The sequence below is a fragment of the Rhodococcus sp. WY5 genome (assembly GCF_018588185.1).
Taxonomy (GTDB): domain Bacteria; phylum Actinomycetota; class Actinomycetes; order Mycobacteriales; family Mycobacteriaceae; genus Rhodococcus_F; species Rhodococcus_F qingshengii.
The window spans coordinates 1,597,159-1,712,501 of the sequence record NZ_JAAMPR010000001.1; the positions used below are offsets into that span (position 1 = coordinate 1,597,159).

A 115,343-nucleotide genomic window follows, 5' to 3' on the forward strand; every position below is an offset into this window, starting at 1 on the left:
TCTGGCAGCGAAGGCAGGCGCCGAACCGGCCGTCGCCATCGAATGGAGTATTCGTCCGGTCGAATACAATCCGGCATTGAGGGAAGACAACGCCGCCGTGAGAACGACCAGATTCATGATCGCATCTGCGCCTTGGATGTTGATCGAACCGAAGAATGTGACGAATGGACTTTCACCGGCGTGGTATTCGGTGTACGGGAGCAACAGTGAGAGCAGCAGGACCGACCCCACGTAGAAGACGAGGATCCGAATGATCACTGTGTTGATCGCCTTGGGTATCACCTTCCGGGGATTTTCGGTCTCTCCAGCCGTGGTCCCCACGAGTTCAATTGAAGCGTAGGCGAACACGACGCCCTGAATCACCACGACTGCCGGCAGTATTCCGTTGGGGAACAGCCCACCGTTGTCGGCGATCAGGCTGAATCCGGAGGAATGCCCTTCGATGGGCGTGCCGAAGAGTACGAAATAGACACCGAACCCGAGGAATGCGGTCAAGGCCACGACCTTGATCAACGCGAACCAGAACTCCAACTCTCCGAAGACTTTCACGGACACGAGATTCAGTCCGAGAACCAGCAACACCGCGATCAGAGCGAACATCCACTGATCGATGTGTCCCAGTGGCGCCCAGTACTTTTTGAAGAAGTTCATGTACAACGCCACAGCCGTGACGTCGACCACGGCAGTCATTGCCCAGTTCATCCAGTACAACCAGCCCGCAGCGAAAGCCATCTTTTCGCCGAAGAATTCGCGTGCGTAGGAAACGAAGGATCCGGAAGTCGGTCGGTGCATCACCAGTTCGCCGAGCGCCCTCAGGATCAGGAACGCGAAGAATCCGCACAGCGCGTACACGAGAACCAAGGCCGGGCCCGCCTGTTGTAGTCGCCCTCCCGCCCCCATGAAAAGGCCGGTTCCGATCGCGCCACCGATCGCGATCATCTGAATTTGTCTGGGGCCGAGCGCCTTCTGATATCCGAGATCCTCCTCAGTGGCAACTTCGGCGCGGCCTGTCTCTTCCCGTTCGACGGTCATCAAACCTCCTCCGCAACAGCGGTGGCATGAGGCTTCTCCCCCGAAACGCGGAGATTGGCGAGATGTTCGGGGCTGAGCAACCGATCGAGTTCCTCGCGGTCGAGCAGGCCGGCTTCGATTACGAGATCGGCGACGCGACGCCCGGAAATCAACGCCTCCTGGGCGATCCGAGTGGACGCGGTATATCCGATGTAGGGGTTGAGCGCGGTGACGAGGCCGATGGAGTCTTCGACTCGGGCGCGCAGCAGTTCAGTGTTAGCCGTGATGCCGAGTACGCACCGGTCCGCCAAAATGCGGCAAGCCGCACCGAGGTGTCGCATTCCTTCGGACAGTGAGTGCACGATGATCGGCTCGAAAGCGTTGAGTTGGAGCTGACCGGATTCCGCAGCCATCGTGATCGTCACGTCGTTGCCGATGACTTCGTACGCGACCTGATTGAGGACTTCGGGAATGACAGGATTGACCTTGCCCGGCATGATCGACGAACCTGCCTGCACCGGTGGAAGATTGATCTCGTTCAATCCGGCTCGCGGGCCCGAAGAGAGCAGCCGGAGATCGTTGCACACCTTGGACAACTTCACAGCGACCCGCTTGAGGACGCCGGAGAGGTGGACGAACTGGCCCACGTCCTGGGTCGCTTCGACAAGATCCGTTGCCAACACCAGCGGCAGTCCGGTCAGTGCGCCCAGGTCGGAACAGGCCACCTCGGCGTAGCCGGCGGGTGCGTTGAGGCCAGTGCCGATAGCAGTCGCACCGAGGTTGATCTCGTGAACGAGAAGAGCGGCCTCAGCCAGACGCGCCCGATCCTCCTCGATCATGACCGCGTAGGTCCCGAACTCCTGACCCAGGGTCATCGGCACGGCGTCCTGCAGTTGGGTGCGTCCCATCTTCACTGTGTCGGCGAACTGAAGAGATTTGGTCGTGAATGCGTTCTGGAGTGTAAGAAGTGCATCCAGCAGGTCATCGATCGCGAAGATCGTCGAGATATTCACGGCCGTGGGGTAGACGTCGTTGGTCGATTGGCTCAGGTTCACGTGTTCATTGGGGTGAAGCCGTTCGTAGTCGCCGCGCTGGTGGCCGAGGATTTCCAACGCGCGATTGGCGATGACCTCGTTCGCATTCATGTTCGTCGACGTGCCGGCGCCACCCTGGATGACGTCCACCACGAACTGTTCGTGCCACCGCCCGTCCACGATCTCCTTGCATGCCTGTGAGATGGCCTCCGCGCGCGGGCGGTCGAGGATGCCCAGCTTTTCGTTTGCGCTGGCTGCGGCCCACTTGACGTAAGCGATGCCGCGGATCAGATGCGGGTTCGTGGCGATTGTTCGACCAGTGATCGGGAAGTTCTCCATTGCGCGCAAGGTGTGGATACCCCAGTACGAATCGGCTGGAACCTCGCGATCGCCGAGCAGATCGTGTTCTGTTCGCGTTTCGAGCACTTGATCAATTCCTCGTGTCTCTTCGCGCAAGCATCACTCTGCGCGGTGGGTGTATTTCGGGATCGCAGCGCTGAGGGTCGAGTAGTAGTCCCGCCCAGCTATCGGGCTATCAGGCTGTCTGACAGGCGTAATTGTTACCTCGCTCACTCCGGCACGTCAACCCTTCATCAAGTGCGATGTTTGACGCGGGTCTTCGGCAGTCGCAACAATGACGGCATGAACCTGTCAGACAGCTGGGCCACCAGGCGACCCGTCGCCTCGCGGGTGAGTGCTGCCGAGGCGGTTCTCGCCGACCTCCGTGCCGCAATAACCTCCGGCGAACTGGCAGTCGGAGAGCGTCTCCCGTCCGAGGCGTCCCTGGCCGAAAGACACGGGGTCAGTCGATCGGTCATCCGTGAAGCCCTGCGCTCGTGCCATGCCCTCGGGCTCACCGAGACGAAATCCGGGCTCGGCACCTTCGTCGTCAGCGATTCGATAGCGCGAGACCTCGACTTCGGCAGCTACGCGGCCAACGAGTTGGTCGAAGCGCGGCCGCATGTTGAAATTCCGGCCGCAGGGTGGGCTGCCCAACGGCACACAGCGGAGGAACTGACGGCCCTCCGCGGACTGGTCCAGCAGATGCGTGACGAGGATGATCCGCTCGTATGGGTCGCACTCGATGCGCAGTTCCACGGACTGATCGCGAAAGCCAGTAGGAATCGGGTCTTCGAGTCGGTAATCGTCGATATTCGTGAAGCGTTGACAAGGCAGTCCGAGACACTCAATCTTGTTGCCGGTCGCCAGGAAAGGTCGAACGAGGAACACGAACGAATAGTCGAAGGAATCGCATCCGGCAGCTACGACCACGCCTCCAGAGCGATGGCCGAACATCTCGACGCCGTTAGGCTGACGCTTGAAACTCTTGTCCAAGAAAGTAATCCGCTGTGACGGCGCTTCCGGGTAGGTCTGCCCTCGTCTGCGTTATCCTCGCGGTATCAGTGACCGGGGCGTTGGCCGGCTGCAGTTCGTCCGACACCCCGGTGACGTCGACGATCGCCGCGTCAGCGACGACAGCGGCAGCTGTATCGATTACGGGCGTAAAGCCGCCATCGACGCCGGAATCCGAACGGGCGCTCTTCGATGCGGTGGACCGCAATGATCCGGCAGCGATCACCGCGGCCCTGGCTTCGGGCGCGAACATCGAAGCTCGCGGCGAGGGCGAACGGACTCCACTCGTCGAGGCCGCCAAGAACGACGCTGTCGCTGCGGCTTCTACGTTGATTCTTGCCGGAGCAGACGTGAACGCGAAGGATTCCATGCAGGATTCGGCCTTCCTGTATTCCGGAGCCGAGGGTTTGAACGAGATTCTGGCGCTCACGCTCGCCCACGGCGCGGACGTCGACAGCGTGAACCGTTACGGCGGTACGGCGCTGATTCCCGCGAGTGAACACGCGCATGTCGAGAGCGTCCGGATGCTGATCGCTGCCGGGGTTCCGGTCAATCACGTCAACGATCCCGGGTGGACGGCGCTACTCGAAGCCGTTGTGTACGGCGATGGTTCGGTGCGCTATATCGACGTGATCACTCAGCTTCTCGACGCGGGGGCAGATCCCTCGATCCGGGATGCATCGGGGAAGACCGCGTTGGACAATGCCGAAAGTCGTGGTCAGTCAGACGTTGTGGCGCTGCTTCAATCGCGGAGCTGACGCCAACGAGTCGGGCTCAGCCCGTAGGCCTGTCGAAAGCGTCGGCTGAAGTGTCCGGCGTCGACAAACCCCGCCCGGTGCGCAACGGTCGCGATCGGCAGATCGACGGTAGCGGGTCGAGCCAGTTCGTCCCGAGCCTTCTGCAGGCGCTGGGTGATGATCCACTGTTCGATCCGAAAGCCGTTGTCCGAGCAGATCTTGTACAGCTGTCGCAGTGAGATGTTGTGGGCGTGAGCAATTCGTGCGGGATTCAGTGTCGGATCGTGAAGGTGTTCACGGATGTATCGACGGATCGAAGTCATGGCAAGGGCCGATCTCGGAGCGGATGCGTCAGGATTCGCATGTGCGATCGAAGCGACCAAAGCACGTGCGAGTTCGATCGAGGCCTCGCCCAATTGTTCGGCGGCAGGATCGGTCTCCAACAGAGCGGCGCTGCGGAACAATTCACGAACGTGCGCGATCATCACGGGGTACAGATTGCTGTGATGAGGCCGGGTAGCTGCGTCCCGCACGGTGTCGATCGGCAGTCCCAGCCGATCCATCGGAACGTAGAGGCACTGGGAAGCGCCCGTTCCCGGCCAGGAGAAATCGTAGGTCGACGTCAGGTCCGTCATCAACAGCTCACCGGCGGGCACTCTGCGTTGTTCGTCGTGCTGATCTAGATGGCCGATCCCGATCTCCTGCAGGGCAATCGCAAGGACGGGCATCGACGCGGACCGGACGTGACGTGGTGTTCGGGTCAACCGCATACCGGTCGACTCGGAGCGGAACAGTGATGCTGCACCGAGGTTCCACACGTTCATTCTCGCGCTCACCCGTTCCGGGTTCTCCAAGTGGATTGCACACGGGACCGAGGCACGACCCATCGCGTCGACAAAGGCGTCCGCGCGTTGGTCAGGCTCCAACACGGAAGTATCCAGGAGCAAAGCCATGCAGCCCTGATACCCCGCGATGCGGACGCTCAACCAGAAGTTGTGCAGTGTGAGCTCAAAAGTCTGCACGGACAGTCACGTCCGTCGCAGCAGGTATTTCTAGGATCGAAACGGGCGTGTCCCGGCCTACCGCAGTTTCTCGCTTTTCGACGAGAGTGAAGGAAACGCATGAAGATCTCACGTGTATTCACCGCAGTTCTGGCGTTACTCATGACAGTCGCGGCTGGAGTGATCTTCGGCTCCGGCGCTGCGGTGGCGAGCCCCAAGCCAACCGTCGTTCTCGTCCACGGCGCTTTTGCCGACGCGACCAGTTGGGACGGCGTTGCCGCCGACCTACGCTCGCGTGGCTATCGCGTCGTGACGCCGGACAATCCTCTACGCGGGCCCGCTTACGACGCGTCCGTGATCGAGAAGACGGTTGCGGACATCGACGGACCTGTCGTGCTCGTCGGACACTCGTACGGCGGCGCGGTGATCACCAATGTTCACGACCCGAAGGTGCAGTCGTTGGTGTACATCGCGGCGTTTGCTCCGGTTCAGGGTGAGCCGGTGCAGATCACGATCGATCCCATCAGGTTTCCTGGCAGCCAATTGCTTCCTCCGGCTCTGGGATTGAAGATCGTCGACGATCCTCACGCGATCGGCGGGAAGAACGCCGACGGCTACGTCACGGACGAGTATTTCCATTCCGTCTTCGCTCAGGATGTTTCCGACGAGACAGCGGCAACGATGTTGGCGCATCAGAAGTCTGCGGCTTTGTGGGCGAACCTCGAGCTCGGCGGGCCACCGTCGTGGGCGAACACACCGAGCTGGTATCTGGTTGCCGGTGAGGATCGCGTGATCCCAGCATCGGCGCAGCGGTTCATGGCAAACCGGATGGGCGCGAACACCAGCGAACTCCCGACCTCGCACGCATCGCTGGTTTCCCGGCCAGGGGCAGTGGCAGACGTGATCGTGGCGGCCGCTCACGGGTGAGTGTGCGACCGCCACGAAAGTAGAACAGGGTCAGGCGGAAACGATTACCGAGGAGCCGTGTCCGAACAGACCTTGGTTGGCGGTGATACCGATGCGGGCGCCTTCGACCTGACGGCCTTCGGCCTGTCCACGAAGCTGCCAAGTGAGCTCGCACACCTGCGCAAGTGCCTGTGCGGGAACGGCTTCGCCGAAGCACGCGAGACCGCCGGACGGATTGACCGGGATGCGGCCTCCGATACTGGTGTCACCCGCACGCAGGAGGTGCTCGGCCTCGCCCCGCTTGCAGAGGGCAAGGTCTTCGATCCAGTCCAGTTCCACGGAGGTAGCGAGGTCGTAGACTTCGGCGACGTCGACGTCCTCGGGAGAGATCCCGGCTTCTTCGTATGCGGCGTAGCCGATGGATTCCTTGAACGTGCGCTCCGGAGCGGGAACGGCGGAGCTGGAATCGGTGGAGAAGTTCGGCATGTCCATGACCGTCTGGGGGAACGTCGGCGTGACCGTCGAAATAGCCTTGATGCGAACAGGTTCCGCGATGCCCATCTTGCGGGCGTATTCCATCGACGTCAGCAAGATTGCGGCGCCGCCGTCGGACGTCGCGCAGATGTCGAGCAGGTGAAGGGGATTGGACACCACGGGGGAGGCCAACACGTTCTCGACGGTGACTTCCTTGCGGTAGCGCGCATTCGGATTGCTCAGCCCGTGCCTGGCGTTCTTGACCTTCACGTTGGCGAAATCCTCCGCGGTGGCGCCGTAGAGGTCGATGCGACGACGCGCGTTGAGCGCGAAGTACGCCGGGTTGGTCATACCCATGAGGCGGAAGCGCAGCCAGTCCGGGTCGTCCCAACGCTCACCGGCGACGGGAGCGAGGAAGCCCTTCGGCGTGGTGTCGGCGCCGACGACCAGGGCAACTTCGCTGAGGCCGGCCAGGATTCGTGCGCGAGCGGTGTCGAGTGCCTGGGCTCCCGTCGCACACGCGGCGTACGACGTGGCGACGCGAGCGCCGTTCCAGCCGAGTGCCTGCGCGAAGGTGGCTCCGGCGACGTATCCGCCGTACCCGTTGCGGACGGTCTCGCCGCCGACGATGAAGTCGACATCCTGCCAATTCACACCCGAATCGGCGAGCGCGGCGCGAGCGGCCGCAACGCCGTATTTCACGAACGACTGCCCCCACTTGCCCCAGGGGTGCATACCGACACCGAGTACTGCGACGTCCTTGCTCATGACTGCAACTCCTGATCAGCTGCGGCGACAGGCTTCCATCGCCACGTCGTACGTACTCCGGTTTCGTCGGTGTACAGCGGCTCGACAACCAATTCGACGGTATTGCCGACCTTGAGATCGTCGACGCCGAATCCGTCGGCCACCTGGCCGAGGATGACGATGCCCTCGGGCAGTTCGACTGCTGCGAGAGCAAAAGGCTCGTACGGATCCGAGCGCGGGATGTATGGCGGCGGGGGCTGGTATTGCGCGTCGGTGTACGACCAGACAGTGCCGCTACGGGAGAGTTCCACATCGTCGAACTCCTCGCTGAAGCAGCTCGGGTTCTTGCAGAACGTCGCCTCACGAGGGAAGGAAATGGTGCCGCAGGATTGGCACTTCGTGCCGATCAGAGCAGGTTCGTCGCCGGTGGTGAACCAACCCTCTACTGCAGGCGTCACACTCCCGTTCGGCGCCGGCGTTGCAGTCTCGCTCATGCAATCCTCATCTGGTTGGCGAGCCTGATCCGGGGGATCGTGGGCCCGCTGTGCCGCTTACTGGAACAGGTTGCAGTATTACACGATTTCGGCCGCTGACGGGCAAAAATTTTCGCTGAGTGGGACGTTGCCGGAACGCAGACGGCCCCGCCGGGCAGACGAGTCTGCAGGCGGGGCCGTGTGCGTGAAAGTAGCTGTTTACCTGTAGCGGATCAGCGAACGCGTACAGGTCGACCGAATCGACGCGTCGGTTTCACCCGGGCCGCAGCGTCGAGGATGGAGGTGATCTCGACCTGATCCAGAACCTTTTCGCGGGCACGATCGTGCGCAGCGCCGCGTTCCAGTTCCGCCTTGTCGATGGCATGCCAGCCCTCGCGGTCGACGACGTCGGACTGTCGCGCCCGGACCAGACGATCGACTGCGGAGTCGTCTGCGACCGGGTTGGTCAGGCGTCCGTCGTTGAAGTCGTCGACGAGCATCCTGATCGTTTCCTGCGCGCAGGACTTGTTGGTGCCGATGAACCCACTCGGTCCGCGCTTGATCCAACCGGTCGCGTAGACCCCGGTGGCGGGATCACCGTTCGGAGCTTCGAGGACTCGGCCGTTCTCGTTCGGAATGACCGACGCACGCTCGTCGAACGGGACGCCGGGGATGGGCACTCCGCGGTAGCCGATCGAGGTGAGGACCAAGCCGGTATCGATGGTCTCGGTATCGCCGGTTGCTTCGATCTGCACGGTTCCGTTGGCGTCGACAAGAGCGTTGCGCGCGAACTCGATTCCACTGACCTGATCGTCGCCGGTGATCGAGGTCGGCGTGAGCAGGTAGCGCAACGTGATGCGCTTGTTGCCGACGTCGACGTGATCGCGGTTCTTCAGGGCTTCGAGGAGACGCAACTTCTGCTCGACGGCATGCGGGAGTTCGCCGCGTTTTGCCAGTTCTTCGGTGGCCGAGTCGAGAACCATGTCGTCGGGTCCGACAGAGAGTTCGATGTCCGGCAGTGCCATCAGGCCGGTGAACTCGGGGACCGTGAACGCGGACTGCGCGATTCCGCGTCGACCCACGATGACAACTTCTTCGACGCGACTCTTCCGCAGAGCGGCGAGTGCGTGAGCGGAGATGTCGGTACCGGCCAACTTCTCGGGATCGGCCGTCAGAATGCGAGCGACGTCGAGCGCGACATTTCCGTTTCCGATGATGACCGCGCGGCGATGTGAGAGGTCGAAGACGTCGTCGGCGTGATCGGGGTGGCCGTTGTACCAGGCCACGAAGTCGGTGGCCGAGGCCGTGCCAGGCAGATCAGCGCCCGGAATGCCGAGACCACGGTCGGACGAAGCGCCGACTGCGTAGAGCACCGCATGGTGATTTTCGAGCAGTTCGCTGTGCGAGATGTGCTTGCCGATCTCGACGTTGAGGTAGAACTCGAAACCCTTTTGTGCGGCGATCTTGTCGAACAAGCGAGTGACCTGCTTGGTCTTCTGATGGTCCGGAGCAACGCCGGCGCGAACCAAGCCGTAAGGCACAGGAAGGCGATCGAAGACGTTGACCTGCACGTCAGGCTGAGTCAGCAACTCGTCCGCGGCGTACATCGCCGACGGTCCGGAACCGACGATCGCAACGCGCAACGGCGGTCGGCCCTTGTCGACGTGGGCTGCCGGGATGACCTTGGCGAGAAGCGGCCTGGGTCGCTCTTCCTTGTAGAAGTCCGCATTGATGGACAGGAAGACTCGCTGCGGGTCGGTCAGCTTCGACTCGGGGACGATGGCGTCGACCGGGCAGGCCGAGACGCATGCGCCACAGTCGACGCAGGCCTGCGGATCGATGTGCAGCATCTCGGCGGTGAGGAAGTCCGGCTCGTCCGGCGTCGGATGGATGCAGTTGACCGGGCAGGCGTAGACGCACGAGGCGTCGCTGCAACAGGACTGCGTGACTACGTGTGGCATGGCGCTATGAGTCCGATCTCGACTGTCCGGGAGCTACGCGGCGGCGTTGTGCGAGCTGCGGTGAGGTTCGCTACGGAAGCGTGATGCGCGGCCGTCCATCTTGCAGGCCTTCCACACCAGGCGCGAGGCACGGTTCATCAGGCCGGTGTCGGTGGCCAGCATGCGGACGTCACCGAAGTAGTTGCGCAGGGTCTGGCGCGACTCGGGCAGATCCCAGAACAGGTCCTTCTTCACGGACTTCGGGATGTCGAACTGCTTCCAGAAGGACTTCGGCGGGATGACGATGGCGTCACAGAGAATGCGCATGACGATCGGGAACAGCAGCGAGAGGACAAACCGGTTCGGGCGTGACATCAGCGGGATGCGGCGGCTCAGAAGCTTGTGCGCGAACGAGATATGACGCGCTTCCTCGGCTACGTGGATGGCCATGACCGACTGCATGATCGGGTGGATCTGGCCGCCGGCGCGCAGGATGCTCTTCTGAATGTGGTCGATGGGCTCTTCACCGGCGAGGACACCGACGAAGAACAGTTCGGGGAACGGACCCGCAGCGAGGGGGATGAAGGGTGCAAGCATCTTCATCGGACGGCTCATCCCGGGAGCGTCGGCACCGATGCGGTTGACCATCTCCTGGAACATCATCGTGTGGTTGCACTCTTCGACCGACTCGTGCGTGCAGTAGCGCGCCTCGGCCGAATCGTTGGGCAGTGAGAAGACGTACTGCATCATGCCGCGGATCAGAATGTTCTCGAACTGGAGACCGACCTTCGCGACATTGGCCTGGCGCCACATGCCGATTTCGATCTGCCTGGCCTCGGACTGCGACTGGTACCACGGGTGTGCACCCAGCGGGTCAGTCTCGGCCGGGAGGATCCAGCGGCGATCGTTCGGGACGACGGCAAACTCGGGGGAGTCCCAGTCGATGTCGAGGTACGGGTCGAAGTGCTTGTGCACCGAGCCCTCGGACAGGAGTCGAAGCGTCTCGTTGTACGAGTCGTCGGATGCTTCTCCGCGCTTGTCGAGCGGCGATGTGAGCGTCATGGCGTCTCCTCTTCGTTTCGGTCACCGCTGGTATTTCTCGCGGTGTTCGGTGGAATCGAGGGCCGGTTGTGTGATCGCTGGCACTCGGTCTGGATTTAATGTAACCCGAGGTATCAGGAAAAGCTAGTGGCAGATACTCCTGAATCCCGACGAATTCTTGACACGGCCGAAACGGCGCCATAACTTACTTTTGAGTAATTTCCGCGGTGCGTCCGAAGTGGGCTGTTCAGGGACGGGTTCGCACCGAATCGCACGCGAAGATCGAACCGAGGCCGACGTGATCAGATCGATTCTCAGCAATCTTGCATTGAGACCGCCGACGCGTCTGCGCTCCCTTGTTCCGTCACGCGGCGTCACGCTCTCCGACAAGACGATCGTTCTGACAGGAGCTTCCTCGGGGATAGGTGAGGCGACAGCTCATCTCTTGGCTCGTCGGGGAGCCGAGATGATCCTGGTCGCGCGCGGTGAGGAAAACCTCGAACACGTACGGGACGAGATTCACCGCAGGGGAGGATGGGCACACATCGTGCCTGCGGACCTCTCCCGCGGTGAAGCCGTTGACGAACTCGCGGAGACGATCGCGGATCGATTCGGGTCGGTCGACATCCTCGTCAACAATGCGGGTCGCTCGATCCGGCGTACCGCGTTGGATTCGGTCGACCGATTCCATGACTACGAGCGCACCATGGCGCTGAACTACTTCGGGCCGACAAGACTGACGTTGCGGCTACTGCCCGCAATGCTCGAGGCGAAGTCCGGACACATCATCAACGTCGGAACCTGGGGAGTCACTGCGGGCGTGATGCCCAGGTTCAGCGCCTATCACGCGTCGAAGTCTGCTCTCAGTGCATTCGGCCGAAGCCTCGGCGCGGAATGTCACGGCACCGGTGTCGATGTCACCACAGTGCAATTCCCACTCATACGAACACCGATGATCGCGCCGACGGCGGATTACGTGAGCCAGCCGGCGCTGACGGCCGATCAAGCTGCATCGTGGATCTTGAGGGCGATCAATACGCGTCCCGTCGAGCTGTATCCGCGGTACGCGGGGCTGTTACGAGCGATTGACGTTGTATCCCCTTCTGCCACTGACGCTCTCGTGCGAAGGGCCGGGATCTGAGGGGCTGGGATTTGAGGGGTTGGGATTTGAGGGGTTGGGATCTGACCAGAAACGTGCACCAGCACCGGGGCATGGTTCGTCCCCGGTGCTGATGTATTCGATTGTCGCGGTTCAGGCTGCTGTGGGTGGGCTGTTCCCGCCGATCGGCTGTTGATACGGATCGATCGACATGGGTGGGTAGAACACCGTCTTCCGATCCGGGCCGATCTCGACACGCCACTCGGTGTGGTGCATCGTCCGGTGGTGATGACCGCACAACAGAACCAGGTTGTCGAGATCTGTTGGGCCACCATCGTTCCAGTGAACAATATGATGGGCATCGCACCACCCCGACGAAGTCCCGCACCCCGGAAACGCGCACCCGCCATCCCGGACGGCCAGTGCTCGCCTTTGCGGAACCGTCGCTGTTCTCGCTTCCTTGCCGCAGTCGAGCGGAACACCGTTCTCATCCAACAAAATTCGCGTCACGGTGCAGTCGCACGCCAACATCCGCGCGGTATCGATACTGATGGGGCCCACCCAATCCGTCCACGCGAAACCCAGTTCCTGAGTCGACGGCAAGAGGTCTTTCAACGCTTGCAGGTCCGTCATGTCTTTTGCCGACGCGGTCACCGTGATGTGCGGTTTCACTCCGCCTTCGATCGGACCCAACCCCGCCCGCTCGTACCGGCGCAACAATTCGCAGAACCCGTCCGCCCGTCGTAATGCAGGCGTGCGTGTGTCCTTCACGCCGTCTTTTTCCGGTGTCGGCGCAGACAGGCTCGACAACAACGTGATCAACCGGGCCCCGTTCACCGCATCCAGATCACCCTTCACCGACACCCGCCCGTACAAGCCTTTCGAGGCGTAGAACTCGTTACGCTCCGAATCCTCACCCACCGGAACGCCGTCCTCGCGTTTGCCGTACTGCTTCTCGATCCGCCGGATCGCCGCCCGCACCGCATCACAATCAGCAATGTTCTTCGACGCCAGGCCAAGCAGGATCCCGCGGGCCTTGTCCACATCCGCCGGCGTCATGTTCTTCGGTGGATGCTGACAGAACGACGCCACCTGCCGCGCTTTCAACGCATCCACGTCACCGCGGTGAAACGCATCGCCCACAACGGGTTCGAGCATCAACAACCGCGCCAACCCGACCAGCAGACTGCACTCACCGATCTCCAGATTCGTCGAACCGTGCAACCACTGCGCGATCGCCCGAAAACCCTTTCCACCGAGAACGTCCCGGGAAAACATCTCCACGATCAGCAACACCATCCGCGACTGCAACTCGTGTCGGGCGCGCACCAGATCCAGAACCTCCCCCTTGAGGTCCTCGCCATCCAGCTGCCACGCATCCCGACTGTCCATGCCGAAAGCATAATCGAACAAAGTTTCGAACACAAGAGAATGTGGATCGAAAATTGCTGCTATCAAATCGATTTCGACATTTCGGACAGTCGGTTATAGGCGGGTCGCCGACGTAGTCCACGTGCGCCGACGAGTGCGAGCGCCACCATCAACCCGGAGCGCAACAGCATCACGTCGGAATTGTCTGAGCCCCAGCACATTTTGCAATCGGCGTCGATCATGTTGCCGCCTGTCCCCGGCAAGCGCATGGGTCCAGCCGAGCACCAGGCCCAGGAGTGTCATCGCCAGCGTGATGGGAACGAAGACCACCAGGACCCGCAAGAAATGCCCTCGAACAAGGCTGGTGGATTCGCGAAGATCGACGAGTGGTGGAAGCGCCGGACACGACGGACACCGATTTATTACTCATCGGTCTGGTGTCGAGTGCGCATCTGCAGTCCCGAGCCAAAACCAATCTTCAGCGCTTCCGGCGGCCGAACAATACGCCGACAGTCGAGATCATGATCAGCGCCACAAGAACGACGACGATGTACGACCTGTCCGCGGCCGGTGCCACCGTTTCGCTTTCTTTGGTCACTGCATCAGTGAATGTACAGCTTATGCCTGGAGGGAACCATCCCCAGAAGTCTGTAATTCCTGCCGCTACCCTCTCCGCCCGGCCGGGAAGGAGATAATTGAATCGTGATGGGATTCCATAGTGATCAATGCACCAGCTGGGCTGATGTTGGAGGCGCAAAGAAAATGCGTCCAACAAATAGACCAAGGTTAGTGCGATCAGCGATGTTGCTAAAGACGCTTGGCTTGCTCGTAATAATCGAATCTTCACGACTCGCCCGCAACAGTCACGTCATCATGGGGTGACGATGGTATTGGTTGCTGCGATCCACCGAATCCAGCCGTGCTCAAAATTGACCTGTCGACTTTGGGAGTCGCCGAGCTCTCCTGACATCGGTAGTTCAAATCGACCATCCTCGCAGCCCTGCCTCCCATAGCCAGCAAAGATAGCACCGTGGACACTTTCTCCGTGCCGAGAAACAATCGATCGTGAGATCGGGGAAGTGGTTACTGCTAGTCCGCGACAAACAGCTCGCTATTCTCATCGAATGGATCAGGCAGTGTCGAACTCGCAGGCAACGAGAAGGTCCGGTGCTCTTCGTTGGGTTGTTTTGGTAAACGCACTTATCGCAGCGTCGGCGTCGGCGATGTATGTCGCAGCGAAATGCCATCTCACCTGGCCCGAACCTGCGGATAGTGCACTCTCGATCGCCGGTGCGGTCGTTCTCTGGGTCCTCACGGCGAGTGTTGCAATCGTGCTGCTCGGAGTGTGCTGGTGGCAGCGACGCCGATGGTTGTGGTCCGATGTCGCTGTTCCGGTTCTCGTGGTGATCGCACTCGGGATCGCGGCCGCGGGGCAGCCACATTTCGATCAGTATCGGGCAGACTTCGAAACCGTTGCACAGCAACTACTTCAAGAACCTGACGATCCCTATTCCGATGGGTATCATCGTGATCTACGAATCGGCAGATTCGATATCTCCTATGCCAACGTCAGCAGTGAAGGCCACGTCTATTTCTATGACGCACGAGATGGATTGGACATCTTGGACAATCCCGGCTGGGTGTACGCACCCGATGGTGTGTCCGACAAGACCTTCAATCAGCTCCGGCTGGAAGACATCGGGGGCGGATGGTACCGATTCCCTCATCTTGTCGTTGACAGCTATTGAAACTCAAACCACCAGACCCTCCGCTCGAAGTCTCGGGCGAATGTGGTGACGCCGACCAGCATTCCTGAGGCGAACGGTAGTAGGAGTACGAGAAGCGTCGTCAAGGTGAGAGCGGTGTTGGCACGGCAACCGCCACCCCCGTCGTACCAGCGTGAGCAGATGTCGCCGAAGTCCCAACTCTCGCCCCAACGCTGAACGAACCAACCCGAAAGTGCGGCTGTCAGGATCAGTAGGAATATCGTCGCCAGTGACCATGCGATCTACCCTCGGCATTGCCGCCAGGTCGCACACATCATCGGCGAATACAGCTCGGTGAAGTGCGGATGCGTCTCATGATGAAACAATATTGTTCGTCTGATGATCCGCACGGATTCCGAAAGCCGATACCCCGGACTTGCTCCGAGGTATCGGCCTGAGGTCAGAGGCAGAAGAAACTGAGGGAACTGATTGCCGCGTTCTGCTCGAGTTGGCCGGCATCTCCGACGTTGCCGGCGGCGACTGACAGATCTTGAAGGGAGAGAATAGCGTCCATTGTCATTTCCTTTGTTGATCGGCGTTCTTGCCGATGGATTTGATCGATCGAGTTTGCTTGCGGTGTTGATTTAATTCCAGGTTTTTCGCCTGGTACTTCTGTGCTCCAATCTGCCGTGGGTGATAACTTCCGAACAATTAGGCGATGTGGCAGTTCGACGCGCACATCAGTGGAAACGACTGTCGGGCAGTTGCCGATCGGGTATATCGGAGCAACGCCAGTATTCCTGCAGATCCGGTTGCCCAGTCTGTCGAGAGTCTCAGGTTCTGTTCACCTGGAAAGTGCAGGCCTCCTGCGTGATTGAGGCTGTGCAAGCCCAGAAGCTGAAACTGCTGTGCAAGCGTCTGTTCACAATCGGCGCCGGCGTATGGAGTCTTGGAGAGTTCGCTGAGAAACAGAATCAGCCCGGCTCGCCCGTTGAGTAGTCCGGCTTGGGCAGTGAATTCGACTGTGGCGGCGCGGGATATCGCACGCACCGCAGCTGCGTAACGCGGTTCGTCGACATGGCGCAGAAGTTGTAGAAGTACCAGGCCCACACCGACAGACCCGGATCCGAGATACGGCATCGTCCGGCGCTCCTCTCTCAGCTGCATCGACCCGTCAGGGCACATCGACATCACAGACAGATCGATGTCGACGAGCTGGCGTGCGTGTTCCAGCGATCGAGGATCACCACTCAGTTCGTAGTGGCGAGTCCAGAACAGTGCTTGTCCGCTCGGTCCCCGCATCAGCCCACCTCGGCCGGCCACTGCCCAAGGTGTTCCGCCGGCGTCGCGGACATGCAAGCGAGCAGCTGAAATTCGTTCGCGCAGAGTTTCAGTCACGACAGCGAGAGTGGGTGACACGATCGGCCGTGAAACCGATTCCTCGAGTAGGAGGCAACCGATGCCGGAAAGGCCGTCGAAGAGGCTGGAGTCGAGCTCGTCGAGTGAAGCTTTGCACAAAGTCTCGACCCATCTGTCGGCAGTCGAGTGTCGTCCTAGTTGCCGAAAGGTATGCACCGCACCTGCGAGCCCGTCGAAGAAACCGAACCGTGGTTGCGTATCCGAATCAACTTGATGTTCAGTCCATTCCAGAACTGTCTCCAAGGTGTCGGTGGGAAGATCATCGGCGAGTAGGTTTCCGCACGAGCCGTGAGCAATGCCGTAACCGTTCACTTCGAACTGGGCGATGTCACCGGGAAAGAGTCGATCAGGGCGGGAGAGATCAAGCGAGGCGAGTATGCCGCAGCGCAATAGAGCGGCCGCCCGTTGCAGGTTTTCCCCGGGCGACGTGTCCCAACGATGTGGGCGATTCTCCGGCTCCGGCGCCTGTACGTCGAGCATCGAATAGAGCGAGGCACCGAAGGCGCGGGGAAGATCGAATCGAGACACCGCATAGTCGATGAGTTCGGGAATCTTGTTGCGATCGAGAGGGAACAATGTAGTAAGTGGAACAAAGAGTCCCAGCTCGATGCAGCCCAACGAGTATCGATCCGCCGCGATTCCTGTCAACTGTCGAGGTGCTGTGTATCCGGGGGCTCCGGTGGACCGGGGCGGATGCTCGTCGATGTTGTGGGCCATCTCGAAGTCGATGATCCGAATACCGGACGGTGAGCACATGACGTTGCCAGGGTGAAGATCGGCATGAACGATTCCGGCGTTGTGGAAGCTCTCGACTGCGGTAGTCAACTGTTGTGCAATGTCGAGTGCCCAGGTTCTGTATTCCGTTCGGGAACTGAGTGTCTGGTCCGCGCGTATCAGTGGGTGGCGGAGCGCAACTTCCTGATTCAGGGGAGTGCCGGCAGCGCGCTCGGTGACAAGGAAGTGGTGTCCCTCGCGCTCGAACAACCTGATCGCAGAAGGTGCGTACGGGTTGTCGGCAAGGTGGGTCAACTTGTCGTACTCGTTACGGATGCGGTCGATTGCGTACCGGCCGTTGGCGTCCGGGGCGGTAAAGGGACGGCCTTCTTTGATGACCAGATCGATGCCGGCGTCGTCGAACGCGGAGTAGATCCCCCCGCTGTTGCTGAAGTGCAGGGCTTCATTGATCGAATAGGGGAATTCGTCATGTGATTTCAGCTTGTCTTGCTGCGCGCGAACGAAGTCCGGGATTTGTACCCAGTCCGGAGTTCTGAAGGAAGTGCCGCGCACATCGGGTTCGAGCGATCCGTCAGGACGCCGAATTGCGGGGACGCGATCGCCGAATGAATCGTAGGTCTGCATGGGCAGATACGCGCCGTACCGTAAGTAGAGCGGTCCCCGGTTCCATCGCACATCGCTGAGGATGTACGGCCCGTCGGCACCGGTGACAAGCTTGTCCAGTTCGGTGATGACACGTTGTGTGGCAACACCATCCGCCGGATAGATCGTGATGAATTTTCCGCTGGAAGTTCGATTGGCCTGCTTGCTGTTGGACAACATGAGGTCTGCTGCCGTCCGAAGAAATTTGAACGGCACATGATTGTGACCGCAATACACGGAAACGGTATCGAGCAGCTCCTGCGCGTTGGCTTGGGTAGCGGAGCAGTGAATCTTCCATCCTTGTTCTGGCAGCAGACCGTCGGGCGGTTGGAAGTAGTTCCACGGTCCACTTTGGGGACCGCGCCGCCAGAGCGACCAATCCACCGACTTCGCGGGGATAAAGTGCTGGTCAGTTGATGTATCTGGTCGGGTGACCGTTCTGATTCGGTCGTAGAAATGCGGGTCGGCACGCGTGAAGGCAACGTATCGCAGGTCCACGCCAAACCTCCCGGTCAGTCCCCCTGCGGTTGTCATCGATTGGTGCCACGCCCCGAATCCCCTGTGGCTTGGATTGCTTGTGGCGGAAGGTTATCCGATTCCGGACATTTCGGGCGAAGATTGAAAACCTATCATTCGAAAGTACTAATGAATGGCGTGGGCCAGGCGAGGTCACTGATCGCCCAGCTTTTAGTCGGCCGCATTTGTTTCGAGTTCGGAGGCCCCCTCTTGACGAGAGGATCAAGTCGGTGGTAGTTCTTTAGCGAGCGCTAAGTCAGGGTGCTCCCTCGATCTCGGTCCGGTACCCGGCGCCACGAAACTCGGGTGCCGGACCGCCCCAGCAATGCACGTCCTGGAAGGGAACGAAGATGACCAAGGCAGTGATCGTCGATGTAGTCCGGATCGCGTCCGGCAAGGGAAAGCCGGGCGGAGCACTGTCCGGGACGCACCCTGTCGAACTGATGGCCCACGTTCTGCGTTCCATCACCTCGCGAAACGGCCTCGACCCCGCCCTGGTGGACGACGTGATCGGCGGTTGCGTCGGCCAGGCCGGTGAGCAGGCGCTCAACATCACCCGCAGCGCGGTCCTGTCGGCAGGGTTCCCCGAGTCGGTACCCGCCACCACGATTGATCGCCAGTGCGGATCAAGTCAGCAAGCTGCGCACTTTGCGGCGCAGGGCGTGATCGCCGGGGCCTACGACATCGTGATCGCGGCAGGCGTCGAATCCATGAGTCGTGTCCCGATGGGTACCACGACGATGGGGAAGGACGCTTCCGGTCCGGGCGTCGCGGCTCGCTACCCCGAAGGCCTGGTCAACCAGGGAATCTCTGCAGAATTGATCGCCGCCAAGTGGAAGCTTGACCGCGACGCTCTCGACGCATTCTCCGCGCAGTCCCACCAGCGGGCAGCAGAGGCAGCGGCGAAGGGGCTCTTCGACAAGGAGATTCTGCCGATCTCGGTGACCAACGCCGCCGGTGAGACCGTCTCGCATATCGTCGACGAGACGGTTCGCGCGTCTACTACCGCCGAGGGACTCGCCGGTTTGAAGCCGTCGTTCTACTCGGAGAAGTACGCGCAGCGCTTCCCCGAGGCGCAGTGGTCGATCACTCCCGGTAACTCGTCGCCGCTCACCGACGGCGCGTCCGCAGCACTGATCATGAGCGAAGAAATGGCGTCGAAGCTAGGGCTGACGCCGCGAGCTCGTTTCCATTCCTTCTCCGTTGCGGGCGATGACCCGATCTTCATGCTCACCGCACCCATCCCAGCCACCCACAAGGTGCTCGCTCGCGCGGGTCTGAGCATCGACGACATCGACACCTACGAGGTCAACGAAGCCTTCGCTCCCGTTCCACTCGCCTGGGCTCACGAGTTCGGCGCCGACCCGGCAAAGCTCAACCCGTGGGGCGGCGCGATTGCACTCGGCCATGCCCTGGGGTCCTCGGGTACTCGTCTGCTGACCACGATGGTCAACCACCTCGAGGCCACCGGCGGACGCTACGGATTGCAGACCATGTGCGAGGGCGCCGGCATGGCCAACGCCACAATCATCGAACGCATCTGAAACACATAACCTTTCGAAAGGAACTCTCATGATCGTCAACGACAGCGTCGCCGTCGTCACCGGTGGAGCATCCGGCCTCGGCCTGGCTACGACCAAAGCCCTTCTTGCCGACGGTGCCAGCGTCGTCATTATCGACCTTCCGTCGTCCAACGGTGAAGCCATCGCCAAGGAACTTGGCGACCGGGTCCGCTTCGCGGCTGCAGACGTCACCGACGAGGCTGCGGTCACCGCGGCACTCGACGTGGCCGAGTCCCTCGGACCCCTGCGCGTGGCAGTCAACTGCGCCGGAATCGGCAACGCAGTCAAGACGGTCAGCAAGAAGGGCGCTTTCCCGCTCGACGCGTTCAAGAAGGTCATCGACGTCAATCTGATCGGCACCTTCAACGTCCTTCGTCTTGCTGCGGAACGTATTTCGAAGACCGAGCCGATCGACGGTGAACGCGGCGTCATCATCAACACCGCTTCGGTCGCAGCGTATGACGGCCAGATCGGGCAGGCTGCGTACTCCGCGTCGAAGGGCGGCGTCGTCGGTATGACGCTTCCCATCGCCCGTGACCTCGCGTCGCTGCTGATCCGCGTCAACACCATTGCACCCGGCTTGTTCAAGACCCCGTTGCTGGCTGGACTGCCCGAAGCAGCCCAGGCGTCGTTGGGTCAGCAGGTGCCTCACCCCTCTCGCCTGGGTGATCCCAGCGAGTACGGCGCGCTTGCTGCGCACATCGTTTCCAACCCCATGCTCAATGGTGAGACGATCCGCCTCGACGGTGCAATCCGTATGGCACCGCGGTAATTTCGGCTATCACATGACTGGCGAGGTGGAGTCGGTGAGCTCGGTGGCAGTGGACTGGAGGTCCTTCCCGCCGCTGGTGATGACCGACATCCTGATGGCTTCGCTCGAGCTTTTCGACGAGAATGGTTACCACGGCACGACGGTGCGCCAGATTGCCAATCGTGTCGGGGTAACCGTTCCCGCGCTCTACTATCACCACGCGAACAAAGAGGCAATTCTCGTCGCTTTGTTCGAGGTCTCGATGAGTGAGCTGAATACCAGAACCGAAGCGGCAGAAGCGGAGGCCGGCGAAAATCCGGTACGACGCTTCGCCTTGGTGGTGGAGGCGATAGTTCTCTATATGACCCACCGGTCGCGGCATGCTGCGTTGGACACCGAGATCCGGCATGTCTCACCGGAAAGCCGAAGTCGATACGCCGCCAGTCGTAAGCGGCTCGAGTTGCTGATGCGCAGGATCGTCGACGACGGTGTGGCATCGGGAGATTTCGCGGTCACCGATACCGAAGAGACCGTCCGGGCAATACTCGGTATGGCGCAGTCACTGCCGCGTTGGTTCCAGACCGGCGGTCCGATGTCGCCGTCGCAATTGGCGCAGAAGTACGTCGACATCGCTTTTCGCACGGTCGGTTATCGTCCGTAAAGTGCATTGCTCGTTAAATGAAGGTGGGCAACAGAGTGAAAACCTGTTGCCCACCTTCAGTATTCATGCTTCAGCATTCACTCCGTGTCAGAGGCGAGTGACTTCGAGTCCGCCCTCGTGGTAGTCGGCGCGAAGGCGTTTCTTGTCGAACTTGCCGACGCTCGTCTTCGGAACTTCCTGAACCACAGCCCAGTTCTCGGGGAGCTGCCACTTGGCTACCTTGTCCGAAAGATATTGCTGGAGTTCGGACATCGTGGTCTCGGATCCGGCGCGCAGAACAACCGCGACCAACGGGCGCTCGTCCCACTTCTCGTCCGGCACGCCGATGACGGCAGCTTCGGTGACGTCAGGGTGACCCATGACGGCGTTCTCGAGGTCGACCGATGAGATCCATTCGCCGCCGGACTTGATGATGTCCTTGGAGCGGTCGGACAGGCTCAGGAAGCCGTCGGCCGTGATGGATCCGACGTCGCCGGTCTTGAGCCAGCCGTCGTTGAACTTGTCTTCCGCATCGACGCCGTAGTACGACCCGGTGATCCAGGGGCCGCGCACTTCGAGCTCGCCGACGGAAACGCCGTCGTGTGCAACAACTTTGCCGTCATCGTCGATGAGACGTGCCTCGACGGATGCCGGGAATCGACCCTGGGAGTAGCGGTACTTCCACATCGCGTCGCCGGTGACGCCGGCCGGCGGGCGGGCAACGGATCCGAGCGGGGAGGTTTCGGTCATGCCCCAGGCATGCAGGACGGAGACGTTGTGGTCGGCTTCGAATGCGTGCATGAGGGCAGGCGGTACCGCGGACCCACCGATCAGAACCTCGCGCATCGAGGAGATGTCCTGCGGGTTCTGCTCGAGGTAGAGGTGCAGGCCCTGCCAGATGGTGGGGACGGCTGCGGCGAACGTCGGCTTCTCGCTGGCGATGATCGCAGCCAACGGGGCAGGCTGGAGGAAGCGGTCGGGCATGATCAGCGAAGCACCGATCATGAATGCGGCGTAGGGAAGTCCCCACGACATGGCGTGGAACTGAGGCACCACGGCGAGTGCACGATCGCCCTGCGCGAGGTTGGGGCCGTCGCTCATGCAGACCTGCATGGAGTGCAGGTAGATCGAACGGTGGGAGTAGACGACGCCCTTGGGGTCACCCGTGGTGCCGGACGTGTAACACATTGCGGCAGCGCTCAGTTCGTCGACCTCGGGCCAGTCGAACTCGGTGGGCTGATCGGCGATCAAGCCCTCGTAGGTGTGAACCTGCACTCCCTCGGGAGCTTCGAGTCCTGCAGTGGAGGAGCCGGTGACGACGATGTGTTTGACGGTGGTCAGCGACGGAAGCTGCGGAGAGAGAAGCGGAATCAGGGACGGGTCGACGATGATCACGCGGTCCTCGGCGTGATTGGCGACATGGATCAACTGCTCGGGGAACAGACGAATGTTCAGGGTGTGGAGCACAGCGCCCATCGAGGGGATCGCCAGGTACGCCTCGAGGTGCTCGGAGTTGTTCCACATGAACGTGGCGACTCGCTCGTCGCCCTCGACGCCGAGCCCGCGCAGGGCGTGCGCGAGCTGAGCACAGCGCTTGCCGACGTCAGCGTAGGACACACGGCGCGGGCCGGACTCGGTCCACGTGACAACCTCGGAGGCGCCGTGAACGGAGGCACCGTGGCGGAGAAGTTGAGCAATGGAGAGGGGGGCGTCTTGCATGGTGCTCAGCATGGGCTGCTCCTGTGTGGTGTGTGAGACCGGTGCTTTCGCCCACGGGTCGTCACAAACGATGTGCTGTGGCTGCCAGATTAGTCACAGCCCCGAAGTGCTCGCTAGTGACCCACTGCACTGGCGAAGAACCACGCTATGAGTAGCGCTCCCGGATCGACTACTCCGCGAGCGGCTTCGCCCACATAACTTGCACGTCCGCGGTTCGCGAGCATGGTTTCGGTCGACTCCGCCCCGGCCGCTGCGGCTTCCGCTGCGCTCGCCAGCGCAGCATCTCGATCGGCTTCCGAGCTCACGGATTGCTCCAACGACTCGACCGCCGGAACTATCGCGTCGACCATCGTCTTGTCGCCGACGCGTGCGCCGCCGAGCGAGGTGATGTTGTCGAGTCCCGCTCGCGCTGCAGCCGCGATCGCGCCGAGGTCGAGTTCGGAGTCCGCCGAGTCTGCGGCAACGCGGAAGAAATGCCGGAACCAGATGCCGAACAATGCGCCGGAGGTGCCACCGGCGTGGCCGAGGTACGCCTGTGAGACTGCATCGAATATCGTTGCGGTGGAGTACGTGTCACGGATCGCCGAGATGTCGAGTTGATCCAGTGCGGCCACCATGTTGGTCCCGAAATCGCCGTCGCCCGCTCGTCGGTCGAGATCGGTCAGTGCCGGTTCCTGATCCAGTACCTTCTCGGCCCAGTCCGCAATCCAGCTTCCGACGAAGCTGCTTTCGGCGGTGCGTGAGGTGTCGGGTGTGAATGTGGGGCCGAAAGATTCGCGCGTGCCCATGCCGGTGTACTCACGCGCTATAGCATTCGGCCAGGCGGGCGCTTTTGTTGGTGCGTCCCATAATTCGAGGATTTCTTTGTCTGTGCGAACAAGGGTGATGGACGCGCCTACCATGTTCAATGCAGTGACGAAGGTTCCGATCAGTGTCCGCTCGATGTGAATTCCCTGTTCGTCCAGATAATCTCCGAGTTCGGCGAACAGAAGTTGCAACTCCAGCGGGTGGGTGGCGCCGAGACCGTTGACGACGGCGATGACGCGGTCGCCTTCGGCGAGACTCAGGGACTTGATGATCGGGTCCGTCAGCCGCCGCACCAATTCCGGTGCGGGCAGGGCGTCCACGCGTTCTGTGCCGCGTTCGCCGTGGATGCCGATACCGAGTTCCATCTGACCCGCCGGCAAGTCGAACGACGGCTCGTCAGCCCCCGGCAAAGTGCATGGGCGAAGGGCGACGGCCATGCTCCGAGCGGAGTGCGCGACGTGTTGTCCGATCCGGGTCACCTCGGCCAGGTCGTCGCCGCGGGCGGCGGATGCGCCGCAGACCTTCTCCACCACGATGGTTGCCGCAGTACCGCGTCGTCCCGGACCGCTGCCGTCTGCGCGTTCGGTCGCGACGTCGTCGTCGACCAGGACGACGTCCGTATCGATCTTGTCCTCGCGTAGCAACTCTCGGGCGATACCGAAGTTCATCACGTCGCCGGTGTAGTTCTTCACGATGTGAAGGACGCCGCCGCCGGCGTCGGCAGCCTTGGATCCCTCGTGGATCTGAAGTGCATTGGGTGAGCTGAAGACCAATCCGGGGCAGACGGCTGTGAGCATTCCTTCGCCGATGAATCCGGCGTGCATGGGTTCGTGGCCTGAACCGCCGCCGGAGACGAGCGCGACCCGTCCACGGGGAAGTGGCCTTGCGCGTGTGAGGTACCCAGGGTCGGGATTCCACGCGATGTCGTCGGTGGATGCGATCAACCCACGGAGTGCGTCGGGAACAAATGTCTTTGCGCTGCGCATGAACATCACTTCAGAGTAGGTCTAACGTCGACTTCGGGCACGGATCACGATCGACGAGAGGTGGACGGCGTGAAATTGGGGTTGGTACTTGCCGGTGGCGGCGTTGCGGGAATCGCCTGGGAAACAGGTTTTCTGTTGGGCCTTCAGGACAAATCACCGGACACTGCCGCTGCGCTGCTGACGGCGGACGTGTTGATCGGCACTTCCGCAGGTTCCACGGTGAGCGCTCAGATAGCGAGCGGCGTGACACTGCAAGAGCTTTTCGACGCACAAACAGCGGAGGCCACCGGGGAGCTCGACCCGAAGGTCGATGTCGAGGTACTCGGTCAGATGTTCGTCGACGCGATCGCAGGATCGCAGGACCGGGCCGAGCAGCTCCGTTTGCTCGGCGAAGCAGCGATGAGAGCCGATACCGTCGAACCTGCCGTGCGTCGCGCGGTCATCGAGGCGAGGCTGCCCAATCGGTTGTGGCCCGACCGGGAGTTGCGCATCCCGGCGATCAACGCACAGACCGGTGAGTTGAGGGTGTTCGGCAACGCTGACGGCGTAGAACTGATCGACGCAGTCGGAGCAAGTTGCGCCGTACCAGGGGTGTGGCCGGTAGTCGTGATCGAGGGCGAGCGGTACATGGACGGCGGAATGGCGAGTGGCTCGAATGTTCATCTGGCTGCCGACTGCGATGTGGTCGTGGTTCTTTCACCCGCAGCCGACCCCGCCCCGAATCTTCTGGGCGGCAGTCTACGAGAGGAAATCGACGTGATGACGCCCTTGCCCGTGCTGCCTGTCTTCGCCGACGACGCCGTCGTCGAAGCGATCGGAACGAACTCGCTTTCACCGACAACCAGGCGCCCCGCAGCCGAACTCGGCCGCGAACAGGGCCGTCGAACCGCCGACGAGATCGCCGCGTTTCTGGTGACGGCATGAGCGCCGCACGGATTGCCGTCGTCGTGCGCCCGGAGCAATCTCCGGAAGATCTGGTTCGACATGCCAGGTATGCAGACGAAGTCGGTATCGACGAGGTCTGGTTGTGGGAAGACTGCTTCTTCGGCGGAGGAATAGCCACTGCTGCAACTGTATTGGCTGAGACCGATCGCGTGGGTGTGGCGATCGGTGTGCTGCCGACCCCGATGCGCAACACCGCGATCACGGCGATGGAGATTTCAGCGCTGGCCAGAGTTCATCCGGATCGACTACGGGTTGGCTTCGGTCACGGCGTTCAGAGTTGGATGCGGCAGATCGGGGCCAAAGCCGAATCGCCGTTGACCCTCCTGCGGGAGCAGTTCGGAGCAGTCGAGCGGCTACTGGGCGGTGAGTCGGTGACGGTGTCCGGTCGATACGTGAATCTCACGGACGTCACGCTGGCGTGGCCACCGGAGACGGTGCCGCAGTTGCTCGTCGGCGCCACGGGGCCAAAGACTTTGGCGCTCAGTGGCGAGTTGGCGCAGGGCACCGTGCTCTCGGGTGGGACGACCCCGGACGGCGTGCGTCGGGCGATCGCTCACATCGGGGCGTCGGATCACGAGGTCGTCGTCTACGTCATCTGTGCTTTCGGTTCCGGCGGTCGTGAGCGCGCCCTTGCCGAGGCCGCAGCGTCCGGTAGCGAGTCGCCGGAGGATGCGATTGCCGTGGGCAACGCGGCCGAAGTCGCGGCAGCAGCACGGCGATGGGTTGCAGCAGGTGCAACCACCGTGGTACTCCAACCGACTGTTGACGAGCCGGATGTCCGCGAGTTCATTCGCTTTGTCGCGCAGGAGGTTCAACCCCTGGTGGCGTAGTTCAGAAGGTTACTCTGGACAGAACCGCGTCGATGTCGGCAGTGCTCACGTCGCGATGCGTCACGAACCGAACCTTCCCGGCAACGGTGACCGCGCCGACATCGACACCGGCGAGCTGAGCAACGGTGACCGACGGATCAGCTGTCGCGGCCAGAACGATGTTGGTGGCAGGTTCGTCGACGGCCCAACCGCGTTCACGAAGCCCCGACGCGAGGCGCTGCGCGTTGTCGTGATCGTCGGAGAGGCGAGCTTGTGAGCGCAACGCGACGATGCCGGCTGCGGCCAGCACTCCGCCCTGACGAACGCCGCCGCCGAGCATCTTGCGGATCCTTCGGGCTTCGGTGATCAATTCGGGTGATGCGGCGAGTATCGAGCCGACCGGCGCACCGAGTCCCTTACTCAGGCACACCTGTACGGTATCGGCGCCGGAAGTCAATTCGGTGGGCGAAACATCGAGTGCAACAGCGGCATTCCAGAGACGGGCGCCGTCGAGGTGAATCTTCAAGCCGCGTGATCGCGCTGCGTCGACCAGCTTCGTCCATTCGGTCGGATTCATGACGGCACCGCCGGCGAAGTTATGAGTGTTCTCGAGACAGAGCAGCGTGGTGTTCAACGCGAAGTACGGGCCGGGGGAGCCCGCCGCCTTCACGACAGTCTCGGGGGTGGGACGTCCGGGTCCGCCGTCGTGCGGCAACGCCATCGGCATTCCCTGGGCGAGCCAGGCAGCGGTGCCCAATTCGGAGCCCAAGACGTGAGAGTGTTCCGGTGCCAGGAACTGATCGCCGCGGTGAAGGTGCAGCATCAGCGCAATCAGGTTGCCCATCGATCCGCTCGGCACCCACAGTGCCGCCGGTAAACCCAGAGTGTGCGCCACCTCTTCCTCGAGCGCCGCCATGGTCGGGTCGTGATCGAGGACGTCGTCACCGACCTCGGCGTCGGCCATCGCCTTCCGCATCTCCGCATCAGGCTTGGTGACGGTGTCCGAGCGTAGGTCGATGTACGACGAAGTCATGGCTCATTCGATCAAGCCGCGTGTTCCGGCGTCAAACCGCGGTATTTCCAGGACGGCTCTTCCGGCCTGATAAATCGATATCGCTGAGGATGCCTTCCGTGTGATGATGAGCGTCGGCAATAGCCGGTGACGAGAACAAGAAGTGGAAGGGGACAGGCATGCGCGACTGGAAGCAAGCGTTGCACCTGCGCGGGCACTCACCCCGCGGTATTTCCCATCCCGCATTCGGGGAACAGAGCGGCGCTGGATATATGCCGTTCCCCATTTCTTGCATTTGCTCCTGACCCGTCTTCGTGTCCAGGAGTTTCACTCCTCGACACGAACTGAGAACTCTCATGCGGAACCCGAACCGCGCACTTGCTCACAGTTGGATGAACCGCCCCGTCCGGGTACTCAACGCCACGTACGAGTACCTCGGTGAAGTGAGCGCCGATCGTGCGGTCGTCCTGATCGCCACCGGCTCCGCGCAGTCCACCGAAGACGTGACCCCGATATTTCCGGTGCGCTCCAAGCACGTCGAAATCCCACTTCCGAGGACGATCCTGCTCGCCGAGTACGTGTACGTTGCTCACCGGGTGACGGTCACCGATTCCAGTCGGGCCACTTTTGCCGGTGTCTTCGACCGGGACGGTCGTCAATGTGCGTACTGCGCCGCCCGGGCAACGACCATCGACCATGTCCAGCCGCGGAGCCGTAACGGGCCCAACACGTGGGGAAATCTGGTGGCGTGCTGCAGTTCCTGCAATCAGCGCAAGGCGGATCGCACTCCGGCCGAGGCCGGTATGCGGCTGCTGTGGGAGCCGAAGGCACCTCGGCGCATCGAGAAAGTGCAGCAGGAGATCTGGCGTGAATTGAGTCGGACGTGACAGTCGAAGGGAGCCAGTGATGTGCGCTGACGAAATCTCCAATTTGGCTGAGCTTTTGCCGATCTCGGACGACCGGACGTGGTGGCAGGCGGAATGCCGAGGAGACCCCGAGCCGGACCGGTGGTTTCCCTTTCCGTCCGAGGGATACGACTACGCGACCGACGTGTGCAACAGGTGCCCGATTGCGGAATCGTGTCGCGAATTCGCCTCTGCCACTGGCCAGACCGGAATCTGGGGAGGAGTGAAGTTCGAGCAGGGCAGGATCGTCGCGGCGTGAGGGATCAGATTCCCGGCTCCGCGGCGATCGTACCGGCCGATACCGCCCGGCACAGAGCGTCGTGGTCACGTTCGGTTTGATCGGCGTAGAGCCGAGCAAACCGGGTGAGGGCGGTATCGACCGCGTCCGAGGTTCCCAGGTAACCGGAAATCAGTGACGCGCCACTGGTTCGTGCGTGTCCCTTGGCCAGTAGGCGACCGCAGATCGCGACATAGTCGGTCAAGGCCGCTGCATCGATATTGTTCAGGTCCACAGAACCTTTCATGTTCCGGAACTGACGGACGTAGTACTGGCGGTCGTCCACGGTGCACCACCCGAGCAGTGGATCGCTGACTGTCTGGAGAGCCTGCTGGTATTCCGCGACGCGTCGTCCTTGATGGTCGTGCCAGGCCGAGTCACCGTGCACGAAGGGTGCAACGACGGATCGGCGAGCCTGCTTGAGCTGCAAGAAGATGACGTCGTCCGGGATGCTCCCTTCGCACAGGGCCACATAGGCGCGCAGAGCGACACTCCCGACTCCGACAACCCGGTGCGCGACGTCGATGACGTTGTATCCCGAGACGACTCGGCGCCAGTGTGGTGCAAGGGTTTCGAGATACTCGTCCAGACCCTCCAGGAGGAAGTCGGTGTCCTGCGGCGTGAGTCGTGTTGTGAGCGGCGGGTTCTCGACCAACTGGCGCCGTCCGTGATCCTCGACGGTGAACCGCGGCACCGCATGGTCGCTCGTACGCCGCCGGGCGCGCTCCGCGGCGCGCCTGATCTCGGCCAGCAACCCAGGATCGGTGACGTGGTCGGTGAGTCCGTCGAGATCGACCCGGTCGAAGGAGCGATCGAACAGCGGACGCTCGGAGAGCTTCGCCAAGTGGAGGCGATACGCGGACACACACGAGGTTGTTGCTGTTTCGCATTGAGCTTCGGTGAGACCGTTCTGCCGACCGGCCACCCAGATGCTCGCAGCCAGCCTTCGTAGATCCCATTCCCAGGGGCCGGGATGTGCTTCGTCGAAATCGTTGAGGTCTATGACAAGTTCGCGTTCCGGAGATCCGTAGAACCCGAAGTTTCCGACGTGCGCATCTCCACAGATGACGGGAGTGATGCCGGTGGACGGCAGCTGCGCCATGTCCTCTGCCATCAATCCGGCGGTACCGCGCAGGAATCCGTATGGCGAAGCGACCATTCGCCCCACACGGATCGGAACCAACCAGTCGAGTCTTCCCTCGTGTGCCGTGTTGACCTGATCGACCGGGTCACGTCGATCGGATGGGGGCGTCCAGTCGCCGAGCGACGATCGCGCCACTCGCTTGCGCAGGCCTTTCCCGATCTTGCGACGCTCACTGCGGGGCGTCTGACGCGCCCGCAAAGTCGCCCTGCCGTCCGGTTCGTTCTCGAGAGCCAGCTGACCGGCAGGCCTGTTCAGCGGGTCCATGTCGGGCTCTCTTTCGTCGGGCGTGCGAAACTCGCGCTCGATCTTATGCCCGCCGGATTGTGCGCCGCGCGACGAGTTCCTTAACTACCCGCCTGGGCAATCAACTCGACAGCGCGGTCGGCGCACAGTTCAGGATCCGGCATTCTCCCGATACCGAGGCATTCGACAACGGCGAACGACGTATCCGGTGTCGTTTCCACGCCGAGCGCCCACCCGAAGTAGTGATTCCAGGCGAGTACGGCTCGGTGGCCACTGTGCTGCGGAATCTCGCTGCCCAGAACGAGTACTGCGTCGAACGCGGGGCCGTCGCACCAGATGACCGATTCGGCGAAGGTGGAGCTGGCGACGGCGACTACGTACCTGTGACAAGTCGATTCACTCGGAATGGCGATGTGTGCACGCATGGTCGCTCCTCCGACTCGGTTGCGATCGGAGGGTTCCCCGTTGCCGGCGCCGAAAAAACGCTTGTCAGATTACGTCCCGGCCACAGATCTACGACGCAGACGGTGCCTGAGATGTTTTTGTGCTGCCCGCGCGACCGAGCGAGTCGAGAGATACTGTTCGGCCGGTATCAACCGGGAACCGAACAAGTAGAACCTTCGGGCTTCGTCGTGGTCGTGGGTGGCCGCGGAGATGAGCAGACGTTCGATCGCGGTGAACTTTCGCCCACCGGCGTAACCGCTCATGTAGTCGATGTGATTCGTCATACTTGCTCTGGCGCTACGGTATTCGGTCAATGCAGCGGTCACGTTCCGATGTGAGTCGAGTGTGTCTGCCGGCGTCTCCGTCAGCATGTGCGCGGTCGCATCGACCAGCATCTGAGCGGTCTCGAGTGCCCACGAGCATCCGATACCCCACAACGGGTCGTTGGTTGCCGCAGCGTCGCCGATGAGTGCGAACCCGTTACCTACGGGTTCGGTGAGGGTTGTGGAGAAGTGTTTGGTACCAACGATCTTCCCGACGATGTGCTCTCGCCGAACAAGCGGAGCGCCGGGTAATGCGTTGGCGTACTCGAGGAAAGCAGTAGACAGGTCGTCAGCGAACGAGCCGAGCTTGTCGAGGGCAGGGAAGACGACCAGCACGCTGATTCCGCCGTCGTTGGGGAGCAGATAGGCGACGTCGGGATCCATGAACCACGACAATGACGTTTCTCCGCCGGGTCGTTCGAGTCCGGAGAGTTGGGCGAAATAGCTGAAACGCCCGTTGGATGCAGTCACGGAGTCGCAACGAGCGGATCGTGCGACGGTCGAATCCTTGCCGTCTGCTCCGACGGTCAATCGTGCTCCGACAGTGAAGGCCGAACCCTGTTCGGTGCCGTAGACGCCTGCAGTAGTGCCGTTCTCGGTCAGCAGTCCGGAAACGCGATGCCCGAGAAGAAGGTCGACGTTCGGGTAGTCGTTCGCGAGTTGGCGCAGTAGGGGGTCGAGAGTTTCCCTTCGGACGTTGAACCCAGGTGGCGGTGAGTTCTCTGCGGCATCAGGGGTGATCATTCCCCACGGGGTCCAGAATGTCGGAACGGTTTCCACCATTCCCAGGGCGAGCAGTTTTTCCGTGGCGCCGAGTCGTTGCAAGATCGGGGCACCGCACGGTTGCAGGTGGTGAGTGCACAGGACTTTGTGCGCCCGGATGTCGGAGCGAGCGTCGAGAAGCGCTATCCGCAGACCTTGCTGGGCGTACATGATTGCGGCCGCGCATCCCGCGATGCTCGCGCCGACAATCACAACGTCATACTTTTCCCGTGCCTTCGAAGTCACTCGATCAGCTTAATGCATAAGATTATAACTTAAATATGACTGGATTCAGTCATCGTGTTCGGGCGTTAAGTCCCGAACTGCGGCCCGGATGGACTGTTCACGAAGCTCGTTCTCTCTGCGCAGTTCACGACGCCGACGCCCGGCCTCGAAACGCTGCCTGGCGATTGTTCCGGTCGGCCGGAGTTGGGGTACCTCAGCCGGTTTCCCGTCGCTTCCCATCGCCACCATCGTGAAATAGCAACTATTGGTGTGTCGAGATTTTCCGAGAAGAATGTCTTCGGTTTCGACTCGAATTCCGATTTCCATCGAGGTGCGCCCGGTGTAATTGACGGAAGCGCTGAACGTGACGAGTTCGCCGACATGCACCGGTTCGCGGAACACCACACGATCCACCGACAGAGTCACGACGTAGGTCTGGGCATATCGACTCGCGCACGCATAGGCAACCTGGTCGAGAAACTTCAGAATCGTTCCGCCGTGCACGTTGCCCGAGAAGTTTGACATGTCCGGCGTCATGAGGACGGACATGGACAAGGTTTGTTTCGATGCTTGCTGCGATGCTTGCTTCAATTCAGGTAGGGAGTTCGATTCAGACATCAAGCGGGCCTCTTCGGTTCGGTGGACGGTGAAGAGACCGTATCCGGCAAAGAGGGTTACCCGCGCGTTCGGAAGAGCGCGGTGTCAGAGTTCGGGACAGTGCCCGTGTGGAGGACGTATTCGCTGGTGGCGACGGGGCCGGCCGCGCTCGACCTGAGATAGGGTGCGAGCGTCGAGCGGAGGTGCGCTGACATCGAAGCCCAATTCCCTGCGCCTCGAACCGCCTCGCGAAAGTTCTTCAACGCCGGCGCCTGGTCGCACAGTTCCTCGGCGGGATCCGAACCGGCTGGTAGTTGCCACTCGAGCAGGTGCGAGGCCGAGCTCACCGACTCCAATCCAGCTGCTGCCTTCTCGAATTCGCTCGGGCTCGACCATGTCGTCGGTAGTGGTGTGATGCCATTCCACGCAGAGGCGGCCTCCCTTCGGAGTGCTGCTGCCCACCCGTTCTCCGACCATGTTGCGACACAAATGCTTCCACCCGGGCGGGTCACCCGCATCATCTCTGCGAGGGCGATCGCAGGGTTGGGACAGAAGATGATCCCGAAGATGCTGACACAGGCGTCGGCGCTCGAATCCGACCACGGCAGAGACTGTGCATCGCCGATCGTGAAAGTGGGTTCGGTAGTTCCGGGGCGAGGAATCCAGCGTTCGCGCGCGACCTCCAGCTGGCTGGCGGAGAGGTCGAGTGCGTGGACCGCGATCCCGGACTGGGCCGCCGGGAGCGTAAAGTTCCCCGTTCCGGCGCAGACGTCGTACGCCGTGCTCACGTGCCCGATCGAGCGCAGTACCTCTGTCGATGCAGGTGAGAGTTGTTCGGCAAGAGGGGAATATGCCGCACCGTTCCAGTTTCCCCGATTCACGACAAGCTCCTTTCGACTGCGTCGATGACCGTATCGAGCGCTGCGCCTGCCGCACGCGCTGCTTCGCCGGGGTTGCGTTCCTCGATGGCAGCGATCAAGGGTCGGTGCTCGTCGACGTGGAAACCTGGACCGACACTGACGGCGGACAGCGAATCCGTCACGGCGGCAAGGACTCCCCGGTAGACGTCGATCAGTGCGGAATTGTGGGACGCCTCGACGATCGAAAGGTGCAAGGCCATGCCGGCTTCGACAGTGAAGCCGCCGACGTGACCGGGGTGGGCATTCCAGGCTGCATGTATCCGCGCGAGATCTTCGGGGGTGTGGCGCTGCGCTGCAAGTCGCGCGGCTTCGACCTCGAGTCCGCGTCGCAGGCTCAGTACGTCGAGAACGTCACCTATGGCGAGCCTGCGCCCGAGTAGTCCTTCGACCGGCGACGCCGCCATGACGTACACGCCGCCACCGTGACGAACGGACAGAACTCCGGCGTGGGCAAGCGCCCGTACCGCTTCGCGCATGGTGTTTCGGGCGACTCCCAATTCTTCGACCAATGCGGTCTCCGGCGGGAGTTTTGATCCGACGGGCCATCGACCGGTCGAGATCGCCTCCTCGATCGCCGCGGCGACGATGTCTACCTTGCGTCCGGAATCGGCCATGTATGTCACCTCGGATAAGTGGGTCAATGACTTGATCGAGGTTAGCGTGCCCGACCAAGTGGGTCAATGACTCGGAAATTACCCGCGTACGTCCAGGCTGCGGGCGTAGTGCTCCTTGAATACCTCGAGATGTGCCCAAGATTCCAAGCCGCTGACACCGTCGATCCCGCGGATTCGTTCGGACAGCGCATGCAGGTCGCTCGAGGAGTTGGCGGCAACCGTCGCGATCACGTCGTATCGTCCGAGGGTCCGGGCGAGGAATTCGATTCCGGGCAGCGACTCGATCTCCGATACCGCGTTGTCGTCCCGTGAGCCCAGATTGACGCCGATGCCCATTGCCAGCGTTCGGCCACCACCTCGCCGCTTGACGACAGCGCCGACGCGCAGTGCCGTGCTCGCGATCAGATGATTGACCCGGTTGCGCACGGCGCTCGGCGACAGTCCGGTGTGTTCGGCCAGCTCGAGAAAGGGCATTCGCCCGTTGCGCTCGAGCAGTTCGATCAACGCGACATCTGTCGAGTCGAGTCGGATATCGGCTTGTAAAGCGGTCTCGGGCATGAAGATTCCCTTGATGACGTCGACGTAGACCAGCGTGCTCACGGATCGAACGCCACGTTGTGAGCGGAGTTCGGCGATGGCACGGTACAGATCGTCGTGACTGGGCACCCGAAGTTCCGCAATCACGTTGTACTGCCCGCTAACTGCCGAGATGTAGACGGCGGCCTCGGATGCGATCAACGCGTCCAGCACCGGGGTCATCGGTCCGGACACTGCGATCGAGACGTGTGCAAGCGCCTTCAGCCCGAGAAGTTCGGGGTGCGCGACGGCCACTACGGACACCGTTCCCGAGTCGAGTAGCGCCTGCACTCTGGTGGACACCGCCGCTCGTGGGGCGTCGACCGCCACGGACAGTTCGCGGTACGTCGCTCGCCCGTTGCGCTGAAGTGCGGCAATGAGCTTGGAATCGAGATCGACCGTCATGGTTGCCCCAACTTTTCCAGAGATTTTTCTGTATGAGCTTCCTATTAGAACAGTCGCATGTGGCCATGGATGATGTGGATAAGTGCAGAAATGCTCGAAAACTCATACAAAAAAGTTGTATACCGCCTGGTCTGAAACTTTGATGCATTGCATAGCTCCAGGTCAGGGCGTAGTTTTCGCTCAACACGCAGTGACCTGCACCACCATCTCGACGAAGGACCACCATGCGCAAGTTGCACACGCACGAAGCCTCGCCTCTCGACGCCACCGGCACGATCTTCACCGGCGCCAAGATCCACACCGTTGACGACAGCACGGTGGGAGCCGAAGCGTTCCTGGTGTTCGGAAACCGCTTTGCAGCGGTGGGAACGCTCGAGGAATGCCGCACGGAGGCGCGTCGGCTGAGCACTCGCACAACCGCGGTGGTCGAACTCGACGGCGCCACCGTCGTCCCCGGCTTCGTCGATCCACATGCACACCCGTTGATGTACGGGCAGATGCTCAGCTGGGTGGACTGTGGGCCGGAGAAGGCACATTCCATCCCCGGAATCATTGCGCTACTTCAGGAAGCGGCGCTCACAGCACCTGCGGGCGTCCCGATTCGCGGATACGGCTACGAGCACCGCAACCTGATCGAAGGGCGTCACCCGCTCAAGGAAGAGCTCGATCAGGTGGCCACCGATCGCGAGGTCTACCTCATGAACGCGAGCGGTCACGGCGGCGTCGTCAACTCCTTCACTTTCGACAAGCACGGTATCGACGCGAGCACCGAGAATCCGGCCGGTGGCGAGTTCTTCCGAGATGAAGACGGCGAACTCACCGGTGAGCTCTCCGACGCCGCGTGCAACATTCTCACCGGCGTCAACGGAGTGAAGGTCGGCCATCACGGCCCCAACTTCCATCTCGAGGACGAGCCGGAAGAGCACCTTCGCCAGCTGTCGGTCGCTCAGGACAAGTTCCTGGCCGGTGGCGTCACCACCATCGGTGACTGCCAGGTGACCCGGCGTGAATTCGACATGTACCTGCGTCTGGCCGAGCAGGATCAGCTCAAGACCCGCGTCAGCATGTACATGCTCAGCCACCTCCTCGATCACGTCATCGACACGGGAATGCACGGAGCCTTCGGCAATTCGCGGCTCGCGTTCGGGGGCATCAAGTTCTACGCCGACGGCACACTCGGAGGCTGGACCGCATACTTCCCCGACGGCTACGTGGGCGACCCGTGCCGCACCGGGCAGCTCTACCACGAGCCGGCGGACTACTCGGAGCTGATTGCCAAGGCACATTCGGTGGGTCTGCAGACCGCCACGCACGCTCAGTCACCGACCGCCATCGACATGGTGCTCGATGCCATCGAAGCTGCGCAGAAGGCTCACCCCGACGCCGACGCTCGTCACCGCATCGAGCATTGCGGACTCCCGACGGCCGAGCAGATCGCAAGGATGAACCTGGCCGGTGTCTACCCGGTGAACCAGCCACAGCACTACTACAACTGGGGCGAGGGCGTCACCGCTGCGATCGGCACTCCGGGCGAGCGGTTCAACCCGCTCGGCGAGTTCATCGCTGCCGAAGTTCCCGTGACCATCAGCTCCGACGCCCCCGTCGCAGAGCCGAAGCCGCTCGAAGCAATTCAGGCAGCCGTTACTCGTGTGACGCGTCAGGGCCATCAGCTCGGCTCCGATGCACTCCGCATCACCGCCGACCAGGCATTGCAGGCTCACACCCTCAACGGTGCGCGTGCGCTGGGCCGCGAAGCAGAGCTGGGCAGCATCTCGGTCGGCAAGCGGGCCGACTTCGTCATTCTGGGCGCGGATCCCCTCGAGGTTCCGGCCGACGCGATTGCGCAGATCGAGGTCCGAGAGACCTGGATCGACGGCGAACTCGCACATTCAGGTCATAACCACCTATTGTCGAGCACTTCGACCACCGAGGAAAAGTAATGAACCGAGAGCAACAGATCGTGAAGGCCCGCAAGGCGGGATTTGCAGCCTTCGTCGGTACAACTATCGAGTGGTACGACTTCTACGTGTATGCCACGGCAGCCGCCCTGGTGTTCGGTGACATCTTCTTCCCACCCGGAACCGACCGCCTGACCGGCGTTGCGGCGGCGTTCGCGACATACGCCGTCGGTTTCTTCGCTCGCCCGCTCGGCGGAATCGTGTTCGGCCATGTCGGTGACAAGATGGGCCGACGCACCGCATTGGTTGTGACTTTGACGCTGATGGGTGCAGGCACGTTCCTCATCGGCATGTTGCCCACTTACGCGTCGATCGGGTTCTGGGCGCCGTTACTGCTGGTACTGCTCCGCTTCGTCCAGGGCTTTGCCGTCGGCGGCGAATGGGGCGGCGCGGTCCTGATGGCCGTCGAGCATGCACCCGAGGACAAGAAGACCTTCTACGGCGGTTTCGCTCAGCTGGGCAACCCGGCCGGCGCGCTCCTGGCCACAGGTTTCTTCAGCATTCTCTCCACCTTCGGCGACGACGCTCTGCGCGAGTGGGCTTGGCGTCTGCCGTTCCTCTGCTCGGCGCTGCTGATCCTCGTCGGCTTGGTCGTTCGCCTGAAGGTCGAAGAGTCCCCGGTTTTCGAATCCGAGGTGAAGTCCGCGGACGTACCGGAAATGCTCCCGCTCAAGTACGCGCTGGTGACCAACTGGCGCCCGATCATCCTGGGCATCGGCATTCTGCCCGTCGCAGTCGGCGGCTACTACCTCGTGACGACCTTCATCACGGCATACGCAACCGACCCCGATGTCGGATTGTCGGAGACGTTGATTCTCAACGCGCTCAGTGTCGCTGCAGTGGTCGAATTGATCGCGACTCTCGGCGTGGCGTGGCTCGGCGACAAGGTGGGACGCGTCCGCGTCGTCATCTGGGGCCTTGCGGCAGTCGCGATTCTCGCAGCGCCGCAGTTCCTGGTGCTGAAATCCGGATCAGTGTTCCTGATCTTCCTGACCTTCGCTGTCATGCGACTGGTGCTGGCGGCCACGTACGGTCCGATCGCCGCTGTTCTGTCACAGATGTTCAAGCCGCAGGCCCGCTACACGAGCATCTCGTTGGCGTACCAAGGTGCAGGCGCTATCTTCGGCGGACTGTCACCGCTGGTGTCGACGCTGATGTACAAGGCAACCGGCAGCATCTGGCCGGTCATCGCACTGCTGATCGGCATGTGCATCCTGAGCATCGTGTGCCTGCTCTTCGCTCCGCAGCACGTGGACGAGGCGACCGATACCGACAGTGCTCAGCAGGGACTGAACAAGGAATCGGCTTCCGCCTGATTGCCGAGAGTCGGCTTCCGCCTGACTGCCGAGAGTCGGCTTCCGCCTGACAACTGAAAACACGACAGCTGGGGCAGTACACGATTTCCGTGTACTGCCCCAGCTGTCGTTTCAGGTCAGTTGTCGTTCAGCGCCGGTTACGCGCCGACGAGATGGCGATGAAAATGATCGCTGCGTCGGTGGGCCTGGCTGAGATTTCTGATCTCACGCAGCCAGAAGTGAGACGCCAGCGTGTTACTGCTTCCGTAACCAGTGCCGGACGTGTCTTCGTCGATCAGGGCGACAAGCGCTTTGATCAGGCTGGTGACCTTGAGGTTGTTGGTCTGAGAATGTCGGAGCAACAGCTCGGCGGCTTCGTCGGTGCTGCAACGGTAGAGGGTGCAGACGATTTCGATACCGCGCTCGCGGATCCGGCCCGAAGTAGTCGGGATCCGTAGACCGTTCGTCGAGTTGCTGTTCGTCTGGTTGTTCGTGTCGTCGGGGTGAATCATGGTGTTGATCAAGGTATTCCTTTGAACCGCAGGGTCTTTGGGCCCGTGCGGTGTGTAGCGCATGTTGATACTGGTGCAGTCGGTACGCGATTGGCGGCGGACTCCGTCGGAGCCTTCGGCCTGGTCAACAATCTGCGGGACTGATGAAAGTGCGTAGTGATCAAAGGCGCGGATTTGCACCGAACTGGAAGTCTGCCCCTGGAACGAATACTGGAACTGTTGTTCCGGGCGAAGCGACCGGCTGCCTGACTGACGGCTGCCCTCTGATAACCCCACCGTACGTCATCGATTGAGTTTCAGCTAATTCTATTTCGAGCGGCTGAGAGCACTGTGGCCCGTATTACCTGCTCAAGAGGCATTTATGTGGCCGATTATTGCTTGCTTGGTGGTAGCCCAGGCGTCGGTCGTCGGGTTGCCGAACTCGCCGTGGCCGACGCCGGGAAGTTCGATCAGATCGACCACGTCGCCTGCTGCTCGGGCGGCACGGGCATAGCGCCGACTCTGTTCGACCGACACGACCTTGTCTCCGAGTCCGTGGATCACCGTGACGGGGAGGCCGGTGGGGAGGTGCTCGATCGGTGATGCGATGCGGTAGCGATCGGGATGATCGGTAGGCATGCCGCCCAGAAGGTTTCGAACAAATCGATCTTTGCCCGCGGTTGCGGCGAGCGTCATGTCGAAGACGCCGGCCATGATCGTCGTCGAGCGAACCGGCACCGAGAGGTTTGGTTCCGGGGCGTCTGCACCCTGTTGGGATCGCGATGCGACCCAGGCGGCAAGTTGTCCACCCGCGGAGTAGCCGGCGATGTGTATACGGCTCAAATCCAGTCGCCCGGAGGCCTTTTCCTGAACGATGCCGGCCAGGGCGTTGGTGGCCGTAACGGTATCGGAGAGCGTGGTCGGCCAACCACCCTGACCGCCGACGCGTCTGTATTCGATGTTCCAGACCGCAATTCCGTACGGGGTCAGGGTTTTTGCCCACGCGCCCGCGTATTCGAGATTGCTCTTCTGGGCCCATCCACCGCCGTGAATGAGTACGACGACCGGCAGGTCACCGTCCGATCCTTCTGGAAGATACAGATCGCCGAAAGTGTCTGCGGCCGCGGCGTAGGCGATGCGGACCGGAGCGACGTCGCGGTCGAGGCCGGTCGCACTGCTGACAGATGCGAGGAGGGCGAGTGCACAGACCAGCACTACGGCGAGATACCCGGCCAAGCGGTCGCGGGAGCGGTGCGCGATGACCTGATTCCTCTCGGCAGGCGACGGACGATAATTCGGAAATCAGTCTATCGGTGCCAGGTGAATTTATGGTGTGAGCGAATGGGCCGTGCTCGCTCGCACACGGAGTTCGCTACGCGTATAGCTCTGAACTGGGGATTCGTCACCGTTGACCAGAGCCAACAGTGCATCTACGGCCGCTGCCGCCTGTTCTTGGGGGAAGAAGTCGAATGCGGTGATCGGGGGCTGGGAAACCAGCAGGGCGGGTTCGTCACTGTCCTGTGCAATCAAGACGTCACCGGGAATCGACAGCCCGAGATCGAGGGCCGCTCGCGCCGCTGCCGGGGCGCAACCGAGAATCAACGACAGGATCGCGTCCGGCGGAGTCGAGGAGTCGAGGGCCTCGCGGGTGGCCGCATACGCGGCGCCGATGAGGCCTTCGACGGTGCTGGCGCCCGGAAACGACGTCAATTCCTCGCTGGTGCGTGGTGCCACGCCTCGGGCGCGGCACCACTCGAAGTAAGCGAAAGTCGTTGCGCGGGTCCACTCCGAATGCATTCCGGGAGTGAGGACGAAAATGTCCCTTGCGCCACGTTCGGCGAGGTGGTTCAGAAGAGTCTCCGTGGTGGAGACGAGGTCCGGCGAGGTGGAGTATCCGAATTGCCCGGATTGTCCAGGACCCACTGCGACAGAGGGGATTCCGATCTTCTGCAGAACCTCGACGCGCGGGTCGTCGACCATCGGGTCGACGACCAGTACGCCGTCCATCTCGATGCGCCGCAGTCCGTTCGGATCTTTCATCGACGGTAGTAGGAGGAGTGAGTGATCGGCGTGGAATGCAGCCTGGGTCGCGGCGGTCGCCACGCGCCCGTACCAGTCGAAATTGAGGTACTCGGCCGATGACAGTTGGTCGGGAGCGGGGAGCATCAGCCCGAGGGTGGCAGTCCGACCCGACCTGAGATTCTGGGCCGACCGATTGGCACGGTATCCAAGGCGGTCGGCAACCTCTTGAACCCGAGCGCGAGTGGCCGCGTCGACCCGGCCCTTGCCGTTGAGTGCATAGGAGACCGTGGACACCGCGACGCCGGCGGCGTTGGCGACATCACGAAGCGTCGGCGAAACAGGGGTAGCCACTGCGGATCGTTTCTACTCGTTGGTCGGTTTGTCTCCAGCCTATCGATCAATCGTTTCGGCATGTTGCGTGCACCGGTGAGGGGCACCTCAAAACAAAACGTCGAATCGTTTCAGCGCAGGTATTGACACTGGTGAAACGATTCGGCACTCTCTTAGGAACACCGGGCGAACGTCGAGAGAAATTCGGGCGAACCTCGGGAAACCTGACCAGGCAGGCGCATACTTGCCTTAACTCGCGGAGCCTCCCCATGACCGAAAAAACCGACCCTCCCGGTGCAGGAACGCATTCTGAATCCGGTTCTCTCACGTCATCCTCGGGCCTGCGCGCCGGAACTATCAACAGCCGTCATCTGGTCTTCTTCGTCATCGCCGCAGCGGCGCCACTGACGATCCTGGTGGGATTCGCGCCACTGGGCCTGATGGTTTCCGGCGCTGCGCTTCCGGTGGGGTACGTCGTTCCCGGGATCGTCTATCTACTGTTCGCCGTCGGCTTCACGGCGATGAGCAGGCATATCCGCGGCGCGGGCGCGTTCTACGCCTACATCACCGAAGGGCTCGGAAAAACAGTCGGCGCAGGCGCCTCTGTGCTGGCTTACATCGGCTATCTCGGTGGCCAGATCGGATTCGTCGTCGCTTGCGGCATCTTTCTCTCGTCGACGATCGAGTTGTTCTTGGGAGTAACCGTTTCCGTCTACACCTGCGCATTGGCGGTCGCAGTTCTGGTCGTGGTGGTGGGATATCGCAGGGTCGATATCGGCGCGAAGGTGCTGGCCGTTTTGATGGCGCTCGAGCTCGGCGTCCTCGCAGTCTTCTGTGTGGCGGTTCTGTTGAAAGGCGGCCACGAAGGACTGTCGCTCGACAGTTTTTCGCCGTCGACCTTCATGACAGCCGGACTGGCGAGCGTCTTCGTGTTGACCTTCACCTCCTTCGTCGGTTTCGAGCAGACGGCGATCTACAGCGAGGAAGTTGTCGATTCCAAACGCACAGTGTCGCGTGCGACCTACACAGCAGTCACTGTTCTGGCCGTGGTCTACGCATTCTGTGCTTGGGTGATCGTGCAGGCCGTCGGCCCAAGTCGGATGGGCGACCTACTCGGCGGTGACCCGTCCGAGCTGATCTTCGATCTCAACAATGAATTTGCCGGCTCCATGATGACCGACGTGATGCATCTGTTGATCGTCACGAGCTTCTTCGCGGGTTGCCTTGCCCTCCACAATGCTTGCAGTCGCTATCTGCTCACCATGGGGCGCGCGAAAGTCTTTCCTGCCGCGCTTGCACGGGTTTCGCCGACCACTGGAACGCCGAGCGTCGCCGGAATCACACAAGGCGCACTGGTATTCGCGGCAATCGCCGGCTTTGCGCTGACGCCCGCAGACCCGTACACCCAAGTAGTCGTGTGGACGAATACACCAACGATCATCGGTGTGCTGGTGTTGCAGGTTCTCACTTCCGTCGCCGTGCTCAGGTTCTTCTCGCAGGATTCTCGCGGTGAAGGTCTGTGGCAGAGGTTGATTGCACCCTCGCTCGCTGCAGTGGCGTTGATCGTCGCGCTCGGATACCTCTTGATGAACATGAGTGACCTGACCGGGTTGACCACCGCGCAAAACTTCTTGTTGGCAGTGCCATTGCTGTTGGCTTTCGCATTCGGCGTGGGACGCGGGATGCGCGTACGTGAACACTCGGTCGAGGAGTTGTCGGCATGAGCGAATACGCATGGTCGGTCCCCGGAGGGTTGGTCGAACGTCCCGGAATTGTTCCGGGCGCTCCCGAGATATGGGTCTATGCGGACAGGTTCTCGTACTTCGGTGGTGACACCGTCTCGATCCGAGTGCATACCACCGCAGAAGAATACGACCTCGAAATTGTTCGAGACGGCGCCCGGCCGCAACAGGTCGCGCAATACGTCGGTCTGCCGGGCAAGCAGCAGCAGACGCCTGCCGACGCGTACGCAGTGGGCTGCGACTGGTCGGAATCCCTTGCCGTCGAGATAGATCCGAAGTGGACGTCCGGCATGTACTTGGTTCTGGTCCGGATGCTCCACGAAGGGGTGACTATTGAGCGGGAGGGCTTCTTCGTCGTCAAGGCGCGCGAACCCGAGCATGCCGACTTCGTACTCATTCACACCACCAGCACGATGTTGGCCTACAACGACTGGGGTGGGGCAAACCACTACCGAGGTGTTCCGGACGGCTCCGGCGATGTGCCGACACCGATTTCCTCGACGCAGCGTCCCGTCGCGCGGGGGATGTTGCGCAAACCCGAGGGCGCAGCACGCAACATCCACACCGACACACCGGGAATCGGATGGATACCCCGTCACCCGCCGTACGAATGGGCGTGGGTGAACGGCTACTCGCGTCACCATGCGGACGCCTTCTGGGCCACTTACGAGAGGCCGTTCACGGTCTGGGCGGAAGAGCAGGGGTTCCGCGTCCACCACGTGACACAACACGATCTGCATAACGATCCGTCAGCGCTGCATGGATATTCATGCGCAGTTGTCGTCGGTCACGACGAGTACTGGTCCTGGGAGATGCGTGACCGCATAGATGATTTCGTCGAAGAGGGTGGTGGTCTGGCGCGATTCGGCGGGAACTTCCTGTGGCAGGTACGCCTCGAAAACGACGCACAAGTCTGTTACAAGAATCCGTTCGACGATCCGATGCGAGAAGTCGACCCGACCCGGGTGACGACGGCGTGGGATTCGCCCGAGGTTGCCCGACCGGGGGCGTGGACGATGGGATTGACCGGCATGGCCGGTGTCTACAATCGTTACGGTGCAACAACTCCCAGGTCTTCGGGCGGTTTCACGGTATACCGGCCGGATCATTGGGCGTTGAACGGAACCGACCTGTACTACGGAGACAACCTCGGGATCGCCCCGATCTGTGTTGCCGGATTCGAGATGGACGGCGTGGATTTCACGTTCCGGAAGGGCCAGCCGTATGCGACCGGCGTCGACGGCGCTCCCGAGGATCTGGAGATCATCGCGATGGCGCCGGCAGTTTCGGGTTCGCGGGACAAATGGAACGGGAAAGTTCCGATCGGTGCGCCTTTCGCCGAAGTGCAGGGAATCATCGAATGCTTCTATGGCAGTGAGCCTCCAGATCACCTTCGTGATCTCGAATACGGATCGGGAATGGTCGCCTGTCACAAGCGAGGTCTCGGCTCCGTGTTCAACGCAGGTTCCACCGAATGGGTGAACGGGCTGATCCATCACGATCCGTTCACCGAACGAATAACTGCAAACGTACTGAATCTGTTTGCTGCACGAATTTCCAGCTCCAACACGAAGGAAAAATGACATGAGTGTCAACGACATTCGAATGTTCGGGCCAGGGCAGGGGACGCGGTTCATCCCGGAGTGGGGTGACGACGCGAGCCCGAACTGGTCGGAATCCGAATGGAGGTCGTTCGGAGATCCGAACGGGGAATACTTCGGCGGTGGTTGGGAAGGCGAGCCCGGCACGCTCTTGTGCGACCCGTATCCGTACGACGAGGTCTGCATCATGATCAGCGGCCGGGTGGCGCTGATCGACCTCGATGGAAACCGTCGCGAATTCTCCGCTGGGGAAGCATTTTTCGTGCCGCAGTCGTTTCGCGGTACCTGGGAGACGGTTGAGCCGTCGAAGAAGTTCTTCGTCGCGCTCCCCGGATCGCGCTCATGACGGTGGAAACTTCGATGACTGTCGCAGCGTTTGGTCACGTGATCAACGGAACGTGCGAGAGCCCGGCAGGTAGACTTTCCGTGCTGGTCGATCCGGTGACCGACAATGTATACGCCCGTGCTGCCGTCGGTTCCGCCGATGACGTCGACCGAGCCTGCCGTTCGTCCGAGAAGGCTGCGCGGTCCTGGCGCCGGTCCACCCCTGCGCGCCGTCAGGAGTTGCTGCTGGCCCTCGCGGACGCGCTGGAAGCAAACGCGAAATATTTCCTCGAGGTCGAATGCCGCAGTACCGGCAAGCCTCTCAGGCAGGTGCGAGACGACGAGATCCCGCAGTGTGTTGACTTTCTGCGGTACTTCGCGGGTATTGCCCGCTCTCTGCCGGGCGTTGCCGCAATGGAGTACACGGAGGGTGCTACGTCTTATGTCAGACGTGAACCCATTGGCGTGATCGGTGCGATCGCTCCTTGGAACTACCCGTTGATGATGGCGGTCTGGAAGATCGCGCCGGCACTCGCGACGGGAAACACCCTCGTGCTCAAGCCGGCCGAGGAGACGCCGGAAACCGCGGTGATGCTGGGAGTGCTTGCAGCGCAGATCTATCCGCCCGGGGTGTTGAACGTAGTGTGCGGCGATCGCGATACCGGAGCCGCGCTCGTCGCTCATCCGGTTCCTCGGATGATTGCGCTGACGGGATCGACGAGAGCGGGTATTTCGGTCGCAAAGGCCGCGTCGGAAGACGTCAAGCTGTTGCATCTCGAACTCGGAGGCAAGGCACCCGCCGTTGTTTTCGCCGACGCGGACCTCGACGGCGCAGTCGCGGGGATTGTTGCCGGGGCCTTTTACAACAGCGGTCAAGATTGCACCGCTGCGACGAGGATTCTCGTTCAAGAGGAGGTTGCGGAGGAGTTCACCGAGAAGTTGACGGCTGCGGCCGCGGACTTGAGGTTGGGCGGACCGGAATCGGGCGATTGTCTCGGCCCCCTGGTCAGCCGCGCTCACCGTGATCGAGTGGCGGAGTTGGTAGAGAGACGCTCAGCAAATACGAACGTATGTATTGGCGGGGGAAAGCCAGCTGGACCAGGGTTTTTCTATCTGCCGACTGTTATTTCCGGGGTGCAGCAGGAAGATGAACTGGTCCAGGAAGAGATATTCGGGCCGGTTGTCACCGTACAGTCGTTCTCCACCGAGGCTGAAGCGATCGAACTTGCGAACGGGACCAAGTACGCTCTCGCGTCGAGCGTGTGGACGTCCGACCACGGCACCGCGATGAGGATGACGGCCGAACTGGACTTCGGCTGCGTCTGGGTGGGAGCCCACGGAATGCTCGCCGCTGAGATGCCTCACGGTGGCTTCGCTGGGTCGGGTTACGGCAAGGATCTGTCGGAGCTCGCACTGGCGGAGTACACGAGGGCCAAGCACGTCATGCATGTGACGAGCGTCTGACTCCTCGGCAATATCCAACGATGGCCACCTGCCCGCGCTGCGGGACGGTGGCCGTCGTCGTGCCTCGGTGGACCTGCAAGCTGCTGTTTGAATATGTTGCAGTGCAACATGTTTAGAGAGAATTTTCGTTGATTCGGGTCGCGAATGCCGGTAAAGTGACGTGTGCAACATTGCGCACTTCGGCGCACATTCAACCCCACTTTCAATTCTGACTCCAGGAGACTGCCATGGGTTCATCCGACACCGATCTCAAAGCGCTCGACAGCGTTATCACCGTCGCCGGTGCATTGGCGGCGATATTCGGCGGAATCGCCGGAGTTGCCGGGCTGGCCACTTTTCTCGGAACCGGCGGCGGTTCTTAGGTTTTCAGCTGACATCAGTGAGGCTCGGACCGTTCGATTCTGACGATCAGATCCGCGCGTGGCCTGACTGCGCTGATCAACTCGGCGTTCGGCTGATCTACCCGTTTCACCCACTCTGCAGCCGCTTCGGAACTCTTTCCGAAGCGGCTGTGGCGTTTCACCAAGCGCTTCGTCCGAGTTTCCTCCGGAACGTCGAGATACCAGACCTCGTCGAGTGCTGCTCGCACTTCCTGCCATCCACCACTGGGTAGGAGGAGATAGTTCCCCTCGGTGACTACCAGCGGTGTACATGGATCGACAGCCGTTGTGCTGCCTATTGATTCGTCGAACTCGCGATCGAAGACCGGAGCATAGACCGTCGAGTTCGAGGCTCGGAGTCGGCGTAGTAGAGCCGCGTAGCCGTCGACGTCGAAGGTGTCCGGTGCGCCTTTGCGTTCATGCCTGCCGAGTCGGTCGAGTTCCCGATTGGCAAGATGAAAACCGTCCATCTCGACGATGGAGCAACGAGAACCTAATTTCCGCACAATTGCCTGTGACACCGTCGACTTTCCGGCTCCCGGTGCGCCCGTGATGCCGAGGATTCTCCGACCGTCGTCGGTGATCAGGGAAGCAGCGCGTGAAGCAAGTTGGTCGAGCGTCAGCGAGACGGTCGGCGGTGAGGTCGTCACGTGTTGCTCCGATCAGTCCGAAGGGCCGGTGCATCGAGAGTACGCCGGAGGCTTTCGGCCATTGACAGTCTGAATGGACTGTGAAACTGTGATCCATGCCACTCGAGAAGTTGGAGGTGAGACCGTGACCCTGCGCGATGCGCAGCGCGAAGCGACGCGCCACCGGATTCTCGATGCGGCAACGGATTTACTGATAGCGGACGGTTATTCATCTCTGACGGCGCAGTCGGTGCAAACCGCTGCCGGAGTCAGTCGGGGCGCTCTGCTGCACCACTTTCCGAACATGCAGGAGCTCACTGCGGCGTTGGTGTCGAACATCGTCGTACGGAACGAGGTGGCGGTAAGAGCTGCCATGTCTCGGCAGGATTCGTCGGTTGACACGATCGAGAACTCGATCTCCGCTCTGTATTCGGCGTTGACTCAGCCGCCATTTCAAGCGGAACTCGAACTGTGGTCCGCAGCGCGGACGGATCCGGTGTTGGCCGAGGTGCTCCGGGAATCGGAGCGAATCGCCGGACGGGATCTGCGGCGAGTTGTCCACGATGCTTTCGGTCCCGAAATTGTTGCTTCCGAGAACTATTCGCAGATTGCAGATCTGACGGTGCTGATGCTCCGTGGTTTGGCGCTGTCCCGGGCAGTGCAGAAGAGCGACGCGTCTGCGCGTCGTTCGATCAGTCAATGGGCAGGCGTCGTTCGCCTGCTCCTCACCCAGAACTAGCGCAACTCGTTCCGAGCGAGGCGCGCTCTGTCGACAGGACCGATGATGACGGATTTTGCGACCCTGAAGTACGAGACGTCCGGTGGTAAAGCGTATATCACGCTCAACCGTCCCGATCGGCTCAACGCGATCGACGACCGGATGCCGTCGGACATTCGAAACGCGGTGGCAGCAGCCAATGACGACGACGAGGTCCGTGTGATCGTCTTGCAAGGTGCGGGCAAGGCGTTTTGTGCCGGGTACGACCTCAAGAAGTTTGCCGAAGGCGACCTTGACGGAAAGTGGAACCAGGGCCCGGTCTGGGACCCCATCAAGGACTTTCGCGGGATGAAGCAGAACACCGACGACTTCTTCACGCTCTGGCGATCGCTCAAGCCGACGATCTGCAAGGTTCAGGGATATGCGATTGCCGGTGGGAGTGACATCGCGCTGTCCTGCGACATGCTGATCATGGCCGACGACGCTCGCATCGGATACCCGCCTGCGCGTGTGTGGGGTTGCCCGACGACGGCGATGTGGGTGTACCGGCTCGGCGCCCAGCGTGCCAAGCGAATGCTGTTGACGGGAGACACCATTGACGGTGTCACTGCGGCTGACTGGGGATTGGCGCTCGAAGCGGTGCCGGCCGACGAATTGGACTCGGCGGTGGAAGCGTTGGCGGATCGCATCGCCGGTGTTCCGCTCAATCAGTTGGCCATGCAGAAGATGATGATCAACCAGGCGTACGACAACATGGGGCTGCAGGGCACCCAGGTGCTGGCAACCCTGTTCGACGGAATTACGCGTCACTCGCCGGAAGGGCGCTGGTTCAAGGATTTTGCCGAGCGCGACGGATTCCATGCCGCGGTTCAGTACCGCGATTCCGGACGCAAGATTCCAGACGGAGGCGGGCCGCTCCCCGCGTCCGACACCCCTCCTCGATAGAAAGTGGATGTGAGATGAGCAGTGTTCTCGAAACGTCGTACTTCCCCGCTGACGTGTCTGACCCGATAGAGGAGCAAACGGTGGGTGGGCTGCTGCGAGAGTGCGCCGCGGACTCGCCGAATCTGATTGCAATCAGAGAAGTGGTTCCGACGCAATCGCATTCGCTTTCCGGGGCGGCTGAAACCGATCGCACGTGGACCTTCGCGCAACTGCTGGACGAAGCGGAGGGGTGTGCGCACTACCTCTTGTCCCAGTTCGATCGCGGAGACAGGATCACCGTCTGGGCTCCGAACGTTCCGGAATGGATGATTCTGCAATACGGCGCCGCGCTCGCCGGAATGGTTCTGGTGACCGCCAATCCGGCGTTGGGTGCGGAGGAGCTGGCGTACGTCTTGTCGCAGTCCCAGTCTCGGGGGCTCTTCCACACCGGAAAGTTCCGCGGTGGCGATATGGCAGCGGTTGCATCCGAGGCGATTTCGATTTCGGGAGAAGAAGTTCTCGCAGTCAACTTCGAGGAGTGGGATCGCCAGGTTCGAGGTTGGGCGGGCGAACGGGGCGCTCTGCCGGAAGTCTCGCCTGACGACAATGCGCAGATCCAGTACACGTCGGGAACCACCGGAGTTCCCAAAGGTGCTCTGTTGCATCACCGCGGATTGGTCAACAATGCCGATTTTGTGAGTCGGAGAGGCCGATTCCCTGAGCGGGGTTCGGTTGTGTCGGCCATGCCGCTGTTCCACACCGCCGGGTGCGGCATCCTGGTTCTCGGCGCCGCGCAGCGAAGAATGTCCATCGGCCTGATCCAGTACTTCGATCCGACTGCGGTTCTCGATGCGGCGGAACGCTTTCACGCTGACGTGGTCAGTGGAGTGCCGACGATGCTGATCGCGATGATCAACGACGCCAGCTTCGCGAGTCGCGACTTTTCGGCCTGTTCGGTGGTCGTATCCGGCGGGTCGTCGGTCCCGCCCGAACTCGTCAGCACGGTGGAGTCGGCCTTCGGGGCGGGGTTCAGCATCGTCTACGGACAGACCGAGGCCAGCCCCGTCATCACACAGACCAGCCCGGCCGACACCCCCGAGGACAAGTCGGAGACGGTCGGACTCGCGTTGCCGCAGGTCGAAGTGAAGATCTCCGACGTCGTGACCGGGGACAGCGTGCCGCTCGGCGAACAAGGCGAGATCTGCGCGCGCGGGTACCTCGTCATGACCGAGTACTTCCGTAATCCGGAGGCTTCGGCCGACACCGTGGACAAGGACGGTTGGTTGCATACCGGCGATTTGGGGACGATGGACGAACGTGGATACGTCCGGGTTACCGGCCGCCTCAAGGACATGATCATCCGCGGCGGTGAGAACATCTATCCGCGTGAGGTCGAGTCCGTGATCTTCACACATCCGAAGATTCTCGACGTGGCGGTCGTGGGTGTGCCCGACGAGGTGTGGGGTGAGCGAGTTGTCGCCGTCATCCGCTGGAAGGACGAGTCCGACCAACCGACCGCCGCCGAGCTGGTCGAGTTCTGCACCGAGCGACTGGCGCGCCACAAGGCGCCCAAGGAGTGGTTCAGCGCGGAGGCGTTCCCACTGACAGGGTCGGGCAAGATCCAGAAATATCGAATTGCGAGCCTGGTCGGCGAAGGCGTGTACGGCGTCGTCAACTGATCGGTGCACATAGCACGTCGGAGCGATTCTGTCTGGGTTATCCCCGTAAATCGCTTCGACGTGCCCTGCTTATCCTGGTGCCGTGAGTTCAACCTTCGGTGAGACCGGACACAACGCCACCTCCAACCGCATTCGCGCCACAGCGTTTGCGTCGAAGGTGATGTCTGCGTCCGACGCCGTGAAGTTCATCAACCCGGGCGACACCGTCGCGATCAGCGGTTTCGCGAGCGCCGGTACACCCAAGGTTGTCATTCCGGCCCTGGCCGAGCGTATTCACCGGACCCGCGGCAACGGATCGAACTTCACGATCAATCTCCTGACCGGCGCTTCTGTGTCCACCGAGACCGAAAGGCTGCTCGCGGAGGTCGACGGAATCGCGCTGCGCATGCCGTATCAGTCCGAGGCCACCGCACGTCGCCGGATCAACGAGGGTCGTATGGACTACGTGGACATCCATCTCTCCCACGTGGCTCAGCAGGTGTGGGAGGGCTACTACGGCAACGTAGACGTCGCGGTGGTCGAGGTCGCCGGTATCACCGAATCAGGGGAATTGATTCCCTCCGCGTCGATTGGCAACAACAAGACCTGGCTGGACGTCGCCGACAGAGTCATCCTCGAAGTCAACTCGTGGGTGCCCGAGGCGATGGAAGGTATTCACGACGTCTATTACGGCACCGCGCTGCCGCCGCATCGCAAGCCGCTCGAGATCATTCGTGTCGAGGACCGGATCGGCCAGACCACGTTCCGAGTGGATCCCACGAAGGTTGTGGCCGTTGTCGAGACCAACTGCCGTGACAGCGCGAGCCCTCTCACTGCACCCGACGCCGTCAGTGAGGCGATCGCCGGCCACGTCCTGGAATTCTTCGACTTCGAGGTGCGCGCCGGACGGATGCCGGCCGATACGTTGCTTCCGCTGCAGGCGGGCATCGGCAATGTCGCCAACGCGGTGCTCGGAGGGCTCGATCGGGGGCCGTATCGCGGCCTGACCTGCTACTCCGAGGTCATCCAGGACGGGATGCTGAAGCTGATCAAGGACGGAACCGTCGCGCATGCGTCGTCGACGGCTTTGGCGCTCACCGAAGAGGGCATCGAAGAACTGACCGCGAACATCGACTTCTACCGCCACCACATCACGCTCCGTCCGCAGGAGATCAGCAACCACCCGGAGGTGGTGCGCAGGCTCGGAATCATCGCCATGAACGGCATGCTCGAAGCCGACATCTACGGCAACGTGAACTCGACGCACGTCATGGGGACGAAGATCATGAACGGAATCGGCGGCTCGGGGGACTTCGCCCGCAACGGCTACGTGTCCATGTTCCTGAGCCCGTCGACGGCCCGCGGCGGTGAGATCTCGGCGATCGTGCCGATGGTTCCGCACGTCGACCACACCGAGCACGACACTCAGGTGTTGGTGACCGAGCAGGGGTTGGCGGATCTGCGAGGTCTGTCGCCGCGGCGACGCGCGCGCCTGATCGTCGACAAGTGTGCTCACCCGGAATTCCGGCCACTGCTCCACGATTACATCGCTCGCGCCGACGCTCAACCGGGTGCGGGGCAGACGCCGCACATCCTGGGCGAGGCATTCTCGTTCCATCAGCGGTACATCGACACGGGTTCGATGCGCCTTTCGTGACGCCAGGCAATGCTGCCGGCAGTGAGAGAATGCGAGGGTGAGCCGAACCGGGGTACCTGACGACGCCATACGCCGGGTTGCCGCGGCGGGGGCCGATGACGCCGGTGGCCTGCCCGTCGAACTGCTGGGTGATTTCCTCGACGTGCTCAGCGACGCTGTCTGTGAAGGGAAACCGCTGCAGCGTCGCCAGCTGCACCGCTTCCGCGCTCGCGGGGAAGAAGCAGCGCAGCAGGGTGTCGCCTTGCGAGCCCTGCTCGATCTGTATCTCTCCTCGGCCTGGCGTCTGTGGCGTGAACTGCCTGCTGTTATTGCGGCACAATCGGATCCGAACGCCGTCGTCGCGGCCGGCGAAGTGATGCTGCGTGCCGTCGACGATGCCGTCGCCGAACTGGCCGAAGGGTTTCAGTTGGCCAGACGTTCTCTGGTCCGCTCGCAGGTATCGGCACGCCGCGAGTTCGTCGACGACTTGTTGACCGGCGGCGCTGACGTCGTCGGATTGTTGGATCGCGCTTCAGGATTCGGTCTCCACCTCAGTGGTCCGCATGCCGTGGCGGTAGTGACCGCCGCCCGTGAGTTCACCGACGACAACCCTTTGGTGCGCGCCGTCGAACGTGCCGTTCTGGGTAGCAAGGGTGACGCCGATGCGTTGGTCGCCAGCAAGAGCGGCAAACTGGTGGTCGTTTTCGCGGCGCCGGATCGCGATGCCGTCGACCACGTGCTGGCAGGGATTCGGTCGGCTCTCGGGCCGGGGACCGATGACGACGGGCGAGTGCAGTTGCAGCGGCGTCCTTTGGACGGCACGTGGCAGATCGCTGTCGGGCGCCCTCGAACCACCGCTTCGGGCGTGGTGGCGTCGTACCGGGAGGCGCTGGACGCACTGGACCTGGCGCAGCGCCTGTCGTTGACCGCACCGATCATCGATGCTCGTGACCTGCTGGTCTACCGGGTTCTGGTCAACGACAGACCGGCGGTCACCGACCTGATCCACACCCTTCTCACACCGCTGCTCGAGGCGCGTGGTGGCGCTGGACCGATGATCGACACACTGCTCGCGTACTTTTCCGCCGGCGGCAATACGGCTAAAACCGCCCGAGACCTGCATTTGTCCGTCCGCGCCGTGACGTACCGGTTGGACCGCATCCGTGAACTCACCGGTCAGAACGTCAACGATCCCAACGACAGCTTCGCGCTCCACGCTGCCGTACTGGGTGCGAAGCTGCTCGACTGGCCGGCCACCGAGCTGACCTGATCAGCTTGCGCGGGCGCGTTCTTCGTAGGCAGCACGTGCCGCGGTGTCGACGTCGCCGAGAAACTGCGTCTCGACGCCGAACAGTCGGCTCAATGCCTCGTACGGCCGCCGGGGGAAGAAGCCCTGTGCCTGCACGAGCAGCCCGGACACCCGCGTAATGCGTACGCGTGGGCGCGGTTTGGTGATCAAGCCGACGACGGCTTCGGCGATTTCCTCCGGCTGAACCTCTCGGAATCCCTTCATTCCCGAAGTGCCCGAGGTGAGTTGGGTGTTGGTGAGCGTCGGCAGCACGGACGAGATGTGAACTCCGGTGCCACGAACTTCCTTGCGGACAGAATCGGTGAAGCCCAACACCGCATGCTTGGCGCCGCAGTACGTCGACAAACCGGGGCACGGGAGTTCGCCTGCAAGCGAAGCGATGTTGATGACGTGTCCACGTCCGCGCGGAAGCATCCGTCGCAATGCGAGCTTGGTTCCCGTGATCACGCCGAGGACGTCGATCTCGATGATGCGTCTGGTCACGGAGTCGTCCTCGTCGACGATCCGTCCGACCGGCATGATGCCCGCATTGTTGACCAGCACGTCGATCGGGCCGAGTTCACCTTCGACGGTGTCGAGGAAGTCGAAGAACGAGGCGGGGTCGGTGACGTCGAGGCGCCCGAACGTGCGGATGCCCAAATCCTTGGCTGCTCGCGCGAGAGTGGCTTCGTCGATGTCGCCGATCGCGACCGTCGCACCCAGGCTGATCAGCCGCTTCGCGGTGGCGTATCCGATGCCCCGGGCGCCGCCGGTGATGACCACTACCTGACCGTCGAAAGGTTTGTTCATTTACTCCAGCGTCTCCAAAGATAGGGGTTGGTTGCAGTGAGATGAATCTGCAGGGATGTGATTGTGGACCAGTCGAAACCGGGTTGCTAGGGCTTCTTGGCCGAAGTGAGACGATAGATTTGTGACTAAGTCACAATCAGGGTGACAAGTCGGGGAGGCGCCATGGACACATCGGAGTTGGACGGCTGGATTGCAAATCTCGCGCCCATCTATCTCCAGCCGGAGGTGATCGACGGTTTCGTTCAACGCATCGACGACGCCATTGCGGTGGCCAATCCTGAAGTGGCGGGTGATCGGGAGCTACGACGCGATGTGGATGCGAGCACTGCGGCGCAGCTTCGAGTCATCGTGGCCGCGATCGCGGGCGGTTCCCAGGAGGTCACGCCGCCGCCGGAGTCGGTTGCGCTTGCACTCACCGTTGCCAGGCGCGGTATGGATCTTCGAGTCCTGCTCAAGATCTACGGTGCCGGACGGCTCGCGATGCTGGGCTTCGTCGACGAGTCGATAGAAGCACTCCCGATCGGTCCGGAACTCAAGCGCGCACTTCTGGTCCGAGTGTGGGGTTCGGCGATGAGATGGCTGGAAGTGACCACCGAATTGTTGGTGGCAACGTATGCGAAGGAGCGTGAGAGCTTGGCGCGCGGCGCTTTTGCGCGTCGGTCCGAGACGGTGCACGCGATTGTCGCAGGCGAAGCATTTCACTCCGATGAGGTGTCGCAGATTCTCGACTACCCGATGCGGCGCCACCACACTGCGTTTGTTCTCTGGACGGACGACACCGATCCGGCCGCCGACGTATTGGCCCGATTGGATTCGTATGCGCGTTCCTTTGTGGACGAGTCGAATGCCGAGCGCGTGCTGACGCTGCCTTCGGGGGCGCGCGAGGTGTGGTCGTGGGTCGCGCATTTCGACGACCATGAGTGGGCGGCGCTCGATCGTGCTCGGAATTCGGACCTCCGTGTCGCGGTGGGGGCCAGCGGTTACGGAATGGAAGGATTCGCGCGCAGTCACCGCGAGGCTCTCGCCGCGCAGCGCATCGCGGTCCGTTCGACGGGTTCACCGGGGGTCACCGTCTACGAAGATGTTCAGGTTCCCTGTCTGCTCACCGAAGATCTGGACGAACTGCGTGCGTTGGTGGCCCGGGAATTGAAAGGACTCGCCGGCGCGGACGGTGTCACGACGCGTATCCGTGACACCGTTCGGGTCTATTACGAGAACAATTGCACTGCAGCCGCTACCGCCGTGGCGCTCGGTCTGCACAAGAACACCGTGCGGTATCGACTCGATCAGGCCGAAAAGCTGTTAGACCGCAGCGTGGACCAGCGTCGGCTGCCAACAGAGTTGGCGCTCATCGCGCTGGAGAGCTACGGAGCCGCCCTCCTGGCGAACCCGTGACTCGCTACTGCATGTCGTCGAGCCCGGGGAGCGAATAGCCGGAGCTGTCATCCCAATCGGCGGGGGTGTCGTCGAGTGAAACGTCCCAGTCTGCGTCGGGCACCGCTCGCCGGAGTTCGGTCAGAGCGTTGAACCAGTAGACGAGCGAAGGGATTACCTCGGTCGGGTCGCTCGAGATCTTTGTCGAACCGTTGAGCAGAGTGTCGGGGATATCCGACGGATAGAGGTCCAGGACCTCGTAGTCGAACGGAAATTCGTCGTTGTGGACGGCGATGAGTCGGTCGACTTCGGCCTTCTCGTCGTCGGTCAGCGGTGTGGTGCGGACGGCGGAGTAGTACAACGAGGTGCTCATGCTTGCCAGGCTAGAACAAGATGCCGTCCAGCGGCGGTTTCGGACGCAACACCCTCAGATTGCATGGTTTCGGCAACTTCAGGTGTGAAAGTCGTCGATATTTCGACCCGGATGGATAGAAGTCGGCAAGGAACACTGGAGAAGACGGCGAGACGGCCGTCCGAACCCAGTGAAGGAGCTCCCCGTGACCGCAGTCATCAGTGCCATTCGGGTAGGTGGTCAGCGATGAACGTTCCCATGTGGGCGTGGGCCGCGTTCGCCGCAGTCATCGTCGTCATGTTGCTCATCGACCTGCTCGCCCACCGCGGCGCGCACGTCATCGGCTTCAAGGAAGCGGCCTGGTGGAGTGCACTCTGGGTCGGTTTGTCTCTCGTATTCGCGGTGGTCGTCACCCTGACCTTGGGGGTGAACTCGGGCGTCGAATTCACCACGGCCTGGCTGTTGGAGAAGAGCCTCTCCGTCGACAACCTGTTCGTGTTCGCCCTGATCTTCGGTTACTTCAAGGTGCCCCGTGAATACCAGCACCGCGTGTTGTTCTTCGGTGTCATCGGCGCCCTGATCTTCCGCGGTATCTTCCTCGCCGCCGGCGTTGCCGTGGTCAGCAAGTTCACGGCCGTGCTGTTCGTCTTCGCCGCCATCCTGCTCTACAGCGCCTACAAGCTGCTCAAGGACGACGACGAGAACTTCGATCCGGGAACCTCGCTGGCGGTTCGCTTGCTGCGCAAGATCATGCCGGTTCGCGAGGAATACGCAGGAACCAAGTTCTTCGTCAAGGAAGCCGGAAAGCGCGTCGCAACACCACTGTTCGCCGTCGTCGTCGCCATCGAAGCTGCCGACCTCGTGTTCGCAGTCGACAGTGTCCCGGCAGTGCTGGCAGTGAGTGACGATCCATTCATCGTGTACTCCAGCAACGCGTTTGCGATCTTGGGTCTGCGTGCCCTGTACTTCCTGCTCTCGGGCCTGCTCGAGAAGTTCCACTACCTGTCCAAGGGTCTGTCGATCATCCTCGCCTTCATCGGCGTGAAGCTGATCATGCAGGCCAGCCACAAGGTGATCAGCACGTCGATCCCCGAGATTCCCTCACTGGTCAGCCTCGCGGTGATCATCGTGGTGTTGGCAGGCTCGATCATCCTGAGTCTCAAGAAGCCGCTACCGGAAGAGCCTGAGGCCGAAGAGGTTGCGACCGGTGATGCACCGATCGACCTCGAGAAGTCAGGTGCTGACGGCAGCATCGAGAAATCCGGCGTCCAGCTCGCAACCGGCGAGCGCGACGACGATGACGACAAGGTAGATGCTCGGCCCAGAGGCTGACGCCTGATCGGCTGAACGAATCGAAAAGGGAGACCACACAACGACGTGTGGTCTCCCTTTGTCAAATCATCACCAACTGCTTCCCCCGGTTGTGCCCCGAAAGCTGCCCGATCAAGGCCGCTGGGGCATTTTCGATGCCCTCGGTGACATCGTTGCGGTAGCGCAGTCCACCTTCGGCGATTCGAGCGGACGCCCACGCCCGGTACTCCGGGTACCGGTCGTAGTGGTCGTAGCAGATGAACCCTTCGATGCGTAGACGTTTGCGTAGTACAGGGCGTAGGGGAGGCCCGACTTCGCTTTCATCCTGGTTGTATTCGCTGATCATTCCGCACACGACGACCCTTCCGAAATCGGCCATGCGATCGAAAACCGCTCGCGTGATCGAGCCTCCGACGTTGTCGAAATAGACGTCGACGCCCTTCGGACACAATTCGTCCAACTGCTCGCCGATGTTCGCCGTCTTCCTATCTATGCAGGCGTCGAACCCCAATTCCTCCACAACGTATTCGGTCTTCTCACCCCCGGCGATTCCGATCACCCGGGCGCCCGCCAGCTTCGCGATTTGGCCTGCAACCATGCCGACTGCTCCGCCGGCCGCCGAAACCACGACTGTGTCTCGCTCTCGGACGTCGGCGACCAACCGCATTCCGCAGTGTGCGACAAATCCTGGCTGTCCTAGAATTCCGAGTTCATCTCCTAAGGAAGCTCGATTCTCCCTCGGTATGCGGTCCAGGGCAGCGCCTTTGATTGTGTGATAAATCTGCCAGTGCGTTCCGCCTCGAACCAAATCACCTGCCGCAAAGTCAGGATGCCGCGAAGAAATCACTTCGCCGACTGCGATGCCGTCCAAACCGGAGTGCGCAGGCACTACTCCAGCCAAGACGACGTCGCCGATACCGGCAACAGCTCCCAACGGCCCGGGGGCAGAGCTGGTGGACGGTAGGCGTCTTCGTATCGCCGGATCGATCGAAAGATAGTGGGCGCGGAACAGAACTTCGCCGTCCGCGGGCGGCCGGATCGGAACCTCGTCGATCCGAAAATCTTCTACGACAGGCAAGCCGCGGGGAGCTCGAACGACTCGCACAGCGCGGTTCACATATTCGGTCATGCGCAATTTCCAATCTGCTTCGACACCGGTTCGCATCACTTCTCGGGACGATTGCCCGGAATTGATCTCGCCGCCTTACTGATTCACGGCGAAGACGTCTGGGAATTCTGTCCTCGAGCAGCAAGGAGCGCACCTTCCCGCCCGCTCAGTGAGAATGTGGCAACCCGACGTCCGGAGCGCGACTTCATTTCCCATACAGCGGGCGGTTTGTTGGTTGCCTCGTAGTCCGACTGTGAAGCTCTGCGCAGTTCAGTTCAGCGCAGCGCTGACGCTCGTCACCAGTGGTATTCGGCTGTGGATTCTTACGAGGGCGTCAATGATCTGCCAGATCTTGTGTGAGTGATTTTGTCGAGGACGAGAGGTTGACTATGACTTCGCCGGTGGGTTCGGAGCGTGCGGTTCATGACACAACGGATTGGCTCAGAACGGGATTGGTCGATCCAACGGAGCCAGGCTTCCTGTCCGATCCGTACGCGCGGTACGCGATTGCGCGAGAAGTTGCTCCGGTACAACAGCATTCGAATGGCGTATACATGCTTTTCGCCTACGACGACGTGAAACGCGCACTGGCGGACAAGTCGCTGAGTTCGTCGGAACAGTATGCACTCGAGGCGCCGCGCAATATGCGGATCAAGGCGGCCGGTGGCAGCGACGCCTACTTGTTGCGCCCATCGTTGTCGAAGCTGGATCCGCCGGACCATCTGGCATTGCGCAAGCTACTGGCGCGCCCGTTCACGCCCAGGGCAATCAAGCGTTACGACGCGCGGGCGAAGGAAATCGTCGACGAGTTGCTTGCCGATCATGGACGGGGCTCCGAGATCGAGCTGGTGACGGAAGTTGCTCATCCGCTACCGATTCGCCTTGTCTGCGAAATTTTCGGTATCCCCGTACCTGCCGACACCGATACGATGTTCGAGTGGACCCGTAAGGGACTCAACCTACTCGATCCGTTTCTGACTGCCGAGCAGACCAGCGACTACATTTCCGCTCAGCGTGATTTCTCGGCACACCTTCAGGACGTTATCGCTTGGAAGCGCAACAATCTTGGCGACGACATCCTGTCGGACTTCATCTCCGCCGGCGACGAAGGCGAGATAATCGGGCCGGATCAAGTTGCCGCTACCGTGCAGACTTTGGTCATCGCCGGACTGGACACCACAGTCAATCAGGTCGGTCTCACCATGAATGCACTTATGGGCCATCGTGATCAGTGGGAACGACTCGTCGACGACAGGGCACTGCTCGATCACGCGGTAGAAGAAGTCCTGCGCTATGAGCCGACGGCGCAGTTGATGATTCGCATTGCTCCCGAGGATTACGCGGTGAGAGATGCGGTGATTCCGGCCGGAAATCACATTGTGACGTGGCTGGCGTCGGCAAACCGCGATGAAACTCGATTCGGTCCGAACGCGGACAGATTGGACTGGTCGAGGTCAAATGTCCGGGACCACATCACGTTCGGTCACGGTGCGCACGCTTGCCTCGGTGCGTGGTTGGCCCGGCTGGAGATCAAGACCATCCTGAATGCGTTGATCGACAAAGCGCCGAAGACCGAGCTCGTCGACGGTGGAGTGACGTGGGGTGGCACGGCCTTTATCCGCGGTGTCTCCGAACTGCGATTGAACCTTTTCTGATTGCACGAATTCGTGAACAGACCACTCGGTGGGCAAGTCGGTGTCAGATGGTCGACGTCTTGTTAGTCTGGGCCGGTGCCTGATCCCGCAACTGCGTGTTACCCGGCATTGCCCGCGACAAGTTGGGCAGTGCTGGGAATGCTCACATTCGGAGAAGAACTAAGTGGCAGCGATCTGAAAAGCTGGGCCGACTGGAGCATCGGGTTCTATTACTGGAGCCCGTCGGTGAGCCAGGTCTATACCGAGCTCAAAAAGCTGGAAACGCTGGGATTCGTCAGTTCGCGGGAGGTTTCGGAATCGGGTGGGCGTCGTCGACGAGTGTTCACGATAACCGAATCCGGTATCGAGGCTCTCAGATCATGGTCACGCCGATCGGAGATCGAAACCCCCGTTCTCAAACATGGAGTGATGTTGAGACTGTGGGTCGGCCACCTCAACGACCCCGATCAGCTCAAGTCGATAGTGCTCGATCACATCGACAACCTCGAGGCAAAGAAGCTCAAGGCAATCGAACACGCCGATAACTCGGAGAATGAACCCGCCTGGGCATTTACCGAGATGAGTCTGCGATGGATAGGCCGCCATTTTCAGATGGAGATCGACCTCGCCGCTCAGTTGCTCGATGACATCGATGAGGCCGCCGCTCGATTCGCGCAAGGCGACGCCAACTCTCTCGGCTTGCCGCAGCCCGTCAATGCCGGTAGTTGGAAGTTGATCTGAGCGTGCGGAGGTACAACTCTCCAGATTCTGCCCCACGCCAATAGAATTGTGCTGTCGAGGTTTTCGTGCCCAGTCTTCGTGCCTACTGAGCTCGCATGCTTTCGGTGGTCCGGACGCCCGCATTTCGCCACAGGGAAGCGGCTGTTTCCCGAAGAAGCCCGGTGAGAGGCGAGTTCCGCTCGTCGAGCGGCATTTGTCGGAGCGGTCCGCAGATCGACAGCGCGGAGGTCGCGACGCCGATCGGGCCGATCGGAGTGGCGATCGTGCCGAATCCGTCGATCGGCGTGTCACGGCCGTATCCCACGCCGGTTTTTCGGACCTCGTCGGCCGCCTCTCCTCGCTCGTTGTTGAAGGTGTGGAGGACCCTGCCGACGAGAGTTCCGTCTGCGCGCGTGCTGAAACCGATCCGATTCGGAATCATGCTGGCGAAACGACCTGCCATGTGGGCGCGGCACACCACATTTGAGCCGTCGAGAATCGTCATCTCGACGATCAGTCCGGTACGCCGGTGCAATTCGTACAGGTGCGGATGCGCAGCTGAGTGAAGTCTGTCCTGGTACACGGCCAACGAGCCGAGTTCCACGAGCCGCAACCCGAGCGTGTAATCGCGGCCGCTGCGGTGCAGCCACCGAAGTTGGACCAGATGGTCGAGTATGCGGTGGGCTGAAGACCTTGGAAGCCCGGTTCGTCGGACAATCTCGGCGAGGGTGAGACGATCTCGACCGCCGAACGCATCCAGTAGCAGAGAGACTCGGTCGAGGAAGGCGTTCGGCGTTGCGGGATCGACCTCGAGCTGGAGCGACATGTGTTCCCTCTGCTATCCCGTAGTCAAGTTGGACAACTGCCCTGGACAAGGCTATTTCGATTAGGAATGATGACATGTTTTTTCTGCTTTGTGAAGAAGGCCACCCTGTGGATCGGACGCCTCCGGTGCTCGTCGGCGGAAACGGACCACTGATCGGGAGAGCGGGTTCCTTGCTTGGTGGTGGGCGATCTACGTTGACGTGATCACACGCCAAGTGGACAAACGCGGATGCCGGCGCAGACGTAGCGCCACCCGCCGGGCTGAGAGACCAGGAGACGATATGACGATTCAAGCGGAAGTCACCACGATGCTTGCAACCCTCAACGCTGGATTCCCGGATGTCACCAGTGTCCCGCCGTCGGAGCTACGAACTCTGATTCGGAACCGACGTGCGCCGCTGACGGGTCTTCCCGACATGCTTTCAGTCGAGAATCACGTAATCGACGGTCCCGGTGGAGATCTGGCAATTCGCGTCTTTCGTCCGCATGGAACCTCGAACGACGTTCCTCTCGTGGTCTTCGCTCACGGGGGCGGTTTCGTGTTCTGCGATCTGGACAGTCACGACGAATTCTGTCGATCGATGGCGCAGGGAGTCGGCGCAGTAGTGGTTGCCGTCGACTATCGGTTGGCGCCGGAGCATCCGGCACCGGCAGCCCACGACGACGTCTACGCCGCGGTGGCGTGGGCCAGCGAGCATGCTGCCGAATACGGTTCCGACGCAGGTAAAATCGCACTTGTGGGCGACAGTGCGGGAGGGAACCTCGCGGCGACCGTGGCTATTGCCGCTCGGGATCGGGGTGGTCCGGAAATCGCCCTTCAGGTTCTCATCTACCCCGTGATCGACGACGACTTCGAAACCGAGTCGTATCGGCTCTACGGCACGGGTCACTACAACACCACCGCAGCGATGGAATGGTACTGGCAGCAGTACGCGCCTGAAGGTCGCGACGACGCCCGTGTGATTCCTACGCGTGCGGAGACGCTCGCCGGTCTTCCGTCTGCTGTCGTCGTGACAGCCGAACTCGATCCGCCGTGTTCGTCAGGTGACGCGTATGCGCAGATGCTCGCGACGGCTGGCGTTTCGGTGCGCCATCATCGCTTCGAAGGATTGTTCCACGGCTTCCTCACTATCCCGTCTTTGTCACTGACCGAGCCTGCGCGACAGAAGCTTTGGGCGATGACGCGCGAGGCGCTCGGTAGCGAGTAGGCAGATCACTCCACTGTCAGGAGTCTCTCGGTGAGATTGCCGAACGTGTGACAGATTCTGTCGTGGACCACGGCCTCGGGACATTCGGGGTCGAACCACCGGTCCACCACTGCCCAGTGAATCGGATGATCGAGGTACTGGGTCTGCAGTGAGCCGAGGTCGGTGAACTCCTGCTCCCAGACATGAGTCCATGGTGTGTGCCCGATCGCTGCGTCGACTCGGCTGAGACGCCAGGCGCAGATCGACGAGATATGGGTAGGCATCCTGAGCAGATCCCGTTCGAATTCCTCGAGTACGTCCTGGGGTGTGCTGGGGGATACCCGGATGAACAGCGCTCGGTACACCTGACCGGCGGCTTCGGCGCCGGAACGTCCCGTGGTCCCGGACGAGTACTCGGCACCGTGGAAGTGGTCGACGGCGGCGCAGCGCAGGCTGTCGTCGACCGCATCTCGGGCTGTCTGCCAAGCCATCTCGTCTTCGAACTGAAGATGGACGATCAGATCTCCGCCGTTGATGACGCCGGGTAGTGTCGTACAGACGAGACGACGCAGCGCGTTCGACGATTCGGCAACTGCGGCAATGTTCTTCACTGCAGCGGTCCACTCGTCGGCGCCCGCCCCGTTGGCGGCGTGCACGACTCTTGTCACGTTATACATTGCTCAGTCCTTCGATGTCCTTTGCTGCGGCGGCCATGGAGCGACTCCGTTCGATTATGAGCGGAGCCATTGCATCCCACCACTGCCTGAGGGTGGAGTCTCTGCGGCCCTGGCGCGTCATCGACCACCAGCCGGCCGTGCCGTCGACCGTCCAGGTGACGGTCAAGGTGTTCGGGTCTTGATCGCACCACAACGGAGGGCTGACGAGTACGTCGGCGAGTGTCATGCCGCGACGCTGTGCACTCGGCAAATACTGGTCGAGTAGCGCGTCGACGAACTGTCGACCGCATCCCGGTTTCGTGACTATCCGATCGATCACGTAGAGCGTTTCATCTGCCATTGGTGAAGATTACTTTCCCCTAACCCGTTGTGATGCTTTCGATCTCACACAGCGGGAGATAGCGAATTTGGTCATGTGCCCGGCATTTCGACACCTCCCGTCAGGCGGGAATCGTTGCTGTGCAACAGAATCGGATGATGCAACATGGCGGACAACGATTGCGTGAAATGCAGTCGAACTCAGGTCGAACACATACGTCATGTGTTCGATGTCGTGAAGTGGAAGAGCCTTGGAGGAGCAGTTGAATCACTCGCTGGTAGGGAAGACCGCGCTGGTGACCGGGAGCAGTCGAGGCATCGGCAGGGCGATCGCCAGGCGACTGGCGGCAGAGGGGGCAACCGTGGTCGTCACCGCACGGTCGACTCGGCCTACCGCGGCAGTCCGTGCCGACAGTAATGTCGTCATCGGCGGTACGTTGTCCGAGACCGTCGAGATGATCGAGTCGCAACACGGTCGTGCACTTGCCATTCCGGCCGATCTCGAGGATTCCGAGGCTCGCGACGGATTGATCGAGAAGGTCGTCTCGCGGACCGGAGGTATCGACATCCTCGTGAACAATGCCGGGTTTGCCGACTACGCGCCGATCGAGAAGATGTCGCTGGCGACGTTCGAACGGACCCTCGACCACTACATTCGCGCGCCGTTCGCCCTGTCGAAGGCAGCCATCCCCTACATGCGAGAGCGCGGCGCAGGCTGGATCGTGAACATCGGTTCCTCGACGGGACTGAATCCGATCAGGCCCTTCCGCGACTACAACAAGACGTCGGGTGACGTGATTTACGCGTCGATGAAGGCAGCACTGCACAGGTTCACACAGGGCCTCGCCGCGGAGGTGCTGGACGACAATATCGCGGTCAACTCGGTGGGGCCTTCCACTGCGATCTCGACTCCCGGCGCCGACGCACTCATTCCGGATGGATACGAAACCGAGCCCGTCGAGTATCTTGCCGAGACGGTACTGGCCATGTGTTCTCTTCCCGCGGCCGAGCGGACCGGCCTTGTAGCCTTCAGTCTTCATTTTCCCTGGTATCAGGATCTGGTCGTGAAGGCGCTCGACGGGCAAGGGCTGATGCCCAGACGTGAGCCACCGACGTGGTGCAATCCCAACATTCTGCCCGAAGGAATCTGAAGTCTTTGTCGAGCAATAGTTTCGGCGACACAACCCGAGGAGTGGAGATGTCCCACGCTGAACGCCGGTTCGGTACCGGCACGGCCGTCGTGACCGGTGCGGGGGCCGGTATCGGTGCAGGGTTCGCCCGTCACCTTGCGCGGCTGGGAATGACGGTGGTCGTTGCCGACATCGACGAGGAGCGTGCGTCGCTCGTCGCCGAGGACATTCGCGCGGCCGGTGGGAGAGCTGACGTCCATGGAGTGGACGTAGCGGATGCCGATGCCGTGAAGAGGATGGCGGACAATGTGTTCGATCGTCACGGCAGCGTCGAGTTGCTGGTCAACAATGCCGGAGTGGAGACGGCCGGGTTGCTGTGGGAAGTCAGTGGTGCGCGGTGGAGACGGTTGATGGAGATCAACGTCGACGGCGTCTTCTATTGCCTTCGTGCTTTCGTGCCATTGATGTTGAAGGTGGGTAAGCCGGCGTGTGTGGCCAATCTGTCTTCTGTCGGCGGGATCAACAGCGCCGCGGTGCAAGGACCGTACATCGTCAGTAAGTTCGCGGTGCTGGCGATGACCGAGAGCTTGCACCAAGATCTGTCGTTGGTCGACTCTCCGATTCAGGTCAGTGCTGTTGTTCCACACTCGATCCGGAGTGAGATCTTTCGTGCGGCCCAGCGTGACGCGCCGACTACGAACGTCACGGCAAACGCTGTCTTCGATGCAATGCAACAGGCGAACGTCGAATCCGGACTCGACCCGCTCGATGCCGCCGAGCACATGACCGAAGCAATAGCGCGTGGGGACTTCTGGGTGTTCTCCGACGACGACGCGTGTCGGCAGTTCACCGACCGCCGAGCCGCTCAGCTTCGAGACCTGCTACCTCCCGCCGATCCTCGCACAATGCTCACACGCATGGGCATCTCGTGAATGCGGAGCTGTTCGGAGCAGGCCTGTTCACGCGCTGCCGTTGACAGACGTCGACGCACTCTTGGGGAGGCCTGACCAACCCACCAGGCCGACCAGAGCGAAAGCTACGGCGGCAGTGACGAAGGTGACGGTGAAGGCGGATTCGCTGGGCAGAGCGGATACGCCCTCTGGCAGGTTCGCGATGGTCATCGAGGCGAGAATCGTAGTCACCACTGCACTGCCCATGGCGCTGCCGGTGGAACGGGAGATCGAGTTGATGCCGTTGGCTATTCCACTCTGGTGTCGCGGAACGCTCGACATGATGATCGCGGGCATGGCCGCGTAGCCCAGGCTCACGGCGGCGCCGATCACGATGCCGGCACCGATGACCGACGCGGTGTGCGTGTGGTCGTACGCGAGCCAGGCGAACGGCACCGCACCACAGATGGCGGTGAGTCCCAGGACGAAGCGTGGCCCACGCACTCTGATGAGCCGCCCACCGATCGGTGCTGCGATCAGCGAGGCAATCGCACCCGGCAGCAGGAATTCCACCGACGCACGCAGAATGCTGGCGTCGAATCCGTATCCCGTGAGGGCGTGGGGAAGCTGCACGAGATAGGAGATGCCCAGGAAGTTGGCGAACATTCCGAAGCCCAGCATGACCCCCGCCAGATTCGCCATCATCACGGGCCGGTGGACGAACATTCGCATGTCGACCAGTGGTTCGTCGACGATCTTCTCGATCCAGACCCAGACTGCGAACATCACGATCGAGCCCAGGAAAACACCGATGGTCACGGGTGAGAACCAACCCCATTGGTGGCCTTGCGAAATCGACAACAGGAGCAGAAGGAGTGCAGCGCCCAGGCTCAGCGCGCCGATGACGTCGACGCGCCCGCCGCTCTTGTGCTTGGTTGCCGGAACCAGCGTGACGACGGCGACGAGGGCAAGCAACGCGAACCCGGTGGCCATCCAGAAGGCGTTGCGGTAGTCGGCATCCGGAGCCGATGTGAGAAGTCCGGTGGCTACGAGGGCGAGCCCGCTGCCGAATGCGAGAGTTCCGCTGACCAATGCCATCGCGCCGGGAAGCTTGTGTGGGCGGACCTCCTCGCGCAGGACCGACAGAGCCAGCGGGAAGATGGCGGTGGCGGTCCCCTGGAGGACACGTCCGAGGATGAGAAGTGGCAGATTGTGTGCCAGTGCGGCGACGATCGAACCGATGACCATGACGACCAGAACGCCGACCAGCGTGCGCTTCTTGCCGTGCTGATCGCCGTAGCGGCCCAACAGGGGAGTGAAAACGGCGGCCGACAGCAACGTCGCCGTCGTCACCCAACTGATGCCGGCCGCGGATGCGCCCAGATCGGACTGAATACGCCCCAAAATCGGGACGGGCAGTGTCTGCATCATCGAGACGATCATCGCGGCCAGGCTGAGCGCCCCGATGATGACGGCCTCGCGGCGCGGCGATGTTACGACGGATACATCCGGGGTGTCGTGGACCGTTGGCTGCGCAGCGCTGTCGGTCGTCACTGAATTCGTCAAGTGGGTCCTTCTCGGGAATTACAAGAGAAATTGCTTAATGTGCCGAAGTAATTTTCTCTGGATGGTAAGTCCGCGAGATCGATCCCGTCAATGCTGGTCAGTGAGCCCCTGGGGCCAGCTCGGTGTATTCAGGACCAACTCGGCGTGTTCCGGACTAGAAGGGGTAGACCGGGAGTGCGCTCTGCGCAGTCACCCACTGCGTTTCGGTGAAGGCGTCGAGGTTTGCGCCGATACCGCCGACGCGGCCACCGTTACCCGAAGACGCCATACCGCCGAACGGGATGACTGCTTCGTCGCCGACGGTCTGATCGTTGATGTGTACGAGGCCGGTGGGGATTTGTTGGGCGACCTCGAGCCCGCGCATGGCGTCGGAGGTCAGAATGCCCAGTGACAGTCCGTACTCGGAATCGTTGGCCATGGCGACGGCCTGTTCGACGGTGGCGAAGGAGGTTACCGGTGCGACTGGCCCGAAGACTTCGTCGGCGAAGGCCGGGGCGGTCAGTGGGGTGTCGGCCAGCACGGTGGGTCGGTAGAAGAGATCCTCGTAGGTGCCGCCGGCCGCCAGTTTTGCTCCGGCCGCGATACTTCCGGTGACCAGGGAGTGGATGTGGTCGCGTTGTTTGGCGTCGATGATGGGTCCGAGTGCGACCTGACCGGTGAACGGGTCGCCTACCGGAAGCTTGTCGGCGTGTTCGGCAAGGAGTGCGGTGTAGTCGGCGGCGATGCTTTCGTGGACGAGCTGGCGGCCGGTGGTCATGCAGATCTGCCCCTGGTGCATGAAGGATCCGAAAGCGCCTACAGATGCGGCCTTTTCGAGGTCGACGTCGTCCATGACGATCAGTGCGTTGTTTCCCCCGAGTTCGAGGTGTGCTCGTTTGAGATGGCGGCCCGCCAGTTCACCGACAGCGCGTCCTGCCCGGGTCGACCCGGTGAATGCGATGACGCGAACGCTCGGATGAACCACGATTGCCTCACCGGCGTCAGCGCCACCCGGCAGCATGCCGAACACTCCGGCAGGCAAACCGGCTTCTTCGAAGATGCGGGCAAGAACCACACCGCCACAGATCGCCGTGCGCGGATCAGGCTTGAGGATCACCGAATTGCCCAGTGCCAGTGCGGGAGCGACTGCACGGATCGACAGAATGATCGGGAAGTTGAACGGTGCGATGACGCCGACGGTGCCGACGGGGACGCGACGAGAGAAGCTCAGCCGCGGTTGCTCCGAGCGCAGCACCTCGCCGATGGGGTGTGCGGCCAAAGCTGCTGCGTTGTAGCACTCTTCGGCAGCGGTGTGGGTTTCCAGTCCGGCTTTGGCGGGAATGCTGCCGGCCTCGCGGATTACCCATTCGCCGATTTCGTCGGCGTACTGCTCGAACAGTTGACCGGCGCGGCGTAGAACGGCGGCTCGTTCGGTGTACGGCCTTGCTGCCCAATCCTTCTGAGCGGCACTAGCTTTTGTTGCAGCGGCTGCCACGTCGTCTGGTGTTGCCATGCCGACCGTCGTCAACTGCTTGCCGGTGGCCGGTTCGACGACAATACGATCGTCGGCGCTACCGCGAACCCATTCGCCGTCGAAGATCTTCGATTCCCACACAGGTTCGCTCAGCAAACGCGTCATGGCCGCTCCTCGGTAAAGGGATGCAACCGCGCGCCGCATCACATGGTTGTGCACCACGTTGCTCCGTGAGGGGAGTCGATCGCCATCGCACTTTCACTCAGTGAAAGACGGATTCATGGCGTCCTTGAGCGCTTGGATCAGATCGGCGAACTCGGTCGAGTGGGTGGCGCCGCTGCGGGTCACTCCCGAGACGGGAATTCGCAAGCGGCCGTGCGATTCTCGCATGAAGCTGATGCCGGCGCGTGGAGATTCGCCTGCGGTGATCGAATACAGGAGGGTCCAGGCGCGCGGGTTGGTGATCACGTCCAGCGTGGCTGTGTGATCGCTCGGAATTGCAGGGCCCAGTTGGACGCGTCGATCTATCTCGCGGAACGCGTCCTCGACCACCTTGTGAATGAGCACCTGGCTTTGGCGCGGCGGCAGGAGCAGGGGGTATGCGGCCAGATCATTGAGGTCGACGCTTTGCTGGCCGGCCAGGGGGTGCCGGCTCGACATGACGACCAGCAGATCTTCGACGCCGAGGTCCAAGGGTTCGAGTCCGGGGCGGTCGACGCCGCCGCGAATCAGCGCGATGTCGGCGTCACCGGAGGCTACGGCGTCCATGCGGTGGGCAAAACTCTTGATGACGAACTCGACGTCCAGGTCCGGATGAAGTTCGCGCACGTGTGCGATGGCGTCCAGCGTCTGAGCGGCGAAGCTCATGTTTCCGGTGATCCGGATCCGGGCTCGTGGGTCGCGTGCGACGGAGTAGGCCATCGTTTCGAGGCTGAGGACTTGCTGCGCAATGGGCACGAGTCGCGATCCTGCCGGGGCAAGGCGAACGGCTCGGGTCGAGCGTTCGAAGAGTGTCGCGCCAAGCTCCTTCTCCAGTCGGGCGACCTGATGGCTGATCGCCGACTGCGAGATGAAGCAGCGCTCGGCAGCGCGACTGAAGCTCAGTTCCTCGCTCACGACGAGGAAGTACTTGAGTTGGCGGAAGTCCATGAGGACAGCTTACTTATGAGCAATCGAGATAACAGTCTTGCGAATACTCCAGCTAGCTGGACCCGACCCATGATCAGTCCATACCGTAATAGTCATACTTTCAATTTGGTTGAGGAGATTTGTTGTGGATAGAACAGCTGCGGGTCGCGCTGACATCGACGCGACTGGACACGAGCAGACTCAGGTAGTCATCGTCGGTTCGGGATTCGGAGCCCTCGCCGCGGCCAAGACCCTCGCGAAGTCCAAGACGCCGTTCGTCCTCATCTCCGCCACCACCGAGCACCTCTTCCAGCCGCTGCTCTACCAGGTGGCGACGGGCGTTCTGTCGGCAGGCGAAGTTGCTCCGCCCATCCGCACGATCCTGCAGAAGTACCCCAACGCCGACGTGCGTCTCGGTCGCGTCGTCGAGGTCAACGCCGAAGAGAACACCGTCGTCTACGAGGCTTCAGGCACCCGCCACACTCTCGGATACCGCTCGCTCATCGCAGCCACCGGTGCCACCCAGGCGTACTTCGGTCATGACGAGTTCGAAAAGGTCACCTACAAGCTCAAGACCGTCGAGGATGCCGAGGTCCTGCGTAAGCAGATCCTGCGTTGCTTCGAAGAGGCTCACACCACCAACGACGCGCTGGTTCGCCGCAACCTGCTCAGCTTCGTTGTCGTCGGTGCAGGCGCGACCGGCGTCGAGCTCGCCGGACAGATCAAGGAACTGGCGCGTCGCTACTTCGCCAAGTCCATCAACAACATCAGCGCCGACGAGGTCACGGTCACCATGGTCGAGGGCGCGGGCGTTGCGCTTCCGGCCTTCGGCGGCAAGCTCAGTGAGTACACACAGGCCTCGCTCGAGAAGTCGGGTGTCGAGGTTGTTCTCAACACTATGGTCACCGCCATCGACGAGCACGGTGTCACCGTCTCTTCGGCAAAGACCAAGGAAGAGAAGCGCATCGACGCCGAGACCGTCATCTGGTCGGCCGGTGTTCGCGCCAACGACTTCGCAGCAGTGCTCGGCGAGGCGACCGGTTGTGAGAGTGACCGTGCAGGTCGTCTGCTCATCAATCCGGACTTGACCGTCGGCGGGTTTGCCAACGTCTTTGCCATCGGCGACATGACTTCGCTGAACGGTCTGCCTGGTCAGTCGCCCGTTGCAATGCAGGGTGGACGTCACGCAGCGAAGACTGTGAACGGAAAGGTCAAGGCCGGAACGCCTTTCAAATACTTCGACAAGGGCAGCATGTCGATCATCAGCCGATTCAGCGCTGTGTGTCGCGTCCGCAAGGTCGAGTTCAAGGGCACGATCGCCTGGTTCATGTGGCTGGCCGTGCACGTGATGTATCTGGTGGGCTTCCGCAACCGGTATGTCGCTGTGATGTCGTGGTTCGGTTCGTTCATCGGTCACCGTCGTCCGCACTTCCACTACGCGCAGGAGCCGATGAAGATCGAGGCCACGCCGCCGGTGACCGAACGCGAACCGGAATTGGCGCACTCCGCGTAGCTCCGCACCGCCTGAACACGTTTCGCCTGATGTCAGTCACACTGTGTGAATGGCATCAGGCGAGCGTTCGTTGATCGGCCGGGCATTTATCGTGCTCGGTGCCTTCGACGCGAAATCGCCGCGGTTGACGCAGTCGGAGATCAGTCGTCGCAGCGGTTTGCCTCTGCCCACCGTCCATAGACTGTGTGGGCAGTTGGTGGCTGAGGGCGCACTCGAGCGTCGGAGTGACGGCAAGTACCAGGTCGGAGTCCGGTTGTGGGAGATCGGCGCTCTCGCTCCCGGCGCTCACGGCCTACGGCAGGTGGCGTTGCCGTTCCTCGAAGACCTGTACGAGGTCACCCGAGAGAACGTGCAGTTGGTCGTTCGTGAGGGCACCGAGGCTCTGTACCTCGAGCGCTTGTCCTCGCGTAGCGCCGTCACCGTGGTCGGCCGTGCCGGCGGAAGATTGCCGTTGCACGCGTCCAGCGGTGGATTGATTCTCCTCGCGCACGGCGGAACCGAGCTTCTCGACGACGTCCTTCGCGCCGGCCTCGAGTCGTTCACTCCCAAAACCATTACTTCCGAGCGGATTTTGCGAGCAACTCTCGACGAGATCAGGCGCGCCGGATTCGTGGTCTGTCGCGAGTATCTGAACGTCGGAACCCTTGCCGTCGCCGCTCCTGTCCGCGAAGCCGGGGGCAGTGTCGTGGCAGCGGTCTCGACAGTTGTTCCGGTGGAGCAGGATCCGGCTCCTTTACTGCCGGCGTTGGTCGCGGCCGCCCGTGGAATATCACGCGGGCTTGGTAGCGGTGGGTTTCGATAGCTCGTTTCGGTCTTTCACTGAGTGAAATTGCAGCTGTTCAGAGGAGTGATCGTGGTCGAGGGTGGTCTCAATCGTCACTCACCTCAGGAGCTCTCTGTATGTCTTCTTCACGCACCCAGGTCGGAATCGTCGGTGGTGGTCCCGCCGGGTTGATGCTCTCGCATCTGTTGCATCTGAAGGGAATCGATTCGGTTGTCCTGGAATGCCGCACCCGCGAAGAGGTAGAAGGCACCATTCGTGCCGGCGTGCTCGAACAGAACACGGTTGATCTCATGGTCGAGACCGGACTCGGTGATCGACTGAAGCGGGAGGGCCTCGAACATCACGGAATCGAGTTGCGATTCGGTGGACGAGGGCACCGAATCGCGTTCGACGAACTGACCGACGGGCGAGCAGTCACGGTGTATCCGCAACACGAGGTGCTCAAGGATCTGATCGCGCGGCGTCTCGCTGACGGCGGGGACATTCGATTCGGAGTGTCCGACGCGCAAGTACACGATCACGAATCGGATCGCCCGAGTATCACTTTTGTCGACTCGGACGGAAATGATCAGAAGCTCGAGTGCACCCTGGTGGCCGGTTGCGACGGTTCACGCACCGGAACGCGAAAGCTGATTCCCGAACCGTCGATCCGAACGGATCATTTCCGCCAGTATCCCTTCGCGTGGTTCGGCATCCTGGCCGAGGCGCCGCCGTCGTCCGAAGAACTGATCTATGCCAACCATGAGCGCGGGTTTGCACTGATCAGCACACGGACGCCCGAGGTACAGCGTCATTACCTTCAGGTCGATCCGGACGACTCCGTGGACAACTGGTCCGACGATCGAATCTGGGACGAGCTGCACATGCGCGTCGACGGTGAGGGGGCGGAGATCAAGGACGGCAAGATCTTTCAGAAGTCGATCCTCCAGTTCCGCAGCTTCGTGTGTGAGCCGATGCAGCACGGCAACCTGTTTCTTGCCGGGGATGCGGCGCACACCGTGCCGCCGACCGGCGCGAAGGGAATGAATCTCGCGATCGCCGACGTTTACGCACTGGCGAAGGCAATGGACGGTTTCTTCACCTCGTCCGACCGAAAGATGCTGGACGGGTACACCGAAACGGTGTTGCCGCGTGTGTGGCGGACGCAGCACTTCTCGTGGTGGATGTCGTCGATGCTCCATCGCTTGCCAGACGACAGCGGTTTCGGGCATCGCCGACAGTTGGCCGAGTTGGACATGGTCACGCGTTCCGTGGCCGGACGAACGCTGATCGCCGAGAACTACGTCGGAACTCCCTTGCATCAGTAGGCCGATTCGCAGGTTGCACGGTGCGAAATCAGGGGGAGTGGGGTGCCAGGTGTCACCAGGACCCCGAAGTTCTTGGTATGTGTCCGCCTGGCGGGAAGCCGCCGAGCCGAAGTAGCGGGAGCTTTGTAACCTCGAACACGTCCTTGTCCAACCGAGGGTGGCTGATGCTTCGACCGCACTGCGGGGGAGTTGTCGTATGACTGAGCGTTGCAAGAAGTGACTGTTCAGGATCCACTGTCTCCCAAGCCGATCGGTGCGAACCGACTTCGAGCTCATCGAGGCACTTCAGTCGCTCCGGTCAACTGAACAGAGGGATCTTCCGATGAAGTTCAGCCTCGCCGTGGCGATGATTCCCCTCTCTCAACTCGTTGCACTTGCGAAAGTGGCCGAAGAATGCGGCTTTTCTTCGATCACGATGCCCGACTCACTGTTCTTTCCCGAGCGGGGCGCTACCGGGTATCCGTATACCGCTGACGGTGTGCGGATGTGGGACGCGAAGACACCATTTGTAGACCCCATGATTGCCGCGGCCTTCATGGGGCCCGGAACGTCGAAGATTCGCTTTTATCCGCAGGTGCTCGAGCTCAGCTCACGCAATCCTCTGCTGCTGGCAAGCCAGGTGGGGTCGGTCGCGAATCTGACAGGAGGCCGCTTCGGTCTCGGGGTCGGTGTGGGCTGGGCGCCAGAGGAATTCGAGTGGTGCGGCGCTTCCCCCAAGGATCGAGGCCCGCGAGTCGACGAGATGCTCGAGGTACTGCGACTGGTTCTAGGCGGCGGTATGGTCGAACATCACGGCAAGTTCTTCGACTTCGACAGGCTGCAGATGAGCCCGGCGCCGGTCGATCCCGTCCCCATCTACATCGGAGGACATTCCGCGGCCGCATTGCGCCGTGCAGCGCGAGTGGGTGACGGTTGGACCTCGGCTACAGTCTCTTTCGCTGATCTGCAAGCTCTCATCGCGAGGATCGGCGTCCTGCGGGTCGAGTACGGGCGCGCCGAGTCCCCGTTCGAAATTCAGGCCGTCTGCGCCGATCGCTTCGGTCTCGACGGCTCCCTGGAACTGGCCGATAGCGGAGTGACGGAATCGATCGTCATTCCTTGGGCCATGTACGGCCTCGGGTTCGACTGCGACCTGGAAGCGAAGAAAGATGCGGTACGCAGGTTCTCCGAGGAAGTCATCTGCAAATTCTGAATTCACGTAGCGCACCCGTGCTGCAATGACCCGTGTGCGGGGATCAATCCGTATGCGGGCGTTGCGGCTCCAACATCCGTTCGCGCAGACTGTCGTAGATAGGTGCCGACCCTGCCGACGTGGTGACGAATACCGCTGCCGCAGTGGCAGCGAGCATCGGGACCAGCGTCGACGTCACCGCGGTCATCTCGACCACGATCACGATGCCGGTGAACGGTGCGCGTACTACGGCGCCGAAGAAGGCAGCCATACCGACGGTGGCCATGGTGACCGTGAGCCCGGCGTCCACTCCGGGCACGAAGCTCGACAGTCCGGTGAAGATCGACCCCCAGAGCGCGCCGAGAGCGAGTAAGGGAGCGAACAGTCCGCCGGGAGTTCCAGCGGCATACGAGAGCGGGCCGGTGAAGAACCGAACCACCAAGTACAGCAGCAGGATCGGCAGTACGAAGATCCTTCCGCCGACGATCATCTGTGCAAGAACGTCGCCGCCCCCACTGGCCAACGGGTCGAGGAACAGCGTCAGGCCGATGACGGCGCCGATCGTTGCGCCGATGACAGTCGGTGGGATCTTGTCGAGTCGTGCCACGATGTCGAGTAGTCCCAGAATCAGGCGGTTGTACGCAATACCCAGTAGCCCCGTGAGGATTCCGAAGACGACGAACAGTGGCAAGAGTGCAAGTTGAGGTGTCGGCACGGTGCCGACCTCGAAATCGGGTTGATCACCGATGACGATCCGTGCACAGCCCACCGCCACTGAAACACCGAAAAGCGTTGGCAGCACGGTGCGCAGCCGGAACGAGTGCGTCACCTCCTCGCAGACGAACAGTGCTCCCGCGATCGGCGCGTTGAATGCGACAGCGAGTCCTGCCCCGGCCGCGGATGTTTGCAGCATGGCGACGTCGGGTTCGGTGAGGCGGGCTCGCCGTCCCGCTTCTGCTCCGATCGCCGCACCCATGTGTACGGTGGGGCCTTCACGGCCGAGAACCAGACCGGAGCCGATCGCCAAGAGGCCGCCGATGAATCTGGCGGGCACGAGATTGATTCCCGGCGGTTTCGCTTCACCGCGGGACACCGCCTCGACGTGCTGGATGCCGCTTCCCTTTGCGAGGGGCACTCGTCTGACGATCAGTACGGCAAGTACGGTGCACAGGGCCACCAGGAGGACCGGCACGAGCCACCCGACGTAAGGAACGTGATGCGCCCAGTTCACGATCGCCTGACGAAGTTCGTCGGCCCTGATCAGACACCAACGGAACGCGCCGCCGACAAATCCGACCCCGACGCCGGCGACCGCAGCGAGTAGACACAGCAAACCCAGTCCGCGGTTGGAGTCCCGCGGTTCGGTGCCGCCATCGTCCTCGGTCATCGTGATCAGCCCTACCTGATGGTCACAACTCGCGACAGGTGATCAGCCCTACCTGATGGTCACAACTCGCGACAGGTGAATTGAGCTTCCTCATCTTGGACGGTAACCCATCCCGCTACCCGCAGGGTCGGATCGAGGTTGTGCAGCCTGGTCACAATTCGACAAGCAGGCTGATTCCGAGAACCGCCATCATCACGGCGATCAGAGCATCGAGAACCCGCCAGGCGTTGGGTTTCGCAAAAAGCGGCGTCAGCAGACGTGCGCCGTAACCGAGGGCGCCGAACCAGACCACACTTGCCGTGATGGCACCGGCGGCAAACCACCAACGTCCGATCTCGCCGCGACCGTTGGCGATAGAACCCATGAGCACCACGGTGTCGAGGTACACGTGTGGATTGAGCCAGGTGAGAGCCAATGCCATCGTGACGGCGGCAAGCCTCGACCCGTTGCCATGTCGATCCGGCGCCAACGTCTGGGGGTGAAGTGCCCGCTTGGCGGCGAAGAGCGCATAGCTGAGGAGGAAAACGGCGCCGGCGATACGAACGAACGTGATCATCGACGGTGCGTGTTCGAGGAGGGTCCCGATTCCGCTGACGCCCGCGAGGATCAGAATTGCGTCTGACAACGCGCACACTGCGACGATCGGGAGTACGTGCGATCGCGTCAGGCCTTGACGAAGAACAAACGCATTCTGGGCGCCGATTGCGACGATCAAAGACAGTCCGACCCCGAAACCGACGAGGGCCGACGCAGGGTCGTTGGTGCTGAGCATGTCGTCGAGCCTGCCGCTTGGATTTCAGTCAGTCCAGCTAATGATTCTTAGGATGCATCAGAGTAGCTTCAGATTATGTTGGATTTCGAGCAACTGAGGGCATTGCACGCCGCGGTCGACGAGGGAACCTTCGAGGCGGCGGCGCGGAAGTTACACATCACGCCTTCGGCGGTCAGCCAACGAATCAAAGGTCTCGAGACCTCGGTTGGCCGGATCCTGGTGCAGCGCACCAAGCCCATCCGGGTCACCGATTCGGGGAGAGAAGTCCTGCGTCTTGCACGTCAGATAGACGCTTTGTCGCGTGACACCGTGCGAGAGCTCGGCCTTGAAAATGGTTCAGGGATGTTTGCACGTGTCTCGATCGCGGTCAATGCCGATTCGCTGTCCACCTGGGTTCTCGGGGCCCTCGCGGAGTTCACGCAAGAAGTCGGTTTCGATTTTCATCTCGACGATCAAGACCACACCACCGAACTACTGCGCGACGGTTCGGTCATGGCTGCCGTCACCTCTGTTGCGTCACCGATTCAAGGGTGTACCTCCAGCCGTTTGGGCATCATGCGGTATCGGCCGATGGCGAGTGCGGAGTTCTGCCGTCGTTGGTTCGCAGACGGTGTCACGGCCGAATCCCTTTCGGAGGCGCCGCTGGTTGTGTTCAATCGCAAGGATCTACTGCAGGATCGCTACCTCGATCAAAAGGTCGGCCACCCCGCCGATCCGCCCCGTCATCTTGTTCCGTCATCGGCAGACTTCGCGGACGCCGTCAGGCGGGGATACGGCTGGGGATTGATACCGGACCTGCAGCGCGGCGACGACGATCGCTCCGGCGTGCTGATCGGATTCGATCCGGACTTCGTGGACGACGTTCCGCTGTACTGGCAGCAGTGGAAACTGTCGTCACCTGTCTTGCGCCGGATCTCCGAGGTGGTGACCAGACGCGCCCACGAGGTGTTGCATCAGCCGTCGAGCTGATGTGCACCGCACGTGCGGTGTTGTGCTCGGGCGGTGTTGTGCTCAGGGAACAAAGAACCTGGACAAGTTGATCCCCTGGGACCGTTTCTTCGGCCGCAGGACGCCGATAGTGTTTTGAGTCACACACGAATGAAAGGTGCTGACTCTCGTGGCGAACATCGGATATCTGGCTTGGGATCTTGCAGAGAAGTACGGGCAGAAGCCGTGCTTGCGGGACGACCACGTCGAACTCACGTATGAAGAGTTCGCAGATCGCACGGAAGCTGTTGCCGCGCAATTGGCCGGACTCGGAATCGGCCTCGGTGACGTGGTGGCGATCATGCTGCCCAATCGCGTCGAGTTGCTGATCGCGATCATGGCTGCCTGGCGCATCGGTGCTGCGGCTACACCCATCAATCCGATGTTCACCGCGAACGAAGCGGACTACCAGATCGCGGACTCCGGGGCCGAGTTGGTCATCACCGCCACTGCCGACGCACCCTCGGGCGGCCGAGCAGTGCTGGCCGTCGAAGATCTGGCGACAGTGCCGCCGACCGATCCCCGACCCGGAATCGATGTTGCAGCAGACGATCTGGCGTTGCTCATCTACACCAGCGGCTCCACCGGACGGCCCAAGGGAGTGATGCTCACGCATGCCAACCTGCAGTTCATGGCTTCGTCGATGGGCAAGAACATCGGTGTTACCGGCGCGGATCACTGCCTGCTGATTCTGCCGCTGTTCCATGTCAACGCGATCTGCGTCAGCGTCTTGATGCCCTTGCTTGTCGGCGGGCAGGTGAGTGTCACCGGGAAGTTCTCGGTTTCGAGATTCTTCGACGACGTCGCGCGGCTTCGCCCCACGTATTTCTCGGCGGTGCCGGCAATCTACGCGATGCTGACCTCACAGCCGGAAGACTCCTCGATCGACACGTCGTCCTTGAGGTTTGCCGTGTGCGGTGCGGCGCCGATCAGCAAGGAACTCCTCGAACGCGCTGAGCAGCGTTTCGGTTTCGTGATCGTGGAAGGTTACGGACTCACCGAGGGGACCTGTGCGTCGGCCTGCAATCCTGTGGACGGCGTGCGCAAACTCGGTACGGTCGGCCCGGCGTTGCCCGGCCAGCAGATTGCCATTCTTGCCGAGGACGGAACCTTTGCGCCCGCCGGGACTGCCGGAGAGGTGGTCATCAAGGGTGGCAACGTGATGCGTGGCTATCTGGGGAAGCCGGAGGAGACTGCGAAGACCGTCAAGGATGGTTGGTTGCATACCGGTGACGTCGGAGTCCTCGACGAGGACGGCTACCTGACCCTGGTCGATCGCATCAAGGACATGATCATCCGTGGGGGAGAGAACATCTACCCCAAGGAGATCGAAAATTCGCTCGCTACACATCCTTCCGTGCTCGAGGCAGCCGTCATCGGCGCTCCGCACCAGGTCTACGGAGAGGTGCCAGTTGCCTATGTCGTCGCCTACCCCGATGCACCCGTCACCGAAGACGAACTGCTCGAACATGTCACGGCCTTGCTCACCCGAGTAAAGGTGCCAGTGGCGATCTACGTCGTCGATGCGCTTCCCCGAAACCCGGTGGGCAAGATCGACAAACCTGGAATGAGACGAGCTTTGAGCGCAACTCCCGCTCACTAGTCACTTCCCCGTAATACCAGCACAGCTCGACGACGTCCGTCGAGTCGATCCGTCATGCCCACATTCCGTATTTCAGGAGCACATCATGGGATTCAAAGAAGGAAACTTCCCTCCCGTCGATCCGGCAACGTTCATGGACAAGCCGTTTCTCGAGCGTCTGCGTGACATGTCCACGCACTGGGTGGATTACGGCTTCGGTACGCCGAAGATGGTCCACACCGTCTACATCATGAAACTGTTGTTCCTTTACCTGGCGGCTGGAACAGCCGTTGCCACTTTGACTTCCGGCCTCTCGTGGTTCGACATCGGATCGTGGTGGAACCAGCCGATCGTCTACCAGAAACTCATCATCTGGACGATGATGCTCGAGATGCTGGGCTTGGCAGGATCCTGGGGGCCGCTCGCCGGCCACTTCAAGCCGATGACCGGTGGAGTTCTCTACTGGCTCCGCCCCGGCACCATTCGTCTGCCACCGTGGCCGGGCAAAGTGCCGCTCACCTCGGGTGACACCCGCACGGTGTTCGACGTCTTCATCTATGTCGCCGCAGTCGCCAATCTCCTTGTTGCCGCTGTTCTCCCCGGTGTTCACACCACAGGAATCGACTCGGCAATCGCTGACAATGCCGGACTGGTGCGCCCGACGGTCTTGTACTCCTTCCTGGTACTCATGGTGATTCTCGGGTTGCGGGACAAGGTGCCCTTCATCGCTGCCCGTAGTGAGCAGTACCTGCCGGCGATCTTCTTCTTCACATTCCTGCCGTTCGTCGACATGATCCTGGCGCTCAAACTGCTGATCGTCATGGTGTGGATCGGTGCCGGTGTCTCGAAGTTCGGTCGCCATTTCTCGCTGGTGGTTCCTCCGATGCTCAGCAATACCCCGTGGATCCCGTCGAAGAAGATCAAGCGCGCCCACTACCGGAATTTCCCGGAGGATCTGCGGCCTTCACACCTGGGCGGCGGCGTCGCACACGTGGCCGGAACGATGGTCGAAATCGTCACGCCGTTGATACTGCTGTTCTCGACGAACAAAACCCTCACGATCCTCGCCGTGATCCTCATGGTCGGATTCCATCTGTTCATCGCGTCGACCTTCCCGCTTGCCGTCCCACTCGAATGGAATCTTCTGTTCGCCTACGCCTCGGTCTTCCTGTTCCTGGGATTCCCGGCATGGGACGGCTACGGACTCGGCGCCATGTCCTCACCGTGGATTACCGCGGGAATTGTTGCAGCCCTTGCCTTCTTCCCCATTCTCGGAAACCTTCGACCCGATCTGGTGTCCTTCCTGCCGTCGATGCGCCAGTACGCCGGCAACTGGGCATCCGCGACGTGGGCATTCGCGCCGGGCGCTGAAGCCAAGATCGACCAGTTCATCAAGCGTCCGTCGCCGGATACGCGCAATCAGTTGATGACGATGTACCCCGAAGATGTGTCCGATGTCGTTCTGCATCAGCTGTTGGGCTGGCGTTCCATGCACAGCCAGGGGCGTGCGCTGTTCTCTCTGATGATCAGGCACCTCGGCGACGACATCAACACGTACTCACTGCGGGAAGCAGAGTTCATGTGCAACTCCATCGTCGCCTTCAACTTCGGTGACGGGCACCTGCACGACGCGAAGTTGATCGCAGCCATTCAGCGTCGCTGCAATTTCGCACCCGGTGAGTTCCTGGTGACCTGGATCGAATCGCAGCCCATCCACAAGGGAACGCAGGAGTACCAGGTGATCGATGCCGCTCTCGGTGTCATCGAACGAGGTACTTTCAAGGTCGCCGACGCAGTCGCCGAACAGCCGTGGTTGCCGAACGGGCCCATTCCGTTCGACGTTCAGTGGACACTGGACGTACGGGCCGACCGCGCGGCAACGGATCCGCAGGTTGTCTCCGAACCGAAGATGCGTACGAGGGTCAGCGGTAGCGAGCAAGAGGTGAGTAAGTGACAAAGGCCGTAGTCGTCGGCAGCGGGCCCAATGGGCTCGCTGCCGCGGTACACCTCGCACGTAGCGGTGTGGACGTGCAGGTGCTCGAGGCTGCCGACCAGATCGGCGGAGGCACCCGCTCCGGTCCGATCGACGTGCCGGGGTTGATCCATGATCACTGCTCGGCGTTTCACCCGATGGGTATCGGCTCGCCGTACCTGTCCAAGCTGGACCTCGAGCGATACGGGCTGATCTGGAGATGGGCAGGGGTGGACTGCGCGCATCCGCTCGACAACGGGGACGCCGGGGTTCTGTACCGCTCGCTGGAGCAGACGGCTGCGGGACTCGGCGCTGACGGGCCTCGATGGCAACGCATGTTCGGTGACTTGTCGACTGGGTTCGATGCGCTGGCGTCCGATCTGATGCGCCCGATCGTCAATGTTCCGCACCATCCGCTGCGGCTCGCAGCTTTCGGTCCGCGAGCGCTGCTTCCGGCAACGGTGACCGCCAAACTGTGGAAGACGGACAAGGGGAAGGCGCTGTTCGGCGGGGTTGCCGCACACGCCTTCTATCCACTCAACCGTCCGGCCACCTCGGCGGTGGGATTGATGATCACTGCTGCTGGTCACCGCTACGGTTGGCCGGTTGCCGAGGGAGGTTCGCGGTCGATCACCGACGCGATGGCCGCGATGCTCCTCGATCACGGCGGCAAGATCGACACCGGCGTTCGGGTTCGTACGGCCTCCGAGATTCCGGACGCCGATGTTGTTCTGCTGGATGTCAATCCGGGGGGTGCGCTCGAAATTCTGGGCGATCGACTCCCTGGTCGAGTGGCGAGGGCCTATCGAAAGTTCAAGCAGGCTCCCGGAGCATTCAAGGTCGATTTTGCGATCGAAGGTCATGTGCCGTGGACCAATCCGGACTGTGCTCGGGCCGGAACTGTCCATCTGGCAGGTGGTTTCGACGAAATCGTGGCCGCTGAGCGTGAGACGAATTCAGGCCGCATGCCGGACCGGCCGTTCGTGCTCCTAGGTCAGCAATACCTGGCTGATCCCACCCGATCTGCCGGGAACGTTCATCCGCTGTATGCCTATGCGCACGTGCCTCACGGTTACGCCGGCGACGCTACGGAGGCGATCATCCGTCAGATCGAGAGGTTTGCGCCAGGATTCCGGGAGCAGATCGTCGCGACGTCGAGCAGTGGTACAGCTGACCTGGCAGAGGACAATCCGAATCAGGTAGGCGGCGACATCATCGGAGGTGCCAACACCGAACTGCAGGTTGTCTTGCGTCCTCGCGTCGCAGTCGATCCGTACAGCACGGGGATCGCGGGCACTTACCTGTGCTCGGCCTCGACCCCGCCGGGTGCCGGAGCACATGGAATGTGCGGGTACAACGCAGCCGAATCGGCTCTGAAGTACCTGCGACGAAAGGGTGCGGAAGTTCTGTGAGTAGTCCATCGCACAAGGAGCGAGGCGCCGGTGCGATGCGGCGCCTCGCCCGAGTGCCTGCAGCCGCGGAGCCGGAAGTGCTTGCGGTGGTTGCCGAGTTGGCACGACGACTCGACGAGCGCAGCGCCGACATCGCGCGCGAGATGGCCTTCATGATGGCTCACGAAATCGACCAATTGGATGCAGACGCCAAATTGCTCGAAATGCTCGAGGCCAGCGTGCAAGGAAACATCACGACGATCATCCACGTATTGGCCAACGACATTCCGATCGATCATCTCCAACCCACCACTGCTGCAGTGGAATACGCTCTGCGTCTGGCGCAGCGGGATGTCCCGTCCAACTCCCTTGTCCGGGCCTATCACATGGGCCAAGGCGATCTGATGCGGATCTGCCACGACGAGATCAGCACACTGGATATTCCGGCGCGACTCACTTTGGCTGTCCTGAAACACACTTCGGACGTGGTCTACAGCTACATCGACTGGATCACGCTCTACGTCTTCGACGCGTACGAGCGGGAACGCAGTCGATGGATGGCAGCGCAGGGAAACCTCCATTCGGCCGCAATCCACGCACTCCTGTCCGGCACCAACGCAGATACCGCTGCTTTCGAAGCGGAGACCGGGTACCGCCTCGGTCAGAACCACGTCGCCCTGGTGGTCTGGTCGACGTGGGATGCCGACGTCATGGGCATCAATACGCTGGACCGACTCGTACGTGATCTCGGCGCAGCGGCGGGAGCGGACAAGCCGCCGATCATCACCGCCATCGATCGACGCACGGTGTGGGCGTGGCTGCCGTTCGGTCGCCGGGTGCCTGCGCCGGATCCGGAGTTTCTCGCGGCGGCAGTGCCGTTGGACGGCGGGGCGCGGGTGGCAATCGGACTGCCGGGGTCAGGGGTCGACGGTTTCAAACGGTCCCACGAACAGGCAACCGCCGCCTATTCGGTTGCTGCCGTCCCGGATACACCGCAGCGACCTGTGGTGAGCTTCGGAGATCGCGGCGTCGCTGTGGTTTCACTTCTGTCCGAGAACATCGATTCGACGAAGTCATGGGTCTGGGAGGTGCTTGGCCCGTTGGCGGAAGATACGCCCTCTGCTGCATCCTTGCGGACGACGTTGAGTGTGTACTTTGCACATGGTGAAAGTCATCTGCACACTGCCAATCACATGAATCTGCACCGGAATACGGTGAAGTATCGCATCAACAAGGCGCTCGGCGATCCAGTTGCTGCCGGCCGAGACAAGTTGGATCTTGCTCTGGCCCTGCAGGTTTGTGAGTTGTTGGGCAGATCGGTCTTGCGCCCCGCGCGAACGTCGTGAGTTGTGGAAAGTTGTGGACGCGCCACGGCCTGTTGGCACCGCATCGGGGGGATCCCTTCTATGCGGTGCTCGGCCGTGTTCTGTTGTGCCTGAGGTTCGTTCTCAGGTTTTGAAGGTGGTGTTCGCCGGCCTGGGTTGCTGACCGGGGTCGATCGAGGGCGGCGGGATGAACCACGGTTTGTTGTCGACACCGATCCGAATTTCCCATTTCCCGACGAACCCGGATTTTCGGTGCATCAATCGATGATGTGAACGGCACAGCAGGACCAGGTTGTTCATCACCGTCGGGCCGCCGTTGGCCCAGTGCCGGATGTGGTGCGCATCGGTCCACGCCGGTACACATGTGCAGCCTGGGAACGCGCAGCCTCTGTCTCGGGCGATCAACGCCACTCGCTGTTCGGGGGTGACCAATCGTTTTCCGGGTTTCGCATCGAGCGGTGCGCCGTGATCGTCGAGCAGGACGGTGGAGAGGAAGCAGTCGCAGCCGAGGAGTCTGGTCTGTGACACGGACAGTGGTCCGAGCCAGGGCATGTGCCCGACATCAAGATCGGCCAGGTCCAGTGAGTCGTCATCACCCGAATCCGAAGACTGTGCGGCACAATCCCGATGCTCCGCCAGATCCCGAGCATTGATGTGCACGTTCACATGCGGACGCTGACCACCATCGGTGCCGGTCTTGGCGCAATCGAGATAACGCCGGATCAGTTCCGTGAACCCGTCGGCCGTCCGTTTCGCCGCCGACCGAGAATCCGGGGTTCCATCGGGTGCCGGGGTGGGCATCGTCAGATTCGACAACGCCGACAGCAGCATTTCCCCGGTGAGAGCGTCGAAATCGCCGCGCACCACCACTCGACCGTTCAATGTCGACGCGATCCGCAACTCGTTGAGATCGACATCCTCGGCGGGCGGGATCTCATCCGATTCGAACAACCGCTCCAAGGTCGCGATCACGTTCCGCACTTTCGTCGTCGTCGCTTCCCCACCCGACGCAGCAGCGAGCAACAAATCGATGCACTTCGGTAATGCCTCCTCCGGCATGCCTTTCGGCGGTGACTCGCAGAACGCCACGATCAACACGGCATGATCGAACGAGCAGTCCCCGCCATCGAACCGAGCCGCCACCGCCGGAAACGGCCGCAAAGCTGCACCCAGCGCGGCGATCTTCTTCCCGTCCCGAACCTGCAGCATCGTGGTGGCCGCCAACCACGCACCCACTCCGCGGCTGGCAATCACCTGATCATCCGGGCGCAACGACAACTCGTCCACCACCGCCACACGCACCGCCTCGAGGCGCAGAATCTCCGCACTCGCCTCGACAGCAGCAGCACGCAACTCGGCAGCAGGCAACTGCCACAACCGTCCGCGCAACCCCACCGCAGAACCAGACACCACATCCGACAACAAGACACTCATTGAATCCCCCGATCCCCTCCCCAGATCATATTCGAATATGTGTTCGAGTCAAGGGGCTATTCACCAACGAATCGGCCTGACTCTGTGATGTCAGCGGGTTGTCATACTGTGGTCGAGTGACTTCGCCGTGGACAGCTGGGCAGGTGGCGTCGGTAGCTCCGGACGCCGCATCGCTGGCCGCTGCGCGCAAGTTGGCTGGTTCGTGGAGCCATGCCGGCAACAGGGGTCTCGCGCTCTGGGGGCTGTGTCAGGGCAGCGGCTCGAAGCCGTATCAAGCAGTGGTCGACCTGAGGGGCCCTGCATACAAGTGCTCGTGCCCCAGTCGAAAGTTTCCGTGCAAACATGCTCTGGGGTTGCTGGTGGAATGGTCGGAAGGGCGTGTGCCGTCGACGGACGAGCCCGCCGACTTCGCGGCAGAGTGGTTGTTGCGCCGCGAGGAGAAGGCCGAGACCCGCGGCGAAAGGGCTGAGACCGGCGACGAGGCCCCCAAGAGGGCTCCCGACCCGGCGACAGCGCAGAAGCGCGCCGACCGCGTTGCGAGCGGGCTCGTCGAATTGGACCTGTGGATCACCGATCAGATCCGCAGTGGTCTGGCAGCGATGGACACATCCTGGGCGGGCTTCGACGCAGTAGCTGCTCGAATGGTGGATGCTCAGGCGCCTGGTGTCGCAGGCACACTTCGAGCCTTGGCGGGCACCGTTGCGTCTACCGAGAACTGGCCTGAGAAAGTCCTCGACGAGTTGGCTCGGTTGCACCTGCTGGTTGCTGCGCATCAGAAGCTGTCCGAGTTGCCGGAAGATCTTGCCCATTCGGTGAAAGCACACGTCGGCTATCCGGTCTCAACCGAGAGTGTGATGGAATCGATTCCGGTGAAAGAGAACTGGATGATTCTCGGTTCCGGGATCACCGAGGAGAAGCGACTGTTCACCCGAACGGTGTGGATGCTCGGCAGGAATTCGAAGCGGTGGGCCATGCTGCTCGACTTCTCCCACGGGTCACCCAATTTTGCCACCGAAACGCCGCCAGTCGGGTTTCTGCTCAACGCCGATGTTCATTTCTATCCTGGTGCCGCGGCATTGCGGGCTCGGATCGGGGTCACGCACGGAGAACCGGAGCCCTTCACAACCATGCCGTTCGGAAGCATCGACACTGCGTTGCAGCAGTTTACCGATGCCCTCGCCGCGGATCCATGGTTGCGCTCGTGGCCGGCAGTGATCAGTTCGGTGGTCCCGTCGTTCGTCGACGGATCATGGTTTGTCGTCGACGAATCGGGCACAGCGCTTCGGGCAGAGGGTGATTCGGATCTTCTGTGGAAGTTGCTCGGCATTTCCGGCGGTTACCCGGTCACAGTCTGCGGAACGTGGAACGCGCTGGCTCTTACTCCGATCTCGGTTTTCACGGGAGGGCAGGTGATCGTGCTGTGAGTACATTGATCTCAGCGGCGCTCCTTGGGACAGCCAGAACAGCAACAACATTCGAGGAGCTGCCGACTGAAGTGCGTGGCTACGCTCGCGAACTCGACGGCGATCCTGCCGAGATGCTTCTCGCAGGAGCAGCGTTGGAGAGGGCGTACCGCCGTGGTGGTGCGGGCTCCACCACGGCGGCGGTGCCGACACCTGCGCCAGACGATGTTCGATTCACGCTGCCGGAATCCTCATCGGCGCATCTGCTGTCGATGCTCGCGGCCAAGGCGACCTTGCTCGACGAATGGTTCGCAGTCGCGTTGGAGCACAATTACCGTGCGCCTGATCATCTGGTCGCCGAGTTGCTTTCTTTCGCACGTGCAAGTGAAGCTCACCGGGAGAGCATCCTGCAGATTGTCGGCGAGCGTGGTCGATGGCTTGCCGCGCAAAACCCCGAGTGGAGCAAACTCGTCCGAACCAGGGATGCCAACCCGGACGTGTGGCGTCACGGAAGTTCGTCGCAGCGCACACAGTGGCTGATAGACACTCGTCGAACAGATCCCGCGCTGGCGCTGGCCGAACTCCGAAAGTCCTGGGGCACCGAGCGGGGCGAACAGAAGGCTGCCTTCGTCGCGGCGCTGGCAAACGGACTGAGTGCGGATGATCAACCATTGTTGGAGGAAGCCCTCGACGACCGTCGCAAGGACGTGCGACGCGCGGCAGTGGAAGTACTCGGACAACTCCCCGAATCGGAGTTCGGGGAGAGAATGGCTGCTCGGGTTCGGAAATGGGTGCGGGTGGAACGGAAACTCGTTCGGTCCACGCTCGTCATCGTCCCGCCTGAGGAAGTCGATTCAGCGGCGAGGCGAGACGGCATCGAAGACCGGCCGAATCCACACACCGACTATCGTGCGGAGTATGTGCGTCAGGCGATCAGTTCTGCGCCGTTGTCTCTGTGGAACAACATGATCGGTGGACCAGGCAAGGTCTTGGGGATGAGCGTTGACGAAGGCTGGGAGCCGATCCTTCACGACGCGTGGTCCACCGCCGGAGTCGCGCAGAACAATACGGAATGGGCGCTGGAACTCTTTCGTATGCGCGGCACGGCCACCGATCGACGCGTGCTCCCGTTGGTGCCGGCCAAGGCGCTGGCTGATCTGTTGAGGTCCGGAAACGGCGACGCCAATGTTCTGCACCCGGGCCGGGCAGCGATCTACGACGCTCTGCGAGGTCCATGGCCCGAGGACATCACCCGGGCAGTGGTGGCCCAGTGGGAACGAGTTGCGGCTAGACGTGCCGACGGAGGCGCCAAGGCCGGCGAATTCTCACGCTACAAGTACGTCGCATCGCTGCGCCTGGCCGAGACTCGATTTCCTTACAGCGCAGTAACTTTGCTGGAGCGTGCGGCGGAGCGTGCTCGTGACCCCGACTGGCGGCAGACCTTCGCCAGAACTGCCAGCGCCATCACCCACCGCAAGACCCTGCTCGAGGAGCTCACATGACTGACAGCGTAACCGTGCCCACCACGGAACCGGAAAAGCTCGCGCAACCGGCAAAGCTCGCGCAACCGGCAAAGCTGATGCGGCCCCACGCAGAGCAGGAGTACGCGCTCGAACTCGAAGCACTGGCCGCGCAGGACACCCGTCCGCGTCCACCGTCGTGGAACTTGTCGCCCTGGGCCGTGGTGACGTATCTGTTGGGTGGCACTCTCGACGACGGAACCGTCATTTCGCCGAAGTACGTCGGTCCACGGCGGTTGATGGAAGTGGCCGTCGCAACTCTTGCCACCGACCGGGCGCTACTGCTGTTGGGGGTTCCCGGTACGGCCAAGACCTGGGTCTCCGAACACCTTTCGGCCGCAATCTCGGGTGCGTCGACGCTCCTGGTTCAAGGCACGTCGGGTACGCCCGAGGAAGCTATCCGCTACGGCTGGAACTACGCACGTCTTCTCTCCGAGGGGCCGACCGCCGGTGCGCTGGTGCCTTCTCCCGTGATGACGGCGATGGAAACCGGGAAGATCGCCCGCGTCGAAGAGTTGACGCGTATCCCGGCCGACGTGCAGGACGCTCTCATCACCATTCTCTCCGAGAAGACGTTGCCGGTGCCGGAACTGGGCATCGAGGTGCAGGCAGCCAAGGGCTTCAATCTGATCGCTACCGCCAACGATCGCGATCGCGGTGTCAACGATCTGTCGTCCGCACTGCGTCGACGGTTCAATACCGTAGTCCTCCCTTTGCCGGCCAGCGAGGAAGACGAGGTGGCCATAGTGGCACGTCGAGTCGAACAGCTGGGCGCAGCACTGGAATTGCCGACAACCCCCGCAGCAGCCGAGGAAATTCGCCGGGTCGTCACCGTGTTCCGGGAACTGCGATCAGGCACGACCACCGACGGCCGCACCAAGTTGAAGTCCCCGTCCGGAACTCTGTCGACGGCGGAGGCGATCTCGGTGGTCACCAACGGTTTGGCGTTGTCTGCGCATTTCGGGGACGGCGTACTGCGGGCATCCGACGTCGCTGCCGGAATCCTGGGTTCGGTGATCAAGGATCCGGTCGCAGACAAGGTGGTGTGGAACGAGTACCTCGAGGCAGTAGTGCGTGAACGCGGCGAGTGGTCCGACTTCTACCGGGCGTGCCGCGAGGTCACCGGGCGACCATCGTGATTCCGGACCTGCGTGTCCGGGTCTTCGGTATCCGTCACCACGGCCCGGGATCTGCTCGTTCGGTTCGGCAGGGTCTGGAAGAGTTCTCGCCTGACGTCGTCCTGATCGAAGGGCCCTCGGACGCAGACCCGTTGGTGATGCTGGCGGCGTCGGATTCGATGGAGCCACCGATTGCGTTGCTCGCGTACGCCACTGGCGAGCCGTCGAAGGCGGCCTTCTGGCCGTTTGCGGTGTTCTCACCCGAATGGCAAGCGCTGCAGTGGGCTGCGAAGAACGGTGTGCAGGCACGGTTCTGCGATCTGCCCGCCTTCAACGTGTTGGCGGATCAGGGGATTCGTACTGTCCGCGAGGGCGATCCTCTGTCGGAACTGGCCGCGGCCGCGGGTTTCGACGACACCGAACGCTGGTGGGATTCGGTGATCGAATCGAGCTCGGGCGCAGATTCTTTCGATGCGATCACCGAGGCGATGGAGGCGCTGCGTGAGACAGTGCCGATCGACGAGGAGACAGCGCATCGCGAAGCGTATATGCGTCAGGTGCTGCGAAAGACGTTGAAAGATGGCGCTGAGCGGGTAGCCGTCGTCTGCGGAGCCTGGCACGCGCCGGCGTTGGTCGGAGCCTTGGGGCCGGCGGCACCCGATGCTCGCATCCTCAAAGGAATGTCCAAGGTCAAGACCTCGCTGACGTGGGTTCCCTGGACTCACTCACGTCTGGCATCGGCATCGGGTTACGGCGCCGGAATCACCTCGCCGGGCTGGTATCACCACCTGTTCACCGCGAACGACAAGACGATCACGCGGTGGCTCACCAAAGTTGCGCGGGTGCTCAGGGACGAGGACCTTCCGATCTCGAGTGCTCACGTCATCGAAGCTGTCCGGTTGGCAGATACGTTGGCGGCACTGCGTTCTCGACCCTTGGCGGGATTGTCGGAGGTCACCGAGGCAACGAGGTCGGTGATGTGCGACGGGAACGACGTTCTTCTGGATCTGATCACGCGAAGATTGGTTGTGGGCGAAGCGCTGGGCGCGGTGCCCGAAGAAACTCCGACGGTTCCGCTCGAAGCAGACCTGCGAGCACGTTCGAAGACTTTGCGGCTCAAACAACAAGCGGGAGCCAAGAATCTCGATCTGGACCTGCGACGCGATATCGACGTCGAGCGTTCCCAGTTCCTGCACCGACTGGGGATCCTCGAGATCGATTGGGGAACCCCGGCCGACAGTGAGGTCCGTTCCACCGGAACGTTCCGGGAGACTTGGGCGCTGCAATGGAAGCCCGAATTCTCGGTCTCGGTGATCGAGGCGTCGCTGTGGGGCACGACGGTGGCTGCAGCGGCAACATCACGTGTCGTCTCGAAGATCAACGAGCCGGACATCTCTCTCGCGTCACTGATCGGACTACTGGAGAACTCGCTCCTGGCGAACCTGCCGGCAGCGTTGTCCGCTGTGCTGGAAAGTGTGAAAACGGTTGCGGCACTGGATCATGACGTGTCGCACCTGATGGCGGCGCTGCCCACGCTGACGCGAACGCTGCGGTACGGCGATGTGCGCGGAACCGACGTGTCTGCCTTGGTCGACGTCGCCGACAGCTTGTTGATCCGCATTTGCACCGGCCTCGCAGTCGCCGTCACGGGCCTGGACGATCCCAGTGCCGAGGAGTTTCGCGAACACCTCGACAAGGTTCACTCGGCAGTCATGGTTCGTGACGATCGCGATGCGAGCGCACGGTGGCTGCAGGCCATGGCCGGCGTGATCGACCGTGACGACGTCAACGGACTACTCGTCGGACGGTTGGTGCGGCTACTGCGCGACAGCGGTTCGATCACGGAAACCGCTGCAGCCCAGCGCTTGTCTCGGGCCCTGTCCGTGGGAAGCACGCCGACCGCCAAAGCCGGGTGGGTCGACGGGTTTCTCGGTGGAGGAGGGCTTGTGCTCGTTCACGATCGAGCGTTGCTCACGCTGATCGACACGTGGGTTCGCCAACTTCGTGAGCAGGACTTCATCGACACGCTTCCACTGCTTCGACGTACGTTCGGAGCGTTCGAGGCGGGGGAGCGTCGAGCGATCGGTCAGGCGGTCAGAGGTGGACGACGCGTCGAAACGACAGTGGAGACCGATGCTCGACGCGGCAGAGCGGCAATGGCGGTCGTTGCGGACATCTTGGGGGTGGGCGCATGAGCGACGACGATCAGCGCCTTCGACGCTGGAGACTGATGCTCGGGGAATCCGCCGAAGAATCGACGGGTGGGCTGGGCCAACCGGGCGAGCGTCGAATGGATGCAGCTCTTGCCGCACTCTACGATTCGTCCGGCCCGACCAAGGGGCGACGCCGCTCAGCCGGATTGGGGGCGTCGGCTCCGTCCGTCGCCAGATGGCTCGGCGATATCCGGACGTACTTTCCCAGCACGGTGGTGCAGGTGATGCAGAAGGACGCGATCGACCGACTGGGTTTGGCGCAGTTGCTGCTCGAACCGGAACTGCTCGATGCCGTCGAGCCCGATGTGCATCTGGTCGGGACGCTGCTGAGCCTCAACCAGGTCATGCCGGAGGCCAGCAAGGCAACTGCTCGAATGGTCGTCGGCAAGGTGGTTCGGGAAGTCGAAGAGCGAATCGCGCAGAAAACGAAGGCCGCGGTGACCGGGGCTCTCAATCGTTCGGCCAGAACGTCGAATCCGAAGTTGCGTGACATCGACTGGGACCGAACCATCCGAGCAAATCTGTCGCACTACCTTCCGGAGTATCGAACCGTCGTCCCCGAGCGGCTCGTCGGATACGGCCGCAAGTCGAAATCCGTGCAGCGCGACGTAGTCCTGGCGATCGACCAATCGGGTTCGATGGCGTCCAGCGTCGTCTACGCATCCGTGTTCGGCGCGGTGTTGGCGTCGATGCAGGCGCTGAAGACTTCGCTCGTGGTTTTCGACACTGCCGTCGTCGACCTGACGGACAAACTGTCCGACCCAGTCGACGTCCTTTTCGGGACCCAACTTGGTGGGGGCACGGACATCAACCGCGCAATCGCGTACAGCCAGTCACTGATCTCGCGTCCTGCCGAGTCGATGTTCGTTCTGATCTCGGACCTCTACGAGGGCGGTATTCGCAACGAGATGTTGCGCCGGATGGCCGCCATGAAGAACTCCGGCGTTCAAGTCGTGGTTCTACTGGCACTCTCGGACGACGGGGCACCGTCGTTCGATCACGACAATGCAGCGTCGCTGAGTGCCCTCGGGATTCCCGCGTTTGCGTGCACGCCGGACAAGTTTCCGGAACTGCTGGCGGTGGCTCTGGAACGCGGGGACGTGTCGGCTTGGGCGGATCAGCTCAGCCTCGAACAGCACTGACCGGTCTGCTTCGAGGACCTGAACACCGGGTACACCCGCACGATGGGTGACGGACAGGTTGCTGGTTCGACGACGCAAGCGGGTTCAGGACTGGTTCTCACGGTGTTGGCATCCAGCCAATTCCTGATGACCTTGGACAGTTCGGTCATGAACGTTTCGATGGCAACCGTCGCCGAGGACGTCGGCACGAGCATCACCGGCATTCAAACCGCGATCACGCTGTACACCCTGGTCATGGCGACGCTGATGATCACGGGCAGCAAGCTGGGGTCGATGATGGGTCGTCGCCGGGCCTTCGCGGTCGGCTTGATCATCTACGGCGCTGGTTCTCTGACAACGGCGCTCGCTCCCAATCTTGCGGTCCTGCTGATCGGATGGTCGTTCCTCGAAGGCGTCGGTGCGGCACTCATCATGCCCGCGATCGTCGCGCTCGTCGCCACCAACTTTCCGGCGCAGAAGCGCCCGGCTGCCTACGGTCTGGTCGCTGCCGCCGGCGCGATGGCCGTGGCGGTCGGGCCGCTGATCGGCGGCGCCGCGACGACATTTGCGTCATGGCGTTACGTGTTCGTCGGCGAAGTCGTGATCGTTGTCCTGATCTTGCTGGTGCTGAGCAAGGTGGTCGACGTCCCACCGTCGAAGTCGCGCCTCGACTACGTCGGATCGATCTTGTCTGTGGTCGGGCTGGGCATGATCGTCTTCGGCGTACTGCGCTCGAGCGAGTGGGGTTGGGTGCAGGCCAAACCCGACGGACCGCAGTTGGTCGGGCTTTCCCCGGTGGTGTGGCTGCTGATCGCCGGGCTCCTGGTCGTGTACGGATTCCTGCGCTGGGAGGGACGCCTGGCCGCTGCGGGGAAGGAGCCGTTGCTTGATCCGGCGATGCTGCGAAACCGCGAGCTCAGTGGCGGGCTGTCGATGTTCTTCGCGCAGTTTCTGGTCCAGGCGGGCGTGTTCTTCGCGGTCCCGTTGTTCTTGTCCGTAGTTCTGGAGCTCAGTGCCCTGGAGACGGGAGTTCGCATCCTGCCGTTGTCGGCGGCGCTCGTCGTGGCGGCGATCGGTATTCCGAAGCTACGGCCTACCGCGAACCCGCGACGCGTGGTCCGAGTCGGATTGTTGGTCATGGTCGTCGGCATTCTGATGCTCGTTGCAGGCATGGACCCCGGCGCCAATGCGGCGATCGTGATGATTCCCATGCTGTTCATGGGTTTCGGCTTGGGGTGCCTGTCTTCGCAGCTCGGAGCCGTCACGGTGTCCTCGGTCCCGGACGAGCGCAGCACCGAGGTCGGCGGGTTGCAGAACACCGCCACCAACCTCGGCGCTTCCTTGGGAACTGCCCTGATCGGATCGGTTCTCATTGCCACTCTCACGACGTCGGCGATCGCCGGAATCGAAGACAATCCGGCGGTTCCGACATCGGTGCAGCAGCAAGCGAGCACCGACATGGCCTCGGGCGTGCCGTTCCTGTCGACGACGCAACTCCGATCCGCTCTCGATGACGCCGGCGTCGCCGAGTCCACGGCGGATGCGATCGTGGACGTGAACGAAGAAGCCAGGCTGGACGCGTTGCGTGTCGCCTTTGCCGTGGCTGCGCTGCTCGCGATCGCAGCGTTGTTCCCGACCGCTCGAATCCCTCGCGTCGCAGTCGGCGACAAACGTGGATCGAGCTAAGAATCAGCAATCGCAGATCGACCTGGAAGATCGAGGGAGCGACCTCTGGATATAGTGATCTGCGCACAATCGATTCGTCAGATGGCTACCGTTGTGAAGGAAACAAGCAGCGAGTCTGAAACACTGACGTTTCACCGGATAAGGGTTCGGTGGGGAGCCAGGGGAGGTTCGGATGGCCAGGCGAGCGGATTCGACGCCCGCTGATGGCGCCTGCGCAGATGTCGGGATGCCTCGCTGATGAGCCGTCCGAGTCGATTGGGCAGGCAAGATCCTGCTTCGGAGGCCGACTGCAACAGCCTGTTTCGCCGTCAGATAGACGAAGCTGCAGCCGTCGCGCCGTTCGCCAATCTTGCGTACATGGCGAGTTTGGTCGTGATTCTGACCTACACCGTCCCGCCCGGACGTCAGACGCTCAGGTGGTTGGGTGGCGCCCTCATCTTTCTCGTCCTCGCGAATTCGATCCGAGTATGGATTCCCCTTCGCTGGCGGCCGTCGAAGCACACCCCGCGCTACGACTACGTGGGTCTGCTCGTCGAAGTGATCGTGGTCGCGACCCTCGATGTCACACTTTTCGCTCTGCTCTTTCACGACATGGACGTCTTCCGCGACTTGGTTCTGATCGCGACGATGGCCGGGATCATGGGCGCCGGGACCGTGACGTTCTCGAGTCTGAGATCGGTGAGCCTGACCTGGATCTACATTCACGGCCTCGGCGTCTTCACTGTTCTCGTCGTCCACGCCGAACCCCACTTTCGCATACTTGCGATTCAGTTGTGCATCTACATGTTTGCGCTCACCGTAGGGGCGGTCTATCTGTCGGCCTCTTTCCAGAGACGTTGTCTCGCAGAGTTTCAGGCGGAATCCGAGCGTCAGACTGTGGCGTTGTTGCTCGACGGTTTCGAGGGCGGTTCCCGCGACTGGCTGTGGGAGTGCGACACCAACGGCCGGTTCTCCCACACCTCGGCACGTCTCGCCGAGGTCGCAGGTATGACGGTGGACGAGTTGCAGCAACTCACCTTCGGACAACTCCTCACCAGACTCCAGATCGCATCGAGTCCGGAGGGGCGTGCGGCCGCGGCCCAGATGATCGACAAACTCGAATCGAGTGCTCCCTTCCGGGACACTGTCGTGCCGGTGCATGTCGACGGTAGGCGACGCTGGTGGTCTCTTTCCGGCAATCCACGGGTCCTCGAATCCGGCGTGATTCTGGGTTGGCGCGGTGTCGGTTCCGACATCACGGAGAGGTATGTCCACGAGCAGGAGATCCTTCGCCTTGCGGCCACCGACTCGTTGACCGGGTTACCGAACCGTCGTGCGTTCGGAGTGGCGCTCGAGGAAGCGATCGATTCCCGCGTGCCGGAGAAGCAGGTTCTCGTCGGGATTCTCGACCTCGACAACTTCAAATCGGTGAACGACACCCTTGGCCATCCGATCGGGGACCAATTACTTCTCGAAGTCACGAAACGCCTTCGCGACGTGATCGGTTCGGACATGTGCTCGCGGATGGGCGGTGACGAATTCGGGCTGATCGTCTGCACCTCTTCGCGCGACGATCCCGGTGTGATCTTCGATCGGTACCTGGAAGTGCTGCACGAACCATTCTTTGTCGAAGGCAATCGGATCGAAGTGCGGGCCACGATCGGTTACTCGAGCGCGCCCGAGGATTCGACGGACGCCGACGGATTGGTGATGCTGGCGGATCTGGCTCTGTACGAGGCGAAGTCGACGGGACGCAATCGAGTGGGCAAGTTCTCACCGCTGCTGCGGGCGAGGGCATCGGCGCGGGCGACGGCGTTGCACGAGCTGGACAGAGGGATCGAGGAAGGGCAGTTCGAACTCCATTACCAGCCTCAGATCGACACTCAGACCGGTGAAGTGGTGGCCTTCGAGGCTCTTCTTCGGTGGAACCATCCCAGCCGCGGCCTCATCGGGCCCAGCCAGTTCATCTCGGTGGCGGAGGAAACCGGAATGATCATTCCCCTCGGTGCGCAGGCAATGGCGATGGCGACCGCCGCTGCTGCGGGGTGGCCGACCGGAATTGGCGTCTCGGTCAACGTTTCACCAGTGCAGTTGGTGTCGCGAGAGTTCGGTGCGATGGTGAAGAAAGCGCTGACGGATTCGGGCTTGCCTCCGCAACTGCTGCAGCTCGAAATCACCGAGACAGGTGTTGTGGACGATCGCGCGATCCGGGATCTCTACAAGCTGCGTGAGCTCGGGGTCACCGTCGCACTCGACGATTTCGGCACCGGCTATTCGTCCTTCGCCACGCTCCAGAGACTTCCAATCGACGTTCTCAAGATCGATCGCATGCTGGTCACCGACTCGGACGATCCGAAGATGTCCGTGGTGAAGTCCATTGTCGAATTGGCCGCGGCCCTCGGTATGAAATCGTTGGCCGAGGGCGTGGAGACCATCGAGCAGTTCCGCCGCGTCCAGTGGGTCGGGTGTGACCTGGTCCAGGGTTACCACATCAGCAAGGCTCTGACCGCTGAGCGCGTCGATGTGTATCTTGCCGCGACGGACACGGAAACCGGGCGCAGCGTCCACCCACTTACGTGGCTGTGAATCAGATCTGAGCCGAGCGGATCGTATTACCGCCTGCCGCCTTCGCTTGATACATCATCGAATCCGCGACATTTGTCGCCGCCAGGATTGCGGAAGCACCGCCGCTCCACGCCTTCGATTCGGCGGTCATCATCACCGCTCCGACGCTCACCGTTGTGGGGATCGCGTCGGAACAATCCGACAGCGCCGCGTTTATCCCTTCGATCAACAGGGTTGTCGATTCGGGATCGCCGGCGATGACGGCCAGGTATTCCTCCCCGCCGGTTCGAGCAATGACTCCGCGTTCGCCGAGATGTGTGCTCAATCGGTTCGCGGTTCTCCTGATGACATGATCGCCTTCGGCATGACCGTGAAGATCATTCACCGTTTTGAATTTGTCGATATCGACGACGATGAAGGCGAGAGATGAAGAATCGTCTCGGGCGCTCTCGAAGAGATCGCCGACTGCCCCTTCCAGCCCCCGACGGTTGAACAGTCCAGTGAGGGGATCCCGGTCCGAATACTGGGCATCGCGGTAAAGAGTGCGCCAAGTCAGGTGCGCAAAAATGGGAACGAGTGTGACAGCTCCGAAAAGAACGGTGCCGCGGGCCAGAAGCGTCGTGATATCGACGTCGCCTTCCATATATGCAAGAACGAAAACGGTAGTCGTGACGGTCGTCGACCAAACGACATGAGCGACAAGCCACTTTGCGCTGACAAAGAGCGTCGCAAAGGTTCCGGTGACCGCGAAGACGATGCAACCGAACGTCCCGGACGAGCGATCCGGCACCAGGAGGACGGCAGCCGCGATCCCGAGATCTGCGAATATTCCGAATGCAAGCAACCCCCGGCGTCCGGGAAACGGTTGTGTGAACCAGCATGCGGCGATTCCCACACACGTACAGATCATGAAAATCGAAAGAGCTTTGCCGGGTGTGGTCGGCGGCGTATCCGGACCGATCAATTTGTAGAAAGCGGACAGTCCGAAGATGATCGTCATCATTCCAAGCAAGGTTCGGAAGATCGGAATGATTGCCCGGCCGGATCTCTGGTGCTTTATCCACTCGTAGTCGTGTGGTTCGTTGAACCATTCGTGAAGTGTTCGCCAAGAACTGTGCCCCTCGGAGGCGATGACAGGGCTCGGCATGCTGTCCATTTTGCCTTGAATTTAGGTAAAGAGAAAATCTATGTTCGACCGCTTCCATCGGATCGGCTCTTTTCGGGGAAGAGGTTCAATTATCGAGTCGAGCGCTTACTCGATGCTTGTTTCAAGCCTTCTTCGAACTGCTGTGTGCGTTGTTCGAGGCGGTCGCGAACGATCCGACTTTTCGCGTACGAGACTTTCTCACGCCGTAAGCGGCGAGGATGACCCCCAGCGCGACCAGGCTTTGGACGAATTCCGCGCGCGTGGGTTCGTTGAGACCCATTCCCACCAGGATCACGAGAATCAGACCAGTGACCACTATCGGCAGGCCGGGATACAACCAGACACGGAATTTCAGAATCTCGGGGCTTTCGCGTTCCCATCGGCGTCGGAGGCGTAGTTCGGATACACAGATCAGGATGTAAACGAACAAGCAGATTGCGCCCGACGAATTCACGAGGAACAAGAAAATCGTATCCGGCCAGATGTAGCCGGCCGCGATACAGAAGTACCCGGCCACGGTGCAGGCGAGTACGCCCTTCACCGGCACGCCGCGGCTGTTGGTCCGTGTCATCCAGGCCGGCGCGTCGTTGTAGACGGAGAGTGCGAAGAGCATCCGTGACGCCGTGTACAGGCCGGAATTGAGGCAGGACAGCACCGCGACCAGAACCACGAGATTGAGAATGTCGGCGGCGCCGGGAATTCCGAGCAGGTCGAGTGCGGAGATGAACGGAGAATCGCCGACGACGAACGAATCCCACGGCAGCATCGTCACGAGGAGGAAGGTGGCGACAACGAAGAAGGCGAGAATGCGGAAGACGACCGTGTTCGTGGCCCGCCTGATCGCTCCGGCGGGTTCGGCGGATTCCGCTGCGGCGATCGTGACAAGCTCGGCTCCGGTCATGGAGAAGATCACGGCGACAACGCCCACCAGTACGGGGGTGAAGCCGTTCGGCAGAAATCCTCCGTGGCCGGTCAGATTGCTGAAATCGACTTCACTGCCGGGCCAGATGCCGAAGACGAACAGACTGCCGAGCACGATGAAGCCGATGATGACGGCGACCTTGATACCCGCAAACCAGTACTCGGCCTCGCCGAAGTTGCTGACGGAGAGAAGATTGACCCCGGTCATCACCAACAGGAGTACCGCTGACATGAGCCAGAGCGGGACACCATGGATCCACCGGGAGAGCAAGGTTGCTCCGACGACGGATTCGATGCCGACGACGATCACCCAGAAATACCAGTAGAGCCAGCCAGTGGTGAAACCCGCCCAGTCGCCCAACGCCATGCGGGCGTATTCGGTGAACGATCCCGTACACGGCTTGGCCACGGCCATTTCGCCGAGCATGCGCATCACCAGGAACACGATGATCCCGCAGATCGCGCACGTGATGACTGCGCCGGGGCCGGCCTGGTTGATGATTCCGCTCAGACCGACGAAGAAACCGGCGCCGATGACGCCGCCCATGGAAAGCATGGTCAGGTGGCGCTTCTTCAAGCCTGTTTTGAGTGTCGAATGAACGCTGGCGGCTTCGGCTGTTTCGGTGCTGCTGTCGGGCATCTGGGCTCAGCTCCTATTGCATGACGCGATCAGTTCTTTCGGAGAGACGCTAAGCTCATCGTGTGATCCAGAACATGGACTTGATGTACAAATCTGAACTGGAAACTGTCAGTTCTGTCCACTGCCTTTCTATTCACTGCCCTCGGAGGTTCCGGTAATGCCGATGACTGTCCGGCGCCTGGCGGCCACCACCTCGCTCGGCCTCACGATCGTTGCCGGTCACGACGACGTGGATCTGTCGATCAGCTGGGCGCACGCAATCGAATTGCAGGATCCGACCCGTTGGCTCGCCGGTGGAGAGCTTGTCATGACGACGGGGCTGCATCTACCGCGTTCGGCGACAAAGCAATACGAGTACGTCGAGCGCATCGCGCAGACTGGTGCGGTGGCACTGGCGTTCGACACCGGCACCGTCCACGAGAGGGTGCCGGACGCGATCATCAAGGCCGGCGACGAACTGGGTTTTGCCGTGCTTTCCGTCGCCAAGGAGACGCCGTTCATCGCCATTTCGCGGGCCGTGATCGACGAACTGACTGCCGACCAGATACGAACGGTGCAGGCGGTGGTCGACGCGCAGGAGAAGTTGGCGCGTGCCCTGCTCGACGGGGTGCCGGCTCTGATCACTGCCCTGGGTCGAGCCGTTCACGCAGCAGTCTGTGTTCTCGATCGGGACGGCGCGGTGCTGGCTCTGACGGAAGGTGCGAGTTCGTCTCTGCCCGAACGCATCAGGGAGCGATCAGGTAAGGAGCGCAGCCGGATCGTGGTGGACGACGACGGCCACCTGGCCATTCACCGCCTTGCTGTGAGCGGCACGCTGGCCGTGGCGTCCGAGGCCGCCTTGGATCAGTCCGAGCGATTGTTGGTGGGCCACACGGTGTCGCTGTTGACCATCGAGCTTGCCAAGCCGTTGCGGGTTGTCGATGCCGAACAGCGGCTGAGGTTGGCCGTTACGACGATGGTGCGCCAGGCCGGCGGTGACGTCGACGAAAGTCTGTTGCGGTACTTCGGATTCGAATCCGAAACCACGGTGGTGGCAACCGCCTTGACCGATGTCGGACCTTTGCTTGCGGCCACCGACATCACTTCAGCGGCCCTGGAAGAAGAGTCGGTGCCGTACCTGTTGGCCCCGCTGACTGACGGAACCGGTGTGTGGTTCGTCGTGAAAAGTGAAGTTGCGGAGAAGGTCACACGCAGTGTGTACGCGAGAGTGCGGGAGAATTCACGCCGGAGTATCAACGGTGGAATCGGTGGCGTCCGCCCGATGACCGGTGTAGCGGCCAGTCTGCGCGAGGCCGTCTCTGCTGCCAAAGTGGGGCAGGTCGAAGGACACACACTCGTTCCGTTCTCGGAACTCGGGACTTTCAGTCTCTTGTTGAGTGTGCAGTCGAGCGATGTTCTGCAGTCGATCGCGGCCAGCGGTCTCGGTGTGCTGGAAGGCTACGACGCCGAGAACGGTTCCCGTCTGGTGGACTCGATCGAAGCGTTCCTGCACCACAATGGTCAATGGGAATCCGCTGCAGCGCAATTGGGTGTTCACCGGCACACGCTGCGTAACCGCATGGACAAGGCTGCCGAGTTGATCGGGAGAGATCTCGATTCCGCCCACACCCGGTCCGAGTTGTGGATCGCACTCAAAGCTCGTGAACTGCTGCAGGCGGAATCGAATTCAGATCACGCTCGGCCGCCCCTGAGATAGACGGTGGTGGTGTGAGTGAAGAACTCTCGCGCCGCGTCGCCTTGTTCCTTGGGTCCGTATCCACTCCTCTTCGCGCCGCCGAAAGGTACGTGGGGATCAGCGCCCGCCGATTCCGAATTCACGTGCAGGATCCCCACGTCCAGATCGTCGATACCGGCCAGTGCACTGGTCAGGTCTTGCGTGAACAATGCTGCGGACAAACCGAATTCGCCCTCGTTCGCCAAGCGGAATGCGTCTGCGGTTGTTGCTGCCCGCTGCACCGCCAGTACCGGGCCGAAGAGTTCCTCGAACCACAGTTCGGTGCTCGACGGTAGTTCCAGCACTGTCGGTTGGACGTAGTAGCCCGACTGCGGCGCTTCGGCGGTGGCCACAACCCTGGCGCCGCCGTCGACGGCTCGATTGATCCCCTCGATGATCGACTGCTGCGCGTATGCGCTGACCACGGGACCTGTCGTGACGTCGGGATCGAGTGGATCTCCGACTCTCAGTTGCTTGACTTCAACGGTCAGCCTGGCCAGGAATTCCTCGGCGATGGATTCATGGAGCACCAGACGTGAAGTGGCCGTGCATTTCTGGCCGGTTGACCGGAATGCACCCAGCATGACCTGCTCGACCGCAAGCTCGAGATCTGCGTCGGCAAGTACGACGGCTGCGTTCTTTCCACCCATTTCCGCCTGTACCGGAACTCCTCGCGCCGCAGCAGATCCCGCGATCTTTCGGCCGACTCCGGTGGAACCGGTGAAGGTGACGGCGTCGAGGTCCGGGTGATCGACCAGCGCTTCACCGGCCGCGCTGTCGGCGAGGATCATGTTCAGGACTCCGTCGGGTAGGCCCGCTTCGGTCAGTGCCTGCGCGAGACGGAAGGCCAGAAGGGGCACCGCGGCAGCCGGTTTCCAGACGACGGTGTTTCCGTACACCAAGGCAGGCGCAATCTTCCATGCCGGGATCGCGATCGGGAAGTTGAACGGCGTGACGACGCCTACCACTCCGAGAGGTTTGCGAGTGACGAGAATCTGCTCGCTGCTACGTGGGGAGGAATACACCGTTCCGGTCTCGCGGTCGGCGGCGTTGCCGTAGTAACGCAGAATCTGCGCTGCGCGGCGCACCTCTCCGATACCCTCGGCCAGCGTTTTCCCTTCTTCGCGGGTGAGTTCTTCGCCCCAGGCCTCAGCGTTGGATTCGATGATTTCCGCTGCGCGAGTGAGGTATGCGCCGCGTGCGGACATCGGCAGGCGGGCCCAGTCGTTCGCGGCGATGCGGGCGACGCGAACACCGGTCGCCATTTCGGAGGCACCGGCGCGGCCTCCGGTGGCGACAACCTCGTCGGGACGGGCCGGGTTGGTGTCCGTCAGTGTGCCGTCGCTGCCCGTGACCCAAGCTCCGCCGATCAAGCTGCGCACTGCGACGCTCATCGGACTGCGGCCACAGCGTCGCGAAGAATACCGAGTCCTTCGGTCAGCAACTCGTCGGAGATGCTCAGCGGCGGGAGGAAACGGACGACGTTTCCATAGGTGCCGGCGGTGAGCAGAAGGAGACCGTGTGTGTGGGCGTAGCTGACGATCTGGGCGACGGCCTCGCGATTCGGAGCCTTGTCCTCGTCGTGGACGAGTTCGATTGCAATCATGGCGCCGCGTCCGCGAATGTCGCCGATTATGTCTGTGTCCGAAGCGATTTCGGACAAACCTGTGGTCAGGATGTCGCCGATGTCCTTGGCGCGGTCGAGGAGCCCTTCCATCTCGATCGTCTCGAAAACTGCCAGGGCGGCCTCGCAGGCAACGGGATTGCCGCTGTACGTACCGCCGATACCACCGGGATGCGCGGCGTCCATGACGTCGGCACGGCCGGTCACGGCGGCGAGTGGCATTCCGCCGGCGAGACCTTTTGCGGTTGTGATGATGTCGGGGACGAAGTCCTCACTCTCGCTGGCGAACCAGGATCCGGTTCGTGCGATACCGGTCTGGACCTCGTCCGCGACGACGAGAATGCCGCGCTCACAGCAGAATTCCGAGATTCGCTTCAGGAATCCCGGAGCGGGAACGATGAAACCGCCCTCACCCTGAATCGGTTCCACGACCACAGCGGCTACCGATTCGGCGCCGATCTGAGTGTCGATCGCAAGACGGAACTGGGCGAATGCTTCGTCGGCCGCGTTTTCGGGGCCGCTCGGCCAACGGTAGGGGTATGCCATCGGAACCCGGTAGACCTCTGGTGCGAACGGGCCGAATGTGGCCTTGTACGGCTGGTTCTTGGCTGTCATCGTCATGGTCATCAACGTGCGACCGTGGAATGCGTGGTCGAAGACGACAACTGCTGGGCGACCGGTGGCGGCACGTGCGTATTTCACGGCGTTCTCGAGCGCTTCGCTGCCGGTGTTGAACAGCGCTGTTCGCTTCTCGTGATCTCCCGGGGTCAGGCGGTTGAGCGCTTCGCAGACCTCGAGGTACCCCTCGTAGGGGTTTGCGAGGAAACACGTATGGGTGAACTGACCGAGCTGGCGCGTGGTGCGTTCGACCACGCGCGGCGCACTGTTTCCGACGGTGGTCACGGCGATGCCGCTGCCGAAGTCGATGAACGAGTTGTCGTCGACGTCGACGACAACTCCTCCGCCCGCTGCGGCAACGTAAATGCTGGATCCGCTGGTCAGCCCGGCCGGCAGTGCGGCGCTCCGGCGCTTTGCCAAAGCGCGCGAGTTGGGGCCGGGCACTTCGGTGACGAGGCGTCGTATCTGGGGAAGGGTCGGTCCACCGATGCACGTTTCCGTGCCGTGCTCGAGAATGGTCATCGCAGTGCCTCCAGTCGTTTTCCGAACTGTAGGACGGCGATGAATGATCCGGACATGGCCGGATTGTCGAGTGGCTTCTATCTCATAGGACGCCGCGTCCAGCAGGTTGTCCAGCAGGTTACTGTGCGAAACTGCCGAGGAATCGTTGCAACAGTGGGTTGTACACCTCAGGGGCTTCCCAGAACGCTGCATGCCCCACACCGGGAATCACGTGATACGTGCCCTCCCAGAGATTCGCGAAGGTCAACGACGCGACATACGACGTGTTCACGAACGGGTCCTCGGCGCCGTCGATCACCGCGAGAGGCACAGACGCCGTTGCAACCAGAGCCTTCTGATCCGATTCGCGGCCCGCGCCGAATGCGTCGAACATGATCTTGCGAGCGCGTCCGTCCGTGCGTATCGCGGCGTCGAGGGCAGCCTGCTCGAAGGGAACGGCGGTCATTCGTGCGTAGAGTTCGGCTTCTTGCGCGGTGATGACCTCGGTGCCGCCGATGGACAATCCGTCGCCGGCATTGAAGGCGTCGCCGAGCGTCTCGGGATTTGCCGGCGGCGTACCGGTGATGACGATTCCGGTGAGCCCGGGGAATTTCGCGATCAACTCGAGAGCGATGTGTCCGCCGAGCGACCAGCCGACGACAACGGCTCTTTCGACGCCGAGTTCGGTCAGAACATCGACGATGGCGTCGGCGTAACCGTTCTGCGTGTATGCGGCTTCGGGATCGCTCGCGTCCTCGGAGTCGCCGTGGCCGAGTAGGTCCAGAGTGATCATGCGGTAGTCGCCGGCCCAGTCGGCGTCGACCTGATGACGGAAGATGGAGCGGCTGGCCGAGTTCCCGTGGATGAAGACAACCGGAAAACCGTCGGTGGCACTGTCGTCGACTGCCATGACGCCATGCCGGGTTTCGATCTTGGTGGTTGTCATCGGAATCCTCATCGTTCGAAGTGCACGGTCAGCGGGTATCCACGCTACCGGGCATATGCGGCATAGAGTTCACCCGTGGACTTCGCATTGCGCTCGTGCAGTTGGCACGGTCACGAGACCTACGCTCCGGACGAACCTGAGCTGCGGGATCGACTACATGTGGATACTGCGGTGGGTCAGGCGTGGCGGTGCCTACGTTGCGGCAACTTCGTCCCGGGAGCGCCCCGAGCATCGGGACCGGCGGACGCCGCCCCCGAGGTTCCGCGGGGGAGGCTGCTTCGCGACCGGTTGATCATGCGACTTCTCGCCACCGAGAGAATGTTCCGCGCTCTGGGTTTGGTTCTTCTGGCGATCGGTGTGTTCGAACTGAGATCGTCGAAGGGTCGCGCCGAGGACGCCTTCGAGAACGAATTGCCGTTGATCAGGCCACTTGCCCGTCAATTGGGCTGGAACATCGACGATTCCAAACTGGTCCATCACATCGAGCAGGCGTTTTCGTTGTCCGCTACGACGCTCACCTGGATCGCAGTCGGGCTGTTGGTCTACGCCGGCCTTCAAGTGATCGAGGCAGTCGGCCTGTGGATGGTCGAACGCTGGGGCGAGTACTTCGCGGTGGTGGCGACCAGCTTGTTCCTGCCCCTCGAAATCTACGAATTGACCGAGAAGATCACGTGGTTGAGGGCCGGGTTGCTGCTGGTGAACATCGCTGCCGTCGTATGGCTGATCTGGAGCAAGCGACTCTTCGGTGTCCGCGGCGGCGGCGCGGCGTATCACGCCGAACATTCGGAGGAGAGCTTGCTGACGGTGGAGAGGGCCGCGGTCAAGCAGGCTTCGTGAGACCAGCTTTCGACGCGGCAGCACCCGCCAGCGTTGCTGCACCGATCGTGATCATGGCGGCGAGGAGGATGGCTGCGGGTTCACCGTCGCCCATCACCCCCAATTGAGTGCCCACCGTAACTGCGGCAACCGGTACTCCCAGTTGTGCGGCGGACAGCACGCCGAGAGGGAGCGGGAGACCGAGGGCGCGTATCGCGGCGTGAACCACGAGAGTTGCTCCGCCCAAGACCAATCCGAGCCAGATGGCGGACGGATGGGTGACGAGGTCGCGCAGATTGATCGCCGCTCCCAACCAGACGAAGAAGAGGGGAGCGAAGAAGCCGTCGGTGATGGCGAAGAGCTGTTTGGCGAGGCGGCGGGGTTCACCGATCGCGGCAAGAACGAGCCCGAAGGCGAAGCCCGCGAGCATGATCGACACGTGAGTGCTCGACGCCAGCGCTGCCAGAGAAAAGAGGATCACCAGATTGATCCGGAGTTCGAGTGCAAACTTTCGTTTCTCCGAGAATTTGTGGAGCCTTCGCCAATGGCCGGACCGGTGGAAGGCTCGCAGTACGAAGAACAAGGCAACCGCACACGCCGCCACAGCCAGTGCGCCGACACCGGCACGAGGGGCATTGTCCGGATCGATCACCAAAGGCAGCGCAACAATGCAGACGGTGTCCGCGATCGCGACCTGGGCAGTCATCTGCAGAACCGAGGTTCCACCGAGCCCCAGCGAATCGACGATGGGGAGAATCAACGCCGCGGACGACGACGCGATCAGGACCGCGTACAGCGCGGCGTGACCGGTGCCGAATGCCGTCGCCGCACCGTAGCCGGCAACAACCGACAGAAGTCCGACGACAACCGAGCGAACGGCACCCTTGCCGATTGCCGCACGGACTGCCGGATCGCGGACCGGGACGTGTGAGCCGGCCACCATCATCGTGAGCGCGAATCCGATATCGGCCAGGAACGTGAAAGTCTGGTCCGAAGAGTCGAGCAGCCCGAAACCGGTGACACCGAAGACGACGCCCGCGGCAAGTTCGCCGACCACCACGGGGACATGCCAGCTGACGCGAGCGCCGAGCAGCGGGCCGAGAATGCCGGCCAGCGCGACGAGGGCAAGGATGCCGAAGGTCATCGACGACCTACGAGTTAACTGTCGAGGGTGCGATCTTCGCGGGGATGGCGGTGTTCTCGTCCACGTGGTAGCTCGCACAGACACGGTGGTAGCCGTCGGCGATCTGCGCCGGTACTCCGGCGCGGAAGTCTCCCTGCACCAGCAGGATCGGCGACAGCGCGATCCCCTTGCGGATCTTCAACAGGTCGGCAGCAACGTGTGGGTTGTCGACAGGCAGCAGGGGTAGCCCGGCAGCCCGCAGGATGTCTTTGGCCTTCTTCGAGACCAGCGTCGCCGTCTTGAGGGCGTACACGAGAGCTTGGACCTGAACCGGCGTCGCGCCCAACTGGAGGTAATCGCGGGCTGCCGGGTAGTCGTGCTCGTCCGGCAGGTCCTTCCAGAGAACGGCGGGAGCCTTCTCGGCTACCTTCGGCTCTGCTGTCTTGGGAGCCTTGGGCTGCGCTGCCTTCGACGCCTTCGGCTGGGCTGCCTTCGACGTTTTGCTCTTGGCCATCTGTGCTGTTTCCTTCAGTGTCGGTCCGCGAGTGGAGCTGGTGCAGAAATCGTGCACTATCAGCGCCGCAGGCACCACATCGGAGCTGTTTGGCCCCCTAGGCGGCGGGTAATCAGCAGACTGCGGGGGAACGAGCAGGAGGCGAAGCAATGAAGCGGATTCTCGCAGTGCTCGCAGCGCTGATCCTGGCGGTGTTCGCACTGACCGCGTGCAGTGACAACAACGATTCGTCGGACAACGATTCGGCCGATCACGACGGCATGGGGATGACCAGTATGCCGATGACCAGCATGCCGACCAGTATGTCGATGCCGAGCATGCCTCTGGGTATGTCGACGCCGGGAGCGTCGTCGATGGGAATCGTGATCAGCGGTTTCGAATATTCGACGCCGGAGTCGGTGATGCCCGGACAGGTACTGACCATTCAGAACAACGACACCGTCGAGCACTCGGTCACGTCCGATACCGCGGGGTTGTTCAACGAGGACATCGAAGCGGGTGAGACGGAAACCATCACGGTGCCGAACGAGCCTGGAACGTACACGTTCCACTGCACCTACCACCCGAGCATGCACGGCACCTTGACGGTCAAGTAGAGGTCGGCTCGGTCTGGCGTGACTTTCGCGAGAAAACGTTGGCGGCACGCGCCGGATTGAGCTGGTGGAGAACAGATCCGGGTGTACGGTTTTCAGGTGCGCCGGAGAACAGCGATCAGTGTCGTCACGCTCGTGGTTTGCGCCCTCGGCTTTTCGCCGCCGGCGCTCGCGGATTCACCGAACGGCTCGTATTCGTCACAGCTGCTGTACTTCTCGGTCGATGTCGGGCCTGAACTCTCGACGCCGTGCACCGTCGTCGGTGAACTCTTTGTTCCCGATGGCGTCGACGCTGACAACCCAGCTCCCGCGATCCTGACCACCAACGGGTTCGGCGGTTCGTACAAGGACCAGATTCCTGCCCTGCAGAACTTCGCCGAGAACGGGTATGTCGGACTGACGTATTCGGGATTGGGTTTCGGCGGCACGAGTTGCAAGATCACACTCGACTCGCCCGCATACGACGGTATCGCCGCTTCCCAGTTGGTCAGCTTCCTCGGCGGCCAAGAAGGGATTGCCTTCACGGATCAGGCTCTGACGCAGCCCTATCCGGCGCTCACCACGGTCGTTCAGGACTCCGTCGATCACACCGGTGCACCGTCGACGAACGACCCGCGGGTCGGAATGACGGGTGGCTCTTACGGCGGCGGGATTCAATTCGCCGCCGCGAGTGTCGATCCCCGTATCGACACGATCATCCCCATGATCACCTGGAACGATCTCTCGTATTCTCTGGCGCCCAACAGCACCGGGATCATCTCCGGAGTGTCGACTGCGGAGCCGGGAGCCGCGAAGGTGCTCTTTGCATCGCTGCTCTTCGGCGCGGGCATCGCGAATCCCGGTGTGGACGGTTACATCGCAGATCCCGCACGGCTACCCGGCTGCCCGAACTACGTCCCTTACATGTGCAACGCGATCGCCGAGGCGGTGGTGACCGGCGACATCGGACCGCAAGTAGTGAGTGAGCTCCGAGCGTCGTCGGTCTCGTCGTTCGTCGACCGGATCAACATTCCGGTACTGCTTGCTCAGGGGCAACAGGACACCCTGTTCGATCTGAACGAGGCAACCGCGACTTACGACGCGCTGAAGGATCGTGGCGTCGAAGCCAAGATGATCTGGCATTCGTGGGGGCACAGCCACTTGGCCGCTGCGCCGGGCGAGTTCAGCTTCTCCGCACCCGACGAGGATACCCAGTACGAGACCGGTCGCTTCATGGACTGGTTCGATCACTACCTCAAGGACGAGAACACGGAGACCGGACCGGAATTCGCGTATTTCCGCAACTGGATCGACTACGAGGGAAACGCGGCACCGGCCTACGCGACGTCCGACACCGTCGATGTCGGGACCGCTCGCGCCTTCCATCTGTCCGCTGACGGGGGACTGCTACCGGACGGCACGCCGGTGATACCGGGTTCGAAGACGATCGTCACCGCACCGGCTGGGCTGCCGACGGGCGTAGAGCCACTCAATATCAATCCGGCCGGAAACATTCCGAATGCACAGATTCCGGGAACCGAGGCGCTCTGGACCACTGCGCCGATGACCGAGGCGATGGACGTGGTGGGAGCCCCCACTGTGACGCTGCGTGTTGCGGCGCCCGGACAGCCGGTGGTGTTCGCGAAACTCTACGACGTGGCTCCGGACGGAACTTCCTCGCTGATCAACGGACTCATCGCACCCATACGCATCAGTGATCCGTCGCAGCCGGTGCCGGTGACGATGCCGGCGATAGTGCATCGATTCGAGCCAGGGCATTCCGTGCGTCTCGCGATCACCGGTGGCGACATCAGTTTCCGTGGGGGACTGCAAGGTATGCCGGTGACGATCTTTGCCGACGGTTCCGGCCCCCTCGAACTTCCCGTCGTGGGCTGATACACCGTGGGCTGAATTTCAGCGGGTGATGGTTCGACTGTCGCCGCGGAACTCGGCCACGACGGCGTCGCCATTGCGAACGGTCACGTCGTAGATCCCACTTCGGCCGCCTCTAGCCTTCTCGGTGGCGACCGCGGTCAAGGTGTCGCCCAGACGGGTCGGACGCAGAAATCTGATGTCCGCGCGCGCTGCAACGGCTGAATCCTCGTAGCCGTTGCAGGCGAGCGCAAACGCGGTGTCCGCGAGCAGGAAAACATAACCGCCGTGTGTGATTCCGTGACCGTTCACCATGGTTTCGCCCACGGTGACGGTCACGGTTGCGCTACCGGGCGCCAGTTCGGAAATCTCGATACCGAGTGCCTGCGATGCCTGGTCCGCGTCGAACATCTCTCTGGCGGTGATGCTTCCTGTACTCACGAGACAACTCCTGTGTGATCGGGAAATTGCAGGGGTCTAGAGGACCGAGACAACTTCCTGGACATACATGTCGACCGTGCCGGTGGCAAAGTTTGCGACATCTTTTCCAGCGGCGCCCATCTCCGGGGACTTCAGGCCGCTCTGCATAGTCTCGAGATCGGGAAACTCGAGGTTGGCGACGGCATAGAAGACTGGATCGGAGCCGTCCAGCGTCGAGCACTTGCTGAACGTGAAGTCCGAGAGCCCTGGCACTGCGCTGGCGAGCGGGACGTGGATCTCGTTGTAGTACTTGTCGAAAGCCTCCGGATCGGTGGGGCGTCCGTAACACACTGCTACTCGATAGGTCATGTGCTTTCAATTCCCTTCGGGGCGAGTCTTGGCTACCAGAGTCAGGACGTCGTATGTCGCGACCGGATCGTTGTCCTGGTTCGTCACCACGGCGTCCCAACGAACCTCACCGTAGTCGGCGCTGCTGCGAGGTGTGATGGTCTTGGCTGTGAGGGTGACCGTCAGGCTGTCTTCGGCTTTGACCGGAGTCAGGAACCTGAGGCTGTCCACGCCGAAGTTCGCGAGAACCGGGCCGGGAGCCGGGTCGACGAACAGGCCCGCAGCGAGTGAGACAACAAGATAGCCGTGCGCGACGATGCCGCCGAAGAGTGGATTCGCCGCAGCGGCCACCGGATCGGTGTGAGCGTAGAAGGTGTCACCGGTGAACTCTGCAAAATGATCGATGTCTGCGAGTGTGACCTGGCGCGGACCGCCGACAACAGTGTCACCGATCTTCAACTCGGCGAGACTCTTTCGGAATGGATGTTCGGATCCGGTCGTGCGCTGCGATCCGGTGAACCAGCGCTCGCCGACTGCGGTGAGGACGTCGGGTGTGCCCTGTACGGCGGTCCGCTGCATGTGGTGCAGAACTCCGCGGATGCCACCCAGCTCCTCACCGCCGCCGGCACGGCCGGGACCGCCGTGTACGAGGACTGGAAGGGGAGAGCCGTGGCCGGTGGATTCCTTGGCGTCGTCGCGGTTCAGCACGAGCACTCTGCCGTGAAAAGCTGCGAGACCCAGCACCAGTCGACGTGCGATGTCGGTGTCGGCAGTGACCACCGAGGCGACGAGGCTTCCCTCGCCACGGGCCGCGAGTTCGATCGCATGATCGATGCCGTCGTATCCGATGACGGTGCTGACGGGTCCGAAGGCCTCCAGTTCGTGTACCTCGTGCGCATTCTCTTCCGCCCGGAGAAGGACTGGGGAAAGGAAGGCTCCTGACTGGCCGTCGGCACCGACCACGTCGACGTTGTCCGGGTCTCCGAATACGATAGTTGCCGACTTCGTCAGACCGCGAATGGATTTCAAGACCTCGTCACGCTGTTCGATGCTGGCGAGAGCTCCCATAGTGACGCCATCAGCATCGGGGTGTCCCACGACCACTTTGTTCAGTCGCTCGGATGCGGCATCGACAACGGCGTCGACCAGCGAGAGCGGGACCAGGGCGCGCCGGATCGCCGTGCACTTCTGGCCCGCCTTGACCGTCATCTCGGTGACGAGTTGTTTGACGTACAAATCGAATTCGGGCGTTCCTTGTACGGCGTCCTCGCCGAGGATCGACGCGTTGAGTGAATCGGCTTCGGCATTGAAATGGACGCCCTTGCCGACGACGTTCGGGTGAGCACGCAGCGTTGCTGCGGTGTCGGCGGATCCGGTGAATGCCACTGAGTCCTGCCCGCCGAGGTGATCGAGGAGGCCGCGTGCACTACCGGAGAGCAGTTGGACGGAACCCTCTGGGAGCAAGCCTGACTCGATGATGCGCCGGAAGACGAGTTCGGTGAGATATGCCGTGGAACTGGCAGGTTTGACGATGGACGGCACCCCCGCGATGAATGCCGGTGCCAGCTTCTCCAGGAACCCCCACACCGGGAAATTGAAGGCGTTGATCTGCACGGCGACGCCGCGACGTGATGTATAGATGTGTTGCCCGAGGAAGGTTCCGCCCTTGCCGAGAGGCTCGACGTTTCCGTCCAGAAAGACTGTGCTGTCGGGCAATTCGCGCCGAGCCTTGCTCGCGTAGCTCAGCAGGGTCCCGAATCCGCCGTCGATGTCCACCCCGGAATCTCGCGTCGTCGCGCCGGTGGCAGTGGAGAGTGTGTAGAACTCGGCTTTTCCTGCCATCAACGTGAGGGCGAGAGCCTTGAGCGCGCCGGCACGTTCGTGGAAGGTCATCGCGGACAGTGCAGGCCCGCCGACCTCGCGGGCGTACGTAACCATCTCGGCGAGGTCGATGCCGGTTGCGGAGATCCGGGCCACCTCCGATCCGTCCACTGCGCTCGGCAACGGGGTACCTGCGTCCGGTGCGGCGTACCACTGACCGGCCACATAGCTTTCCAACAGTCTGCTCACGACAACTCCATCTCACCGTACGTTCGGTTGGTAATTACGATCGCCCGGTAACGCCGCGTTGTCAAGGATTCGGCAGAACTGCCTGGAGTCAGGCCTTGCGAAGTCCGTCGAAAGTGACGGCGACGACCGCGTCGGCGATGTCGGAGACGGACTCACCCGCTCGGGGTTTGTACCACTCGATCAGTGAGTTGACGGTGCCGAACATCAGCTTGCTGGCGAGGGCTGGTTCGATGTCCGGGCGCAAGTCTCCCTCCGCTGCGGCGGACGCGACGAGACCTCCGACGAAGTTGTCGAATTCGCGTCGACGAGCTAGCGCGGCGCGCTCGACCGTCGTGTTGCCGCGGACGCGCAGGAGCAGGGTGACGTATGGAAGCTCTGCGACCAGCACCTCTACGCTGCGCCGGACCAGGTATTCGAGCCGGTCGATGTACGGACCGGTGGTGGCGCCCTCTTCGGTCGTGACCGCAAACAGGGCGTTGAGTGCACGCGAAAGGGCGAGTTCGAGAAGTTCTGACTTTCCGGACACATGGTGGTAGATCGAGGACTTCGTGATGCCGAGTTTCTTGGCGAGCACCTCCATGCTGGCGCCGTCGTAGCCCTTGTCGTTGAACACCTTCACGGCCACGGCCAGGAGCGAATCGAGGTCGTAGCCGGGACGTCCGGGGAGGCCGGTGCGTCGAGTGGGGCGTGCCGTAGTCATGTCCCCATCTTCTCAGTTCGGGCAAAGCTGTGCACCATCCTCGTTCTCACCCTTGCCAAACGACCGAATGTTCGGTTACTAATGGAGAAGAGCGAGAAGGAGCGAATGTGAACACCCTGCACGTGGACGAGCGCGAGGATCGCGTCGTGGTCACCCTCGACAGGCCCGCGCAACGCAATGCGATCAACGCGGAAATGATCGACGAACTGCATCAGGTTTGTGGACGCCTCGAACGGGATCCGAAGCTGCTCCTGCTTGCGGGGCGCGGCGACCACTTCGCAGGCGGCGCTGACATCGCGGAGCTCCGAGAGCGCGGACGAGAGGAAGCGTTCGCGGGTATCAACCGCACGCTGTTCGACCGAATCGGAAAGCTCCCGCTTCCCACCGTGGCCGCCGTGAGCGGCTACGCGCTCGGCGGTGGGGCAGAGTTGACCTACGCCTGCGACATTCGCATCGCGACAACGACGGCGGTCTTCGGGAATCCGGAGCCCAATCTCGGCATAATGGCAGCCGCCGGCGCCAGCTATCGATTGCCGAAGCTCGTCGGCGTCTCGATCGCGAAGCAGGTGCTCCTCGGCGCCAGGAACCTCGACGCCGAGCAGGCGCTACGAGCGGGCCTGGTTGTCGAGGTAACCGAACCGAACTGCCACGTCGACGCAGCGCATCGGCTGCTCGACCGCATTTCCCGACTGTCCCCGCTGGCACTGCGATTGACCAAGATCATCGTCGATGCGCCGGGATCGCATCCGTTTGCCGACGACATCGCCCAGGCCGTCCTGTTCGAGAGTTCGGACAAGCGCGATCGCATGACGGCCTTCCTGGAGAAGAAATCATGACTGAAGCAGTTGCACCGAAGACCGTCGGAGTCATCGGCGGTGGACGCATGGGTGCGGGTATCGCCCAGGTGTTCGCCAGTCTCGGCGGGGCGGTCACCATCGCGGAGAGTGGCGACACCGCGGCCGCGTTGCAGCGTGTTTCCGCCGGCCTCGACAGAGCTCACGAGCGAGGGAAACTCGACGACCAGGACCCCGCGACGGTGCTGGCGCGCGTGAGCACCGTGGACGCAGTGACCTCGTTGCCACCGTCGCTCGACCTGATCGTCGAGGCGGTCCCGGAAATTGCGGCCCTCAAGGTCGAGGTGCTCGCCGCTGCGGAAACCGTTGCCGGAGAAAGCACCGTGATCGCCAGTAACACCAGTTCCATATCGATCGCCGAACTCGGCGCAGCGCTGACGGATCCGGGCCGGTTCATCGGTATGCACTTCTTCAATCCAGTCCCGGCGTCGCTGTTGGTCGAGATCGTCCGGGCGCCTCAGACCCGCCCCGAGGTTGTCGACTCGGTACGAGCATGGGTGTCGATGCTCGGCAAAGCCGAGGTGCTCGTCAACGACTCACCTGGTTTTGCAACCAGCCGGCTTGGTGTCGGTCTCGGGCTCGAAGCCATCCGCATGCTCGAAGAGGGTGTGGCGGACGCGGAATCGATCGACCGAGCAATGGAATTGGGGTATCGGCATCCGATGGGCCCGCTGCGTTCGACAGATCTGGTCGGGTTGGATGTGCGCCTGGCGATCGCCGAACACCTCGCGAGCACGCTCGGTGATCGATTTGCACCTCCAGCACTGCTGCGAGAGAAGGTGGCTCGCGGCGAGTTGGGGCGCAAGACGGGACAGGGTTTTCACACATGGAGCTGAACCGAACTGCCTGCGAAAGGAACATCGATGACTGACGTGATTCGCTTGGAGATCGAGCGAGGT

General features: G+C 61.8%; 100 protein-coding genes (2 of these 100 only partly in view). 54 read left to right on the forward strand and 46 right to left on the reverse strand.

Annotated features, from left to right (window positions below):
- Both G4D79_RS07290 and G4D79_RS07295 read right to left on the reverse strand, forming a co-directional pair.
- A protein-coding gene (locus G4D79_RS07290) for an amino acid permease (RefSeq protein ID WP_007730398.1) crosses the window boundary here: on the reverse strand, nt 1-1,032 show its 5' portion. It extends 414 nt beyond the left edge of the window; 1,032 of the gene's 1,446 nt are visible here — the first part of the coding sequence; it begins with the start codon at nt 1,030-1,032; the stop codon falls past the left edge of the window.
- Complete coding sequence (locus tag G4D79_RS07295) at nt 1,032-2,471, reverse strand: aspartate ammonia-lyase (protein WP_050655022.1); 1,440 nt, start codon at nt 2,469-2,471, stop codon at nt 1,032-1,034. The genes G4D79_RS07290 and G4D79_RS07295 overlap by 1 nt, the downstream gene beginning before the upstream one ends.
- 216 nt (nt 2,472-2,687) lie before the next feature.
- Between G4D79_RS07295 and G4D79_RS07300 the strand changes: the two genes are divergently transcribed.
- Nucleotides 2,688-3,398, forward strand: a complete 711-nt coding sequence (locus G4D79_RS07300; RefSeq protein ID WP_030536150.1) for a FadR/GntR family transcriptional regulator — start codon at nt 2,688-2,690, stop codon at nt 3,396-3,398.
- Nucleotides 3,399-3,448: 50 nt separating this feature from the next.
- Nucleotides 3,449-4,156 (forward strand): ankyrin repeat domain-containing protein, encoded by a 708-nt coding sequence (locus tag G4D79_RS07305; protein WP_037126258.1) that lies wholly within the window; start codon nt 3,449-3,451, stop codon nt 4,154-4,156.
- Here G4D79_RS07305 and G4D79_RS07310 read toward each other — a convergent pair.
- Nucleotides 4,141-5,157: a helix-turn-helix domain-containing protein gene (locus G4D79_RS07310; protein ID WP_230691778.1), complete on the reverse strand. Its 1,017-nt coding sequence runs from the start codon at nt 5,155-5,157 to the stop codon at nt 4,141-4,143. The two genes, G4D79_RS07305 and G4D79_RS07310, sit on opposite strands and share 16 nt — an antisense overlap.
- 99 nt (nt 5,158-5,256) lie before the next feature.
- Between G4D79_RS07310 and G4D79_RS07315 the strand changes: the two genes are divergently transcribed.
- Nucleotides 5,257-6,063: an alpha/beta fold hydrolase gene (locus G4D79_RS07315; protein ID WP_030536147.1), complete on the forward strand. Its 807-nt coding sequence runs from the start codon at nt 5,257-5,259 to the stop codon at nt 6,061-6,063.
- Nucleotides 6,064-6,093: 30 nt separating this feature from the next.
- Here the strand turns inward: G4D79_RS07315 and G4D79_RS07320 are convergent, their stop codons facing one another.
- From G4D79_RS07320 to G4D79_RS07335, 4 genes are all read right to left on the reverse strand, one after another.
- Nucleotides 6,094-7,284 carry a lipid-transfer protein gene (locus G4D79_RS07320; RefSeq protein WP_099697176.1) on the reverse strand — a complete coding sequence of 397 codons (1,191 nt, stop codon included), beginning with the start codon at nt 7,282-7,284 and terminating at the stop codon, nt 6,094-6,096.
- A complete protein-coding gene (locus G4D79_RS07325) occupies nt 7,281-7,757 on the reverse strand; it encodes a Zn-ribbon domain-containing OB-fold protein (protein ID WP_037126255.1) in 477 nt (158 codons plus the stop codon). The genes G4D79_RS07320 and G4D79_RS07325 overlap by 4 nt, the downstream gene beginning before the upstream one ends.
- Nucleotides 7,758-7,969: 212 nt before the next feature.
- Nucleotides 7,970-9,697, reverse strand: a complete 1,728-nt coding sequence (locus G4D79_RS07330; protein ID WP_003943176.1) for an FAD-dependent oxidoreductase — start codon at nt 9,695-9,697, stop codon at nt 7,970-7,972.
- A 33-nt stretch (nt 9,698-9,730) separates the two neighbouring features.
- A complete protein-coding gene (locus G4D79_RS07335) occupies nt 9,731-10,738 on the reverse strand; it encodes a diiron oxygenase (protein WP_003943163.1) in 1,008 nt (335 codons plus the stop codon).
- Between the two features lie 277 nt (nt 10,739-11,015).
- On the opposite strand from G4D79_RS07335, the gene G4D79_RS07340 reads away from it, so the two are divergent.
- Nucleotides 11,016-11,858 (forward strand): SDR family oxidoreductase, encoded by an 843-nt coding sequence (locus tag G4D79_RS07340; protein ID WP_074447109.1) that lies wholly within the window; start codon nt 11,016-11,018, stop codon nt 11,856-11,858.
- Between the two features lie 111 nt (nt 11,859-11,969).
- Here G4D79_RS07340 and G4D79_RS07345 read toward each other — a convergent pair whose 3' ends face one another.
- Entirely contained in the window at nt 11,970-13,208 is a 1,239-nt protein-coding gene (locus G4D79_RS07345; RefSeq protein ID WP_058038477.1) for an HNH endonuclease signature motif containing protein, read from the reverse strand.
- Nucleotides 13,209-14,311: 1,103 nt separating this feature from the next.
- Between G4D79_RS07345 and G4D79_RS07350 the strand changes: the two genes are divergently transcribed.
- On the forward strand, nt 14,312-14,935 hold the full coding sequence (locus G4D79_RS07350; protein WP_054186991.1) for a hypothetical protein: 624 nt from the start codon (nt 14,312-14,314) through the stop codon (nt 14,933-14,935).
- 669 nt (nt 14,936-15,604) lie between these two features.
- Here the strand turns inward: G4D79_RS07350 and lanKC are convergent.
- Complete coding sequence (gene lanKC, locus G4D79_RS07355) at nt 15,605-18,187, reverse strand: class III lanthionine synthetase LanKC (protein ID WP_099697260.1); 2,583 nt, start codon at nt 18,185-18,187, stop codon at nt 15,605-15,607.
- Nucleotides 18,188-18,555: 368 nt separating this feature from the next.
- On the opposite strand from lanKC, the gene G4D79_RS07360 reads away from it, so the two are divergent.
- Genes G4D79_RS07360 through G4D79_RS07370 form a run of 3 tightly spaced genes read left to right on the forward strand, consistent with a single transcriptional unit; the run spans nt 18,556 to nt 21,179 of the window.
- A complete protein-coding gene (locus G4D79_RS07360; RefSeq protein WP_030536138.1) occupies nt 18,556-19,749 on the forward strand; it encodes an acetyl-CoA C-acyltransferase in 1,194 nt (397 codons plus the stop codon).
- A gap of 28 nt (nt 19,750-19,777) precedes the next feature.
- Nucleotides 19,778-20,539, forward strand: a complete 762-nt coding sequence (locus G4D79_RS07365) for a 3-hydroxyacyl-CoA dehydrogenase (protein WP_003942978.1) — start codon at nt 19,778-19,780, stop codon at nt 20,537-20,539.
- 13 nt (nt 20,540-20,552) lie between these two features.
- Complete coding sequence (locus G4D79_RS07370; RefSeq protein ID WP_050656998.1) at nt 20,553-21,179, forward strand: TetR/AcrR family transcriptional regulator; 627 nt, start codon at nt 20,553-20,555, stop codon at nt 21,177-21,179.
- 87 nt (nt 21,180-21,266) lie between these two features.
- Here the strand turns inward: G4D79_RS07370 and G4D79_RS07375 are convergent, their stop codons facing one another.
- A complete protein-coding gene (locus G4D79_RS07375) occupies nt 21,267-22,889 on the reverse strand; it encodes a long-chain fatty acid--CoA ligase (RefSeq protein ID WP_003943212.1) in 1,623 nt (540 codons plus the stop codon).
- Between the two features lie 101 nt (nt 22,890-22,990).
- Nucleotides 22,991-24,676 (reverse strand): dihydroxyacetone kinase family protein, encoded by a 1,686-nt coding sequence (locus G4D79_RS07380; RefSeq protein WP_058038373.1) that lies wholly within the window; start codon nt 24,674-24,676, stop codon nt 22,991-22,993.
- 54 nt (nt 24,677-24,730) lie between these two features.
- On the opposite strand from G4D79_RS07380, the gene G4D79_RS07385 reads away from it, so the two are divergent.
- Together G4D79_RS07385 and G4D79_RS07390 are read left to right on the forward strand one after the other, a co-directional pair.
- A complete protein-coding gene (locus G4D79_RS07385; RefSeq protein WP_058038372.1) occupies nt 24,731-25,594 on the forward strand; it encodes a patatin-like phospholipase family protein in 864 nt (287 codons plus the stop codon).
- Nucleotides 25,591-26,445, forward strand: coding sequence for an LLM class flavin-dependent oxidoreductase (locus G4D79_RS07390; RefSeq protein WP_047269366.1), 855 nt, complete (start codon nt 25,591-25,593; stop codon nt 26,443-26,445). Before G4D79_RS07385 ends, G4D79_RS07390 begins: the two co-directional genes overlap by 4 nt.
- A gap of 1 nt (nt 26,446) precedes the next feature.
- Here the strand turns inward: G4D79_RS07390 and G4D79_RS07395 are convergent, their stop codons facing one another.
- The gene (locus tag G4D79_RS07395; protein WP_058038371.1) at nt 26,447-27,457 is read right to left on the reverse strand and encodes a low specificity L-threonine aldolase; all 1,011 of its coding nucleotides are present in this window, start codon (nt 27,455-27,457) and stop codon (nt 26,447-26,449) included.
- Between the two features lie 335 nt (nt 27,458-27,792).
- On the opposite strand from G4D79_RS07395, the gene G4D79_RS07400 reads away from it, so the two are divergent.
- Nucleotides 27,793-28,323, forward strand: a complete 531-nt coding sequence (locus G4D79_RS07400) for an HNH endonuclease (protein ID WP_099697175.1) — start codon at nt 27,793-27,795, stop codon at nt 28,321-28,323.
- Between the two features lie 19 nt (nt 28,324-28,342).
- A complete protein-coding gene (locus G4D79_RS07405; protein ID WP_003943196.1) occupies nt 28,343-28,600 on the forward strand; it encodes a WhiB family transcriptional regulator in 258 nt (85 codons plus the stop codon).
- Between the two features lie 4 nt (nt 28,601-28,604).
- On the opposite strand, the gene G4D79_RS07410 is transcribed toward G4D79_RS07405, so the two are convergent.
- The 7 genes from G4D79_RS07410 to G4D79_RS07440 form a co-directional block, all read right to left on the reverse strand.
- On the reverse strand, nt 28,605-30,026 hold the full coding sequence (locus tag G4D79_RS07410) for a DUF2252 domain-containing protein (RefSeq protein ID WP_047269369.1): 1,422 nt from the start codon (nt 30,024-30,026) through the stop codon (nt 28,605-28,607).
- 80 nt (nt 30,027-30,106) lie between these two features.
- Entirely contained in the window at nt 30,107-30,430 is a 324-nt protein-coding gene (locus G4D79_RS07415) for a DUF6292 family protein (protein ID WP_019745820.1), read from the reverse strand.
- A 69-nt stretch (nt 30,431-30,499) separates the two neighbouring features.
- The gene (locus G4D79_RS07420; RefSeq protein ID WP_235867758.1) at nt 30,500-31,780 is read right to left on the reverse strand and encodes an NAD(P)/FAD-dependent oxidoreductase; all 1,281 of its coding nucleotides are present in this window, start codon (nt 31,778-31,780) and stop codon (nt 30,500-30,502) included.
- A gap of 45 nt (nt 31,781-31,825) precedes the next feature.
- Nucleotides 31,826-32,308 carry an acyl-CoA thioesterase gene (locus G4D79_RS07425; RefSeq protein WP_030536130.1) on the reverse strand — a complete coding sequence of 161 codons (483 nt, stop codon included), beginning with the start codon at nt 32,306-32,308 and terminating at the stop codon, nt 31,826-31,828.
- Between the two features lie 125 nt (nt 32,309-32,433).
- The gene (locus G4D79_RS07430) at nt 32,434-33,237 is read right to left on the reverse strand and encodes a class I SAM-dependent methyltransferase (protein ID WP_058038368.1); all 804 of its coding nucleotides are present in this window, start codon (nt 33,235-33,237) and stop codon (nt 32,434-32,436) included.
- Nucleotides 33,234-33,890, reverse strand: a complete 657-nt coding sequence (locus G4D79_RS07435) for a FadR/GntR family transcriptional regulator (RefSeq protein ID WP_030536128.1) — start codon at nt 33,888-33,890, stop codon at nt 33,234-33,236. The genes G4D79_RS07430 and G4D79_RS07435 overlap by 4 nt, the downstream gene beginning before the upstream one ends.
- 78 nt (nt 33,891-33,968) lie before the next feature.
- Nucleotides 33,969-34,871, reverse strand: coding sequence for an Lrp/AsnC family transcriptional regulator (locus G4D79_RS07440; protein ID WP_007730473.1), 903 nt, complete (start codon nt 34,869-34,871; stop codon nt 33,969-33,971).
- A 224-nt stretch (nt 34,872-35,095) separates the two neighbouring features.
- On the opposite strand from G4D79_RS07440, the gene G4D79_RS07445 reads away from it, so the two are divergent.
- Together G4D79_RS07445 and G4D79_RS07450 are read left to right on the forward strand one after the other, a co-directional pair.
- Nucleotides 35,096-36,811, forward strand: coding sequence for an amidohydrolase (locus tag G4D79_RS07445; protein ID WP_030536127.1), 1,716 nt, complete (start codon nt 35,096-35,098; stop codon nt 36,809-36,811).
- A complete protein-coding gene (locus G4D79_RS07450) occupies nt 36,811-38,145 on the forward strand; it encodes an MFS transporter (protein WP_050656991.1) in 1,335 nt (444 codons plus the stop codon). Before G4D79_RS07445 ends, G4D79_RS07450 begins: the two co-directional genes overlap by 1 nt.
- A gap of 137 nt (nt 38,146-38,282) precedes the next feature.
- On the opposite strand, the gene G4D79_RS07455 is transcribed toward G4D79_RS07450, so the two are convergent.
- The 3 genes from G4D79_RS07455 to G4D79_RS35210 form a co-directional block, all read right to left on the reverse strand.
- Complete coding sequence (locus G4D79_RS07455; protein WP_007730475.1) at nt 38,283-38,648, reverse strand: hypothetical protein; 366 nt, start codon at nt 38,646-38,648, stop codon at nt 38,283-38,285.
- 336 nt (nt 38,649-38,984) lie between these two features.
- Nucleotides 38,985-39,851: a S9 family peptidase gene (locus G4D79_RS07460; protein ID WP_225320177.1), complete on the reverse strand. Its 867-nt coding sequence runs from the start codon at nt 39,849-39,851 to the stop codon at nt 38,985-38,987.
- Between the two features lie 90 nt (nt 39,852-39,941).
- Entirely contained in the window at nt 39,942-40,988 is a 1,047-nt protein-coding gene (locus G4D79_RS35210) for a LacI family DNA-binding transcriptional regulator (RefSeq protein WP_065455046.1), read from the reverse strand.
- A 248-nt stretch (nt 40,989-41,236) separates the two neighbouring features.
- On the opposite strand from G4D79_RS35210, the gene G4D79_RS07470 reads away from it, so the two are divergent.
- The 5 genes from G4D79_RS07470 to G4D79_RS34945 all read left to right on the forward strand — a co-directional run bounded on the left by G4D79_RS07470 (nt 41,237) and on the right by G4D79_RS34945 (nt 46,460).
- The gene (locus G4D79_RS07470) at nt 41,237-42,691 is read left to right on the forward strand and encodes an APC family permease (protein ID WP_099697174.1); all 1,455 of its coding nucleotides are present in this window, start codon (nt 41,237-41,239) and stop codon (nt 42,689-42,691) included.
- Nucleotides 42,688-44,292 carry a N,N-dimethylformamidase beta subunit family domain-containing protein gene (locus tag G4D79_RS07475; protein ID WP_099697173.1) on the forward strand — a complete coding sequence of 535 codons (1,605 nt, stop codon included), beginning with the start codon at nt 42,688-42,690 and terminating at the stop codon, nt 44,290-44,292. The genes G4D79_RS07470 and G4D79_RS07475 overlap by 4 nt, the downstream gene beginning before the upstream one ends.
- A 1-nt stretch (nt 44,293) precedes the next feature.
- Nucleotides 44,294-44,656: a cupin domain-containing protein gene (locus G4D79_RS07480; RefSeq protein ID WP_007730501.1), complete on the forward strand. Its 363-nt coding sequence runs from the start codon at nt 44,294-44,296 to the stop codon at nt 44,654-44,656.
- Nucleotides 44,653-46,098: an aminobutyraldehyde dehydrogenase gene (locus G4D79_RS07485; RefSeq protein ID WP_064075032.1), complete on the forward strand. Its 1,446-nt coding sequence runs from the start codon at nt 44,653-44,655 to the stop codon at nt 46,096-46,098. The genes G4D79_RS07480 and G4D79_RS07485 overlap by 4 nt, the downstream gene beginning before the upstream one ends.
- 227 nt (nt 46,099-46,325) lie before the next feature.
- Nucleotides 46,326-46,460, forward strand: coding sequence for a hypothetical protein (locus tag G4D79_RS34945; RefSeq protein WP_003942853.1), 135 nt, complete (start codon nt 46,326-46,328; stop codon nt 46,458-46,460).
- Between the two features lie 14 nt (nt 46,461-46,474).
- Here the strand turns inward: G4D79_RS34945 and G4D79_RS07490 are convergent, their stop codons facing one another.
- Nucleotides 46,475-47,128, reverse strand: a complete 654-nt coding sequence (locus tag G4D79_RS07490; protein ID WP_064687876.1) for a nucleoside/nucleotide kinase family protein — start codon at nt 47,126-47,128, stop codon at nt 46,475-46,477.
- Between the two features lie 124 nt (nt 47,129-47,252).
- On the opposite strand from G4D79_RS07490, the gene G4D79_RS07495 reads away from it, so the two are divergent.
- The 5 genes from G4D79_RS07495 to G4D79_RS07515 all read left to right on the forward strand — a co-directional run bounded on the left by G4D79_RS07495 (nt 47,253) and on the right by G4D79_RS07515 (nt 53,313).
- Nucleotides 47,253-47,846, forward strand: a complete 594-nt coding sequence (locus G4D79_RS07495; RefSeq protein WP_007730510.1) for a TetR/AcrR family transcriptional regulator — start codon at nt 47,253-47,255, stop codon at nt 47,844-47,846.
- Nucleotides 47,847-47,891: 45 nt separating this feature from the next.
- Nucleotides 47,892-48,770 (forward strand): crotonase/enoyl-CoA hydratase family protein, encoded by an 879-nt coding sequence (locus G4D79_RS07500; protein ID WP_223304467.1) that lies wholly within the window; start codon nt 47,892-47,894, stop codon nt 48,768-48,770.
- 14 nt (nt 48,771-48,784) lie between these two features.
- Complete coding sequence (locus tag G4D79_RS07505; protein WP_099697172.1) at nt 48,785-50,428, forward strand: AMP-binding protein; 1,644 nt, start codon at nt 48,785-48,787, stop codon at nt 50,426-50,428.
- An 82-nt stretch (nt 50,429-50,510) separates the two neighbouring features.
- The gene (locus tag G4D79_RS07510) at nt 50,511-52,064 is read left to right on the forward strand and encodes an acetyl-CoA hydrolase/transferase family protein (RefSeq protein ID WP_064443596.1); all 1,554 of its coding nucleotides are present in this window, start codon (nt 50,511-50,513) and stop codon (nt 52,062-52,064) included.
- Nucleotides 52,065-52,101: 37 nt separating this feature from the next.
- A complete protein-coding gene (locus G4D79_RS07515; RefSeq protein ID WP_007730515.1) occupies nt 52,102-53,313 on the forward strand; it encodes a CdaR family transcriptional regulator in 1,212 nt (403 codons plus the stop codon).
- Here the strand turns inward: G4D79_RS07515 and G4D79_RS07520 are convergent, their stop codons facing one another.
- The gene (locus G4D79_RS07520) at nt 53,314-54,141 is read right to left on the reverse strand and encodes an SDR family oxidoreductase (protein ID WP_003942902.1); all 828 of its coding nucleotides are present in this window, start codon (nt 54,139-54,141) and stop codon (nt 53,314-53,316) included. It lies immediately after the preceding gene.
- 162 nt (nt 54,142-54,303) lie between these two features.
- Here G4D79_RS07520 and G4D79_RS07525 point away from each other — a divergent pair, with 162 nt between their 5' ends.
- Nucleotides 54,304-55,536, forward strand: coding sequence for a CdaR family transcriptional regulator (locus tag G4D79_RS07525; RefSeq protein ID WP_099697171.1), 1,233 nt, complete (start codon nt 54,304-54,306; stop codon nt 55,534-55,536).
- A gap of 4 nt (nt 55,537-55,540) precedes the next feature.
- Here G4D79_RS07525 and G4D79_RS07530 read toward each other — a convergent pair whose 3' ends face one another.
- Nucleotides 55,541-55,888 (reverse strand): hypothetical protein, encoded by a 348-nt coding sequence (locus G4D79_RS07530; RefSeq protein ID WP_030536118.1) that lies wholly within the window; start codon nt 55,886-55,888, stop codon nt 55,541-55,543.
- 225 nt (nt 55,889-56,113) lie between these two features.
- On the opposite strand from G4D79_RS07530, the gene G4D79_RS07535 reads away from it, so the two are divergent.
- Nucleotides 56,114-57,199, forward strand: a complete 1,086-nt coding sequence (locus tag G4D79_RS07535; RefSeq protein WP_003942925.1) for a TerC family protein — start codon at nt 56,114-56,116, stop codon at nt 57,197-57,199.
- Between the two features lie 61 nt (nt 57,200-57,260).
- On the opposite strand, the gene G4D79_RS07540 is transcribed toward G4D79_RS07535, so the two are convergent.
- Nucleotides 57,261-58,307 (reverse strand): NADP-dependent oxidoreductase, encoded by a 1,047-nt coding sequence (locus tag G4D79_RS07540; RefSeq protein WP_099697259.1) that lies wholly within the window; start codon nt 58,305-58,307, stop codon nt 57,261-57,263.
- 368 nt (nt 58,308-58,675) lie between these two features.
- Here G4D79_RS07540 and G4D79_RS07545 point away from each other — a divergent pair, with 368 nt between their 5' ends.
- Together G4D79_RS07545 and G4D79_RS07550 are read left to right on the forward strand one after the other, a co-directional pair.
- Entirely contained in the window at nt 58,676-59,941 is a 1,266-nt protein-coding gene (locus G4D79_RS07545; protein WP_099697170.1) for a cytochrome P450, read from the forward strand.
- A gap of 138 nt (nt 59,942-60,079) precedes the next feature.
- Entirely contained in the window at nt 60,080-60,661 is a 582-nt protein-coding gene (locus G4D79_RS07550) for a PadR family transcriptional regulator (protein WP_065352790.1), read from the forward strand.
- A gap of 82 nt (nt 60,662-60,743) precedes the next feature.
- On the opposite strand, the gene G4D79_RS07555 is transcribed toward G4D79_RS07550, so the two are convergent.
- On the reverse strand, nt 60,744-61,466 hold the full coding sequence (locus G4D79_RS07555; RefSeq protein ID WP_007730520.1) for an IclR family transcriptional regulator: 723 nt from the start codon (nt 61,464-61,466) through the stop codon (nt 60,744-60,746).
- A 280-nt stretch (nt 61,467-61,746) separates the two neighbouring features.
- Between G4D79_RS07555 and G4D79_RS07560 the strand changes: the two genes are divergently transcribed.
- On the forward strand, nt 61,747-62,673 hold the full coding sequence (locus G4D79_RS07560) for an alpha/beta hydrolase (RefSeq protein WP_007730522.1): 927 nt from the start codon (nt 61,747-61,749) through the stop codon (nt 62,671-62,673).
- Nucleotides 62,674-62,678: 5 nt separating this feature from the next.
- On the opposite strand, the gene G4D79_RS07565 is transcribed toward G4D79_RS07560, so the two are convergent.
- Nucleotides 62,679-63,329: a Dabb family protein gene (locus G4D79_RS07565; protein ID WP_166502772.1), complete on the reverse strand. Its 651-nt coding sequence runs from the start codon at nt 63,327-63,329 to the stop codon at nt 62,679-62,681.
- The gene (locus G4D79_RS07570) at nt 63,322-63,669 is read right to left on the reverse strand and encodes a hypothetical protein (protein ID WP_007730530.1); all 348 of its coding nucleotides are present in this window, start codon (nt 63,667-63,669) and stop codon (nt 63,322-63,324) included. The genes G4D79_RS07565 and G4D79_RS07570 overlap by 8 nt, the downstream gene beginning before the upstream one ends.
- Nucleotides 63,670-63,910: 241 nt before the next feature.
- Here G4D79_RS07570 and G4D79_RS07575 point away from each other — a divergent pair, with 241 nt between their 5' ends.
- The gene (locus G4D79_RS07575; protein WP_030536112.1) at nt 63,911-64,798 is read left to right on the forward strand and encodes an SDR family NAD(P)-dependent oxidoreductase; all 888 of its coding nucleotides are present in this window, start codon (nt 63,911-63,913) and stop codon (nt 64,796-64,798) included.
- 47 nt (nt 64,799-64,845) lie between these two features.
- Complete coding sequence (locus G4D79_RS07580; protein WP_007730535.1) at nt 64,846-65,709, forward strand: SDR family NAD(P)-dependent oxidoreductase; 864 nt, start codon at nt 64,846-64,848, stop codon at nt 65,707-65,709.
- Nucleotides 65,710-65,736: 27 nt separating this feature from the next.
- Here G4D79_RS07580 and G4D79_RS07585 read toward each other — a convergent pair whose 3' ends face one another.
- From G4D79_RS07585 to G4D79_RS07595, 3 genes are all read right to left on the reverse strand, one after another.
- Nucleotides 65,737-67,233, reverse strand: coding sequence for an MFS transporter (locus G4D79_RS07585; RefSeq protein WP_231917407.1), 1,497 nt, complete (start codon nt 67,231-67,233; stop codon nt 65,737-65,739).
- A 154-nt stretch (nt 67,234-67,387) separates the two neighbouring features.
- Nucleotides 67,388-68,851 (reverse strand): benzaldehyde dehydrogenase, encoded by a 1,464-nt coding sequence (locus G4D79_RS07590; protein ID WP_058226858.1) that lies wholly within the window; start codon nt 68,849-68,851, stop codon nt 67,388-67,390.
- Nucleotides 68,852-68,944: 93 nt separating this feature from the next.
- Nucleotides 68,945-69,835, reverse strand: coding sequence for a LysR family transcriptional regulator (locus tag G4D79_RS07595; protein ID WP_003943104.1), 891 nt, complete (start codon nt 69,833-69,835; stop codon nt 68,945-68,947).
- Nucleotides 69,836-69,959: 124 nt separating this feature from the next.
- On the opposite strand from G4D79_RS07595, the gene G4D79_RS07600 reads away from it, so the two are divergent.
- From G4D79_RS07600 to G4D79_RS07615, 4 genes are all read left to right on the forward strand, one after another.
- Nucleotides 69,960-71,327, forward strand: a complete 1,368-nt coding sequence (locus G4D79_RS07600) for an NAD(P)/FAD-dependent oxidoreductase (RefSeq protein WP_003942969.1) — start codon at nt 69,960-69,962, stop codon at nt 71,325-71,327.
- Nucleotides 71,328-71,376: 49 nt separating this feature from the next.
- Nucleotides 71,377-72,129, forward strand: coding sequence for an IclR family transcriptional regulator (locus G4D79_RS07605; protein WP_003943227.1), 753 nt, complete (start codon nt 71,377-71,379; stop codon nt 72,127-72,129).
- Nucleotides 72,130-72,227: 98 nt separating this feature from the next.
- Nucleotides 72,228-73,418 (forward strand): 4-hydroxybenzoate 3-monooxygenase, encoded by a 1,191-nt coding sequence (locus G4D79_RS07610; protein WP_099697168.1) that lies wholly within the window; start codon nt 72,228-72,230, stop codon nt 73,416-73,418.
- A gap of 322 nt (nt 73,419-73,740) precedes the next feature.
- The gene (locus G4D79_RS07615; RefSeq protein ID WP_042451679.1) at nt 73,741-74,610 is read left to right on the forward strand and encodes a TIGR03619 family F420-dependent LLM class oxidoreductase; all 870 of its coding nucleotides are present in this window, start codon (nt 73,741-73,743) and stop codon (nt 74,608-74,610) included.
- 43 nt (nt 74,611-74,653) lie between these two features.
- On the opposite strand, the gene G4D79_RS07620 is transcribed toward G4D79_RS07615, so the two are convergent.
- Together G4D79_RS07620 and G4D79_RS07625 are read right to left on the reverse strand one after the other, a co-directional pair.
- Nucleotides 74,654-75,976: a ClC family H(+)/Cl(-) exchange transporter gene (locus G4D79_RS07620; protein WP_073513474.1), complete on the reverse strand. Its 1,323-nt coding sequence runs from the start codon at nt 75,974-75,976 to the stop codon at nt 74,654-74,656.
- Nucleotides 75,977-76,127: 151 nt separating this feature from the next.
- Complete coding sequence (locus G4D79_RS07625; RefSeq protein WP_042451547.1) at nt 76,128-76,748, reverse strand: LysE/ArgO family amino acid transporter; 621 nt, start codon at nt 76,746-76,748, stop codon at nt 76,128-76,130.
- Between the two features lie 75 nt (nt 76,749-76,823).
- Here G4D79_RS07625 and G4D79_RS07630 point away from each other — a divergent pair, with 75 nt between their 5' ends.
- From G4D79_RS07630 to G4D79_RS07650, 5 genes are all read left to right on the forward strand, one after another.
- A complete protein-coding gene (locus tag G4D79_RS07630; RefSeq protein WP_003943053.1) occupies nt 76,824-77,717 on the forward strand; it encodes a LysR family transcriptional regulator ArgP in 894 nt (297 codons plus the stop codon).
- Between the two features lie 148 nt (nt 77,718-77,865).
- Nucleotides 77,866-79,338, forward strand: coding sequence for a class I adenylate-forming enzyme family protein (locus tag G4D79_RS07635; RefSeq protein ID WP_099697258.1), 1,473 nt, complete (start codon nt 77,866-77,868; stop codon nt 79,336-79,338).
- An 85-nt stretch (nt 79,339-79,423) separates the two neighbouring features.
- The gene (locus tag G4D79_RS07640; protein WP_042451545.1) at nt 79,424-81,271 is read left to right on the forward strand and encodes a DUF3556 domain-containing protein; all 1,848 of its coding nucleotides are present in this window, start codon (nt 79,424-79,426) and stop codon (nt 81,269-81,271) included.
- A complete protein-coding gene (locus G4D79_RS07645; protein ID WP_099697167.1) occupies nt 81,268-82,701 on the forward strand; it encodes an NAD(P)/FAD-dependent oxidoreductase in 1,434 nt (477 codons plus the stop codon). Before G4D79_RS07640 ends, G4D79_RS07645 begins: the two co-directional genes overlap by 4 nt.
- 35 nt (nt 82,702-82,736) lie before the next feature.
- Complete coding sequence (locus G4D79_RS07650) at nt 82,737-84,026, forward strand: CdaR family transcriptional regulator (protein ID WP_064075023.1); 1,290 nt, start codon at nt 82,737-82,739, stop codon at nt 84,024-84,026.
- A gap of 102 nt (nt 84,027-84,128) precedes the next feature.
- Here the strand turns inward: G4D79_RS07650 and G4D79_RS07655 are convergent, their stop codons facing one another.
- Entirely contained in the window at nt 84,129-85,439 is a 1,311-nt protein-coding gene (locus G4D79_RS07655) for an HNH endonuclease signature motif containing protein (RefSeq protein ID WP_099697166.1), read from the reverse strand.
- Nucleotides 85,440-85,555: 116 nt separating this feature from the next.
- Between G4D79_RS07655 and G4D79_RS07660 the strand changes: the two genes are divergently transcribed.
- From G4D79_RS07660 to G4D79_RS07690, 7 genes are all read left to right on the forward strand, one after another.
- On the forward strand, nt 85,556-86,863 hold the full coding sequence (locus G4D79_RS07660; RefSeq protein WP_099697165.1) for an SWIM zinc finger family protein: 1,308 nt from the start codon (nt 85,556-85,558) through the stop codon (nt 86,861-86,863).
- The gene (locus G4D79_RS07665) at nt 86,860-88,344 is read left to right on the forward strand and encodes a DUF5691 domain-containing protein (protein ID WP_099697164.1); all 1,485 of its coding nucleotides are present in this window, start codon (nt 86,860-86,862) and stop codon (nt 88,342-88,344) included. The genes G4D79_RS07660 and G4D79_RS07665 overlap by 4 nt, the downstream gene beginning before the upstream one ends.
- Before the next feature lie 77 nt (nt 88,345-88,421).
- Nucleotides 88,422-89,501, forward strand: a complete 1,080-nt coding sequence (locus tag G4D79_RS07670) for an AAA family ATPase (RefSeq protein WP_099697257.1) — start codon at nt 88,422-88,424, stop codon at nt 89,499-89,501.
- Nucleotides 89,471-91,675, forward strand: coding sequence for a DUF5682 family protein (locus tag G4D79_RS07675; RefSeq protein WP_099697163.1), 2,205 nt, complete (start codon nt 89,471-89,473; stop codon nt 91,673-91,675). Before G4D79_RS07670 ends, G4D79_RS07675 begins: the two co-directional genes overlap by 31 nt.
- A complete protein-coding gene (locus G4D79_RS07680) occupies nt 91,672-92,835 on the forward strand; it encodes a VWA domain-containing protein (RefSeq protein WP_047269390.1) in 1,164 nt (387 codons plus the stop codon). Before G4D79_RS07675 ends, G4D79_RS07680 begins: the two co-directional genes overlap by 4 nt.
- 42 nt (nt 92,836-92,877) lie before the next feature.
- Nucleotides 92,878-94,500, forward strand: a complete 1,623-nt coding sequence (locus G4D79_RS07685) for an MFS transporter (RefSeq protein WP_063315539.1) — start codon at nt 92,878-92,880, stop codon at nt 94,498-94,500.
- 237 nt (nt 94,501-94,737) lie between these two features.
- Entirely contained in the window at nt 94,738-97,065 is a 2,328-nt protein-coding gene (locus G4D79_RS07690) for a bifunctional diguanylate cyclase/phosphodiesterase (protein ID WP_099697162.1), read from the forward strand.
- Nucleotide 97,066: 1 nt separating this feature from the next.
- Here the strand turns inward: G4D79_RS07690 and G4D79_RS07695 are convergent, their stop codons facing one another.
- A complete protein-coding gene (locus G4D79_RS07695; RefSeq protein WP_063836244.1) occupies nt 97,067-98,191 on the reverse strand; it encodes a GGDEF domain-containing protein in 1,125 nt (374 codons plus the stop codon).
- Between the two features lie 121 nt (nt 98,192-98,312).
- Complete coding sequence (locus tag G4D79_RS07700; RefSeq protein WP_030536080.1) at nt 98,313-99,752, reverse strand: amino acid permease; 1,440 nt, start codon at nt 99,750-99,752, stop codon at nt 98,313-98,315.
- A 163-nt stretch (nt 99,753-99,915) separates the two neighbouring features.
- On the opposite strand from G4D79_RS07700, the gene G4D79_RS07705 reads away from it, so the two are divergent.
- Nucleotides 99,916-101,448 carry a PucR family transcriptional regulator gene (locus G4D79_RS07705; protein ID WP_225320173.1) on the forward strand — a complete coding sequence of 511 codons (1,533 nt, stop codon included), beginning with the start codon at nt 99,916-99,918 and terminating at the stop codon, nt 101,446-101,448.
- Here the strand turns inward: G4D79_RS07705 and G4D79_RS07710 are convergent.
- From G4D79_RS07710 to G4D79_RS07720, 3 genes are all read right to left on the reverse strand, one after another.
- Nucleotides 101,424-102,860: an aldehyde dehydrogenase family protein gene (locus G4D79_RS07710; RefSeq protein WP_047269393.1), complete on the reverse strand. Its 1,437-nt coding sequence runs from the start codon at nt 102,858-102,860 to the stop codon at nt 101,424-101,426. The two genes, G4D79_RS07705 and G4D79_RS07710, sit on opposite strands and share 25 nt — an antisense overlap.
- Entirely contained in the window at nt 102,857-104,230 is a 1,374-nt protein-coding gene (gene gabT / locus G4D79_RS07715; RefSeq protein ID WP_099697160.1) for a 4-aminobutyrate--2-oxoglutarate transaminase, read from the reverse strand. The genes G4D79_RS07710 and gabT overlap by 4 nt, the downstream gene beginning before the upstream one ends.
- A gap of 118 nt (nt 104,231-104,348) precedes the next feature.
- Nucleotides 104,349-105,155: an alpha/beta fold hydrolase gene (locus G4D79_RS07720; protein ID WP_003942939.1), complete on the reverse strand. Its 807-nt coding sequence runs from the start codon at nt 105,153-105,155 to the stop codon at nt 104,349-104,351.
- A gap of 75 nt (nt 105,156-105,230) precedes the next feature.
- Between G4D79_RS07720 and G4D79_RS07725 the strand changes: the two genes are divergently transcribed.
- Nucleotides 105,231-105,992 (forward strand): DUF2127 domain-containing protein, encoded by a 762-nt coding sequence (locus tag G4D79_RS07725; RefSeq protein ID WP_003943067.1) that lies wholly within the window; start codon nt 105,231-105,233, stop codon nt 105,990-105,992.
- Here G4D79_RS07725 and G4D79_RS07730 read toward each other — a convergent pair.
- Complete coding sequence (locus G4D79_RS07730; protein ID WP_030536077.1) at nt 105,976-107,115, reverse strand: cation:proton antiporter; 1,140 nt, start codon at nt 107,113-107,115, stop codon at nt 105,976-105,978. The genes G4D79_RS07725 and G4D79_RS07730 overlap by 17 nt on opposite strands.
- Nucleotides 107,116-107,122: 7 nt before the next feature.
- Nucleotides 107,123-107,485: a hypothetical protein gene (locus tag G4D79_RS07735; protein ID WP_042446474.1), complete on the reverse strand. Its 363-nt coding sequence runs from the start codon at nt 107,483-107,485 to the stop codon at nt 107,123-107,125.
- Between the two features lie 272 nt (nt 107,486-107,757).
- Here G4D79_RS07735 and G4D79_RS07740 point away from each other — a divergent pair, with 272 nt between their 5' ends.
- Together G4D79_RS07740 and G4D79_RS07745 are read left to right on the forward strand one after the other, a co-directional pair.
- Nucleotides 107,758-108,204: a cupredoxin domain-containing protein gene (locus G4D79_RS07740; protein ID WP_042446430.1), complete on the forward strand. Its 447-nt coding sequence runs from the start codon at nt 107,758-107,760 to the stop codon at nt 108,202-108,204.
- A gap of 81 nt (nt 108,205-108,285) precedes the next feature.
- Nucleotides 108,286-110,076, forward strand: a complete 1,791-nt coding sequence (locus G4D79_RS07745) for a CocE/NonD family hydrolase (RefSeq protein ID WP_099697159.1) — start codon at nt 108,286-108,288, stop codon at nt 110,074-110,076.
- A gap of 18 nt (nt 110,077-110,094) precedes the next feature.
- Here G4D79_RS07745 and paaI read toward each other — a convergent pair whose 3' ends face one another.
- The 4 genes from paaI to G4D79_RS07765 all read right to left on the reverse strand — a co-directional run bounded on the left by paaI (nt 110,095) and on the right by G4D79_RS07765 (nt 113,590).
- Complete coding sequence (gene paaI, locus G4D79_RS07750) at nt 110,095-110,463, reverse strand: hydroxyphenylacetyl-CoA thioesterase PaaI (protein ID WP_047269444.1); 369 nt, start codon at nt 110,461-110,463, stop codon at nt 110,095-110,097.
- Nucleotides 110,464-110,529: 66 nt separating this feature from the next.
- Nucleotides 110,530-110,841, reverse strand: a complete 312-nt coding sequence (locus tag G4D79_RS07755; RefSeq protein WP_007730606.1) for an EthD family reductase — start codon at nt 110,839-110,841, stop codon at nt 110,530-110,532.
- 6 nt (nt 110,842-110,847) lie between these two features.
- Nucleotides 110,848-112,890 (reverse strand): phenylacetic acid degradation bifunctional protein PaaZ, encoded by a 2,043-nt coding sequence (gene paaZ / locus G4D79_RS07760; protein ID WP_099697158.1) that lies wholly within the window; start codon nt 112,888-112,890, stop codon nt 110,848-110,850.
- Nucleotides 112,891-112,978: 88 nt separating this feature from the next.
- Nucleotides 112,979-113,590 (reverse strand): TetR/AcrR family transcriptional regulator, encoded by a 612-nt coding sequence (locus tag G4D79_RS07765; protein WP_007730612.1) that lies wholly within the window; start codon nt 113,588-113,590, stop codon nt 112,979-112,981.
- A gap of 107 nt (nt 113,591-113,697) precedes the next feature.
- Between G4D79_RS07765 and G4D79_RS07770 the strand changes: the two genes are divergently transcribed.
- The 3 genes in view from G4D79_RS07770 to G4D79_RS07780 are tightly spaced (at most 27 nt apart) and all read left to right on the forward strand, a layout consistent with a single transcriptional unit that may run on beyond the window.
- Entirely contained in the window at nt 113,698-114,426 is a 729-nt protein-coding gene (locus G4D79_RS07770; RefSeq protein WP_007730615.1) for an enoyl-CoA hydratase/isomerase family protein, read from the forward strand.
- A complete protein-coding gene (locus tag G4D79_RS07775) occupies nt 114,423-115,280 on the forward strand; it encodes a 3-hydroxyacyl-CoA dehydrogenase family protein (RefSeq protein WP_099697157.1) in 858 nt (285 codons plus the stop codon). The genes G4D79_RS07770 and G4D79_RS07775 overlap by 4 nt, the downstream gene beginning before the upstream one ends.
- Before the next feature lie 27 nt (nt 115,281-115,307).
- Nucleotides 115,308-115,343: the 5' end (the start) of an enoyl-CoA hydratase/isomerase family protein gene (locus G4D79_RS07780; protein WP_058226875.1), read on the forward strand. 750 nt of this gene lie beyond the right edge of the window; 36 of the gene's 786 nt are visible here — the first part of the coding sequence; the start codon lies at nt 115,308-115,310; its stop codon lies beyond the right edge, outside the window.

What these genes read in the sequence shown, in the direction of transcription:
- G4D79_RS07300 (WP_030536150.1), top strand. Translation starts at nt 2,688, where the DNA reads ATGAACCTGTCAGACAGCTGGGCCACCAGGCGACCCGTCGCCTCGCGG.
- G4D79_RS07315 (WP_030536147.1), top strand. Translation starts at nt 5,257, where the DNA reads ATGAAGATCTCACGTGTATTCACCGCAGTTCTGGCGTTACTCATGACA.
- G4D79_RS07320 (WP_099697176.1), bottom strand. Translation starts at nt 7,284, where the DNA reads ATGAGCAAGGACGTCGCAGTACTCGGTGTCGGTATGCACCCCTGGGGC.
- G4D79_RS07325 (WP_037126255.1), bottom strand. Translation starts at nt 7,757, where the DNA reads ATGAGCGAGACTGCAACGCCGGCGCCGAACGGGAGTGTGACGCCTGCA.
- G4D79_RS07330 (WP_003943176.1), bottom strand. Translation starts at nt 9,697, where the DNA reads ATGCCACACGTAGTCACGCAGTCCTGTTGCAGCGACGCCTCGTGCGTC.
- G4D79_RS07335 (WP_003943163.1), bottom strand. Translation starts at nt 10,738, where the DNA reads ATGACGCTCACATCGCCGCTCGACAAGCGCGGAGAAGCATCCGACGAC.
- G4D79_RS07345 (WP_058038477.1), bottom strand. Translation starts at nt 13,208, where the DNA reads ATGGACAGTCGGGATGCGTGGCAGCTGGATGGCGAGGACCTCAAGGGG.
- G4D79_RS07350 (WP_054186991.1), top strand. Translation starts at nt 14,312, where the DNA reads ATGGATCAGGCAGTGTCGAACTCGCAGGCAACGAGAAGGTCCGGTGCT.
- G4D79_RS07360 (WP_030536138.1), top strand. Translation starts at nt 18,556, where the DNA reads ATGACCAAGGCAGTGATCGTCGATGTAGTCCGGATCGCGTCCGGCAAG.
- G4D79_RS07365 (WP_003942978.1), top strand. Translation starts at nt 19,778, where the DNA reads ATGATCGTCAACGACAGCGTCGCCGTCGTCACCGGTGGAGCATCCGGC.
- G4D79_RS07370 (WP_050656998.1), top strand. Translation starts at nt 20,553, where the DNA reads ATGACTGGCGAGGTGGAGTCGGTGAGCTCGGTGGCAGTGGACTGGAGG.
- G4D79_RS07375 (WP_003943212.1), bottom strand. Translation starts at nt 22,889, where the DNA reads ATGCTGAGCACCATGCAAGACGCCCCCCTCTCCATTGCTCAACTTCTC.
- G4D79_RS07380 (WP_058038373.1), bottom strand. Translation starts at nt 24,676, where the DNA reads ATGTTCATGCGCAGCGCAAAGACATTTGTTCCCGACGCACTCCGTGGG.
- G4D79_RS07390 (WP_047269366.1), top strand. Translation starts at nt 25,591, where the DNA reads ATGAGCGCCGCACGGATTGCCGTCGTCGTGCGCCCGGAGCAATCTCCG.
- G4D79_RS07395 (WP_058038371.1), bottom strand. Translation starts at nt 27,457, where the DNA reads ATGACTTCGTCGTACATCGACCTACGCTCGGACACCGTCACCAAGCCT.
- G4D79_RS07400 (WP_099697175.1), top strand. Translation starts at nt 27,793, where the DNA reads ATGCGGAACCCGAACCGCGCACTTGCTCACAGTTGGATGAACCGCCCC.
- G4D79_RS07405 (WP_003943196.1), top strand. Translation starts at nt 28,343, where the DNA reads ATGTGCGCTGACGAAATCTCCAATTTGGCTGAGCTTTTGCCGATCTCG.
- G4D79_RS07410 (WP_047269369.1), bottom strand. Translation starts at nt 30,026, where the DNA reads ATGGACCCGCTGAACAGGCCTGCCGGTCAGCTGGCTCTCGAGAACGAA.
- G4D79_RS07415 (WP_019745820.1), bottom strand. Translation starts at nt 30,430, where the DNA reads ATGCGTGCACACATCGCCATTCCGAGTGAATCGACTTGTCACAGGTAC.
- G4D79_RS07425 (WP_030536130.1), bottom strand. Translation starts at nt 32,308, where the DNA reads ATGTCCGTCCTCATGACGCCGGACATGTCAAACTTCTCGGGCAACGTG.
- G4D79_RS07435 (WP_030536128.1), bottom strand. Translation starts at nt 33,890, where the DNA reads ATGGCCGATTCCGGACGCAAGGTAGACATCGTCGCCGCGGCGATCGAG.
- G4D79_RS07440 (WP_007730473.1), bottom strand. Translation starts at nt 34,871, where the DNA reads ATGACGGTCGATCTCGATTCCAAGCTCATTGCCGCACTTCAGCGCAAC.
- G4D79_RS07445 (WP_030536127.1), top strand. Translation starts at nt 35,096, where the DNA reads ATGCGCAAGTTGCACACGCACGAAGCCTCGCCTCTCGACGCCACCGGC.
- G4D79_RS07450 (WP_050656991.1), top strand. Translation starts at nt 36,811, where the DNA reads ATGAACCGAGAGCAACAGATCGTGAAGGCCCGCAAGGCGGGATTTGCA.
- G4D79_RS07470 (WP_099697174.1), top strand. Translation starts at nt 41,237, where the DNA reads ATGACCGAAAAAACCGACCCTCCCGGTGCAGGAACGCATTCTGAATCC.
- G4D79_RS07475 (WP_099697173.1), top strand. Translation starts at nt 42,688, where the DNA reads ATGAGCGAATACGCATGGTCGGTCCCCGGAGGGTTGGTCGAACGTCCC.
- G4D79_RS07480 (WP_007730501.1), top strand. Translation starts at nt 44,294, where the DNA reads ATGAGTGTCAACGACATTCGAATGTTCGGGCCAGGGCAGGGGACGCGG.
- G4D79_RS07485 (WP_064075032.1), top strand. Translation starts at nt 44,653, where the DNA reads ATGACGGTGGAAACTTCGATGACTGTCGCAGCGTTTGGTCACGTGATC.
- G4D79_RS34945 (WP_003942853.1), top strand. Translation starts at nt 46,326, where the DNA reads ATGGGTTCATCCGACACCGATCTCAAAGCGCTCGACAGCGTTATCACC.
- G4D79_RS07500 (WP_223304467.1), top strand. Translation starts at nt 47,892, where the DNA reads ATGACGGATTTTGCGACCCTGAAGTACGAGACGTCCGGTGGTAAAGCG.
- G4D79_RS07505 (WP_099697172.1), top strand. Translation starts at nt 48,785, where the DNA reads ATGAGCAGTGTTCTCGAAACGTCGTACTTCCCCGCTGACGTGTCTGAC.
- G4D79_RS07520 (WP_003942902.1), bottom strand. Translation starts at nt 54,141, where the DNA reads ATGAACAAACCTTTCGACGGTCAGGTAGTGGTCATCACCGGCGGCGCC.
- G4D79_RS07525 (WP_099697171.1), top strand. Translation starts at nt 54,304, where the DNA reads ATGGACACATCGGAGTTGGACGGCTGGATTGCAAATCTCGCGCCCATC.
- G4D79_RS07530 (WP_030536118.1), bottom strand. Translation starts at nt 55,888, where the DNA reads ATGAGCACCTCGTTGTACTACTCCGCCGTCCGCACCACACCGCTGACC.
- G4D79_RS07535 (WP_003942925.1), top strand. Translation starts at nt 56,114, where the DNA reads ATGAACGTTCCCATGTGGGCGTGGGCCGCGTTCGCCGCAGTCATCGTC.
- G4D79_RS07540 (WP_099697259.1), bottom strand. Translation starts at nt 58,307, where the DNA reads ATGACCGAATATGTGAACCGCGCTGTGCGAGTCGTTCGAGCTCCCCGC.
- G4D79_RS07545 (WP_099697170.1), top strand. Translation starts at nt 58,676, where the DNA reads ATGACTTCGCCGGTGGGTTCGGAGCGTGCGGTTCATGACACAACGGAT.
- G4D79_RS07550 (WP_065352790.1), top strand. Translation starts at nt 60,080, where the DNA reads ATGCTCACATTCGGAGAAGAACTAAGTGGCAGCGATCTGAAAAGCTGG.
- G4D79_RS07555 (WP_007730520.1), bottom strand. Translation starts at nt 61,466, where the DNA reads ATGTCGCTCCAGCTCGAGGTCGATCCCGCAACGCCGAACGCCTTCCTC.
- G4D79_RS07560 (WP_007730522.1), top strand. Translation starts at nt 61,747, where the DNA reads ATGACGATTCAAGCGGAAGTCACCACGATGCTTGCAACCCTCAACGCT.
- G4D79_RS07565 (WP_166502772.1), bottom strand. Translation starts at nt 63,329, where the DNA reads ATGTATAACGTGACAAGAGTCGTGCACGCCGCCAACGGGGCGGGCGCC.
- G4D79_RS07570 (WP_007730530.1), bottom strand. Translation starts at nt 63,669, where the DNA reads ATGGCAGATGAAACGCTCTACGTGATCGATCGGATAGTCACGAAACCG.
- G4D79_RS07580 (WP_007730535.1), top strand. Translation starts at nt 64,846, where the DNA reads ATGTCCCACGCTGAACGCCGGTTCGGTACCGGCACGGCCGTCGTGACC.
- G4D79_RS07590 (WP_058226858.1), bottom strand. Translation starts at nt 68,851, where the DNA reads ATGACGCGTTTGCTGAGCGAACCTGTGTGGGAATCGAAGATCTTCGAC.
- G4D79_RS07595 (WP_003943104.1), bottom strand. Translation starts at nt 69,835, where the DNA reads ATGGACTTCCGCCAACTCAAGTACTTCCTCGTCGTGAGCGAGGAACTG.
- G4D79_RS07605 (WP_003943227.1), top strand. Translation starts at nt 71,377, where the DNA reads ATGGCATCAGGCGAGCGTTCGTTGATCGGCCGGGCATTTATCGTGCTC.
- G4D79_RS07610 (WP_099697168.1), top strand. Translation starts at nt 72,228, where the DNA reads ATGTCTTCTTCACGCACCCAGGTCGGAATCGTCGGTGGTGGTCCCGCC.
- G4D79_RS07615 (WP_042451679.1), top strand. Translation starts at nt 73,741, where the DNA reads ATGAAGTTCAGCCTCGCCGTGGCGATGATTCCCCTCTCTCAACTCGTT.
- G4D79_RS07620 (WP_073513474.1), bottom strand. Translation starts at nt 75,976, where the DNA reads ATGACCGAGGACGATGGCGGCACCGAACCGCGGGACTCCAACCGCGGA.
- G4D79_RS07625 (WP_042451547.1), bottom strand. Translation starts at nt 76,748, where the DNA reads ATGCTCAGCACCAACGACCCTGCGTCGGCCCTCGTCGGTTTCGGGGTC.
- G4D79_RS07630 (WP_003943053.1), top strand. Translation starts at nt 76,824, where the DNA reads ATGTTGGATTTCGAGCAACTGAGGGCATTGCACGCCGCGGTCGACGAG.
- G4D79_RS07640 (WP_042451545.1), top strand. Translation starts at nt 79,424, where the DNA reads ATGGGATTCAAAGAAGGAAACTTCCCTCCCGTCGATCCGGCAACGTTC.
- G4D79_RS07650 (WP_064075023.1), top strand. Translation starts at nt 82,737, where the DNA reads ATGCGGCGCCTCGCCCGAGTGCCTGCAGCCGCGGAGCCGGAAGTGCTT.
- G4D79_RS07655 (WP_099697166.1), bottom strand. Translation starts at nt 85,439, where the DNA reads ATGAGTGTCTTGTTGTCGGATGTGGTGTCTGGTTCTGCGGTGGGGTTG.
- G4D79_RS07670 (WP_099697257.1), top strand. Translation starts at nt 88,422, where the DNA reads ATGCGGCCCCACGCAGAGCAGGAGTACGCGCTCGAACTCGAAGCACTG.
- G4D79_RS07680 (WP_047269390.1), top strand. Translation starts at nt 91,672, where the DNA reads ATGAGCGACGACGATCAGCGCCTTCGACGCTGGAGACTGATGCTCGGG.
- G4D79_RS07685 (WP_063315539.1), top strand. Translation starts at nt 92,878, where the DNA reads ATGGGTGACGGACAGGTTGCTGGTTCGACGACGCAAGCGGGTTCAGGA.
- G4D79_RS07690 (WP_099697162.1), top strand. Translation starts at nt 94,738, where the DNA reads ATGAGCCGTCCGAGTCGATTGGGCAGGCAAGATCCTGCTTCGGAGGCC.
- G4D79_RS07695 (WP_063836244.1), bottom strand. Translation starts at nt 98,191, where the DNA reads ATGCCGAGCCCTGTCATCGCCTCCGAGGGGCACAGTTCTTGGCGAACA.
- G4D79_RS07700 (WP_030536080.1), bottom strand. Translation starts at nt 99,752, where the DNA reads ATGCCCGACAGCAGCACCGAAACAGCCGAAGCCGCCAGCGTTCATTCG.
- G4D79_RS07705 (WP_225320173.1), top strand. Translation starts at nt 99,916, where the DNA reads ATGACTGTCCGGCGCCTGGCGGCCACCACCTCGCTCGGCCTCACGATC.
- G4D79_RS07710 (WP_047269393.1), bottom strand. Translation starts at nt 102,860, where the DNA reads ATGAGCGTCGCAGTGCGCAGCTTGATCGGCGGAGCTTGGGTCACGGGC.
- gabT (WP_099697160.1), bottom strand. Translation starts at nt 104,230, where the DNA reads ATGACCATTCTCGAGCACGGCACGGAAACGTGCATCGGTGGACCGACC.
- G4D79_RS07720 (WP_003942939.1), bottom strand. Translation starts at nt 105,155, where the DNA reads ATGACAACCACCAAGATCGAAACCCGGCATGGCGTCATGGCAGTCGAC.
- G4D79_RS07730 (WP_030536077.1), bottom strand. Translation starts at nt 107,115, where the DNA reads ATGACCTTCGGCATCCTTGCCCTCGTCGCGCTGGCCGGCATTCTCGGC.
- G4D79_RS07740 (WP_042446430.1), top strand. Translation starts at nt 107,758, where the DNA reads ATGAAGCGGATTCTCGCAGTGCTCGCAGCGCTGATCCTGGCGGTGTTC.
- paaI (WP_047269444.1), bottom strand. Translation starts at nt 110,463, where the DNA reads ATGTTCGACGCGGACCAGGCATCGCAGGCACTCGGTATCGAGATTTCC.
- G4D79_RS07755 (WP_007730606.1), bottom strand. Translation starts at nt 110,841, where the DNA reads ATGACCTATCGAGTAGCAGTGTGTTACGGACGCCCCACCGATCCGGAG.
- G4D79_RS07765 (WP_007730612.1), bottom strand. Translation starts at nt 113,590, where the DNA reads ATGACTACGGCACGCCCCACTCGACGCACCGGCCTCCCCGGACGTCCC.
- G4D79_RS07775 (WP_099697157.1), top strand. Translation starts at nt 114,423, where the DNA reads ATGACTGAAGCAGTTGCACCGAAGACCGTCGGAGTCATCGGCGGTGGA.